The organism is Enterobacter sp. JJBC (assembly GCF_036936505.1).
Taxonomy (GTDB): Bacteria; Pseudomonadota; Gammaproteobacteria; order Enterobacterales; family Enterobacteriaceae; genus Enterobacter; species Enterobacter hormaechei_C.
This window is the reverse complement of record NZ_CP136935.1, coordinates 459,907-575,249: the sequence shown is the minus strand read 5'-3', so window position 1 is coordinate 575,249 and position 115,343 is coordinate 459,907. Positions and strand designations below refer to the sequence as shown.

The window sequence follows — 115,343 nt, the reverse complement described above, 5'->3', positions numbered from 1 at the left end:
CGCCAGCACGATTTTATGCGGATAGAGCGCCTTCAGGTCACGAACCGCACGAACGCCTTCGCCCACGCACAGAATGGTGCCGACTTCGATGATGTCCACTTCTTCCGCAATCAGACGGGTGGTTTCGTAAGCGTGAGACAGAGTCTGGTTATCCAGCGCGACCTGCAACATTGGTAATGACATTTTAAATTCCTCTTAAACGGCCGCCGCAGTGGCGTTATCAATTAAATCCAGCACGTCCTGCGCGGTACGGCAGGCGCGTAAACGGTCAAAATTAGCTTCATCATCAAACAGATTGACGATCTGCATGATGCCCACCTCCTGGTGGGTATTGGCATCGACAGCCGCCATAGTGATAAGGATGTCGACCGGGTCGTTATCTTCGTGGTTAAACACCAGCGGCGTTTTCAACGTCACCAGCGCGAAGCCGGTTTTCTTGACGCCCTCTTCCGGGCGGCCATGCGGCATCGCCAGGCCTGGCGCAATCACAAAGTAAGGGCCATGCTGCGCCACGCCATCCAGAATCGCCTGGTAGTAACGCGGCTCGACAACGTCAGCCTTAACCAGCAGATCCACGCTCAGCTTCACCGCTTCCTGCCAGGTGCTGGCTTCGGCCTGTAAAAGGATGGAGTTATTCTCTGCCAGCGAATCACGTAGTTTCATGTGGCATCCTTACTTCACGTCTTGTGGGAAGTGTTCTTTGATCACTTCCAGCAGCTTTGGTCCGAAATCCGCAGGCGACAGCATGTTGCGTACGCCTACCACGTATTTGTTGCCCGACACGCTAATCTCGCCGGCAATGTGCGTTGAGGCGATGATGATGTCCGCGCCGTTCAGTTCACTTTTGTATTCACCCACTGCGCAGCTGTTCACCGTGTGGTCAATGTTTGACTGGGTTAAAAACTGGTCCACTTTCATCTTCATGATCATGGAGCTACCTTGCCCATTGCCACACACAGCCAGGATACGTACGGTCATAATCGAAACTCCTTAATGAGCAGACACTTCTGCTGTTTGTTTTTCCGCATCTTCTTCAGCCCGCAGCGAACGGCCAGCGAAGAACATATAAGCCAGGGCAATCAGGATGATGACGGCCATAAAGACCAGCCCGACGGACGCAAAGCCCTGCATCATCGGCGGCGCCAGAATTGACCAGTCCGCCATGCCCATCCAGGCGCTCATGCCGGTGAGCTTGACCGCCCACACGCACCCGAAGATTTCAACCATGCCCATCACCAGGCAGATCTTGAGCGCTGCGCGCCATCCGCCGAAGTGGTTAGCAAACACGCCGATAGTGGCGTTGGAGAAGAACATCGGGATAAAGCCAGGAATAATCAGGATTGAGGAGCCACAGCCCACCAGAATGCCGACCGCAATCAGCTGGCCGATGGTGCCCCACATAAAGCCCCAGACAACGGCGTTTGGCGCAAAGCTATAGATAGCCGCACAGTCAATCGCCAGCACCGCGCCAGGGATCAGGCGCTGGGAGATGCCATTAAACGCTTCCGACAGTTCGGCGACGAACATACGCACGCCCTGGGTGATGATGAAAATAGCAACAGCGAAGGAGAAACCGGTTTGCAGGATATAGACCGTCCAGTGGGTTTTACCCGCCATCGCCTGCACCACGTCAATGCCAAAGGAGAGCAGGATGGCGCCGAAGAAGATGGTCATCACAATTGCCGTGGAGACGATGTTGTCGTGGAAGATATTCAGCCAGCCAGGCAATTTGAGATCTTCAACACTCTCCTCTTTTTTGCCCAGGTACGGCGCGACTTTGTAAGCAATCCAGGAGGCGAACTGCTGCTGGTGACCGATGGAGAAACCGCAGCCGTCCGTAACGTCCTGCGTTGGCTTATACATCATGTTGGAGGTGATGCCCCAGTAAAGTGAGACCAGCACTGCCGTGCAGATGACCGTGGTCCACATTGGGTAGCCGAAGATATAGAGAGAAACGGCAATCAGACCCGCCTGCTGGAACATGATGTGCCCGGTGAGCATGATGGTGCGAATACCGGTGATACGGCGCAGGAGCACGTAAATGATGTTCAGCGCCAGCGCGAGCAGTACCGCATACCCAACCCAGCTGTATGCATCTCCCATGCGATCGATGGTGGCCATCATGGACGCGTAAGTGTCAGAGATGGCGCCGTTAATGCCGTACACCTCTGACATTTTGGCAACAACCGGCTTAAACGTGCTGGTCAGAATGCCAGACCCCGCCTGCAACAGCATAAAACCAATGATGGTTTTGATGGTGCCTTTGATAATCACGCTGACGCTTTTGCGCAGCAGGATGTACCCCAGGCACGTCACGATACCCAGCAACAGCGGGGCGTTGGTCATTACCTGATTAAAGAAAACGGTAAAGACGTTGTAGAGGATCTCCATAACTCTCTCCAGAAAATGAGAACACGAGGGGCAATCCCTGTGTGGTTGGTGTCATCACTCTATTAATCACAAATAATCATCACAAGATTGCATTTGATTATTTGTGACGGATCACGCAATTTATTTCCATGGCGTTAGTAATGATTTTCACTACCAAACCAATCCAATAAATAAATTCTTAATTTTCAGTATATTAATCATTTATAGCGGTTATCTTATCAACGTCATGATGTTTTTTCTGTGATGTGGCGAGGGGAATTTTCCGTAAATAAGCCATTGCAAATCGGTTTAAACAGTGCCAGCATTAATCACAACAAGTCACAGTATGATTACTTTTGATTAAAACCAGGAGTCAAACGATGAGTAAAGTGAAAACCATCACCCGTGAATCATGGATTCTGAGTACCTTTCCGGAGTGGGGTAGCTGGCTGAACGAAGAGATCGAGCAGGAACAGGTTGCTCCTGGCACATTTGCGATGTGGTGGCTGGGCTGCACCGGGATCTGGCTGAAATCAGAAGGCGGCGCCAACATTTGTGTTGATTTCTGGTGCGGCACCGGCAAACAGAGCCACGGCAATCCACTGATGAAAAAAGGCCACCAGATGCAGCGTATGGCCGGCGTTGAAAAGCTCCAGCCGAACCTGCGCACCACGCCTTTTGTGCTTGATCCTTTTGCCATTCGCCAGATCGACGCCGTTCTCTCTACCCACGATCACAACGATCATATCGACGTGAACGTGGCGGCAGCGGTAATGCAAAACTGCGCGGACGACGTACCGTTTATCGGGCCGCAGACCTGCGTGGATTTGTGGATTGGCTGGGGCGTGCCAAAAGAGCGCTGCATCGTGATGAAGCCGGGCGACGTGGTGAAAATCAAAGACATTGAGATTCACGCGCTGGATGCCTTTGACCGCACCGCGCTGATCACCCTGCCTGCCGATCAGAAAGCCGCAGGCGTACTGCCAGACGGGATGGACGAGCGCGCAGTGAACTATCTGTTCAAAACGCCTGGCGGTTCCCTGTATCACAGCGGTGACTCCCACTACTCCAACTACTACGCGAAGCACGGTAACGAGCACCAGATTGACGTGGCGCTTGGCTCTTACGGTGAAAACCCGCGCGGGATCACCGACAAAATGACCAGCGCGGATATGCTGCGTATGGCCGAAGCGCTGAACACCAAAGTGGTGATCCCGTTCCACCATGATATCTGGTCAAACTTCCAGGCCGATCCGCAAGAGATCCGCGTCCTGTGGGAGATGAAAAAAGACCGCCTCAAGTATGGCTTCAAGCCGTTCATCTGGCAGGTTGGCGGCAAGTTCACCTGGCCGCTGGATAAAGACAATCTTGAGTATCACTACCCGCGTGGTTTCGATGATTGCTTTACGATTGAACCCGATCTGCCGTTCAAGTCCTTCCTCTGATACCGAGGCCCAATCGCCAGACCCTGCGTCTGGCGATGTCATTTTTATTTTAGTAATTTCACGCTATTTCAAATATCATCTTTTAAAATCAATTCTTATCGGAATAGCTCATGACGGAAGCGCAACGGCATCAAATTTTACTGGAACTCCTGGCGCAAACAGGGTTTATCACCGTCGAGAAAGTGATCGAACGTTTAGGGATCTCCCCCGCTACCGCGCGACGGGATATCAACAAGCTGGATGAGAGCGGCAAGCTGAAAAAAGTCCGCAATGGCGCAGAGGCCATCAGCCAGCAGCGTCCACGCTGGACGCCGATGAACATCCACCAGGCGCAGAATCACGATGAAAAGGTGCGGATTGCCAGAGCGGCGTCACAGCTGGTGAATCCCGGGGAGAGCGTGGTGATCAACTGCGGTTCGACGGCGTTTCTGCTGGGCCGTGAAATGTGCGGCAAGCCGGTGCAAATCATTACCAACTATCTGCCGCTGGCCAATTATCTCATTGACCAGGAACATGAAAGCGTGGTGATCATGGGCGGCCAGTATAACAAGAGCCAGTCCATCACCCTGAGCCCGCAGGACAGTGAAAACAGCCTCTACGCCGGGCACTGGATGTTTACCAGCGGCAAAGGTCTGACGGCGGATGGCCTGTATAAAACCGATATGCTCACCGCAATGGCAGAGCAGAACATGCTTAACGTGGTGGGCAAGCTGGTGGTGCTGGTCGACAGCAGCAAGGTCGGTGAACGTGCCGGCATGCTTTTCAGCCGCGCCGAGCAAATCAGCATGGTGATCACCGGCAAAAACGCCAACCCCGAGATCCTCAGCAAGCTGGAGGATCAGGGTGTCACGGTGCTGCGCGTTTAAAGGTGCTGGCGGAAGAATTCCACGGTTGCTTCCAGCGCGGCCGGGGTAATACGGTGCCGGACACCTGCTCCCCATAGGCAGGTCAGATTGCTGTCCAGCCCTTCACGCTGTAGCGCCTGTTGCAGGCGGAACGTTTCACCGGGCGGTACGACGTCATCGGCGTCCCCATGCCACAGAAGCAGCGGACGATCGGCCAGCTGCGAAAGCGCATGGCTGACGTCCCATTCTGACAACAGGGCCTCAATCTCCTGAGGGGCCTGCGGCGGGAACAGCGTCTTTGCCAGTGACGTAAAGTAGCCCGATCCCATCAGGCAAGCCACGGACGTCACCTCCGGATGCCTGGCCATGATCCCCAGCGCCGTCATTCCGCCCATTGATGCGCCTGCGACCGCCAGCCGTTTCCCCTCCACCAGCCCGGCCTGCAAGAGCGCGTCACGCAGCCCGGCGAACTCGGTCAGATTGCCGTGCAGCGTTTGCCAGAACAGCCCCAGCCGCGCCTGCTCATCGCCCGTAAAGCGTGCCCCATGATTCGGCGCATCAGGCATGACCACCCGGAAACCGGCCTGCGCCAGCGCGACGGCAAAATAGCTGTAGACCAGCTTCGAGGAGAGAAAGCCATGATAGAAAACTACCGTCGGCAGCGGCTGTTCACCTTTACCAGCCGGAAAAGCATGGATGATTTCATGCTCACTCAGCTGGCGAGTTTCAATTTCAATCATTGTCGATCCTGTGCTGATGAATGATTCATAATGTTGAGAGCTGGATTACGGTTTCACGATATTTTCATTCGAAATCTACGTCCCAGATAACACTTCGGGAACATTCCCCCAAAACTAAATTCGCAGACAACTACACTATGGCTATCAGGAAAAGAGACAGGTTTATGCGCAGGCTTACCGCTTTATTGCTGGTCTCGCTGCTCAGCGGATGTTCCGTATTGCAGGGTACGCCAGAACCGGCGCCGCCGGTTACCGATCATCCTCAGGAAATTCGTCGTAATCAGACGGAAGGATTACAACGCCTGGGTACCGTATCCGCGATGGTTCGTGGTTCCCCGGATGATGCAGAAGACGCAATTGAAGCGCAGGCCGTTGCCGCAAAAGCAGATTATTACGTCATCACGATGATTGATGAAACCATTATTACGGGACAGTGGTACGCCCAGGGCATTTTGTACCGTAAGTAAGCATCATCATTTGAACGACTTTTACACTGCTTTGCGTCCGTAGACATTTTCCTGTCCACAATAAACCCCATGCCAGCAACAATGGAAATGAGTTTATTCGCGAAAGATTGCCCGGCGGATACCGGAGACACGTGAAAAGGAGCTGACGATGAAACGAACCCTTGCTTTAACGACGCTATTGCTTTCAGCGGGCCTGCTGAGCACCACGGCGCAGTCGGCCGAATTTGCCAGCGCGGATTGCGTCACGGGCCTGAACGAGATTGGTCAGATCTCCGTCAATAATATCACGGGGAGTCCGCAAGACGTTGAACGTGTCGTCGCTCTGAAGGCCGATGAACAGGGCGCATCCTGGTATCGCATCGTCCAGATGCAGGAAGATCACCATGTTAATCACTGGCGCGTGCAGGCCATTCTTTATGCCTAATCCCTTGCGATAAAAGCCACTTAATTTTAGTGGCTTTTCACTTTTGCAAATTTTTTATCTCCCTAAAAACCTAACGAAAACAAAAATGTAACATTAAGTTACATTAAAAAGGTAAACGTTATCTCTGCTCTGCCGTTGAACAGCCATCACTTTTCAATAATGAGCAATTTATGATCACCTTTTTCCGCCGGGCAGGTCTGGGCACGAAGCTATCGCTGCTAACAGGTGCCAGTGTCGCCACGCTTTTTTTGCTGTTCACTTTTCTGTTGAGCCACAACGCCAGCCAGCAGCTTGAAGATCTTGCGGTTGAAGACCTGCATAACCAGTCTACCGGCATGGTGGATATGGTAGAGATGTTCAACACCAGCCTGAGCGAAGAGGTCGAGAGCTATACCCGCCTGTTCACCACCTTTTTGCCACAGCCATTGAACAGCGACAGCAGCCAGAGCCGGACCATTAACGGCCTTACCGTTCCTCTGCTGAAGGGCGGTGAAACGGAGTTGCATGAAAACAATACGCTTTCTGATGACTTCCTGAGCCGAACGGGGGCCATCTCGACGCTGTTTGTCCGCAGCGGTAACGATTTTATCCGCGTGGCCACGTCGCTGCGCAAAGAGAATGGCGACCGCGCCATCGGAACCGTTCTTGATACCACCAGCCCGGCATTTGCGGCTGTCACCAAAGGGGAGGTCTATCGCGGCCTCGCGCTGCTGTTCGGCAAGCGCTATATCACGCAGTACCAGCCTGTTAAAAATGCGGAAGGCCAGGTTATCGGGATTATCTTTGTTGGCGTCGACATCACCCATTCCTGGAACGTCATGCGCGAGAAAATCCTTAACCGTCGTCTGGGCAAGAGCGGTCACTTCTTTGTACTGGATCGCAGCAGCGGTAAAACGCGCGGACAGTATCTGTTCCATGCCAGCGAAGAGGGCAAACTGCCCAACTGGGACACGGCGACACAGCAGCAGCTTCTGAGTGATAAAGCCGGCACGCTGGAACGCGTGAGCGCGGATGGCCGTACGCTCAAAGTCGCCTACACGCCGCTGCCGGGCTGGAACTGGACCATCGTGGGTGAAGTGGATAAAGCCGTACTGCTTTCAAGCGTCACCACGCTGCGCGATCGCTTCCTGATGGCGGGCGTGGTGCTATCCGCGCTCTTCGCGGGCCTGTTCGTTATCCTCATTCGCCGGATGCTAACCCGCCCACTGCGCGCAGTGATCGCGCTTGCCCGGCAGTATGCCGCAGGCGATCTGCGCGCCAGCCTGCCGGTAACCCGCCAGGATGAGGTCGGCCAGCTGATTGATGCCATCAACGGGATCGGGGGCGGCCTGCAAAAAATTGTGTTGCAGGTCCGCGAGGCCGCAAGCGAAATCCATCTGGGGACTAACGCGCTGGCTTCAGATACCGGCGAGATCTCTGAACAGATCAACAAACAGGCCAGCAGCGTTGAGGAGACCTCCGCCAGCATGGAGCAATTAGCCGCCACCGTGCAGCAAAATGCCGCCAACATGGAGCAAACTCAGCAGCTAGTGGGTGAAACCTCGCGCGCGGTGCATCAGGGTGGAGAGACGGTGACCCACGCAGTTTCCACCATGGATGATATTCGTGATGCATCGAAACGCATTGAAGACATCACCCGCGTGATTGAGTCCATCGCTTTCCAGACCAATATCCTGGCGCTCAATGCGGCGGTTGAAGCGGCGCGGGCGGGCGAGCACGGGAAAGGTTTCGCAGTGGTGGCGCAAGAGGTGCGCGCCCTGGCCGCACGCAGCGCCAACGCGGTAAAAGAGATTGAGCAGCTGATTGGCGACACGCTGAACAAGGTGAGCGAAGGCCATGCGCTTTCTGAGCAGACGCGTCTGGCGATGGATGCCATCATTGTTCATATCGATAACATCAGCCAGCTTGTTACCGAGATCAACTACGCCTCCCGCGAGCAGTCTGCGGGGATTGGTCAGGTGAATCTGGCGATGACGCACATCGGTGAGGCATCGCACATCAATGCTGATCGTATCTCACGCAGCGAGCAGACGGCGCAGACGCTGCGCGAGAAGGGTTCACATCTCACCCGGCTGGTGAGCCTGTTCCAGCTTAAAGCTTAACCGACCCGGCCCGTGGCGCGCAGCAGCAGGTCGTTTTGCACCTGTTCGCTCATCAGCGTGCCGCCCCGGGTATCCAGCATCATGCGGCACCACGCCTGCGCCACGGGCGGCGTTGCGTGCCGCAGCATCTGGCTTCCGGCCCCGAGTAAAAAGAGCTGCCGCGCGATCTCCCTGCCCTGCGCTTCCTGCGGTTTACGCAGCTTCTGCTGTAGCTGCCGCCAGCTGCGATCGAAGTGCCTGTCCTGGCCTTTTACCTGCGCGAAATCATCGGCGAGCAGGTCGAGAATGCCCGACTGCTTCGCCAGTACGCGCAGTACATCCAGGCACATTATATTGCCAGAGCCTTCCCAGATGCTGTTGACGGGCATTTCACGGTACAACCGCGGAAGCTCACTCTCTTCGCAATAGCCTGCGCCGCCCAGCACCTCCATTGCCTCTGCCACAAACGGTATGCCTGCTTTGCAGACGCTGTATTTTGCCGCCGGAGTGAATAGCCGCGCCCATGCGGCTTCCTGCGGGTCGGTGCGGTTATCCCACGCCCGGGCGAGTCGGAACAGCAGTGCCGTGTGTCCCTCCAGCACCAGCGCCATACGGCTTAGCACGTCGCGCATTAACGGCTGGTCGATAAGATTTTTGCCGAAGGTCTGCCGCTGATGGGCATGATAAAGCGCCACCGAGAGCGCACGGCGCATCAGTCCGTGGCTACCAAGCGCGCAGTCAAAGCGCGTCAGCCCGCCCATCTTCAGAATTTGCCGGACACCTTCACCCTCTTCGCCCAGCAGCCAGCCGTAAGCATCAAGGAACTCAGCCTCACTGCTGGCATTTGAACGGTTACCGAGCTTGTCCTTCAGACGCTCAAGGCGCACGGCATTGCGTTGCCCGTCGGGTAAGAAACGCGGGACAAAAAAGCAGGACAACCCGCCCTTCGCCTGCGCGAGCACCAGATGCGCATCGCTCTGCGGCACGGAGAAAAACCATTTGTGCCCCACCAGCCGGTAACTGCCATCACTGCATTTCTCTGCTTTGGTGGTATTACTGAGTACGTCCGAACCGCCCTGCTTTTCCGTCATCCCCATGCCGATCAGCAGGCCGCGCTTTTGCGCCCCCGGTGCGAGATGGGGATCGTAGCGATCGCTCATCAGCGGCGTTAACCAGTCGTGAAACGGTTTGGGTAGCGACTGTAGCAACAGCGGCGTGGCCGCAAAGGTCATGGTCACCGGGCATAGCGTTCCCGCCTCCACCTGAGCATGCAGCACAAAACGCGCGGCCCTGGCGACGAACGATCCTTTCCGCGCCTCCTCCTCCCACGCCAGGTTGTGCACCCGGTTGGCGCAAAGCCCCTGCATCAGAAGATGCCATGCCGGATGAAAGCGGACGTCGTCCAGCCGCACTCCCGTGGCGTCATAACGCAGCAGCTCCGGCGGATTAACGTTCGCCAGCCTGCCCAGCTCCAGCGACTCCGCCGTACCCAACTGCTGTCCGATGCTGGCAAGAAGATCCACATCCCATTCAGCCCCTTCGCGCGCTACCGCATCGCGCAGGGCGCAATCAGAGAGAAAAAGGTTGCTGTTCGATAGCGGTGCAGGTTGATTAAAAACGGTATGTGTCTGCCAGTGCATGCTGTCTCCCTCCTTTCATTGGCAATAAAGGTAAGTATGGACAGAGGGCATGCACGCTGCATGGGAGGGGGGTCACACGATGACGATCGTGTTGATATCATTCGTGAAATAGCTCACAGAACATAAGAATAAACTATTTCATTACTTCACTAATACTGAATAATTTATTCTTACCCCGTTTTTGTGAGGATCGTTATGCAACAGGATGCGCACAAGCGTGCATTAATTGCAGGCTCCATCGGTAATTTCATCGAGTGGTATGAATTTGCGGTCTACGGTTTTCTGGCAACGGTGATTGCCAGAAACTTCTTCCAGCTTGAGGGGGAAGCGGAGCTCACCAGCCTGATCCTTACCTGGGCCTCGTTCGCCATCGCTTTCTTCTTCCGTCCGCTGGGTGCGGTGGTCTTTGGCCGCATTGGCGACAGGATTGGCCGCAAACCGACGCTGATTATCGTGCTGGTATTGATGACGCTCGCCACCGCTGCCATCGGTATTGTGCCGGTCTATGCCAGTATCGGGATTGCCGCGCCGCTGATCGTTACACTCCTGCGTATTCTGCAAGGACTGTTCGCGGGCGGTGAGTATGGCGGTGCGGTCTCATTGATGACGGAGTTCGCCCCGCGCGGCAAGCGCGGTCTTTACGGGGCATGGCAGTCCTTCACCGTGGCGCTCGGGCTGTTAGCGGGAGCAGGCATTGTCGCGTTGCTCTCTGCCCTGCTCTCCCCTGAAGCCTTGCACGACTGGGGCTGGCGCATTCCGTTCTTCCTGGCGTTGCCGATGGGTGCGGTCGCGCTATGGCTGCGGGTGAGCATGGAAGAGACGCCGAGCTTTGTGCAGCAACGGGAAAAACCGGTTGTTACTCAGGCCACCACCGCCGCCACGTTCAAAACCATCCTGATGGGCATTGGCCGCGTGATGGTCTGGTCTGCGGCGGGCTATACCTATCTGGTGATTATGCCGACCTATCTGCAATCTGCGCTGCACACCGGTTTTAACCAGGCGCTGCTGATTGCGGTGATTTCTAACATTGGGTTTGCGCTCACGATCATTCCGTCGGGCATGCTGAGCGACAGGATCGGGCGGCGGACGGTGATGATTATCGCCACCGTGCTCCTGCTGATCCTCGCCCTGCCGCTGCTGAAAATTTTGCAGGCGGAGTCCAGCACGCTGGCGGTTAAAGCGATTGTGGTGCTGATTGCGGGAGGTCTGGTTGGGATGCTGGCAGGGCCGGGGCCGGCAATGCTGTCTGAGATGTTCCCGACGCGCGTGCGTTATACCGGGCTGGGGCTGGCCTATTCTCTGTCGAATGCGATCTTCTCGGGCTGCGCGGGGCTGATCATTACCGGGCTGATTAAAGAGACGGGCAATCTGGATATTCCGGCGTACTACGTGATGGCAACGGCGGTGGTGAGTATTTTCGCGCTGATGACGCTGAGGAAGGATGACCATTTACGGTCGTTAGAGGAGTGAGATTGTTGCCCGGTGGCGCTGCGCTTAGCGGGCCTACGTTACCATGCTTTTGTAGGCCGGGTGAGGCGAAGCCGCCACCCGGCACAACAGGCTACCCGCGCTGACGCACCGCTTCGAACAGGCAGATACCCGTCGCAACAGAAACGTTCAGGGACGACACGCTGCCTGCCATCGGGATGCTGATCAGCTCGTCGCAGTGCTCGCGCGTCAGACGACGCATGCCTTCACCTTCTGCCCCCATCACCAGCGCCATGCGGCCGGTCATTTTGCTCTGATACAGGGTGTGATCCGCTTCACCGGCTGTGCCGACGATCCAGATATTCTCTTCCTGCAACAGACGCATGGTGCGCGCCAGGTTAGTCACGCGGATCAGCGGAACGTTTTCCGCCGCGCCGCAGGCAACTTTTTTAGCGGTAGCGTTAAGCTGCGCGGAACGATCTCTTGGCACAATCACCGCATGCACGCCTGCTGCATCGGCGCTACGCAGGCACGCGCCCAGGTTATGCGGGTCGGTTACGCCATCAAGGATCAGGAAGAACGGGTTATCCAGCTCAGCGATCAGATCCGGCAGATCGTTCTCCTGATACTGACGGCCTGGCTTCACGCGCGCGATAATGCCCTGGTGTACAGCTCCTTCGCTTTTCTCATCCAGATACTGGCGGTTCGCCAGTTGGATCACTACGCCCTGCGCTTCCAGCGCGTGGATCAGCGGCATCAGACGTTTATCTTCTCGCCCTTTCAGAATAAAAACTTCCTGAAAACGCTCCGGCGCGCGCTCCAGCAGGGCCTGCACCGCGTGGATGCCGTAAATCATTTCACTCATTGATGGTTCTCGTAATAAATATTTTCCCTCTCCCGTTGGGGAGAGGGTCAGGGTGAGGGGAAATTACTCCACCTGCTGTTTCTTCGCCGCGCGCTTCGCTTTGGTCGCGGCCGCTATTTTTTGGGTCTTGGTCGACGGTTTTTTCGCTTTACGAGCGTCTTTTTTTGCCGCCTTGGGCTTCTGTTTCTTCTCGCCACGGAAAGCGCTGTCTGGCTCAAAGTTTACTCTTTTACCTGCCTGACGTCGCTTGCCGCCCGCTTTACCGTTGCCACCTTTTTTCGCTTTCTCACGCTCGGTTTTCCCGACGTTACGCGGAGCACGCTCGCTGGAGATGAGGCTGAAGTCGATTTTACGGTCGTCCATATTCACGGCTTCAACCTTCACTTCCACCCGATCTCCCAGACGGTAGGTCTGGCCGCCGGATTCGCCGATCAGACGTTGTCCGACCTGGTCGAAGCGGTAGTAATCGTTATCGAGGCTGGAAACGTGCACCAGACCGTCGATAAACAGCTCATCCAGACGCACGAAGAAGCCAAAGCCGGTGACGCTGGCAATCACGCCTTTAAAGATATTACCCACCTGATCCAGCATAAAGTCACACTTCAGCCAGTCCGCCACGTCGCGCGTTGCTTCATCCGCACGACGCTCGGTCATGGAACAGTGCTGGCCCAGTTGCAGCATCTCTTCCATGGAGTAGTGATACCCTCCGGTTTCGGTCGTATTGCCTTTATGACCCTGCTCGTGCGCCAGCAGATACTTGATCGCACGGTGCAGGGACAGATCCGGATAACGGCGGATCGGCGAGGTAAAGTGCGCGTACGACTGTAAGGCCAGACCAAAGTGGCCCCGGTTTTCCGGATCGTAAATCGCCTGCTTCATGGAGCGCAGCAGCATGGTTTGCAGCATTTCCGCGTCAGGACGATCGCTGATGGATTCCAGCAGCTCGGCGTAATCGCGTGGCTCAGGCTTATTACCGCCAGGCAGCTCCAGGCCGAGTTCAGCCAGCACGGAGCGGAACGAGGTTACGGCTTCCGTGGTTGGCTTGTCGTGAATACGGAACAGCGCAGGCTCTTTGGCTTTCTCAACGAAACGTGCCGCCGAGATGTTTGCCAGGATCATACACTCTTCAATCAGCTTGTGCGCATCGTTACGCTGGGTCTGCTCGATACGCTCGATACGACGCTCAGCGTTAAAGATAAACTTCGCTTCTTCGCTCTCAAAGGAGATCCCGCCGCGCTCTTCGCGCGCCTGATCCAGCGTTTTGTAGAGGTTGTGCAGCTCTTCGATGTGTTTGACCAGCGGCGCGTACTGTTCGCGCAGATCCTGATCGCCCTGCAACATATGCCAGACCTTGGTATAGGTCAGGCGCGCATGGGAACTCATCACTGCTTCGTAGAACTTATAGCCCGTCAGACGTCCCTTGCTGGAGATGGTCATTTCGCAGACCATACACAGGCGGTCCACCTGCGGGTTGAGGGAACACAGACCGTTGGAGAGCACTTCTGGCAGCATCGGTACAACCTGAGACGGGAAGTAGACCGACGTACCGCGGCTGCGCGCTTCGTTATCCAGCGGCGTGTGTGGACGCACGTAGTAGCTCACATCCGCGATAGCCACCCACAGACGCCAGCCGCCACCACGTTTTTTCTCACAATATACGGCATCATCGAAGTCACGGGCGTCTTCACCATCAATGGTGACCAGCGGCAGATCGCGCAGATCCACGCGGCCTGCTTTGGACTCTTCCGGCACTTCTTCACGCAGGTTTTCGATCTGGTCTTCAACCGCTTTCGGCCAGACGTACGGAATTTCATGGGTGCGCAGCGCCATATCGACGGCCATGCCGGTGCCCATGTTATCGCCCAGCACTTCAACGATTTTACCCACCGCTTTGGTACGGCGGGTCGGGCGCTGGGTGAGTTCAACCACCACCACAAAGCCCATGCGTGCGCCCATCACCTCTTCAGGCGGGATGAGAATGTCGAAGCTCAGACGGCTGTCGTCCGGCACCACAAAACCTACGCCCGCATCGGTAAAGTAACGGCCAACGATCTGGCTGGTTTTCGGCACCAGCACGCGGACCACGCGCGCTTCGCGGCGGCCTTTACGGTCTGCACCCAGCGGCTGCGCCAGGATCTGGTCGCCGTGAATACACATCTTCATCTGTTCGGATGAGAGGTACAGATCGTCTTTACGGCCTTCCACGCGCAGGAAGCCGAAGCCATCGCGGTGACCAATAACGGTGCCTTTCAGCAGGTCGAGGCGTTCTGGCAGCGCGTAGCACTGGCGACGAGTAAAGACCAGCTGCCCGTCACGCTCCATGGCGCGCAGGCGGCGGCGAAGGGCTTCAATTTGCTCTTCACCTTCAATGTTTAATTCAACGGCAAGTTCTTCACGATTGGCGGGTTTTTCGCGTTTTGTTAAGTGTTCAATGATGAACTCGCGGCTGGGGATAGGATTCGCGTATTTTTCGGCTTCGCGTTCCTGGAAAGGATCTTGTGACATGTCGGTTCCTCCGTTGTCAGCTCCGGTGGAAATTTTCTTCATTCCACCAGCAATAATTTATAAAGCGGTTGATTCTCTTCAACCAAATCGGCCAGCGTGTAGTTATCCAGTTCCTTGAGAAAACTTTGCACGGCCTTTGAAAGCGCCTGTTTCAGGCGGCAAGCGGGCGTAATGTGGCAGAACGCGCTGCTACAGTTCACCAGAGAGAGCGGCTCCAGTTCACGTACCACATCGCCAATACGGATACTCTGTGCCGGTTTACCGAGACGGATCCCTCCATTCTTCCCGCGGACGGCAGCAACGTATCCGGCACGACTAAGTTGATTGATTATTTTGACCATATGATTACGGGACACACCGTACACCTCTGTGACTTCAGAGATGCTGGTCATCTTCCCATCGGGTAACGACGCCATGTAAATCAGCGCGCGTAAGCCGTAATCGGTGAAACTTGTTAACTGCACATCAACCTCAGGAAAAAGGGAAAACGCGGTTAAACCGCAGAGATATTCATTAATGATGATAAACCAGCCAGATAGTTAGCGGCTAATTTATTTGACAGACGGGGCGAAAAAGCGGAGATCCAGGAGCGGTCGCCGGATGGCGCTGCGCTTATCCGGCCTACGGGTTTCCCCGCAGGCCAGCAGTCACGAAGATTATGCGTCGAACGGGTCGCGCAGGATCATCGTTTCAGTACGATCCGGGCCGGTAGAAATAATATCGATCGGCACTTCGGTCAGTTCTTCAATGCGCTTGATGTAGTCCAGCGCGGCTTTTGGCAGGCCACTACGCTCTTTCACACCGAAGGTGGTCTCAGACCAGCCCGGCATGGTTTCGTAGATTGGCTCAATGCCTTCCCAGTCGTCAGCAGCCAGCGGAGTGGTGGTCACTTCGCGGCCATCTGGCATGCGGTAGCCAACGCAGATTTTCACTTCTTTCAGGCCGTCCAGTACGTCCAGCTTGGTCAGGCAGAAGCCAGACAGGGAGTTGATCTGCACTGCGCGACGTACGGCAACGGCGTCCAGCCAGCCGGTACGACGACGACGACCGGTGGTCGCGCCAAACTCGTTACCCTGCTTGCAGAGGAACTCGCCGGTTTCATCAAACAGTTCGGTCGGGAATGGACCCGCACCCACGCGTGTGGAGTACGCTTTGATGATGCCCAGAACGTAATCCACATAACGTGGACCCAGACCAGAGCCGGTCGCCACGCCACCCGCGGTGGTGTTAGAGGACGTAACGTACGGATAGGTACCGTGGTCGATGTCCAGCAGGGTACCCTGCGCACCTTCGAACATGACGAAATCGCCACGCTTGCGCGCCTGGTCCAGCAGATCGGACACATCAACAACCATACCGGTCAGAATGTCTGCAATCGCCATGACGTCATCCAGCACTTTCTGGTAGTCAACAGCGTCAGCTTTGTAGAAGTTCACCAGCTGGAAGTTGTGATATTCCATCACTTCTTTCAGTTTTTCAGCGAAGGTCGCTTTGTCGAAGAGGTCACCGACGCGCAGACCGCGACGAGCCACTTTATCTTCGTATGCCGGGCCGATGCCACGACCGGTAGTGCCGATCGCTTTCGCGCCACGCGCTTTTTCACGCGCCACGTCCAGCGCCACGTGATAGTCCAGGATCAGTGGGCAGGCTTCGGAGAGCAGCAGACGCTCACGAACAGGGATACCACGGTCTTCCAGACCTTTCATCTCTTTCATCAGCGCAGCAGGAGACAGCACAACGCCGTTACCGATGATGCTGGTGACGTTTTCGCGAAGAATGCCTGATGGAATAAGATGGAGGACGGTTTTTTCACCGTTGATTACGAGAGTATGGCCTGCGTTGTGACCGCCCTGGTAGCGTACAACATATTTAGCCCGTTCAGTCAGAAGATCAACAATCTTCCCTTTACCTTCGTCACCCCATTGGGTGCCCAGTACGACGACGTTGTTACCCATTTTTTTCAAAATCACCGTTTGCTTAAAAATGGATTCTACCATCGCTTTTTCAGATATACAGCACTTTTTGACCCTAAAATATGCCAATTGCGGTTAGTTTTTGATCAGCCAATCGTTTTCCTCAACATGTAGTAGATAACGATACCAGCAACCACAAGACCACCGCCAAAACGACGCAAAATATTATCCGGCAGTTGGCTCATGGTGGCGATCATCCGGCGCCATGCGCGCGGATAAAGCATCGGGCCGAGGCCTTCCAGCACCAAAACCAGGGCCAGCGCGAGCCAGATCGTTGAATTCATTTTTCATCCTTATAAAAGAAAACCACCGCTCCGTGAAGAGCGGTGGTTTGAATACTCAAACGAGCCTGAGTTTATCGCGTTGCGTTGGTCGGCGTCTTCATATAACGGAAGAAATCGCTGTCCGGGCTGAGCACCATCACATCCTGGTTGCTCTTGAAGCTATTCTCGTAAGCGCGCAGGCTACGAATGAAGGCATAGAAGTCCGGATCCTGGCTGAATGCATCAGCAAACAGTTTCGCGGCTTCCGCATCACCTTCACCGCGCAGGATACGACCCTGGCGCTCAGATTCCGCCAGCGTCTTGGTGACTTCATAGTCCGCTGCCGCGCGCAGTTTTTCCGCTTCTTCCTGACCCTGTGAACGGTGACGACGGGCTACCGCTTCACGCTCGGCGCGCATACGGTTGTAGATCGCCTCGGACACTTCCGCTGGCAGGTTGATCTGCTTGATGCGCACATCAACCACTTCGATGCCCAGCGCCGCCATACTGTTCGGGTTGATCACCGGCACTTTACCGTTGGTTTCAGCCTGAACACGTTCAGCCGCTTTGGCAATCGCATCGTCTGCCGCCGGGGTTTCAACTTCATCCTCGGTGCCCGCAGAGCCGGAGTTCAGCGCATCACGCACTTCCAGCGTCAGACGACCACGGGAGTCGGTCACAATGTCTTTCACATCCAGACGACCAATTTCAGAACGCAGACGGTCAGAGAACTTACGTTTCAGCAGCACTTCTGCCTGAGAAACGTCGCCACCCCCGGTTGCCAGGAAGTAGCGGCTGAAATCGCTGATGCGCCATTTGATATAGGAATCAACGATCAGGTCTTTCTTCTCTTTGGTCACGAAACGATCGGCCTGGTTATCCATGGTCTGGATACGCGCATCGAGCGTTTTCACTGACTGAATGAACGGGATCTTAAAGTGCAGACCCGGCTCATAAATCACCGGACGCTTGTCGCCGTCACGCACGACGCTGCTGAACTGGAACTTGATCCCACGCTCGCCCTCTTTCACCACAAAGATGGAGGTGTAGAGCACGACCAGTACAATGATGATGATCGCAATAACTGACTTACGCATCCTTATTCCCCCTGACGCTGGTAGTCGTTACGCTGCGCGTTGGCACGGCGTTGGTCCATAATGTCACCATCGTTCGAAGAAGGCGTTGTGTTCGCGCTGGCGCTGCCAGACGAGGCCGGTGGCAGACGCAGCAGGTTGTTCGCACCGCTGTTGTCTTTTGCTGCCGGTGCAGAACCGCCTTTCAGCATCTGATCCAGCGGCAGGACCATCAGGTTTCCGCCTTTGTTGTCGTTAACCAGCACTTTACGCGTATGGCTCAGCACTTTTTCCATGGTCTCGATATAGAGACGCTCACGGGTAATTTCCGGCGCGGCTTTATATTCCGGCAGGATCTTCGCGAAGCGAGCCACTTCACCCTGTGCTTCCAGGATGGTCTGGGTCTTATACGCACGCGCTTCTTCCAGAATACGCTGCGCCTGACCGTTTGCACGCGGCTGAACTTCGTTGGTGTACGCTTCCGCTTCACGGATGTACTGCTGTTCGTTTTCACGCGCGGCAATCGCATCGTCAAAGGCGGCTTTCACCTCTTCCGGCGGACGTGCAGCCTGGAAGTTGACGTCCAGCAGGGTGATACCCATGTTGTACGGACGGATGGTCTCTTCCAGCTCACGCTGGGTATCGCTACGAATAACGGTACGACCTTCGGTCAGGATACGGTCCATGGTGTATTTACCGATCACGCCACGCAGGGCGCTGTCGGTCGCCTGACGCAGGCTGTCATCGGCGCTGGTCACGCTAAACAGATAACGTTCCGGATCGGTCACGCGGTACTGTACGTTCATCTCAACGCGCACCACGTTCTCGTCAGAGGTCAGCATCACGCCAGAGGCGGCCAGTTCACGGACGGACTCCACGTTAACCGCGGTCACGTCATCAATGAAGGTCGGCTTCCAGTTCAGGCCCGGTTCAACCAGATGGCTGAACTTACCGAAACGGGTGACCACGCCGCGTTCTGCTTCTTTAATGGTGTAGAACCCGCTGGCTGCCCAGATGATTACTACCGCAGCGGCGACAATGCCCACCACGCGGCCACCCATTGGCGGGCGCGGACTCTGAGTGGAATTGCCACCCGAGCCAGAACCTTTTCCTCCGCCAAGGCCACCAAGCTTTTTGCTCAGTTTGCGGAAGATATCATCCAGATCCGGCGGCCCCTGCTCGCGACCACCTTTGTTGCCATTTCCCCCAGAGTTGCCGCCTTGATTATTGCTGCTTCCCCACGGGTCGCGGTCTTGTCCGTTATTACCGGGCTGATTCCACGCCATGTATATGCTCCATATTTGTTATGCAAGGGCGAATTTTTCAGGCTTCCCCTTTCTGATCAGACGATATAGTCCGCCAGCGCAGGTTCTTGTTTACAGAGGCGACGCCAGTCAACGATCGGCATACGCACCTGCATCCCCACGCTGCCGTCATCCTCCATCCACTCTTTTTCTATCGCCTGAAGCTGATAAAACCGGCTGCGCAGCCTGCCTTCCTGTGGCGGCAGTCGCAGCGTGTGCTGAGCTACCTCACCGGAAAGACGTTCTGTCAAAGCCTGGAAAAGCAGTGGCACACCAATCCCGGCCTGAGCAGACAGCCAGACCCGAATCGGTTTGTTCTCTTCGTCTCGGTCAATACGCGGTTCAAAATCGTCCAGCATATCGATCTTGTTCATCACCAACAGGGTGGGAATTTCGTGGGCGTCGATCTCTTCGAGCACCACGTTCACCGCGTCGATGTTCTCCTGCACGCGTACGTCAGCCGCATCAATCACATGCAGTAGCAGGGTCGCCTGACGCGTCTCCTGCAAGGTCGCTTTAAACGCCGCGACCAGATCGTGCGGCAGATGGCGAATAAACCCTACGGTATCCGCCAGCACCGTTTCACCCACGTCTGCGACGTCAATACGGCGCAGGGTTGGGTCCAGGGTCGCAAACAGCTGGTCTGCGGCATACACCTGGGCCTCGGTTATCTGGTTAAACAGAGTGGATTTACCGGCGTTGGTATAGCCCACCAGCGACACCGTTGGGATGTCAGCTTTCGTTCGCGCCCGACGCCCCTGCTCGCGCTGTTTCTCTACACGTTCCAGACGTGAAAGGATCTGGGTAATACGCCCACGCAGTAAACGGCGGTCGGTTTCGAGCTGGGTTTCACCCGGGCCGCGCAAACCAATCCCGCCTTTTTGTCTTTCAAGGTGTGTCCAGCCACGCACCAGACGCGTCGCCAGATGGCGCAACTGCGCCAGCTCAACCTGCAACTTACCCTCGTGGGTACGCGCACGCTGAGCAAAAATATCTAAGATCAACCCCGTGCGATCGATAACACGGCATTCGCAGAGAGCTTCCAGGTTACGTTCCTGAGCCGGAGACAGCGCATGATCAAACAGCACAACAGATGCGCCGGTTGCTTTTACGGCATCCGCAATTTCTACTGCTTTACCTTCACCTACAAAATACTTCGGGTGCGGCGCTTTACGGCTACCGGTAATCACCTGCATTGCTTCGACACCGGCGGAAGAGACCAGAGATTCAAACTCCTGGAGGTCTTCCATATCTTTGTCTTGCGAAAAATAGATGTGTACCAGCACCGCCTGCTCACCGGCGTCATAACGGTCAAACAAGCGTAAACCTCTCTAAAAAGATCAGCGGGGAACGCAGGATCCCTGGCTCCCCGTGTGGATAACAGCCCAAAACCTTATTCGGTTTCTTCGCTGTCCTGCGCTGGTGTTGAAGAACCCTGCGCGTTGCTGCCGTGATGGTAGTTACTGCCAGTGCCGCCGCCAGCGTTATTGCTGTGATGAGATACCGGACGGGACGGAACAACAGTAGAAATCGCGTGCTTATAGACCATCTGGCTGACCGTGTTTTTCAACAGGATCACGAACTGATCGAAAGACTCAATCTGACCTTGCAGCTTAATACCATTCACCAAATAAATAGAAACTGGAACACGCTCCCGACGCAATGCGTTCAGGAACGGATCTTGTAAAGATTGCCCCTTAGCCATTCTATCTTTTCCTTATATGCTTGTTTTGTACTTAGAACCTTGCGATTCTGAAAAATTGCGCACGATACGGCTTAATTGTACACATTCAGTCAGCGATATCACCAATAACCTCAATCACTTCGTTTAACGCCTGTTGTGGTTTTTCACTGTCTAACCAGTGAACCCCCTCCCAACCGCGTAACCAGGTGATCTGGCGCTTCGCTAACTGTCTCGTGGCGCAAACACCTCGATAAACCATTTCATCGTATGAAATCTCGCCTTCAAGATACGACCACATCTGGCGGTACCCCACACAACGAATGGAAGGCATGTCCGTATGCAAATCTCCACGGGCAAAAAGCGCCCGCACTTCTGCTTCAAAATCTGAAGCCAACATCTGATGAAAACGCTGCTCAATTCGTTGATGGAGCAGTTCACGGCTCGCCGGGGCGATGGCGAACTGATGCACCTGATACGGCAGAGCGTCTCCTGACGTTTGCGTCAGTTCCGTTAAAGTTTTACCCGAAATGAAAAAAACTTCCAGTGCCCGGGAAAGCCTTTGCGGATCGTTTGGGTGGATCCGCGCTGCGGCAACCGGGTCAATCTCTTCCAGTTGCCTGTGCAAAACGTCCCACCCCTGCTCTGCCGCCTGCCGCTCAATCTTCGCTCTCACTTCCGGATCGGCCGATGGCAGAGGCGATAACCCCTCCAGCAGCGCCTTAAAGTAGAGCATCGTGCCGCCAACTAACAGCGGTATGCGTCCCGCGGCGGTAATCTCGGCCATCTCGGCTAAGGCGTCGCGGCGAAAATCTGCCGCGGAGTAAGCCTGTGCCGGGTCGAGAATATCCAGTAAACGGTGCGGTGCCGCACGCAGTTCGTCTGCGTTGGGCTTCGCCGTGCCGATGTCCATCCCTCGGTAGATGAGGGCTGAATCAACGCTAATCAACTCTACTGGCAAAACTTTACGTAACTCAATGGCTAACGCCGTTTTGCCGGAGGCCGTTGGCCCCATTAGAAAAATCGCCTTTGGCAGGCTCGCCTTACTTACATCAGTCATGTTTCAGGGCGGTCATCGCCGTTTGTAAATCAACAGGTTGTAACAAGCCACCTGGAGGTGCTTTCACCAGCTGTGGACAGAGGCGCTCCACCTCCGCCAGAACGGTAATCGCCTGCGCCATACTCCACGGCGAATGTTCGCTGGCCAGATGGCGGGCGATCCACTGCGCGGTATCGGCGGCATCAAACGTCGTTTGCTGCGCCAGGTAGCCTATCAGTTCAGGAATCAAGTTTTGTAAATTTTGTTGGCGTAAGGGTAAAGGCACTGCGCGAATTGTCACATGCTGCGCGTCCAGTACGATTTCAATCCCCATTTCGGCCAGTTGCGTCTGCACGCGCCGCAAAACCCCTGTTTCTTCAGGGGTTATTTTCAGGCGAACAGGAATCAACAGCGGCTGCGCGCAGGCGGCATTCACCCTCGGAGTTAACTGCGCCTGTTTGAGCCAGCGCTCCGCCACGGAAAGCGCCAGCAACAGGAGTTTACCTTCGCGTTCAAGCAATGCCATGTCGGGGGCAATAATGGTTAATACCCGACCAAAACTCTGGCTATGCCCATCCAGAGAGGGGGGTGAAACCGTGATGTGCTCTTTATGCTCAACGGACGGGGTATCCAGCAGCTTGCGGTACAGCGCCCCCTGCTGTTTATGATAGCCCGGCTGAGCGTTGGGATAGTTGGCACCGGTTGGTCGCGGCGCGTTGCCCGCCGGGGATAAACGTGGAGCAGCCGGCTCGCGCGCGACCGCCGGTTCGGCAAAATGGTTACGACCGGCCGCCACGCGGTTTTCCGGCAGTGGGCGCGGCGCGGGCTCTTCTTTTGCCAGCGGCAACTCTGGCTCTGCCTGCTGCTGCAATACAGCGGCAACGCCCTGGTAGATGAAATCATGCACCAGGCGCGACTGGTGGAAACGCACCTCGTGCTTGGCGGGGTGCACGTTAACGTCAACCTGGTGCGGGTCGATCTCCAGATAAAGCACAAAGGCGGGCTGTTGATCGGCGCCGAGCTTATCTTCGCAGGCCTGTCGAATAGCGTGGTTAATCAGGCGGTCGCGCATCATGCGGCCGTTGACGTAGCAATACTGAATTTCTGCGAACGCGGCGCTGCTGGCGTTCGGATCGGCAACCCAGCCACGCAGGGCCAGATCGCCATGCTGCCACTCAATGGCCAGCGCCTTTTCCAGAAACGGTGTGCCGCAGATGGCGCCCAACCGACGCTCCTTTTGTCCACCCTCCGCCACCGCGCGATACTGGCGCATCACCTTACCGTTATGGCTGAGGTTGAGGGTGACATCAAAGCGCGCCAGCGCGATGCGGCGGATGATCTCGTCGATATGTCCGAATTCGGTCTTCTCGGTTCGCATAAACTTGCGCCGGGCGGGCGTGTTATAGAAGAGATCCAGCACTTCAAGCGTGGTGCCTACCGGGTGCGCCGCAGGTTTAACCGTGACGTCCATATCGCGCCCTTCGGCGTAGGCCTGCCAGGCTTCCTGCTGGTCGGCCGTGCGGGAGGTCAACGTTAAGCGGGAAACGGAGCTGATACTGGCCAGCGCTTCGCCGCGAAAACCCAGGCTTATAATCGCTTCCAGATCGTCAAGTGAGGCAATTTTACTGGTGGCATGACGCGCCAGCGCCAGCGCCAGTTCGTCCTTTTTGATGCCACAGCCGTTATCACGAATGCGAATAAGCTTTGCGCCCCCGCGTTCGATATCGATATCAATGCGGGTCGCCCCTGCATCGAGGCTGTTTTCCACCAGTTCCTTCACCACCGACGCAGGGCGTTCCACCACCTCACCGGCGGCGATTTGGTTCGCGAGCTGCGGCGGTAGAACCTGAATCGGCATGAACTCTCCTTAATTAGTCGCGGTCATTTCACCCGGCAGCGCGGCGCTTGCCGTCTGGGCTGCCCCGCCCTGCGGCGCAGACTGAAGCGGATGCGCGTCAAAGTATTTACGCAGACCGTTATAAATCGCTTCGGCAATTTGCTGCTGATAGCTGTCGCTTCCCAGTAAACGCTCTTCACCATGGTTACTGATAAAGCCCGTCTCTACCAGAATCGACGGGATATCCGGCGAACGCAGGACACCAAGGCTTGCATGCTCCGGGCGACGCTTATGCAGCGATCCAATGCTTTGCAGCTGGCTCAGTACGTTAGTGGCGACATCATACCCGACGCGCTGAGAATGACCGAACTGTAAATCCAGTACCGCCTGGCTGAGATACGGATCGGCCTGGCTGTTTGCCAGCACATCGCCTGCCCCGCCTAACAGTTCAGATTGCTTCTCGTGCTCTTCAAGCCAGTTCGCCATTTCACTGTTGGCTCGACGGTTCGACAGCACCCATACCGACGCGCCGGTGGCGTTACGGTTCGGCGCAGCATCCGCGTGAATCGACACCAGGAAGTTGGCGTTTTGCTTACGCGCCACATCCGAGCGTCCCATCACTGAAATAAAGTAATCTCCGTCGCGGGTCATGACCCCTTTAAACATCGGATCGTCATTCAGAAGCGCACGCAGCTTACGGGCAATGGCGATAGTGACGTTTTTCTCCCGCGTGCCGCCCGGGCCAATCGCGCCAGGATCTTGCCCGCCGTGTCCGGCGTCGATGGCGATAATCACTTTGTCGCCACTGACCGGTGTTCGCCGCGCGCTGACCGCCGGACGCGTCACCGTGTTGCTGCTGGTCACGGCGGTAAGTCGGTCATTTTGTGATTTAAACGGATTACGGGCTGGCTCAGACGGCCTTGGGGTATAAACCGGCGCTTCCACGCGTTTTGCTACAACAGGTGCAGGCGGTGGTGGCGGCGGCGGAACATCAGCATTAATGGTAAAGACCACCGTATAATTGGCGCCGTTTTGCTGCTTAACCGCCTTCGTTTTGCCCTTTTCGGTGAGATCGACCACCAGACGCAGAGACTGCGTATCCTTCGGCGTTCCCGAACGGATGCTTTTCACCAGATTGTTGCCGCTGAACTGGAGCGGCAGCCCCTGGATCACCCCGGTCTGTTTAATATCGAGCGCCACGCTGCGGCTGTCGATTTGTGAGAAAGCATATTCAGGATCGCCCATAAAGCTGAACGTAATGCGGGCCTGGCTATCGCCATTCGACACCTGAATATCCGAGAGGCTGGCCGCCCCGACCTGCGCGCACAGCAGGACCGTGGCAGCCAGCACCCAACCTTTAACGCGATTAATCATCCCGTTATCCCTACGCTCAACCGGCTAAACGCGCCAGTAAGGAACAGCCTGATGAGGAAACCGCACTGATGCGTGCCTCACGCCCTTGTGCCTGGTAATCTAAGTGAATTTCGACATCCGGGTCAGGCAGCACACCCGCACCTTGTTGCGGCCACTCCACCAGGCAGATGGCGTCGTTGGCAAAGTAATCGCGGATCCCCATAAATTCCAGCTCCTCCGGGTCCGCAAGACGATATAAATCAAAGTGGTACACCATGATATTTTCAAGCGTGTACGGTTCCACCAGCGTGTAGGTCGGGCTTTTTACGTTCCCGTTATGGCCTAACGCCTGCAAAAAGCCACGGCTGAAGGTTGTTTTACCCGCGCCTAAATCACCATACAGATAAATGACGGTCGCCCCCTGACAGGCCTGCGCCACGCGCTTGCCGAGATCTAAAGTGGCTTGTTCATCAGGTAAAGGAATCGCTCGATTAGTCATTTTCTACGTCAATCACATCCGGGTTAACAACACGCCGCAGCGTGCAAAAAAGATCGGTGGCCAGCATACCGCGCGTTCCGTAACGAGCAGCCAGCCTGTCAGCCGCCGTACCGTGGGCCACGCAGCCCGCACAGGCTGCATCATAAAGGGGAAGTTTCTGTCCGAGCAATGCGCCAATGATGCCGGAGAGCACATCGCCCATGCCGCCGCTCGCCATGCCTGCATTACCGGCATCAACGATGCCCATCGCATCATCGCTGGCGATAACGGTTCCCGCCCCTTTCAAAACGGCAACACCTCCGTAACGTTTTACCAGACGTTGGGCTGAAAGTAAGCGATCGCTTTCAATTTCTGCCACGCTACAGTTAAGCAGCCGTGCGGCTTCGCCGGGGTGCGGCGTCAGAATGCGATTGTGACGCTTATCCGGGTTTATTGCCAGAAGGTTAAGCGCGTCGGCATCCCAGAGCATCGGTTTACGAAAATTCTCGGCCTTTTGCAGGGCCTGTTTACCCCACTCCTGCTGACCCAGGCCCGGACCAATGACCACCACGTCCGCCCACTCAAGACCCTTTTCAATCGCCTGCGGGGTAAGCTCGTGGACCATCAGCTCCGGCCGCGCGGTAATAATGGGCGGAATGTTTTCGCTGCGGGTCAGCACGCGTATTAATCCGCCGCCGCTGCGCAACGCGGCCTCTCCGGTCATTCGAATCGCACCTGCCGTGCCATGATCGCCACCAATAATCAGCAGTCGGCCATGGTCACCCTTATGGGAGGTGGGACGACGCGGCGGTAGCCACTGTGCAAGCTGGGAGGCATCAAAGCGGGTGATGTGGGTATCCTGTCCGATCAGCCAGTTTTCCAGCCCCAGGGCGTTGTGGTGTAACGTGCCCACGACATCCCGCGCTTTCCCGGTAAGCAGCCCCGGCTTCAGGGCGATAAAGGTCACGGTGTGCGCCGCCTCAATCGACACGCCCGGCGTCGCGCCGGTTTGTGCCATCAGGCCGGAGGGAATATCCAGCGCTACCACCGGGGCGGGGTGCGCATTAGCGCGCGTAATCAGCGCGGCGACGTCATCGCGAGGCGCGCGCATCAGTCCCGTCCCCAGCAGACCATCAACAATCACGTCGACATCCTCGGGCCAGATAATATCAGGCGCATGAATAATGCCCCCCGCATTCAGCCAGGCCTCTCTCGCCATGCCAGCCTCTTCCGGTAGCGGCTTGTCGCTCTCCAGCGCCATCAGGGTGACGCGCAGCCCCGCCGCCACCGCAAGACGAGCCACCACATAGCCATCGCCACCGTTATTGCCGTGCCCGCACAGGATCAGATAGTGCGAGGCATCAGGATAAGCCGTGCGCGCCACGTTAAACGCCGCCTCGCCCGCGCGCTGCATCAGTTCGTAAAGGGTAATGCCGAGGCTATCTGCGGCCTCTTTCTCGGCCCGACGGAGGTCATCCGCATGCCAGATGGAATGTGGTATACTTGCGGGGTTTTTCTTCACAGTATGGTCCGTCATGTCACAGCCCCTCGATCTCAATGAATTAGCGCAAAAAATAAAACAGTGGGGTGCTGAACTGGGCTTCCAGAAGGTCGGTATTACTGACACCGACCTCTCTGCCAGTGAGCCTAAGCTCCAGGCATGGCTGGATAAACAATACCACGGCGAGATGGAGTGGATGGCGCGTCACGGTATGATGCGTGCCCGCCCCCACGAGCTGTTGCCGGGTACGCTGCGCGTTATTAGCGTACGCATGAACTATCTGCCTGCTAACGCGGCCTTTGCGCGCACGCTAAAAAATCCTTCGCTGGGTTACGTCAGCCGATACGCACTGGGGCGTGATTACCATAAACTTCTACGCAACCGTCTAAAAAAGCTCGGGGAAACCATTCAGCAGCACTGTGTTTCGCTGAATTTTAGACCCTTTGTCGATTCTGCGCCTATTCTTGAGCGCCCGATCGCCGAAAAAGCCGGGCTCGGCTGGACAGGTAAGCACTCACTTATCTTAAGCCGCGACGCGGGCTCATTCTTTTTCCTGGGTGAACTACTGATTGATTTACCTCTGCCGGTAGACAGTCCGGTGGAAGAAGGTTGTGGCCGCTGTGTGGCCTGTATGACCATCTGCCCGACGGGCGCGATTGTCGAACCGTATACCGTTGATGCGCGCCGCTGTATCTCTTATCTCACTATCGAGCTGGAAGGCGCTATTCCAGAGGAGTTTCGTCCGCTTATTGGCAACCGCATCTACGGCTGTGATGACTGTCAGCTGATTTGTCCGTGGAACCGTTATTCACAGTTGACGGACGAAGAAGACTTCAGTCCGCGCAAGGCGTTACATGCCCCGCAGTTGATCGAACTGTTCGCCTGGAGCGAAGCCTGGTTCCTGAAGGTGACGGAGGGTTCCGCCATACGTCGTATCGGCCACCTGCGCTGGCTGCGTAATGTGGCCGTTGCGCTGGGGAATGCCCCGTGGGATGAGGCAAATCTTCAGGCGCTCGAAAGCCGTAGAGGTGAGCACCCACTTCTTGATGAGCACATAGAATGGGCGATTGCGCAGCAAATTGAGAAGCGAAATGCCGGCGTGGTTGAAGTGCAGTTACCGAAGAAACAGCGCCTGGTCAGGGTGATTGAAAAAGGACTGCCGCGGGATGTGTGATATATTCACAGGCTGTGAATAAAAATAAGAATTCAGGCGCCATCAGCTCTGGCAAACAGGTCAAGTGATCTCAATAACATTTTGAAATCAAATTTTCTTCATAAATTACAGGTAATTACGAAGATATTATTCACCCTGCTAACATTTCGTAGAGACTGGTTTTATCACGGTTTCTGTGGATAACTCTGTTCACAAGAGTATTTCAGACATAATAGAATACGTCCCCAACGAAGCACTTCGCTGTGGATAATCTGGAGATGAAGAAGAATTTGGAGCGGGAAACGAGACTCGAACTCGCGACCCCGACCTTGGCAAGGTCGTGCTCTACCAACTGAGCTATTCCCGCTTGGGTGTTCTGGTGCTATGCGTATCTTGCGATACTTTTAAATTTTGGAGCGGGAAACGAGACTCGAACTCGCGACCCCGACCTTGGCAAGGTCGTGCTCTACCAACTGAGCTATTCCCGCTTGGGTGTTCTGGTGCTGGCGTATCTTGCGATACTTTTCAAATTTTGGAGCGGGAAACGAGACTCGAACTCGCGACCCCGACCTTGGCAAGGTCGTGCTCTACCAACTGAGCTATTCCCGCAAATCTGTACTGCTTTTGTTGCTGTCGTAACGTGTAATTCTCTGTCGTTACGGGAGGCGCATTATACGAGAAATCCGTTTAGCTGCAACCCCCCTCAAAGCGATTTTTTTGAAATTCAGTTCAAGTGCTTATTTAATCGGCAAGCTGAACAATTTAGCGACAAAAACCCGGCCACGCAAGGCGCCGGATCGCAAAATCAGAGCTTAATAAAGTTTTCGCGATAGTACGCCAGCTCCGCAACAGACTCACGGATGTCATCCATCGCCTGGTGCGTCCCCTGCTTTGTGAAGCCGTCGAGAATTTCCGGTTTCCAGCGGCGGGCCAGCTCTTTCAGGGTGCTCACATCCAGATAGCGGTAGTGGAAGTAGGACTCCAGCTCCGGCATGTACTTAAACAGGAAACGACGATCCTGACCAATGCTGTTGCCACAGATAGGCGATTTTCCTGCCGGCACCCACTGCTTCAGAAATTCAAGCGTCGCCAGCTCCGCTTCGCGGTCGCCCAGGGTGCTGGCCTTCACGCGTTCCACCAGCCCGCTGCCGGTATGGGTACGCACGTTCCACTCATCCATCAGCGCAAGCTGGTCATCGGACTGGTGCACGGCAATCGTTGGGCCTTCCGCCAGAATATTGAGGTTGGCATCGGTGACCAGTGTGGCGATCTCAATAATGCGATCGCGCTCGGGATCAAGGCCGGTCATCTCCAGATCGATCCAAATCAGGTTGTTTTCGTCCGCGCTCATGTTATTTTCCACCCTTCTCGCATAACCGGCAGTAGCAGGTTAACTAGTATTAATTAGAGTGTATCATAGAGGTTTTGCCCGCTACGGGCGACCAGGAGCCAGCGCGATTGAGTAAAAATAAACTCTCCAAAGGGCAGCAGCGCCGCGTGAATGCAAATCACCAGCGCCGTCTTAAAACCACTACGGAGAAGCCCGATTACGACGACAACCTGTTTGGCGAAGCGACAGAAGGCGTTGTGATTAGCCGCTTCGGCATGCACGCCGATGTCGAATCTGCCGACGGGGATATCCACCGTTGCAATATCCGTCGCACCATCCGTTCCCTGGTGACCGGTGACCGCGTGGTCTGGCGTCCAGGCAAAGAGGCGGCAGAAGGGGTAACGGTTAAAGGTATCGTTGAAGCCGTGCATGAACGCACGTCGGTTCTGACCCGTCCGGATTTCTACGACGGCGTGAAGCCCATTGCCGCCAACATTAACCAGATCGTGATCGTTTCGGCGATTTTGCCTGAGCTTTCACTCAACATTATTGACCGTTATCTGGTGGCCTGCGAAACGCTACAGGTTGAACCGCTTATTGTGCTGAATAAAATCGATCTGCTGGATGACGAGGCCATGGCCTTTGTCAATGAGCAGATGGATATTTACCGCAACATTGGCTATCGCGTGTTGATGGTTTCCAGCCGCACCAAAGACGGCCTGAAGCCGCTGGAAGATGCGCTAACCGACCGCATCAGCATCTTTGCAGGGCAGTCCGGCGTGGGGAAATCGAGCCTGCTTAACAATTTGCTCGGTCTTCAGCAGGAGATCCTGACCAACGATGTGTCTGACGTCTCCGGGCTGGGCCAGCACACCACCACCGCCTCACGTCTCTATCACTTCCCGCACGGCGGCGATGTGATTGACTCCCCGGGCGTGCGTGAATTTGGTCTCTGGCACCTCGAGCCGGAACAAATCTTTAACGGATTTGTCGAATTCCATGACTATTTAGGCGCTTGCAAATACCGCGACTGTAAACATGACAACGATCCGGGCTGCGCCATCCGCGAAGCGGTGGAGAACGGTGAAATTGCGGAAACCCGTTTCGAAAATTACCACCGCATTCTCGAAAGCATGGATCAGGTAAAAACGCGTAAAAACTTTTCTGATTCTGATAACTGACAACTAAGCTAAGCGTCGCTAAAATCGTCCCCTTTTTTCAGGTTCCGGCAGCGTAATGCCGGATCAGGAACGACAAAACAATGGCCTGGAGGCTACCTTGTTAAACTCATTTAAACTTTCGCTTCAATACATTCTGCCGAAACTGTGGCTCACTCGCCTGGCGGGCTGGGGCGCGAGCAAACGAGCGGGCTGGCTGACCAAACTGGTCATCGACCTGTTCGTGAAATACTACAAGGTCGACATGAAAGAAGCGCAGAAGCCGGATACGGCAAGCTATCGTACCTTCAACGAATTTTTTGTGCGTCCGCTGCGCGACGAAGTGCGCCCGCTGAATACCGACCCGAACGTGCTGGTGATGCCAGCGGACGGCGTGATCAGCCAGCTGGGTAAAATTGAAAACGACAAAATTTTGCAGGCGAAAGGCCATAACTACAGCCTGGAAGCGCTGCTGGCCGGTAACTACATAATGGCCGATCTGTTCCGTAACGGGACTTTCGCGACCACCTATCTCTCCCCGCGCGATTACCACCGCGTGCATATGCCGTGTAACGGTATTCTGCGCGAGATGATCTACGTGCCGGGGGATCTGTTCTCCGTCAATCACCTGACGGCGCAAAACGTTCCTAACCTGTTTGCCCGTAACGAGCGCGTCATCTGCCTGTTTGATACTGAATTTGGCCCAATGGCGCAGATTCTGGTGGGTGCTACCATTGTAGGCAGCATCGAAACCGTCTGGGCGGGCACCATTACTCCGCCACGCGAAGGCGTGATCAAGCGCTGGACCTGGCCTGCCGGCGAAGAAGAAGGTTCTGTGGCCCTGCTGAAAGGTCAGGAAATGGGCCGCTTCAAGCTGGGCTCAACGGTCATCAACCTGTTCGCTCCGGGCAAAGTTAACCTGGTCGACGAGCTGGAAAGCCTGTCCGTGACCAAACTCGGCCAGCCTCTGGCAGTATCGACGGAGGTCTTTGCAACACCAGACGTTGCGCCAGCCCCGTTGCCGGAAGATGAGATCAAAGCCGAGCACGACGCCAGCCCGCTGGTTGACGACAAAAAAGACGAAGGCTAACAACAGAAGGATCGCTGACGTGCGCCCGATTATCGTATTACTGATGGCCTGGTGCCTCAGCATGGGGGCGTACGCAGCGACGGCCCCCGACGCCAAACAGATAACCCAGGAGCTGGAGCAGGCAAAAGCGGCAAAACCCGCTCAGCCGGAGACCGTTGAGTCACTCCAGTCTGCACTGAACGCGCTTGAGGAACGAAAGGGTTCCCTTGAGCGCGCGCAGCAGTATCAACAGGTTATCGACAATTTCCCCAAACTCTCTCAGACCCTGCGCTCGCAGCTAAACAACCTGCGCGATGAACCACGCCAGGTCCCCGCGGGGATGACGTCCGAGGCGCTGAATCAGGAGATCCTGCAAGTCAGCAGCCAGCTGCTGGAAAAAAGCCGTCTGGCGCAGCAGGAGCAGGAACGGGCGCGTGAAATTGCCGATTCCCTCAGTCAGCTTCCACAGCAGCAAACCGATGCCCGCCGTCAGTTAAATGAGGTGGAACGCCGCATCGGGACGCAGACGGGCAGCACACCGCAGAATCAGGCGCAAAATCTTGGGTTGCAGGCGGAATCCGCCAGACTAAAAGCCCTGGTTGATGAACTGGAGCTGGCGCAGCTTTCCGCTAACAACCGCCAGGAGCTGTCGCGGATGCGTTCCGAGCTGGCGCAGAAGCAGAGCCAGCAGCTGGATGCGTATCTTCAGGCGCTGAGAAATCAACTCAACAGCCAGCGTCAGCGTGAAGCTGAACGTGCTCTGGAAAGCACAGAGTTACTGGCCGAAAACAGCGCTAACCTGCCCGACAGCATCGTCGCCCAGTTTAAGGTTAACCGCGAGCTTTCTGCTGCGCTGAATCAGCAGGCGCAGCGCATGGATTTGGTGGCCTCGCAGCAGCGTCAGGCTACCAATCAAACCCTTCAGGTTCGTCAGGCACTCAACACGCTGCGTGAACAGTCCCAGTGGCTTGGCTCGTCTAACCTGTTGGGCGAAGCGTTACGCGCGCAGGTGGCCCGTCTGCCAGAGATGCCAAAACCACAGCAGCTTGATACGGAGATGGCGCAGCTGCGTGTTCAGCGTCTTCATTATGAAGATCTCCTCAACAAGCAGCCGCAAATCCGCCAGATCCGTCAGGCTGACGGACAGCCGCTCACCAGCGAGCAAAGTCGTATTCTGGAAGCGCAGCTGCGCACCCAACGCGAACTGCTCAATTCCCTGTTGCAGGGGGGCGATACGCTGATCCTTGAGCTGACCAAGCTGAAAGTCTCGAATAGCCAGCTGGAGGATGCGCTGAAAGAGGTCAACGAAGCCACGCACCGTTACCTTTTCTGGACGTCCGACGTGCGGCCGATGACCTTCGCCTGGCCGATTGAGATCGTGCAGGATCTGCGCCGCCTCATTTCGCTGGACACCTTTAGCCAGCTGGGCCTCGCCAGCGTAATGATGATAACCAGTAAGGAGACTATCTTCCCGTTGCTGGGGGCGCTGATTCTGGTGGGCTTCAGTATTTATTCCCGTCGTCACTTTACCCGTTTCCTTGAGCGCTCCAGCGCCCGAGTGGGAAAAGTAACCCAGGATCACTTCTGGCTGACGTTGCGTACGGTGTTCTGGTCAATTCTGGTCGCGTCTCCGCTGCCGGTGCTGTGGATGACGCTCGGATACGGACTGCGTGAAGCCTGGCCCTACCCGCTTGCCGTCGCGATTGGCGATGGCGTGACCGCCACCGTCCCGCTGCTGTGGGTGGTGATGATTTGCGCCACGTTTGCGCGGCCAAATGGTCTGTTCATCGCTCACTTTGGCTGGCCGCGTAATCGCGTGGCGCGGGCGATGCGCTATTACCTGATGAGTATCGGGCTGATTGTGCCGCTGATTATGGCGTTGATCATGTTCGATAATCTCAATGACCGGGAGTTCTCCGGCTCGTTGGGACGGCTGTGCTTTATGCTGATCTGCGGGGCGTTAGCGGTAGTGACGCTCAGCCTGAAACGCGCCGGGATCCCGCTCTATCTCGACAAGACCGGCAGCGGCGATAACATGTTAAACCGTCTGCTGTGGAACCTGCTGCTCAGCGCGCCGCTGGCGGCGATGCTGGCGGCAGCGGTCGGTTATCTCGCCACGTCGCAGGCGCTGCTCGCCCGACTGGAAACGTCGGTGGCCATCTGGTTCCTGCTGCTGGTGGTCTACCATGTTATCCGCCGCGGCATGCTGATCCAGCGTCGTCGTCTGGCGTTTGACCGTGCTAAACATCGTCGCGCAGAAATTCTGGCCCAGCGCGCGCGGGGTGAGGAAGAGCCAAACCACGTCAACAGCACCGAAGGGACTACAGACGCTGATGACGTCGAACTGGATCTGGATGCGATAAGTACCCAGTCCCTGCGGCTGGTACGCTCAATTCTGATGCTGGTTGCCCTGCTGTCGGTGATCTACCTGTGGTCAGAAATCCACTCCGCGTTTGGCTTCCTGGAGAACATCTCTTTATGGGATGTGACGTCCACGGTGCAGGGAGTCGAAAGCCTGGAGCCCATCACCTTAGGGGCCGTGCTGATTGCGATTCTGGTGCTGATCATCACCACCCAGCTGATACGTAACTTCCCTGCCCTGCTGGAGCTGGCGCTGTTGCAGCATCTGGATTTAACCCCAGGCACAGGCTATGCCATCACCACCATCACCAAGTATTTAATCATGCTGTTTGGTGGGCTGGTCGGCTTCTCGATGATTGGTATCGAATGGTCAAAACTGCAATGGCTGGTTGCCGCCCTGACCGTAGGCCTGGGCTTTGGTTTACAGGAGATTTTTGCCAACTTCGTTTCTGGTCTGATCATTCTGTTTGAAAAGCCGATTCGAATTGGCGATACGGTGACCATCCGCGATCTCACCGGCAGCGTCACCAGGATCAACACCCGCGCCACCACCATCAGCGACTGGGACCGTAAAGAGATCATCGTCCCGAACAAGGCATTTATCACCGAGCAGTTTATCAACTGGTCGCTGTCCGACTCCGTCACGCGCGTGGTGCTGACCGTACCCGCTCCGTCGGATGCCAACAGCGAAGAGGTGACGCAGATCCTGTATACGGCTGCTGAACGCTGTTCGCTGGTAATCGACAACCCACCGCCGGAAGTCTTCCTGGTTGATTTGCAGCAGGGGATCCAGATTTTCGAGCTGCGTATCTACGCCGCCGAGATGGGACACCGTATGCCGCTGCGCCATGAGATCCACCAGCTGATTCTGGCTGGCTTCCGCGAGCACGGAATTGATATGCCGTTCCCACCGTTCCAGATGCGTCTGGAAACGCTGGACGGACGTAAGACGGGAAGAACGTTGACGTCAGCGGCGCGTACGCGCCCGGCGGGAAGTTTGTAATCCTTTCCCCCTCCCCATCGGGAGGGGGTCAATCCTTTATGCCACTTCTGCTACACAGGCCGTCGAGCGACGACGGTAATGCTCATAAATCCCCATTGCCAGCAGCGAGAAGAAGATCGGTCCGCCAACCATCCACAGCGTGCTGTTCCAGTCATTTGCCTCAACAACGGGCTGAATGACGGTAAAAATGTTGGCGAACGCGACGACCAGCACCACAACAGTGGTCGCCAGCAGCGTCGCCGCACGGGTTTTGAAGATCACAAATGGTCGTTCCAGATCCTGCTTCGCCTTAAAGAACGGGAACGCCAGGGTCAGGAACAGATACGGAAGCGTCATCGATACGTTTGCCATCAGGGTCAGCTTGTTATAGAACGCCGACGCGGTATCACCGCCGAAGGACACCAGCAGAATGAACACGCACACCAGCATGCACTGCATCCACATCGCGTTGGCAGGCATACCGGCAGCGTTCAGCTGAGTCATATGTGCAGGCCACAGCGCCTTTGGCGTCCCCTGAATAATCGCTTTCAGCGGCGAGTAGATCAACGTGAAGAACGCGCCAGTATAGGCGAGGAACATCGACAAACCGGTAATCCGCGCAAACCAGATCCCCAGGGTGGCCGACGTTTCCGGCGCGAGATCCATGGCGTTGCCCAGCGTCACCCCCAGGCTTTTCATCAACACGTAGGTAATGTTGCCGAGATTGGTGGTGTTATTGCTCAGTACCTGCTGCCAGTTGGTGCTGACGCCCCAGAGGAAAATCGCCAGTGAGTAGCCAATGGATATGACGATGGCGGCAAAGATAATGCCTTTGGCGAAGTTCTTTTCCGGATTTTCGGTTTTGTCGACCAGGCCGCCCACGGCTTCAATTCCACCGTAAGCAAAGATGGCAAACACCACGAAGGAGAGCATGGCCAGTCCGGACTGGTAACCCGGATTAGGCGATGAAACGAAGTTGACTTCCTGTGCGAAATGCCCGCCGTTCAGGCACAGAATGGCGATGCTGACCAGCAGCAGCACCAGGTTCAGGCACATCACGGAAATACCGCCAACGGCAGTGATACGGGCAATTTTGTTGATGCCTTTCGAGGCCACCAGCGTGACCACCACCATCCAGCACACCGCCAGAATACCGACCACCTGCGTGGAGCTCAGCCCCGCCAGAGACCAGACCTGCGTTTTATCCGCACCGAAGAGAAACGTTGAGAACGGCACCCAGACCTTGGCCGCCGTGCTGACCATCCAGACGACGTAGGATGAAAACCACATGAACGTACCGATAAACGCGTAACGCGGACCGACGCTGTTGTTCATCCACGAATAGATGCCACCCTCTTCTTTCCGGTACGCCGAGCCCATCTCCGCCATCATCAGCGCAAACGGGATAAAGAAGAACAGAGCGGAAACGATATAAAACGGCGTCGCGCTGTAGCCCATCAGATAAAACGCGGACGGGCTATTGGCAAAGCCAAAGACTGACGTAAAAATCATCAGAATGAGCCCGGTAAGGGTCATTTTTTTGAGTGAGTGAGACATATAACCATCCGAAACGGAATTAAACTGCGCGGATGGTAGCAGATGACCAGACAAATATTGTGGCTATCCGAGGCAATTTAAGAAAAAGACCCGTCTATAGCGAAAAGAGCAGTTTTTAATGTGGCAGAGTTAAATGACCGAGTAGGCCGGGTAAGCGACAGCGCCACCCGGCATTTTTTCAGGCGCGATCGACCGTAAAGGCAATCACATCGCCCAGCTGCTCGGCACCCAGCGCCAGCATGACCAGACGATCCACACCCAGCGCCACGCCGGAGCAGTCCGGCAAACCGGCCTTAAGCGCTTCCAGCAGGTTGGTGTCAATCGGCTGCTGCGGCAGACCGCGCGCGTTGCGCTTGCGGTTATCCTGCTCGAAACGCTGCTGCTGTTCGCGCGCGTCGGTCAGCTCGTGGAAACCGTTCGCCAACTCAATGCCTTTGAAGTACACCTCAAACCGTTCCGCCACGCGGTGATCTTCGGTGCTGATCTGCGCCAGCGAGGCCTGGCTGGCCGGGAAGTGATAGACAAACGTCGGGCGATCTTTACCAATTTGCGGTTCAACGCCAAAGGTGAACAGCAGTTGCAACAGCGTGTCGCGGTCCTCTTCGTTATCCGCCACATTGCTCAGATCCAGTTTTGCCGCCACTTCACGCAGCTGTGTTTTATCAGCCGACAGCGGATCGATTTCCAGATGGCGCTGGAAGGCCTGCTGATAGGAGAGCGTTTCAGCTTCCGCGCAATCCAGCACCTGTTGCAGCAGATCGTCGACTTCGTTCATCAGACGATACATGTCGTAGTGCGGGCGGTACCACTCCAGCATGGTGAATTCCGGATTATGGTGTCGGCCCATCTCTTCATTACGGAAGCTACGGCACAGCTGATAGACCGGACCACACCCGGCCGCCAGCAGACGCTTCATATGGTATTCCGGGCTGGTCATCAGATACAGATTCATGCCCTGAGAGTGGCCTGGGCCAACAAAACGGGTTTCAAACGGGACCAGATGAATATCCGTAACCGTCGCCTGACTCATGCACGGCGTTTCCACCTCCAGGACGCCGCGGTCGGCAAAGAAACGGCGGATCTCCGCCATAATTGCTGCGCGCTTTAGCAGGTTTGGAATGGATGCGCTCGGCTGCCAGGTGGCCGTTTCGCTCATGAGTTATTTCTCCGTTTTCAGACAAGGGCACGAAGTCTACTCGCAAGCCGGGGCAGAGACAAATTTTGCACAGTAAAAGTCCCTTTTCATTGCACAGAGAAATACTGTGACGCCATTCATTAATCACGATGATAAATCACCGCACAGAACAGCAAAAAAATCGAACACGTCAAATTTCCCTCACTTCTACGCGGTTATACTGTTTTACCCATAAAGGAGCAGTGGAATCGCTTCCGCAATCGCCCGTTCGGGCAGGTGAACGTCCTTTAGTTCATCGCGTTGCGGGAAAACAAAAATCTGGAGGAATGTCGTGCAAACTTTTCAAGCCGATCTTGCCGTAATAGGCGCTGGCGGGGCTGGATTACGGGCTGCAATTGCTGCGGCACAAGCCAATCCGAACGCTAAAATCGCATTGATTTCAAAAGTCTATCCGATGCGCAGCCACACGGTAGCCGCAGAAGGAGGATCCGCTGCCGTCGCGCAGGATCATGACAGCTTTGAATACCATTTCCACGACACGGTTGCAGGGGGCGACTGGCTTTGCGAACAGGATGTCGTTGATTACTTCGTGCATCATTGCCCAACGGAGATGACCCAGCTGGAACAGTGGGGATGCCCGTGGAGCCGCCGTCCGGACGGGAGCGTCAACGTCCGCCGCTTCGGTGGCATGAAGATCGAACGCACCTGGTTTGCCGCCGATAAGACCGGCTTCCACATGCTGCACACCCTGTTCCAGACCTCCCTCCAGTTCCCACAAATCCAGCGCTTTGACGAACATTTCGTTCTCGACATTCTGGTCGACGACGGTCATGCGCGCGGACTGGTGGCGATGAACATGATGGAAGGTACGCTTGTCCAGATCCGCGCTAATGCGGTGGTGATGGCAACGGGCGGCGCGGGCCGCGTATACCGCTACAACACCAACGGCGGCATCGTCACCGGTGACGGTATGGGCATGGCGCTCAGCCACGGCGTCCCGCTGCGTGATATGGAGTTCGTCCAGTATCACCCAACCGGCCTACCGGGCTCCGGCATACTGATGACGGAAGGCTGCCGCGGCGAAGGCGGAATTCTGGTCAACAAAAACGGCTATCGCTATTTGCAGGATTACGGCATGGGTCCGGAAACCCCGCTTGGCGAGCCGAAAAACAAATACATGGAACTCGGCCCACGCGACAAAGTCTCTCAGGCTTTCTGGCACGAGTGGCGCAAAGGCAACACCATCTCAACGCCGCGCGGCGACGTGGTGCATCTCGACCTGCGTCATCTCGGCGAGAAGAAACTGCTGGAGCGTCTGCCGTTTATCTGCGAGCTGGCGAAAGCGTATGTGGGCGTCGATCCGGTGAAAGAACCGATCCCGGTGCGTCCAACCGCGCACTACACCATGGGCGGCATCGAAACCGATCAGCAGTGCGAAACCCGCATCAAAGGGCTGTTTGCGGTGGGCGAGTGTTCCTCCGTCGGTCTGCACGGCGCAAACCGTCTGGGCTCGAACTCGCTGGCTGAGCTGGTGGTCTTTGGCCGCATGGCGGGCGAACGTGCGGTGGAGCGTGCCGCAACGGCAGGTGAAGCTAACAGCGCGGCGCTGGATGCGCAGGTTGTAGACGTCGAAAAACGCCTGAAAGACCTGGTGAACCAGGAAGGTAACGAAAACTGGTCGAAGATCCGCGACGAAATGGGGCTGTCGATGGAAGAAGGCTGCGGGATCTACCGTACGCCAGAGCTGATGCAGAAAACCGTCGATAAGCTGGCGGAGTTGCAGGAGCGCTTCAAGCGCGTGCGTATCACCGACACTTCCAGCGTCTTCAATACCGATCTGCTTTATACCATTGAACTGGGCCACGGCCTGAACGTCGCAGAATGTATGGCCCATTCCGCCCTGGCGCGTAAAGAGTCCCGCGGCGCGCACCAGCGTCTGGATGAGGGCTGCACTGAACGTGACGACGTCAATTTCCTTAAACACACTCTCGCCTGGCGCGATGCGGATGGCACCACCCGTCTGGACTACAGCGACGTGAAAATCACCACGCTGCCACCGGCGAAACGCGTGTACGGTGCAGAAGCAGAAGCCGCCGATAAGAAGGAGAAGGCGAATGGCTGAGATGCATAAACTGAAAGTTGAAGTGGTGCGCTACAATCCGGAAGTGGACGCCGCGCCGCATAGCGCTTTCTATGAAGTCCCTTACGACGAGCAAACCTCCCTGCTGGATGCGCTCGGCTATATCAAAGATAACCTGGCCCCAGACCTGAGCTACCGCTGGTCCTGCCGCATGGCAATTTGCGGCTCCTGCGGCATGATGGTCAACAAGGTGCCAAAGCTGGCGTGTAAAACCTTCCTGCGTGATTACACCAAAGGCATCAAGGTTGAAGCGCTGGGCAATTTCCCGATTGAGCGCGATCTGGTGGTCGACATGACCCACTTTATCGAAAGCCTCGAAGCGATTAAGCCGTACATCATCGGCAACCCGCGCACACCGGATCAGGGGCCAAACACCCAGACGCCCGCGCAGATGGCGAAATACCATCAGTTCTCCGGCTGCATCAACTGCGGCCTGTGCTACGCCGCCTGTCCACAGTTTGGCCTGAACCCTGAGTTTATCGGCCCGGCCGCCATTACCCTGGCGCACCGCTATAACGAAGACAGCCGCGACCACGGCAAAAAAGAACGTATGGCCCAGTTGAACAGCCAGAACGGGGTCTGGACCTGCACGTTTGTCGGTTACTGCTCCGAAGTCTGTCCGAAGCATGTCGACCCGGCCGCCGCCATTCAGCAGGGTAAGGTGGAAAGCTCGAAAGACTTTCTTATCGCTACCCTGAAACCACGCTAAGGAGTGCATGATGACGACTAAACGCAAAGCCTACGTGCGACCAATGCCGTCCACCTGGTGGAAAAAACTGCCGTTTTATCGCTTCTATATGCTGCGTGAAGGCACGGCAGTTCCCGCGGTCTGGTTCAGCCTCGAACTGATGTACGGGGTGTATGCCCTCAAGCACGGCCCGGAAGCCTGGGCCAGTTTTGTGGGCTTCCTGCAAAACCCAATCATCGTAGTACTGAACCTGATTGTGCTCGCCGCCGCGCTGCTTCATACCAAAACCTGGTTTGAACTGGCGCCAAAAGCAGCGAACATCATTGTAAAAGGCGAAAAAATGGGGCCAGAGCCGGTCATTAAAGGGCTCTGGGCAGTGACAGCAGTTGTCTCTGTGGTCATTCTGTTTGTCGCACTGTTCTGGTAAGGAGACTACTGTGATCAATCCAAATCCTAAACGTTCAGACGAGCCGGTTTTCTGGGGGCTGTTTGGCGCAGGCGGCATGTGGAGCGCCATTATTGCCCCGGTCATTATCCTGCTGGTCGGGATCATGCTGCCGCTGGGGTTGTTCCCGGGCGATGCGCTGAGCTATGAGCGCGTACTGGCCTTTGCGAGCAGCTTTATTGGCCGCGTGTTCATCTTCCTGATGATCGTCCTGCCGCTGTGGTGTGGTCTGCACCGTATCCACCATGCGATGCACGATCTGAAAATCCATGTGCCAAGCGGTAAAGGGGTCTTCTACGGTCTGGCGACCATTCTGACGGTCGTCACGTTGATTGCCGTGGTCACCATCTGACTGAACAGGCCCGCCATCCGGCGGGCTTTTTACTTTTTCATCTTCTCCACCAGCCACCGGGAAAATTCGCGCATGGCTGGCGTTTCTGCCCGGGACTGCAATCGGGTCAGCCAGTAGCTGCCGAGCTCAATCTGCGTCGCAAAGGGCTGTACAATGCGCTCGCTGGCTAACAGATGGGTAAACATATCGACAGGCGCAATGGCAATGCCCACCCCTGCCTGAGCGGCCTCCAGCATGGTCACGGACGAATCAAATACCATCACGCGGTGCGTTGGCGAAGGGGGATGCTCGCCGGCCGCCTGCATCCACGCGGTCCATTCATCGCGTCGGTAAGAGCGCAGCAGCGTAAACCTGAAGATGTCGGCCGGACTGTGCAGACTGGCGGCGATATCGGGCGTACACAGCGGCGCGAGCGGCGCATGACAAAGGAATTCAGCCTCGGTGCCGTGCCACGCCCCGCCACCGTAGCGGATCGTATAGTCAAGCCCTTCGGCAGCCGGATCAACGCGGTTGTTATGGGTGGAAAGCTGAAGATCGATGTGCGGATAGCCACGGCGAAAATCCTCCAGCTGCGAGAATAAAACCCCGGTGGCAAATGTACCCACCACGCCGATTTTCAGCTTCTCCTGCGCACGATGGTTAGCGAAGCGATCCAGCATTCCGGCTATACGATCGAAAGAATCATTCAACACCGGCAGTAAATTTTCACCCTCGGTAGTCAACATCAGCCCGCGCGACACGCGAACGAACAGCTGACAGTTCAGGTGCTGCTCCAGCGTTTTCACATGCTGGCTAATGGCTGAATGGGTCACGTTCAGCTCAATGGCCGCATGCGTAAAGCTGAGATGTCTCGCGGCGGCTTCAAAAGCTCGAAGCGAATTGAGGGGGAGATAGCTTCGCGTCATGGTCTCTTCCGTTAGAAAAATTAACAGCTAATGCTAAATTTAACCGTTTGTCAGGCACAGTCAAATCCAACAGACTACGCCTGTCTGACGGGCCCGGACATCCCCTTGACTCGCTATTACGGAAGATTACTGATGATGAAAAAATCCCTTTGCTGCGCCCTGCTGCTGGGCCTCTCTTGCTCTGCTCTCGCCGCGCCAGTATCAGAAAAACAGCTGGCGGAGGTGGTCGCGAATACGGTTACCCCGCTGATGAAAGCCCAGTCTGTTCCAGGCATGGCGGTGGCCGTTATTTATCAGGGAAAATCGCACTATTACACGTTTGGCAAGGCCGATATCGCGGCGAATAAACCCGTTACGCCTCAGACCCTGTTCGAGCTGGGTTCTATAAGTAAAACCTTCACCGGCGTTTTAGGTGGGGATGCCATTGCTCGCGGTGAAATTTCGCTGGACGATCCGGTGACCAGATACTGGCCACAGCTGACAGGCAAGCAGTGGCAGGGTATTCGTATGCTGGATCTCGCCACCTACACCGCTGGCGGCCTGCCGCTACAGGTACCGGATGAGGTCACGGATAACGCCTCCCTGCTGCGCTTTTATCAAAACTGGCAGCCGCAGTGGAAGCCTGGCACAACGCGTCTTTACGCCAACGCCAGCATCGGTCTTTTTGGCGCGCTGGCGGTCAAACCTTCTGGCATGCCCTATGAGCAGGCCATGACGACGCGGGTCCTTAAGCCGCTCAAGCTGGACCATACCTGGATTAACGTTCCGAAAGCGGAAGAGGCGCATTACGCCTGGGGCTATCGTGACGGTAAAGCGGTGCGCGTTTCGCCGGGAATGCTGGATGCACAAGCCTATGGCGTGAAAACCAACGTGCAGGATATGGCGAACTGGGTCATGGCAAACATGGCGCCGGAGAAGGTTGCCGATGCCTCACTTAAGCAGGGCATCGCGCTGGCGCAGTCGCGCTACTGGCGTATCGGGTCAATGTATCAGGGTCTGGGCTGGGAGATGCTCAACTGGCCCGTGGAGGCCAACACGGTGGTCGAAGGCAGCGACAGTAAGGTAGCGCTGGCGCCATTACCCGTGGCAGAAGTGAATCCACCGGCTCCCCCGGTCAAAGCGTCCTGGGTCCATAAAACGGGTTCTACCGGCGGGTTTGGCAGCTACGTGGCCTTTATTCCTGAAAAGCAGATCGGTATTGTGATGCTCGCGAATAAAAGCTATCCGAACCCGGCACGCGTTGAGGCGGCATACCATATCCTCGAGGCGCTACAGTAAAACATTGCCGGGTGGCGCTGCGCTTACCCGGCCTACACAACGCGTGAACTTTGTAGGCCGGGTAAGGCGAAGCCGCCACCCGGCAAAACACCCTACACAATCTCCCGCATTTTCCCTGCTGTCATCTACACTTAACAAAAAACAGTAAGGAAACTCCTATGCGCATTCTGCCTGTTATTGCCGCAGTAACAGCCGCGTTTTTAGTGGTTGCTTGCAGTTCCCCTACTCCTCCGCCTGGCGTCACGGTAGTCAGTAATTTCGACGCACAGCGCTTCCTCGGCACCTGGTATGAAATCGCCCGAATGGACCATCAGTTCGAACGGGGCTTAGAAAAAGTCACGGTCAACTACAGCGCGATGGATGACGGCGGGATCCAGGTCATTAACCGCGGCTATAACCCGGATCGCCAGATGTGGCAGCAGTCAGTTGGTCAGGCCTATTTCACCGGCGCGTCTAACCGCGCGGCCATGAAAGTCTCTTTCATCGGCCCATTCTACGGCGGGTATAACGTCATTGCGCTGGACAGAGAGTACCGCCATGCGCTGGTGTGTGGGCCGGATCGCAACTATCTGTGGATCCTCTCCCGCACGCCAACGATCCCGGCGGAAATGAAACAGCAGATGCTGGACATAGCGACCCGGCAAGGGTTTGACGTGACGAAATTACTCTGGGTAAAACAGCCGCATTAGTGGGTACTGAGTTTTAACCCGATGATACCCGCGACGATTAACGCGAGGCTGGCGATGCGCGCCAGGCTCGCAGACTCCCCCAGCAGCAGAATACCGGTAATGGCAGCCCCTACCGCGCCAATTCCCGTCCAGACAGCGTAAGCCGTTCCGACTGGCAAGCTTCGCATCGCCCATGACAACATGACGATACTGACAATCATTGCGGCGATAGTGATGACGCTGGGCGTCAGGCGGGTAAAACCATGGGTATATTTCAGGCCAATTGCCCATACCACTTCGAGCAAACCGGCAATAACAAGAACGATCCAGGACATATCAGGCTCCTTAACTTAACGACAAGTTGGGGCCGTCCCCGATGAATGAAGCGCTTACGGGTCGTCCCGCAAGGCTGAGGTTGCGCCTTATATTTTGGTTAGCATGGAATTTTTTTTCAAACTTTTTCTGCTGAACATGTTAAGGCAAGAAATAGCCTCAGTAAGACACGGAGTTCAGGCATTTATGACTCATCCGACTTCTCTATGATGATAGGCTTTCTGATGGCAGGAAGCCAAACCACTAGCCGACTGCGAAAATTTTATGTTTAAAATTCTTTTGATTGACCGTTGTCACTTCACCCGCACGGGATTTGAAGCCTGGGTCAATCATTCAGACCTGTTTTCGGGTCATTTCGTCGTAACCGGGGTAAATAATCTTTTCCTCGCCAGAGAGCATATCCTGCAATGGAAACCTGCGCTGGTCATCGCTGATTTATCTGGCTTCCGGCAGGATTTACACCATTTTCAGCAGCTATCCTCCCTGCTGATTGCCAGCGAAACATTGCCTTTTATTATGCTGCAATCAGGCCAGGAGCAAGAGATGACAGATTATCTGGCGCAGTTCCCGATATGGTCTTCTCTTTCCAAAAATACCGATCTGGAAAAACTAGCGGCGGTGATAAATGACGCGCTAACGTCATGCGCAAGCGCGGAGCTTCCGGAGATGGCAGCACCGTTACTGACGCGTCAGGAAGAGAGAGTTCTTAGCCTGTGGATGGATGGCGCGAGCAACCAGAAAATTGCCAGCAATCTGCGCATTAACGGAAAAACGGTGTACACGTACAAACGCAATATCCGCATGAAGCTACATATGGATACGCGCTACTCCCCGTTTTTATCGCTACAGGAAGTGGAGAATTGACGGTACGGTGAAATGACCTGCCGTACCGTCGCTTTCATTAGTTCTGAGCTTTAGTTGCTGCGCCAGAAATCGCGTTACCACCGTCGGAGATATCTTCCCCTACGCCACGGGTGGTGTTACATGCAGTCAGTACCGAAGAAAGCACCAGAACAGAAAAGATCGCTGCAATTGTTTTCTTAACCATAATATCTTCCTTTTATAGCCAAAGTTATTTTGTGTATAGCAACTTAAGAATAGACAAGATCTTGTCGTTTGACGGAAAAGGAAGAATTTTTAGGAAAATTAGACGGAATTAGCTGGCCGCATGGGAAATGATATGGCCGAGATCCTGGATATCTTCACCCACGCCACGCGCGGTGTTGCAACCGGAGAGAATTGCGCTGGAGAGCGCTAACAGAAGCAGAATTTTAACGGTACGTTTCATCTTCCCTGCCTGCAAAATCAGGCGCAGCGGGCGCTGCGCCTTACATCATGACGTAAATTACTTCACGCGGGATACGTATTCGCCGGAGCGGGTATCCACTTTGATCACTTCACCGATCTGTACGAACAGTGGCACTTTCACCACAGCGCCGGTAGACAGGGTGGCAGGCTTGCCGCCAGTACCTGCGGTATCACCTTTCAGACCTGGATCGGTTTCAACGATTTCCAGCTCAACGAAGTTCGGAGGCGTAACCGCGATAGGCTGACCGTTCCACAGGGTCACGATGCACTCAGCCTGATCCAGCAGCCACTTGGCGTTGTCACCAATCGCTTTTGCGTCCGCAGACAGCTGCTCGAAGGTTTCGTTGTTCATGAAGTGCCAGAACTCACCGTCGTTGTACAGGTAAGTCAGGTTCATATCGACAACATCAGCGCCTTCAGCGGAGTCAGTAGATTTGAAGGTTTTCTCAACACGGGTACCGGTCAGCAGGCGGCGCAGCTTTACGCGTGCGAATGCCTGGCCTTTACCTGGTTTAACGAATTCGCTGGCTTCAACCGCGTACGGTTCGCCGTCCATCATGATTTTAAGACCAGCACGAAAATCGTTGCTATAGTACGTTGCCATAAGGCCCTCTAAATTTGTTAACTGGTAGCTAAGCCACAAAATGGCGCATATTGTAACCCTAAACACCCCGTCCAGAGAAGATTGGTTATCGCAACTTGCCGATGTAATCACCAGTCCTGATGAATTGCTGCGTCTTTTAGACCTCGAACAGCACGAAGCGTTGCGTGCAGGTCGTGAGGCGAAACGCCTTTTCGCCCTGCGCGTTCCCCGCGCGTTTGTTGCCCGAATGGAAAAGGGCAATCCTGATGATCCGTTATTAAAACAAACGCTTACCTCTCAGGATGAGTTTATTACCGCCCCCGGCTACAGCACCGATCCGCTGCAAGAGCAGAACAGTGTCGTACCGGGTTTGCTGCATAAATACCGCAATCGTGCCCTGCTGCTGGTTAAGGGCGGTTGCGCGGTAAATTGCCGCTATTGCTTCCGTCGCCACTTCCCGTACGCCGAAAACCAGGGCAATAAGCGCAACTGGCAGGTGGCGCTGGACTACATCACGGCGCACCCGGAACTGGATGAAATCATCTTTTCTGGCGGCGACCCGCTGATGGCAAAAGATCATGAGCTGGACTGGCTGCTGACTCAGCTTGAGACCATCCCGCACATTAAGCGTCTGCGCATTCACAGCCGTTTACCGATCGTCATCCCGGCGCGTATCACCGACGCCCTGGTCACGCGCCTGGAGCAGTCCCGTTTGCAGGTGCTGCTGGTGAATCATATCAACCACGCGAATGAAATTGACGCGGACTTTCGTGCGGCGATGGCGCGTATGCGAAAGGCAGGCGTGACGCTGCTCAACCAGAGCGTATTACTGCGCGGCGTGAACGACAGCGCCCGCGTGCTGGCCGATCTCAGCAATGCCTTATTTGATGCGGGCGTTATGCCCTATTACCTGCATGTTCTGGATCGCGTCCAGGGCGCGGCGCACTTCATGGTGACAGATGAAGAGGCCCGGAAGATTATGCGCGAGCTGTTAACGCTGGTTTCAGGTTATATGGTGCCGAAGCTGGCACGTGAGATTGGCGGAGAGCCGAGTAAGACGCCGCTGGATTTGCAGCTGCGTCAGCAGTAAAAAGGCAGGTGGCGCTACGCTTACCTGCCCTGGAGATAAAGCGGCAGCACCATCAAACGGTTATATCAGTTCGGGCACTTATAGACCTGGCCGTTCATCTGGCTGGCGGTTGGCACAAAGCTGGACAGCATCCCCTGCGTCGGGCTGCTCACCCCGTAAATCACGTTGCCGCCCATTGCCGCAGCCTGATTACGCAGGGCATTGGCCGCACCGCGCATAGAGCCGCCCTCTTCGCCGTGCTGCCCCGATATCCAGTTGCTTTGCTCGCCAGTGGCGGTGCCTAACAGCTGGCATTCGCTGCCCGGCTTATCTTCCACAAAGCGAACGCTCTGGCCCGCTGCCGTCAGCTCATTGCTGGTGCTACAACCCGCCAGCAGCAATGCTGCACCTACAATCCCTGCACAGACTTTTATGCGCATGTTATTCCTCGTTTTCAATAAGCTGGACAGTAGTTGTCCGCGTGTAAACCTTATACTAAAAAGATGACCAAAAGAAAAATGCTGAGCATTTCTGCGAGCCAGATTCCGCTGGCACTCCTCCGACATCTTAAATGAATTCTGATAATAACCTTTGGGATATCGTGTTTTAGCCCCCGATCGTTTTTAGTGATGCGACGTACAACTTTTGTACGCGACTCAAAAAAGGGGGTTTCATGAGTGCATCATCCTCAGGAGAGGAAAAAGTAACCTGGGTGGGCTATCTGGCGTTCGTGCTCACCATCGTATTTTTCTCAGGTTTTTTCGCCAAAAGTACCGAATGGTGGCGCGTGCTGGATTTTACCGTCCTGAACGGCAGCTTTGGACCGGTGAACGGTGCGCTGACGTTTCGCGGCGAGGGCGGCACGGGAGCGAAAGATGGGTTTTTGTTTGCCCTTGAACTGGCGCCCTCGGTCATTTTATCGCTCGGGATCATTGCCGTTACCGAGGGGCTGGGCGGGCTGCGCGCCGCACAACAGCTTATGACGCCCATTCTGCGCCCGCTGCTCGGCGTGCCGGGCATTTGCTCTCTGGCGCTTATCGCCAACCTGCAAAATACTGATGCTGCCGCAGGGATGACCAAAGAGTTGACCAACGAAGGGGCGATTACTGACCATGAGCGCGCCATTTTCGCCACCTTCCAGACCAGCGGTAGCGCCATTATTACCAACTATTTTTCTTCCGGCGCTGCACTCTTTACCTTTATTACCGCCCCGGTAATCACGCCGCTTGCCGTCATTCTGGTGTTCAAATTTGTTGGCGCGAACTTTCTGCGACTGTGGATCGCCCACATGGAAGTTCGCTGCGCTCAGGAGGAAAAATGATCGCCCAGTCGCGTAAAAATATCATGGACTTGTTTATCGATGGCGCCCGCCGCGGCTTTACCATCGCCACCACCAGCCTGCTGCCGAACGTGGTCATGGCGTTTGTTATCATTCAGGCGCTCAAGGTAACCGGCCTGCTGGATATTGTCGGCAGGGTATGCGAGCCCATCATGGCTCTGTGGGGACTTCCGGGTGCGGCGGCAACGGTTCTTCTGGCCTCGGTGATGAGCATGGGGGGCGGTGTGGGGGTCTGCGCCAGTCTGGTCGCTGCCGGCACGCTCAACGGTCACGATGCCACCATCCTGCTGCCCGCCATCTATCTGATGGGTAATCCGGTGCAAAACACGGGTCGTTGCCTTGGCACCGCAGGCGTCAACCCGAAGTATTATCCGCACATCATCGCTGTCTGCGTCATTAACGCCCTGCTCTCAATGTGGGTGATGCAACTACTCTTCTGAGGAGATAAAAATGGATTTTTCAGTGCTGGAACCGCACCTTTTCCGCAATGCGCAGCTTTACGCTCCCGAGGATCTTGGGCATTGCGATCTGCTGATTGCCGGAGGAAAAATCGTCGCAGTCGAAAAAGCTGGCCACGCCACAATGAGGCCAGACTGTCCTGAAAGCGATCTCGCCGGAGCGGTGGTTTGCCCGGGGTTTATCGAGCAGCATGTACACCTGATTGGCGGCGGCGGTGAAGCCGGTCCCCACACCCGGACGCCAGAGGTACGATTGTCTGCGCTGGTGGCGGCTGGCATCACCTCCGTTGTAGGCCTGCTGGGCACCGACGGCGTGACCCGCCATCCCGAGTCGCTGCTGGCGAAAACGCGGGCACTTGAGCATGAAGGGATCAGCGCATGGATGCTGACAGGCGCGTATGGCCTGCCTTCTCCGACGATCACTGGCAGTATCGAAAAGGATGTGGCGCTAATTGATAAAATCATTGGCGTGAAATGCGCGATTTCTGACCATCGCTCTTCCGCACCGGCAGATGACCAGCTCGCGAATATGGCCGCCCAGTCGCGCGTCGGCGGGCTGCTGGGCGCCAAAGCGGGGATATCCGTATTTCACCTCGGCAACAGCCCTAAACTGCTGGAGCCACTGCTTAACATCCTGAATAACGCCGACGTGCCTCGCACGAAGCTGCTGCCAACCCACGTCAACCGCGCCCAGGCACTGTTCCACGCCGCACTGGACTATGCCCGTGAAGGGGGGTACATCGACATCACCACCGGCATCAGTGAGCCCATTGATGCCGCTACCGCCATCGCGACGGCCCGTGACGCGCAGGTGCCGTTTAACCGGCTCACGCTCAGCTCGGATGGCAACGGCAGCCAGCCGAATTTTGACGCAAACGGCAATCTTGTTGGCATTGGCGTGGCGGGTTTTGAGTCCCTGCTTGATACGCTACAGCAGCTGGTCGGCCGGTATCACCTGCCGCTGGAGGAGGCACTTCTGCCATTTACGCGTAACGTGGCGGAGTTTCTCGGTCTGGAGCATAAAGGGCGGATCGCGCCCGGATGCGATGCCGATTTCCTGGTGCTGACGGATGACCTGAAGATCCGTGAGGTCTGGGCGAAAGGCCGCCAGATGGTGCGTGAAGGCGTGGTGTGCGTGAAAGGCACGTTTGAGTAGAAGACAATAAAAAACCCCGGGCATTGCTGCCCGGGGTTCGTTCTGAGAGGTTCAGAACAGCATGATTACATCATGCCGCCCATGCCACCCATGCCGCCCATACCACCAGCAGCACCTAAGTCAGGCGCGTCGCCTTTAGGCAGGTCGGTCACCATGCACTCGGTCGTGATCATCAGGCCAGCTACAGATGCCGCGTATTGCAGAGCAGAACGGGTCACTTTAGTTGGATCCAGGATACCGAAGTCGATCATGTTGCCGTATTCTTCAGTTGCCGCGTTGTAACCGTAGTTACCTTCACCCGCTTTCACCTTGTTCGCAACCACAGACGGCTCTTCACCGGCGTTGGACACGATCTGACGCAGCGGAGCTTCCATTGCGCGCAGCGCAACTTTGATACCCACGTTCTGGTCTTCGTTCTGAGCAGTCAGGCCAGCCAGTTTAGCGGCTACACGCACCAGCGCGACACCACCACCAGCAACCACGCCTTCTTCTACCGCAGCACGGGTCGCGTGCAGGGCGTCGTCAACGCGTGCTTTCTTCTCTTTCATTTCAACTTCGGTAGCCGCACCGACTTTGATTACCGCTACGCCACCTGCCAGTTTCGCTACGCGCTCCTGGAGTTTTTCACGGTCGTAATCGGAAGTTGCTTCTTCGATCTGCTTACGGATCTGACCAACACGGCCCTGAATAGCGGCTTCTTCACCCACACCGTCGATGATGGTGGTGGTGTCTTTGTTGATCACAACGCGTTTCGCCTGGCCCAGGTCTTCCAGAGTCGCTTTTTCCAGCTCCATACCGATCTCTTCGGAGATCACGGTACCGCCGGTCAGGGTAGCGATATCCTGGAGCATCGCCTTACGACGATCGCCGAAGCCAGGTGCTTTAACCGCTGCCACTTTCACGATGCCACGCATGGTGTTAACCACCAGGGTCGCCAGCGCTTCGCCTTCAACGTCTTCAGCAATGATTACCAGCGGCTTGCCTGCTTTCGCAACGGCTTCCAGCACTGGCAGCATTTCGCGGATGTTGGAGATTTTCTTGTCAGCCAGCAGGATGAACGGGCTTTCCAGCTCAACAGCGCCAGTTTCTGGCTTGTTGATGAAGTATGGGGACAGGTAACCGCGGTCGAACTGCATACCTTCAACCACGTCCAGTTCGTCTTCCAGACCAGTACCGTCTTCAACGGTGATCACGCCTTCTTTACCGACTTTATCCATCGCTTCAGCGATCAGTTTACCTACGGTTTCGTCGGAGTTAGCGGAGATAGTACCAACCTGAGCAATGGCTTTAGAGTCAGAGCACGGTACGGACAGCGCTTTCAGTTCTTCAACAGCGGAAGCGACGGCTTTGTCGATACCACGTTTCAGATCCATTGGGTTCATGCCCGCAGCAACGGCTTTCAGGCCTTCGGTGATGATCGCCTGCGCCAGTACGGTCGCGGTGGTGGTACCGTCACCGGCAGCGTCGTTCGCTTTAGAGGCAACTTCTTTCACCATCTGTGCGCCCATGTTTTCGAACTTGTCTTCCAGCTCGATTTCACGTGCAACAGAAACACCATCTTTGGTGATGGTTGGCGCGCCGAAGGATTTGTCCAGCACTACGTTACGGCCTTTCGGGCCGAGAGTGACTTTCACTGCGTCTGCCAGTACGTTTACGCCGCGGAGCATTTTTACACGAGCGTCGTTACCGAATTTTACGTCTTTAGCTGCCATGTTCTTATTTCCTCAAATTCGTACAGTTTTCGTGCGTTAATTACGCTTCAACAATTGCCAGAATGTCGCTCTCGGACATGATCAACACTTCTTCATTGTCGATCTTCTCGGATTTCACGCCGTAGCCATCGTTGAAAATGACGATGTCACCAACTTTAACGTCCAGTGGCTGCACAGTTCCGTTTTCCAGGATGCGGCCCTTACCGACAGCGATGATTTCGCCACGCGTTGATTTTGCTGCTGCTGAACCGGTCAGAACGATGCCGCCAGCAGACTTGGTTTCAACTTCTTTACGTTTGACGATCACACGATCATGTAACGGACGAATACTCATTGATAGCTCTCCTTTGAGAAAGTCATTATCAGTTATGGATGACGCCGGCCCGCATGCGGTTTTCCGGCTAGTGCCCTGAGAGATGGGGATAGCTTTTTACCCCTTCAAGGGGTAATCGAAAAAAAATTTGCGAAAGTGTTACCATCCACTCTCTTTTGATGGTGGCGGGACGAGGTAAATGAGTGGACTCAGGCAGGAGTTGGGGCTGGCGCAGGGCATTGGCTTACTCTCAACGTCTTTGTTAGGCACGGGGGTATTTGCGGTTCCCGCGCTGGCGGCGTTGGTTGCCGGCAATAACAGTCTTTGGGCATGGCCGGTGCTGATCGTGCTGGTGTTTCCGGTGGCGATTGTCTTTGCCATACTCGGGCGGCACTTCCCGAGCGCAGGCGGCGTAGCGCATTTTGTCGGCATGGCGTTTGGGCCGCGGATGGAGCGTGTCACCGGCTGGCTATTTTTGTCGGTGATACCCGTTGGCCTTCCGGCAGCCCTGCATATCGCAACCGGCTTCGGACAGGCGCTGTTTGGCTGGCACGATGAACAACTGCTGCTGGCTGAAATCGGTACGCTGGCGATTGTCTGGTGGGTTGGCTCGCGAGGGGCCAGTTCCAGCGCCAATCTGCAAACGCTGGTCGCCGTGTTAATTGTCGCGCTGATCGTCGCCATCTGGTTTGCGGGTGACATTACGGTGGCGGATATCCCTTTCCCCGCGATTAACGACATCGACCACGCACAGCTTTTCGCTGCACTATCCGTCATGTTCTGGTGTTTCGTCGGTCTGGAGGCGTTCGCTCATCTGGCATCCGAGTTTAAACAGCCCGAGCGTGACTTTCCCCGCGCTCTGATGATTGGCCTGCTGCTGGCGGGCACCGTGTACTGGGCCTGTACCGTACTGGTGCTGCACTTCAACGCGTTCAGTGAAGAGAAAGCCGCCGCCGCGTCGCTGCCGGGCATCGTGGTGCAGCTGTTTGGTGTTAAAGCCCTGTGGGTAGCCTGCGTGATTGGCTATCTCGCCTGCTTTGCCAGCCTCAACATTTATATTCAGAGCTTCGCCCGGCTGGTGTGGTCTCAGGCACTTTATAAACCGGATAGCCCCCTCTCACGCCTGTCAAAGCGTCAGCTTCCGGTGAATGCGCTGAATACCGTACTGGGCTGCTGCGTGGTGAGTTCCCTGGCCATTTATCTCCTCGACATCAACCTTGACGCGCTGATTGTCTACGCCAACGGTATTTTCATCATGATCTACCTGCTGTGCATGCTGGCGGGCTGTCGGCTACTGAAAGGACGTTTTAAGGCGCTGGCGGCTGTCGGGTGTGTACTGTGCCTGATGCTGCTGGCGATGGTGGGATGGAAGAGTGTGTACGCCATCATCATGCTGGCGGGGCTGTGGGTGTTTTTACCGAAGCGGCAAGCTCCGCAGGCCCGGTGAGCGAGCGCCACCGGGCCAGAAACTCACCGATCGTCTTTATGATCTAACCGGTCGCGCTGCTCATCCTTACGCTGGTATTCCCCTTCAAAGGTATCCCCCGGGCCGGTGCTGAAACCACCGCCTGGCATACGGCTGAAACGCAGATGCGGCAGCAGCTTCATGGTCAGGTGCTTCTGCACCGGCGGCAACAGCAACAGCAGGCCGAGGAAGTCTGTAAAGAAGCCCGGCAGGATCAGCAGCAAACCAGCAATAATCAGCGACACGCTTTTGATCATCTCGGCGGCCGGGCTTTCGCCTGCGGCCATCTTCTGCTGCATTAACAGGAAATTTTTGAAACCCTGATTGCGCACCAGCGACATGCCGATGACGGAGGTGAAGATCACCAGAATCAGCGTCAGCAGGACGCCCAGCACATGGGCAACCTGGATGAAAATCGAAATTTCAATGTAAACATAAAGAAAGAAAGCAATAAATGGTATCCAGCGCACTGGCATCTCCTGTATGGCAGGTGCCTTCTGGCCCTGACTGAATGTGTTCGCGAAGCGCGTAGATAAGAGATGGCGACGGTTAGCCAAATTTCAATCGGTTTGCACGGATATTTTTTCTGGAAATATTAAAGCGGTGACATATTTCACAGATTAATAATTATCATGAAATCGGGTCGATAATAAGTGATCCAGCTTACGGCAATTCGCTATCATCAGCATATGATCTCGAACATCTGGCCGATTGAGGGAATAATCGTCGGTCATAAAATATTCAAAACCACATATATACTGTGTGTTTAGTACAATCCATCGGCAGCTTGAAAAGAAGGTTCACATGTTAAACAACATTCGTATCGAAGAAGATTTGTTGGGTACCAGGGAAGTTCCAGCGGATGCCTACTATGGTGTTCACACTCTGAGAGCGATTGAAAACTTCTACATCAGCAACAGCAAAATCAGCGACATCCCTGAATTTGTGCGTGGCATGGTGATGGTAAAAAAAGCCGCGGCTCTGGCAAACAAAGAGTTGCAAACCATTCCTAAAAGCGCTGCAAATGCGATTATCGCCGCGTGCGATGAGGTGCTGAACAACGGCAAATGCATGGATCAGTTCCCGGTCGACGTCTATCAGGGCGGCGCGGGCACCTCTGTCAACATGAACACCAACGAAGTGCTGGCAAACATCGGCCTGGAGCTGATGGGTCATCAGAAAGGTGAATACCAGTACCTGAACCCGAACGACCACGTTAACAAATGTCAGTCCACCAACGACGCCTACCCAACCGGCTTCCGCATCGCGGTGTATGCCTCTGTCGTCAAACTGGTCGACGCGATTAATCAGCTGGGCGATGGCTTCCAGCGTAAAGCCGTTGAGTTCCAGGACATCCTGAAAATGGGCCGTACCCAGTTGCAGGACGCGGTGCCAATGACCCTCGGACAGGAATTCCACGCGTTTAACGTGCTGCTGAACGAAGAGACGAAAAACCTGCTGCGTACGTCCGAACTGCTGCTGGAAGTGAACCTGGGCGCAACCGCCATCGGTACACGCCTGAACACGCCAGATGGCTATCAGCAACTGGCGGTACAGAAGCTGGCTGAAGTGTCCAACCTGCCGGTTGTGCCTGCGGAAGACCTGATTGAAGCTACCTCAGACTGCGGCGCCTACGTGATGGTGCACAGCGCCCTGAAACGTCTGGCGGTGAAACTGTCCAAAATCTGTAACGACCTGCGCCTGCTCTCCTCCGGTCCGCGCGCTGGCCTGAATGAAATCAACCTGCCAGAGTTGCAGGCGGGTTCATCCATCATGCCAGCTAAAGTGAACCCGGTGGTGCCAGAAGTGGTGAACCAGGTTTGCTTCAAGGTTATTGGTAACGATACGACCGTCACCATGGCCTCCGAAGCCGGTCAGCTCCAGCTGAACGTGATGGAGCCGGTGATTGGCCAGGCGATGTTTGAATCTATCCATATTCTGACCAACGCCTGCTACAACCTGCTGGAAAAATGCATTAACGGCATCACCGCGAATAAAGAAGTGTGTGAAGGCTACGTCTATAACTCCATCGGCATCGTCACCTACCTCAACCCCTTCATCGGCCACCACAACGGCGATATCGTCGGGAAGATTTGTGCCGAAACCGGTAAGAGCGTACGTGAGGTGGTTCTCGAGCGAGGATTGTTGACCGAAGCCGAACTGGACGATATCTTCTCCGCCCAGAACCTGATGCACCCGGCATATAAAGCGAAACGATATACCGATGAAAGCGAACAGTAACCGTTCAGGCTAAGCTTCCGAAAGGCACGTCACTTGTGACGTGCCTTTTTTCTTTATGGGCGTTACCAAAACACAACAATTCAATATCAACTTGTTAATGAGCAAGGCAGGTCTTTATGTTTGGAGCAGAACTCGTCATCGTCCTGTTGGCGATTTATTTGGGCGCACGACTCGGGGGAATCGGCATCGGTTTTGCTGGCGGTCTCGGAGTGCTTGTACTTACCCTGATCTTTCAGATTAAACCCGGCGCAATCCCTTTTGACGTTATCGAAATCATCATGGCGGTTATTGCTGCTATCGCGGCCATGCAGGTCGCTGGCGGTATGGACTACCTGGTGAGCCTGGCGGAGCGTATGCTGCGTCGCCATCCGAAATACATCACCTTCCTTGCCCCGCTGGTGACCTGGTTTATGACCATTCTCGCCGGTACTGGCCATACTGCCTTCTCCACGCTGCCGGTCATCACCGAAGTGGCGAAAGAGCAGGGTATTCGCCCGTCTCGCCCTCTTTCTATTGCCGTGGTCGCCTCCCAGATTGCGATTACCGCCTCGCCTATTTCCGCGGCGGTGGTCTTCTTCGCGGGCATCCTTGAGCCAATGGGCGTAAGTTACCTGACGCTGCTGGCAATCTGTATTCCGGTCACGCTGATTGCGGTAATGATCACTGCCGTGCTGTGTAACTTCCTCGGTGCCGAGCTGAAAGACGATCCGGTTTACCAGGAGCGTCTGGCAAAAGGTGAAGTGAGCCTGCGCGGTAGCCAGGTCTTCGAGCTGAAGCCGCATGCAAAACGCTCCGTGCTGCTGTTTCTGATTGGTATCGTCGCCGTGATGTTCTACGCGACCGCCATCAGCGACACGGTAGGTCTGATCCAGAACCCGGTTCTGCCGCGTAACGAAGCCATTGTGGTGTTTATGCTGACCATCGCGACGCTGATCAGCATCACCTGTAAAATCGACACCAGTGAAGTGCTGAACGCCAGCACCTTCAAATCCGGTATGAGCGCCTGCGTGTGCGTGCTGGGCGTGGCGTGGCTCGGTGATACCTTTGTGAAAGCGCACATCAGCGATATCCAGACCGTTGCAGGCGACCTGCTGCACAACTATCCGTGGCTGCTGGCAGTAGTGCTGTTCTTTGCCGCGACGCTGCTGTACTCCCAGGCTGCGACCACCAAAGCGCTGATGCCTGCGGCACTGATGCTGGGCGTGACGCCGCTGACGGCGATTGCCTCTTTTGCAGCGGTTTCCGCCCTGTTCGTGCTGCCAACCTACCCAACCCTGCTGGCCGCAGTTGAGATGGATGACACCGGCTCAACCCGTATTGGTAAGTACGTGTTTAACCACGCGTTCCTCATCCCGGGCGTGGTGGCGATTACGCTCTGCGTGATCCTCGGCTTTATCATCGGCGGCATTGTGCTGTAAACGATTAGCCGTTGTAAAAATAGTTAAAAACGGGCCGCTCTGCGGCCCGTTTCATTAATGACCAACCGCCTTGCGTGATATAGTGAAGACTTTCGTGATGAGGAGGTCGACTTGTGAACACGCCTGATGCTGTTGTTGTACTGTGCACCGCCCCTGATGAAGCTTCTGCCCAGGATCTGGCCGCCAAAGTGCTGGCCGAAAAACTGGCTGCCTGTGTCACGCTTCTTCCCGGCGCCACCTCCCTTTATTACTGGGAAGGCAAGCTGGAGCAAGAGTACGAAGTCCAGATGTTGCTCAAAACCAACCTGACAAACCAGCAGGCGCTCCTCGACTGCCTCAAGTCTCATCATCCATACCAAACCCCGGAGCTGCTGGTGCTGCCAGTGGTCCACGGCGATAACGATTATCTCTCATGGCTCAACGCTTCATTACGCTGATCCTGCTGCTGTGCAGCACGTCAGTTTTTGCCGGGTTGTTTGACGCACCCGGCCGTTCGAACTTTATTCCTGCCGACCAGGCATTCGTTTTCGACTTTCAGCAAAACCAGCACGATCTCAGTCTCACCTGGCAGGTGAAAGAGGGTTACTACCTCTATCGCAAGCAGGTCAGCATCACGCCGGCAAAGGCGAACGTCGGCGCATTGCAGATGCCCGCTGGCGTGTGGCACGAGGACGAGTTCTACGGTAAGAGTGAAATTTATCGCCAGCGCTTAAGCGTGCCCGTCACGGTGAACCATGCCGATAAAGGTGCCACATTAACGGTCACCTATCAGGGCTGCGCAGACGCCGGATTCTGTTACCCACCTGAAACAAAGGTCGTTCCGCTTAGCGAAGTGAAAGCCGCTGCCTCCCCTTTCCCCTCAGGGGAGAGGGCCAGGGTGAAGGGTGAAGGCGCAGTCGAAGCCACTTCAGACCTTCCGTTCTCAGCACTTTGGGCGTTATTGATTGGTATCGGCATCGCCTTTACGCCCTGCGTACTGCCTATGTACCCGCTTATCTCTGGCATCGTGCTGGGCGGTAAACAACGCCTTTCCACCGCCCGTGCGCTGTTGCTGGCCTTTATCTATGTACAGGGCATGGCGTTAACCTATACGGCGCTCGGCCTCGTGGTCGCCGCTGCCGGGTTGCAGTTCCAGGCCGCCCTTCAGCATCCTTATGTGCTTATCGGACTGTCAGCGGTGTTTATTCTGCTGGCGCTGTCGATGTTTGGCCTGTTCACCCTGCAACTGCCCTCTTCCCTGCAAACCCGTCTGACGCTGATGAGCAACCGTCAGCAGGGTGGCTCTGCGGGCGGCGTGTTCGCCATGGGTGCCATCGCCGGGCTGATTTGCTCCCCCTGCACCACTGCGCCGTTGAGCGCCATCCTGTTATACATTGCTCAGAGCGGCAACCTGTGGCTCGGCGGCGGCACGCTGTACCTCTACGCGCTCGGCATGGGCCTGCCGCTGATCCTGGTGACGGTGTTTGGCAATCGTCTGCTGCCGAAAAGCGGCCCGTGGATGGAGACGGTGAAAACCGCGTTTGGTTTTGTCATTCTGGCGCTGCCGGTATTTCTGCTGGAGCGCATCATCGGTGATGTGTGGGGTACACGTCTTTGGGCGATGCTCGGCGTGGCCTTCTTCAGCTGGGCGTTTATCGTGAGTCTGGGGGCGAAGAAACCGTGGATGCGCCTGCTACAGATCCTTCTGCTGGCGGCCGCGCTGGTGAGCGTCCGTCCGCTACAGGACTGGGCGTTTGGCACCCCGGCAGGTCAAACGCAGGCTCATCTGAATTTTATACAGATTAAAAACGTAGATGACCTTAACCACGCCCTGGCGCAGGCGAAAGGCAAACCGGTCTTGCTCGATCTCTATGCCGACTGGTGCGTGGCCTGCAAAGAGTTTGAAAAATACACCTTCAGCGATCCGCAGGTACAACATGCGCTGAGCGATACCGTTCTGCTCCAGGCGAACGTTACCGCCAACAGCACGCAGGATAAGGCTCTGCTGAAGCAACTTAACGTGCTCGGGTTGCCTACCATCCTGTTCTTCAATGAACAGGGGGAAGAACAGCCGACGCAGCGTGTAACCGGGTTTATGGACGCGACGGCATTCAACGCGCATTTGCGCAATCGCCAACCGTAAACAACACTTTAGACGGGACAAACCGTTGGGAATAGCGGAGGAGATAACCGTGCAACGCGAAGACGTACTGGGACAAGCCCTGCAATTGCTTGAGATTCAAGGGATCGCCAGCACCACGCTTGAGATGGTCGCCGACCGTATCGATTACCCTCTGGATGAACTTAAGCGCTTCTGGCCGGATAAAGAGGCGCTGCTGTACGATGCCCTGCGCTATCTCAGCCAGCAGGTGGATATCTGGCGCAGGCAGCTGATGCTGAATGAAGAACTGACCACCGAGCAAAAGCTGCTGGCGCGCTATACCGCACTGACGGAGTGTGTTACCAACAACCGTTACCCAGGTTGTCTGTTTATCGCCGCCTGCACCTACTATCCGGATCCTGGGCACCCCATCCATCAACTGGCAGATCAGCAAAAACGAGCCGCGCACGAGTTCACACATGAGCTGCTGACCACACTTGAAGTGGATGATCCGGCAATGGTCGCGAAGCAGATGGAGCTGGTGCTGGAAGGTTGCCTGAGCCGCATGCTGGTGAACCGTAGCCAGGCGGATGTGGATACGGCGCACCGTCTGGCGGAAGATATTTTGCGGTTCGCGCAGTGTCGTATGGGTGGTGCACTGACCTAAGCCAGCATTCCCATCCAGGCGGAAATAAACAAACACAGCGCCATCGCGCGCTGAAATCGCACCATCGCCACGGTGGTGCGGAAAATCCGGTTCACCGCCTTCCCCAGCCACGCCCAGCACAACAAACAGACCACGGAGATCGCCAGAAACCATAGCGCCATCAGCGTAATATCCCGTAATGCATGGTCGCTTGCCGGAGCAAACAGGCTGACAACTGCCAGCGCCATCATCCATGTTTTTGGGTTTACAACCTGTAGTAACGCCGCCGCCCGCGCGGTAAATCGGACGTGACTTCTGGAGGAGAGATTCGCGGCCGGGGCGCTAAACAGCTGCCAGCTCATCCAGGAAAGCCACAGCACACCCGCCCAGCTCATTACCTGACGTATCAGTGGATACTGGCGTAACACTTCTCCTGCCCCAGCGCCTGAAACCAGAACAATAGCGCTGGCGGCAATACACCCGCCCAGGATCGCAGGAACCGTATTTTTTACGCCAAAGTGCTGACTGTTAGCCAGTACCAGAATGTTGGTTGGCCCCGGTGTAATCGAGGCGACAAATGCAAACAGCAGGAAGGGTAATAAATTCACAGGTGACTCCTTTTTTATTAGAGCCACGAATGTGCCGTTATTTTCTGGAAACGTCTGGAAGGTTTGTGCACAACCGGCGGTAGTGTGCCGGAGAAATACGGTATGCACGCTGGAACCAGCGACCAAGATGGCTTTGATCGGCAAAACCCACTGCCGTCGCAACATCAACAGGCAGTTCCCCACACGCCAGCATCTGTCGGGCCTTTGCCAGTCGCAGCTGGATAAGCCAGGCGTGCGGTGCCAGGTGAAATTCGCGTTTAAAACAGCGGGTGAGGGTAAAGCGATCCGTACCCGTCTCGCGGGCAAGGTCTGATAGCCCCACGTTCTCGCCGATATGCGCATAGAGATAGTCGCGGGCACGATGCGCCACAGCGGAGCTTTGTAATTGCGACGGGAGTTTCTTACGCCAGTGGCAGTGGGTAGTTATCTGAGAGAGCAGGTTATCCATTGTGCTCTGTTGGACGATCTTCATCTCATCGTTATGCAACGAGGCAAATGTATCACCGATAGCACGCACCAACTGAGGCTCTCGCGTCAGCGTTTGGGCAAAGTGGAGGGTGTAGCTCCCGGGAGTAGAGTCGTACAGCCCTTGAAGCGTACGGGTGAGCCAGTGTTCATCCAGATAAAAGGTCAGATAAGTAAAGCCCCCCTCTACCGGTGCATCACCGTCATGGATCTCCCCGGGCTCAAGTAAAAAAGCATCGCCCGGCTGGCTACGGTGGCGTTCACGGCGACAGTGAAACTGCTGCGTGCCGGAAAGGGTTATTCCGACCAGATAGCTATCATGCCAGTGGGGATCAAAAGCATGTCCTTCGAAATGCGCCTTAATTGTCTCAATACCTGTTTCTGCATGCTGACGCAGCTCAAGCCAGTCGTTTGCCATACTGCCCTCCTCTTACCGCCAGCATTGTCACATCTTGCCTGAACTGTCTGGAAGATTTGTGCAATTCCAGGACACAAACGGACAGATTGCCGCAAACTTAAGCAGTTGAACAGCTTTTCCCGAAATAATGTTGACGATCGCGCGCGATTGCGGTTTAATGCGCTCCGTTGCCCGGATAGCTCAGTCGGTAGAGCAGGGGATTGAAAATCCCCGTGTCCTTGGTTCGATTCCGAGTCCGGGCACCACTTCTTCAGAGCCTGTTCGTTAAGAGATGAGAACCTTAACGGGCAAGACAGTAGTTCCCAGACGGCATGATGATGGTACTTGTGTTGCCGCATCAGTTGAACACGGGACTTAAATCCAGAGGATGTTTCGACCATCCTCTGGGTTTCTCACGTCCACACTTTTACTTCACGAACGTATTTACCCTCACTTCCTCCCTGTGTCAATCTTTTGTAAATCAAACACCCCATTTTTTTCCATTTTTAATATCATGAACTTAGAATTTAACTTAAGATTAGTCTTATGCCGCATCCAGCTCCTCCAGCATGTCCCTGACCTTATCCAGATCGCTTTCAACATACTCCAGCGTGACTGTCGGCGTGGAATGGCCCAGCAGGTCCTGCGCCATTTTCAGGTTACGATCCGGCAGACGCATCAGGTTAGTCGCAATCGTGTGACGGAACCGGTGCGGGCTGACGGTAAACCCACACTCCCGTGAAAGTCTTCTGAAAAACGCGCGCAGCGGCGGACAATCCATATTGCTGCTGACATCATTCTTCCTGCCATCAAAGCGGGCAAGATTAAATAACTGATCCTGCATCTTCGCACCGCGCTCAACTGAAAGATTGTAGAGTCTTTCAAGCCGGGGGCGGAGGTTCTCAGTAACAGGTACCCGGTGTTCCTTGTGGTTCTTGGCTCCCTCCGGCCGGAGATTAATCCACCGGTGCTCAAAATTCACATCTTCCAGGCGAATGTGCAGTAGCTGGTTCTGTCGCATCCCCGTCCGCCTCAGTGCATCCAGTACAGTAAGCCAGAACCAGGCTGGTCTCAGGGCGCTTTTCCTCGATTCCATCACCCCCATACGCTCATCCTGCTCCCTCGCCTCCATGTGCAGATAGATTTTATTCATCTGAACATCGGTCAGCGTCTTTTTACGTTTAACATCGGGCCGGGTAATCACGCCATTGAACGGATTTTCCCGCATTGTTACCAGCCCATTGTTAATAGCATGATTGAAAATAGCCCGCATATGGGTCACTTTATTATTCCATGTTGTCCTGCTCAGACCCTCCTCCTGAATGATTCTACGACGCCACGTTAAAACCAGCGTTTTATTTACCCGTTCAGGTGTAATATCTTCCCCGGCAAAGGATATGAATGACCTCACTACTTTCCTGTAGCTCCACTCTGTTGCCGGACGCAAAGACTTACTGAAAAAATAATCATCCAGCACATTTTTAAATGCATTATTCATTTTTACCTCGTCTGTTTTTATTCTGACTTAATGCAACAACATTAAGTTCTTTGTGCAAGCCATACACTGTCCGGTGGACAGGTTCCCTTTCTGTAAATAATGTCAGCACTCAGCATGTAACCTGACATTTTTGTATAACGACCGCTTTTGTCAGGCGTATCGTATTTATGGTAATGCCACAGGCCTTTACCATTTCGTGAATAATGAATATCAAGCATCTCAAAGCTCTTTTGCAGTTCCGCTTTATCCAGTGATGCATTCGTGTTCAGCGATAAATATTTAAAAAAACACTCAGGTGAAACAATAAATACAAACTGAGCCAGAATATGAGCAAAACTCTCGCGCTCATTTACGCTAACTGAACCGTCCAGGATGGAGGATTTAAGCCAGACCAGAAACATCTCTCCTGGCGTACCTGATTCAGTGACGTCCGGCACAGACTTTTCAGACGTTATTGTATCGACCCTGACTTCGACACCAGAAGCCGGGGAACCGGACATCAGGTCAAGCACACTCAGAAGTTCCGCCGTTGATATTGACGCATTCGGGTCTGACTCATCTGCAGGCTCTGATGAACGCATATCACGGTTTTCAAATGCCGAGAGCAACGTAACCGGCAGGGCTTCATTGCCAGCAACACAATCATCTGTCTGGTTTGCATCGTAACCTGCTGATGCAAGGTTAATGGGTTCTGGAACCGGTGTTATATTTTTGTGTCTGGACGATTGATGCATATCATCGTCTATTAAATCTGGGGAACTCTTATCCCCGGTTTTGTCATCGACTTGCTCGTTTCCTGCCGGGGCCCCGGGGCTTACTGCAGACTGCACTGGGCCAGCTCCTGCTGTAAATGCAACACTGTCAAGCGCATCACTGATGATGCGGTTAAGAATGCCGGACTGCGCTTTCTGTCCGCTGAGGTACAAAAATAGCGCACCGGAAAGCGCGGGCCAGCGCTGCAGCCAGACAGCAGCGGCGTCCGGGATTAACCTGCTGGCAATGTACATACCATTCATCGCCCCCGGTCCTCTCTGATGTGGACGGACCCGCCAGTCTGCACCGGGTATTTCCATGCCCGGATACCAGGGCTTTCCGCTCACCAGACTTCCCTCCATCTGTGACAGCCAGTCCAGGTGATGAAAAAGCCCTGCCCAGAACACGGCACATACCCAGGCAGGTCCCTGCTCTGCCTGCGCCTCAGGCGTCGCCCCCGGAGGTAACATCATCCCGCGAACCAGCCTTACGGAACGCGTGGCCACGGATAAGCTGAGGTCAATAAAGCCCCCCGATGTGGAAAACGGCCCTCCCCATGCTGCCGGTACTGCCTGAACACGACCCGCCAGTTGCTGTAGCGGTTTTAACCAGAACGCATCACAGGCGGACTGTGACAGCGGACAATTTTCCCGCAGCATCCTGACGAGCTTCTGTCGCTCCACCGTGTCCAGTAACGTCTGACCGGACTGAACGCTCCGGAATCCTCCCGTTTGCACACTCCCCATGGAGGGCCTAACTGTATGTTCTGCCCCACCTGACTGAGCCAGCCCTGTTAACCACTTCAGCCCCCGCATCACCGCCTCCATAACCTGAATCTGAATTGACGCTACGCTATGGAGGCCATTGTTTTTTGCAAGGCAAAAGCCTGAGTGGCTGATTAAACAAAATGAGCTTGCATTAATCCTTCAGGGCCGGTTCACAGTTTTCGCGTGAACCGAATTCATCTGCATGTTTTCTTATGCGCCATCAGAAATCTGACTGGAGCGACAGGAATGCAAAGAGTAGTGGTCTGTGGAATTCTCCTTTGCTGGGGCCTGATAAGTTACGGGCTCAGCACTCTCATTACGGAGTATCAGGACGGGACAGTATTGGTCTGGGGGCTTATTATGATGTCCCCTTTTTCTTTACGCATCGTGAACCGGATACATTGCCGACTCGTCAACCGCCCCTGTATTCTGAGTCACCACAGGCGTAAATCCAGAATCTTTGTTCATCTGTCACCGAACCAGCCAACCGTCAGTATTTCATCCGGACGTGTGGCCTGGTTCTGGAAGGGCGTGCTGGACAGCGTGGCGGAAGCCCTCAGGGGCGATGAGCAAACCGTGGTGGTGGCATCCCACCTGCTGACCTCTTGCCGGATTAAACGCATCAGAGAGTCTCTTCAGCCCGGCTGTTACCGGAGCCATGTCATATACGTCCCCTTCACGCCCGCTGCGCGTGCAGTCATGCAGCTGGAAATTCTTCTGGTTCAGTGGCGCTGGCGGGTCCCGTCCAGAAGGGTGTGGCCGGTTCTTGTCCTCCGAAAATCTTTAAATCCGGAAAAATAAATGCCTCTGTTTTGATGTTCTCTCTGTCGTCACACTGACTACATCAATGTAGTCGATCTGAACGATCGAATTTCATCGTTATACATCCACAGTGGCGCAAGTTAACGTATCCACAGTGGATACGAAAGAAAATAACTTAAGCCAAATTATTGTGTTAGCCAACACCGGGAAACATTATGAACCGTCTGAACATCACCTCCATTCTGGCCAGCATCACCACTGAACGGGATGAAAAAATGCAGCAGCTGGTAGCCCGGCTTTCCGACGGAAAGAAAACATCTGGCAGCCCTGTTGCAATACGTTTTAAACCCGCCGTGAGGGATTTCGTCACCCTGGTTTCAGGACGTCTGGGTATTTCATCCGCTGAACTGGTCAATATTCTCGTCGAGGGCATCATGCGCGAGACGCTTATCCCCCGACAGGCCGCTATCTCACACATACATGAACGTTTCTGGCTGCTGATGGATGAGCACCGGTTGTCGGTTCTGGATGTGGCTCGCCTGCTCTCTGACTGGAACATCGGACTGAGCGTTCTGGAAAGCCGTGAAAGGACGATGGATTATTTGACTGCACCTTTGCTGAAACAATTATCACAGTGGTTTTATGTCAGTGCCCGGTGGCTGGAAGGACGTGATACCAGGCCCGTACACCTGACCGCTTTCAGCGAATGGATGCAGGTTGCCCGGGAAATTAAAAAAAGAATTCAGAAATCAGCATCTGACGATACACCTCCTCCAGGTATATTCCTGGCAAGAGAAAACAAATACGCTTCTTCGGGTATCACTGATGAGTACGAAAATGTTTTCATTTTCATGAAGCATGACAAAACTGTTAATCGCCACAAAACAACAAATACCGTAACAATCAGTACTACTGAATGCCTCGGATATTGCCCGTCCGCAGGCGAGAGCAAGACACAACTCAATTCTTTTTTGAGCATGACCAACATTCTTTTCAGGACTCACGTTCTGTACAACTTCGACATATTTTATGTTTCCGGTTATCTGCTGGATGTGCTGAAAGAAGGTGAAATACTTCCAGCCACTGTGCTTCGGGAGATACAAAAACACCACAGTACAGAGTCAGGTCCGCTTTATAAAAACATCCGGACCGATGAGGAAAGAAAGCCGTTTCTTTTCCCTCTTGAATATATAACACCAGAATGGAGTGAATTAGCCAGAGAAATAACAGCACTCAGTATTCCGTAAATAACAGTTAAGAAAAATTGTTTTTATTGGTGCGCCCGCACCAGGGGATCCATTTGCCTTAAACACCATAAACGATAAAGGAAATTAATGATGAAAGCTTCAGCTTCAATGATGGCATGCTGCATTTCTGTTGCTCTGCTGGTTTCTGCAGCTCCGTCAGTCCATGCAGCCACGGGCTGGATGGAAGCCCGGGGTGATGCAATGGGCGGTACCGGTGTCGCGTCAGCACACTACGGTACCGCGGCACTGTCAAACCCGGCCCTGCTGACGCAGTCCGGTCCGACAGATGATTTCAGCCTGGTGCTACCGTCTGTGGGCGCCCAGGTCTCTGACCCGGATAAAGCCATAGACAGTGCTGACGATGTGAAAGCGTTATGGGATCGTTTTGATGCGGCCGTCGACAGTCAGTCCGGGGTCAGTGAAAGCGCAGCCGCACTGAAAAATAAACTGAACGATCTGAAAAACGCCCATGCCAGTGGTCAGGCAGGTGCTTCGGTGATTGCCACCGTCCCGAACCAGGCGCTGCCGTTCGCTGTCGTGGTGAAATCATGGGGAACCGCCGCCGTTGACGGTAAGGTCAGCGATCATGACCTGGCATATCTCGACAAGGTGGCAGACGGCACAATTCCTCCTTCCGCGGTAGATACTGATGCCCTGACATCCAGAGCTTACGGACGTGCGGCCGTCATCACCGATGTCGGCGTGGCCATGGCCCATGAATTTGAAACTGCTGGCCAGGCATGGTCCTTCGGTATTACACCGAAATACCAGCGTATTGACCTGTTTAACTACAACGTTTCTGTCAGTAACTTCGACAAAAACGACATCGATTCCAGTGAGTACCGTAATACCAAAACCGGTTTTAACGCCGACGTCGGTCTGGCAACGAACCTGAATGATAACTGGACTCTCGGTCTGGCCGTTCAGAACATCATCCCCCGTTCAGTCGATACCAGGGACGTTAACGGAGAAAAAGAAACGTTCGACGTTAAGCCGCAGGCCACTGCCGGCACGTCATGGCACAACAGCGTCATCACCACCGCGCTTGATATCGATCTGACTGAGGCGAGTGGTTTCACCGGTGACCAGAAACGCCAGTTTGCGAGCCTGGGTGCCGAGATTAATGCCTGGAACTGGGTGCAGGTACGCGCCGGTTACCGCCAGAACATGGCGTCCGGTGAAGGCAATGCCTTCACTGCAGGTCTGGGCTTCTCCCCGTTTGATGTGGTTCATCTGGATATCACAGGTATCGCAGGCACCGATCGTACCTTCGGCGCAGTCGCACAGCTCCGGTTTACGGTCTGATTTATCAAATCAGAGGGGGCTGTTTACCCACAGCCCCTTCAGGTCCTCAGGAGAACACGGTGAAAAAACTAATCCTTCAGCCCGTAATGGCTTTTGTACTTTTGCCCCTTATGGGGTGTAGCCAGAACCAGCTAAGTCAGCTTAAGCAGCAGCTGTCTGATGTAAACGCGATGATATCACCTGTCGGGCAGCATACTTCTGAAAAACTGGCTGAACGTCATGAGGTTGCCCATTCTTTCAGCGTGCCATTCGGCGTAGATACTGCAGCACTGCGCCTGAAACAGCATTATGGTTTCCCCTCTGATGAAGACGTTGCCGCAGCCAGAAACAATGGGCAGGGAAATTCTGGCTGGTCAGCATCAGCGATTTCAGAAGGTACCAGCTGGTCAGCCCAACCAGGCTCTAATTATCGTATGAGCCGGAACTGGGCTGCTAACGATCGTCTGACAATAGAAGTTACAGGCGATGCTAAACAAAGCAACGTGACCGCAACTTATCGCTCCTCCAGCCCGGAGCATCTGAAACCCGAATGGACCGCACGCCTCTGGAAACAAATTCAGGAAGTCGCATACGGTACGAAAGTTAGCCGGGAGGCCGAACAATGAGCAATTCAACAATTAACGAAAGTATCAAAGCCACTGAAAAGTTGATTAGTGATGCCTGTGAGGTCATATCAAAGCGCGAACGTTCAGTCAGACGCGCAGAACGTAATCTGGAAATAGCTGAAGATCACCTTGCAGACCTGGAAAATCAGAGAGATGAGCTCCTCATTACGAGCTGGGGAGACAGGCCAAACTGGCCGGGAATATTTGGGATGAGTGAGGACGCCTCCTCCGCCATGAGGGCATACAGGGATAAGTGGGTCGGTACGGTTCCCGGCCTGCGCCTGACAGCCTACGGGAATATTTATACCGGCCAGTCCGTTTACGGGATTGGTTTCACGACAAAGTCTGAAACCGAACTGGAACAAAAAATACGGATGGTGGAATTCGTTCTGCCATACCTCCTTATGGATGAGCGAAAAGAAAAGGCCTTTATGATTTATAACTATCCTGCCGTGGATTGTTGCCACAGCCTCGTTTTCAACTCGGAAACAGGCATATATGGCATTGCCACAGATCGCTTTATGTCACGTCAGGAAACGAAAGTATTCCCCACCCTGGAAGCAGCACTCCGTCACCTCCAGGCAAACGCTTTAACAGAAGAAGCGACATAACGCCTTGATAAAGCGATCTTAGTAAATAACCTCTTTCATAAAAGGTATCTTTGGAGAATGCCCCCTGTAAGTCTGAGGAATCCCCAGTAATAGGTGGGTAAAAATAACAGACATAGAGTTTAGTGATCCACTGATTTGTGCAACCAATTCAATGAGATCACCTCTATGCCTGCTCGTAAAGTATGCCAGAACTTATCGTAATATGGTGCTGATTTATTAGCTCTGATTTATGGGGAGCCCTCAGCCTGTAAGGGGGCTATTATTACCTTCCAGTTTCTACTCTAGCAATTCCATCTGCTGTTCGTGCATTAGTTCCGTTTTCTCCTGATGCCGCACATATTGCCTGATGCTCTCTTCGTTTACCCCTACCGTATTGACAAAATAGCCGCGTGACAAAAAATGGTTTCCCCATAACTTTTTCCTGATATATGGGAAGCGATTGTAGAGTCTGATGGCACTGCGACCTTTAAGATGCCCCATCAGCGTTGATATGGAGATTTTAGGAGGGACGATAACTACCAGATGTACATGATCTGGTTGAACATTTAACTCCATAACCTCACAACCTTTTATTCCGCAGAGGATGTAAATTGTCCTGTAAAGTTCCTTGCCCTGCTTACCTTCAGGATCCTGAAACGATACTTTGGCATCCAGACTATGTGCTATTTACAACGCCAATATACATGTGATGCACATGCTGCCCCATGCCGGTCTGCCTCCTTTTACTTGTGGTAAGCAGTTGTGTTTGGGGTCAAGTGATTAATATAAAAACAACATTGATTGAATGGATATTGAGTTGTATATTTCAACAGACTGGATATTAAAACAGTTATAGGTCATCAAGGATGTGGCAAACAGTTAGGCAACTTAATCACTGAACTCTTTGAACCAAAGGATTAGAACATGGCCAGATGCACAGCACCAAGATACGGGCACCGCACTGCTAGCGGAAGGGCTTCCTGCCCAGCATGCGGCGGTAGTTATAGCGGCTATCGCTCCTCATACTCAATGCCCTCTTATTCCTCGTCAGGTGGCGGTTCGAGCGGATATAGCAGCAGCGGCGGAAGCAGTTCCAGGCCACGTTGGTCACGGGCGGGTTCATCTGTGATTTATACCCCTGCGGAAGTGCGTACTCTTACGCCAGTCCGTGAAAACGTTGAGAAACGGGCCTCTGTCCCTGATTTACGAGATGTTTTTCTGTGCCATGCCTGGGACGATCGCAAGGACGCAGCCAAAGAGCTGCATGACCAGCTTGAGATGAAGGGAGTCTCAGTCTGGTTTAGTGAAAAGGATGTTTTACTTGGTGCAACATTACTGCGCGAAATCGATAAAGGATTGGCAAAATCACGCGTAGGAATTGTTCTGGTGACCCCTGCGCTACTAAAACGGCTCGCTGGGGAAGGGATTGCGGATAAAGAGCTATCGGCCCTTCTGGCACGAGATCTTCTTGTTCCTATCGTGCATAACACAACATATGAAGACCTCCGCGAAGTCAGTCCGTTACTTGGCTCGCGTAGCGGTTTGAGCACAGCTGAAGATTCAATGGCCAATATTGCCAGCAAACTGGCGGAGCTGGTAACAATCTAGCGTTGACATTAATCCTCGCTGGAACTCATGCTTTGGTATCGATATGCTCGCATGGAGAGATACTGCTCCGGCGAGTATAACAGAACGATTTGTCTTCAGGTAAGGATGCATATGTCAGGTTTTCAGGAATGGTTACTGAGTAAGACAACGGGCAATTATTTTCTGTACATCAAACGCTTGTCAGCAAATGATACTGGTGCAACAGGCGGTCATCAGGTCGGACTGTACATTCCTTCAGGCATCGTTGCAGAACTGTTTCCCTCGATAGACCACACCAGGGAACAAAATCCCTCGGTTTTCCTCAATGCAACCTATTCCTCGCATGTTTGCAGTGATAGTGAAGCTCGCGCGATTTATTATAACGGTAGCTTTTTCGGTAAAACCCGAAATGAAAAGCGCATAACGCGCTGGGGGCCAGGGAGTCCACTTCAGGATCCTGAAAACACAGGTGCATTGTCCATCCTGGCCTTTGAGCACGAGCCCGGAAATGACAGTAAGAACGTTGATGTGTGGGTTTGCAAAAATCCTGACGAAGAGGACATTGTCGAATCCATTCTTGGCGAAATTATCCCTGGAGCGCTGAGGTTTGGTCCTGCAAAAGAAATTTTAGGGGGATTAGTTCTTCAGCCAAAAACAACCCGGAAGAAATACAAAATTCCAGAGCCCTGGGAGACCGCATTCCCATCTGGCTCCGAAATAATTAAATACGCTGCGGGCTACTTTTCAAAGGGCTGTGCAGACCCAGACGAGCAACTCATCGATCGCAGGCGTGTGGAATATGATATTTTCCTCCTTGTAGAGGAAATGCATGTCCTTGATATTATAAAGAAGGGATTTAACTCGGTTGATGACTTTATCGCGCTGGCTAATTCAGTCAGTAACCGCAGAAAATCCCGGGCAGGGAAATCACTGGAGCTACATCTTGAACAGCTTTTCCTTGAACATGGTCTTACTCAGTTTGCTACACAATGTGTGACTGAAGGGAATAAAAAGCCAGACTTCCTTTTTCCATCTTCTGATGCATACCAGGACAAAGCATTTCCGGACGAAAAACTCCATATGCTTGCGGTAAAAACGACATGCAAGGATCGGTGGCGACAAGTGTTGAATGAAGCAGACAGGATACAAAACATCCATCTCTTTACGCTTCAGGAAGGAGTGTCTTTGGCGCAATTTAAAGAAATGCAGCAAGAACGGGTCACACTGGTTGTCCCCTCTTCCCTGCACAAAAAATACCCTGAAGCTGTTCGTTCAGAATTGATGACTCTGGGGCATTTCATTGCCAGGCTGATCGACATCTACACGGCATAAAGATGAGGAGAGGCCTCAGGCACAAGTACCTGAGGCCATTCTTTATTTATTTGGTTTTCGCTTTGTCTGTACGCACAGCAACAGCTTTACTAATATAAGGTTCAAGCAATCTGGCAACAGCTTCAAATACAGGAACAACAACAGAGTTCCCAAACTGACGATAAGACTGGGTATCAGAAACAGGGATTCTGAACGGTTTGCCACCGACTTTTTCAAACCCCATTAAGCGGGCACATTCATGAGGGGTCAACCTTCGTGGCCGCCGGCTTTGGTTTTCTTCGTCACGGAAATCTAATTCTCCTTTCGCTTTGTCCCAACCTCTGTCTATCAGTATTTCAGAGCCATCTTTGTGGTAGCGTGCAGAGAGAGTTCTTGCCACACTATTCACATTTGTAGGGTCAACGAGCCCAAACCCAAAACCATTGCCTTTCGCAGCATGTTTCTTGGCATAGTTATACAGGTATTCCCAGAGTTTTGGTGTCAAAATATATTTACTGTCAACTGCAGGATCCAGTAACTCTCCAAATGTTGGACGATTTTTTGGGTAGAATTTATGAATATTGCGAAGGGTAAATCCATCGTGAATTTTAAGATCACGGCGGAAACCAACTAATACAATTCGCTCTCTGTGCTGAGGCAAGAAATTTTTCCCGTCAATAATTTTAGGATCATCAGAACCCGAAACACCGGCATCAGCAACTTCGTAACCGAGCTCATCCAGTGTTTCCATGATAACCTTGAAGGTTTTGCCTTTATCGTGACTTTTCAAGTTTTTAACGTTTTCAAGGACGAAAATTGCCGGCTTTTTGGCCTTAATAATACGCGCAACATCAAAGAAAAGCGTCCCCTGAGCTTCACATTCAAACCCATGAGCTCTTCCTAAAGAATTTTTTTTGCTGACACCTGCGAGGCTAAAGGGCTGGCAGGGGAATCCGGCCAACAGCACATCATGATCAGGAATTTCTTTGTCAATATGCTTATAGGCAGCTGTTTCCGACAAGTCTTCTCTGTCACTCAGAGTGACTTCACGAATGTCGAGGTTAAATTTATGTTCCTGCTCATCGTTAAACCAATTAGCCTTGTAAGTCCGTACAGCCTCTTTGTTCCATTCACTGGTGAAAACGCAATGACCGCCAATTTCTTCGAACCCTTTGCGAATACCACCGATGCCCGCAAATAAATCGATAAAGCGAAATGCATAGTCAGGATGGTGCTTCGGAGGTTCTGGCAGCATTTTCCTGAGCAGAATTTCCTCAGCAGAGGTCAATGACTTTGGCCCACACTTCCCGTTAATCCACCGGTTTATCGTTTCCCTGCTCCAGTCATTATTGCCTACTTTTCTGAGCAGTTCTGCCACGTATTTTTGATCATAAATTTCAAGAACTTTTGTAATCAGCTCTTTGTCTTTTTCTTGCTGCAGTTTTTCTTCTTCTTCGGATTTCTGCAGGAGATCCTGCGCAAGCAATTCAAATTCAGACATAGCACCTCCAATGGGTCTCATTGGTGACACCATATCACTCATTTGACCCAGATAAAATAAGTTTATCTGGCTATTTAACCAGTGATTGAGATTTACTCGCTTTTCTGGTTCCTCATCGAACCATAAACAAACATCTTTTTTACACCACCTGGTGCTGCCTTAGGCTGTACTGTGACACAAGAGCGGACAGCTCCTGAATTCGGTTTTGTTCCATCGTTCTGATAGCCTTACAGGATCAATCACCACCTCGCCTGGAGGTGGTTTAGGGGGGACAATGAAAAAGCTCCCGACCAGCGGGAGCTTTTGACGTGATTCAGGCGGCCGGATTCAGCGCGGAGCGTAAACGGCTGGACCAGTCACCCTGATAATGTCCAAATGTATACAACACCCGACGGCGCTCATCGTTCAGGGCGTTCCCTATCACAATTTCACCCGCCACACCACTCAGCGATAACTGGATGTAAGCCATCCCTGCCGCCAGTGGATCAATGTCCGTAGCCGAAACCCACATGTACCGGTGCGGTGAGTAGCCGGCATCGCGTAGCACAGCGGCATACGCGAGGACCATACATCCCGCCCCACAGGCAGGCTCCGACAGCGTAAAAAAGGGCTTGTCCTTGAAATGATCAGTGACGTTACCGAGCTGCATCCGTGCCATCATGATGGCAACATCCCAGGGGGTAAAAAACTGAGCACGATATTTGTCGCCCAGTTCAAGCTGCATGAAAACCCGTCCAAGAAAATCACCAGGGGAATCGTCAAGACCATCGACAACATGGGCCAGCAGCTTTGCCATTCTGATGACATCCGGCTTTTCATAGCGTGCAACGATGCGCAGATATTTCTGTTCCCGCTTTTCGCAAAAGCTGAGGACATTCTGAAGAGCAATCACGCTACAACTGACAAAGTCTTCGAATACCTGATGCCGGTGATGGTATCGGGCAGTCTGATTAAAGAGGGAAATAAAAGCTCTTTCGTGATCAATAACACTTTTCATATTCATCGTGTCTCCGTAGCAGGAAACACGATCCCCGCGGGAAACAGTGTTTCCCTTGAGGGTAAAAAAGGCCACAACGTACGTTGTGGCCAGTGGGTTCAACGGGTCTCCCCGGTCATTCAGTCTCAGCGTCAGGCTCGTACGCTGCCGTACTGATTTGTCGTTGTCTGAACCGGCACCACGGAAGTGGAATCAGTGACCAGATACATCCGGGCACCGGTACCGTCTTCAGGCGTTAATCCCGAAACATCTTCCGGCCAGGGGCCACTGTCAACATGATCGCCCTGTTCAAAGCAGTTGTACCCCGACGTTCCGGCATCTGGTGATGCCCAGTAATGTCGGATTTCACAGTCAAACAGCCTGGACATCTCTCCCATCACCTCCCCTGAGGGCGGGTACCACGGAGAGACGAACGTCAGCACCAGCGTATTCATCGTTTCCCGGCTCCAGAGAGCCTGGTGCCCTGCCGGGAACTCCGTGCCAAAAAGCTGCACGTACAGTTCCGACGTTGTGTTCAGCCCACGAAATAATTCGCTATTACCGTTCAGCTCTGTCGCCAGACGTGACGACATCACCATCAGCATATCGCAGGGACAGGTCGTCTCCGGCATTAAGCTGAGCCAGTCCCAGCGCTCCTCCGGATCAAAGGTGCCACCTGCGCCGGCAACACCAAACCAGTCAGCATAGTGAACGGCCATCAGTTGCGTCATTATCTGCCGTGCGCTGGCCGGGATACTTTCCCATTTCAGACTGTCTACCCCGGACTGGAGGTAGATCCGTTCCATACGGGAAATGACCTGGCTGTCGATCCACGCATCCTTTTCCAGCAACTCCAGAAAATGCTGGAATGCCAGATTAGAGGGAACCGATGACCCGACACCGGCTGCGGTAAGTAAAGGGTAAGCGACATACTCCGTCGCTTTGGTGGATTTAAGTATCCCGGCACATCCGGCCAGAAACAGCTTTATCGCCTGCCGTAAGGCATGTCTGTAACGCGGCGTTTCTGTGCCGGCGATCCAGGCCTGCATGACGTCAACACAAACAGATTTTGCAGTAATTTCCAGACGGTTTTTGCACCATGAAAACATAATGTTTACTCCTTTTTAGTAAAAAAAGAGGACATCTCCCTGAGGAGATGCCCTCAGGGGACGCATGGCCGAAGCCATCAGGTGGTTAATCAGCCAGTTCCTGTTCCGGTTGACGATTCAGGGGCTGCAGAAGAAACTCCGACGCTTCCCGGGCAAACCGGCATGCACGGAAAAATGCTTTTTTGTCATCCCGGAGCACCTTCAGCCAGCTGGCCAGGTAGCTCTCGTGCTGCACATCACCGTAGATACCCAGCTCTGCGCAGAGAAACGCGCTGCCGGTTTCAGCGATAAGCTCTTCAAAGGCGTAAACCGGATCACCGAATTTACGCGATGACGAGGTTATCCCTTCACGGTTCAGGCGGCTGCTGTGTCCGGTTGCATGAACCAGTTCATGCAACAACGTGGACCAGTAATCCGCTTCAGACACAAACTGCGACGTTGTTGGCATCACAATCCGATCGGCCGAAGGCTGGTAATATGCCCGGTTCTGTCGATAAGACGTGCAGACCACACCCGTTGCATTCAGTATGGACAACATCTGTTCCTGCTGATGTTCACTGAGTATGGTTGGACGCTCATCATCCTCCGCCGTCACCAGCAATGTGCCCGCAACAGCGTCCGGCAGGCCATCGCACTGGGCCACATTGAAGAGCTGTAGTGGTTTCAGCATGGCAAGCGACTCCATTACGGGATTGCCGTCCTTATCGAACAGTTTGTTGTCATTGTCATCTGTCGCCTGTTTCTCAAAAGGCTTATAGATGATGGCCATCGAGCACGTTTCGCCCTTACGAACCTGACCGCCCACTGCTTTCGCCTGCTGCCAGGTCAGCCATCGATCGGACGGAAACCCCCTCTCTTCCGCTGACATCCACAGCAGGGGAATATTCACACCACTGTAGTGGCGGCCAGTTGTGGCATTCACCGGTAACGCACTGCCATGCACGTTCTGTGCAGAACGCCACGGACGGCGCCAGGGTGGAACACCTTTTTCCATGGCGGCAATAATTTTGTCAGTAACCTGCTGGTAAAGATCGACTTTCTGAGCCGACGCGGCCTTACGGCCGCGAATGGATTTGTTCATACGGATGCAACCTGTAAAAAAGGGCGCATCCTCCCCGGGGCGGAAGAATGCGCCACCGGGAGTGGAAAAATTGTCAGAGACAGTCAGTAATACTTGCTAACGACGGGTCCCTGCGTAACGGAAAGAACCATCAGACATCACCTCATTGACGCTACTGCGCACGCTGCGAACCGCACTCTCAAACATCGTGCGGTCAGCCGGTTTCGCCCGTTTACAGTCAAGACGTATGACCCTGTCAAGTACATGCAGCGCCTGTGAGCGCCAGCTCAGACGTTCAGCATTCCCCACACAGGCAGGTAAATGCCGGAGAGACTGATCGTAGAGCCAGCAAATATTGCTGCGATATTCCTCCACCAGGACATACACCTTTTCAGGTGGACGGGTCTCTTTACGAATGGTCATACCGGTCCCCAGAGGGCCAGTCAAAGGCATCATAAAAAGATCGTGGTGTTCGTTCAGAATCGCGTCGAATTTGCTCTGCTCCATAAAGGTCTGAAAAGCGTATTCCTTCTCCGGAATTAACCGATCTGCATTTTCCGACCAGTTTGCATCTTTTGAGGGATTACAGCCTTCCGCCCACGCCCTGAGCCATTCACCGGGATTTCGGTCATCCGGAACCCGGATGTATATCCCGAGGTTCTTCTCAAGCCACAGTGGCCTGCGTATACCGCCCTGCTGTGATAAAAGCGGGCGTAGTTCGGTTGAAGTAAAGCGAATCATCAGGACTCCTTAAATTACTTAAGGAGGAAACCTCCCCGGCAGGGAAGATCCCTCCGGGAAGTGATTTGTTTAATAAACAGTGAAAGAAAGCTAACAGAAGCAAATGTCGCTATGCTTCTCAGGCTACATATTCTGCATTCGCACAGAATACAGCCCGTTGTTCCTCACTTGCCTCATTGTCAGAGCGCATCTCATCAAAGTGCATCAGCCCTTCCTTAAACCCGAAATTCCAGGCCCGGGGGGAAATCTGTTCACCAAGAAGAATCAGTCCGGCAATGTATTTTTCGAATAAACCGTCAGTAAATGCCTCAGTCATGCAGGCATAACCAAGAAGGCGGGCTATCGAAACAAGCCGGAATGTGCGTACCGGAACACCATGGCTGCCAGCCTGATCAGGGATACCGCAGCGCCGGAATGCACGTATTGCCAGCATTTCACCCTCTAATTCCGCAACATAAGCGATGAAACGGAAAAGCGAGCGCTGCCCCTGCCAGAGTTCATGCATTCCCTGAGGCGCTATAGATCTGTCAAAAACGATGTCATTAAATTCGGTCATGCTTAATTCCTCAAAATAAAATGAAGTCATGCCCGCAAGTTCCTCCCACAGGGAAGATCCCTGCGGGAGGTGAGTATGTCGTATCAGTCAAAACGATAGCGTAAATCAGCAAGCTGCCGCGCCATTCGGCGACCAGCACTCATTGCCTGACGCGAAGAGGCAAACCGTCCTGCGGTTGCACACCGCTGATAGGTCCAGTCTTTCGAACTGTAACCAGTTCGTCGGGAGATAACGGCGGTGAACCCATTCCCATCGGGGATCACTTCCGGCCGGAAGCTGCTGTGCCCCGACTGATTGGTGAACCATTCGTTCTTTCGGTGATTAAGTGACTCAGAAAAGTGCACCAGAGCTGAAGCAGCTTTTGTTACAAGGATGAGCATTATACTCATGGTATGTCTCCGTTGGTTAAGGCGGAGACACCTTCACCGCTATGCGGGGGGTTGTCCCCGCATGGGTGAGTTATCAGTAATTGAATATCCGTCGCAAAAAATCAGGCATTGTCGTTAAATACCGGAACTAACAATCCCAGCAGAGTTCACGCCAGTAATCCAGCCCACGTTCAGTTCCCAGCATAAAGCCATAGCACCAGGCGTTAGTGTCGCCTTCAGCGTCGAAGCGTTTTCCCGTCTGGACAACATCATCGACAAACTGATGAAGAGAGTCTGGGATCAGATTCATTTCCAGAGCTTCAGCAATAACGCTGGCAAGGTGGATTGTCTGGCTGCAGCGTTCAGGAAAACCATCCGGATCGATGCTGTCAGGAATACCGCAGATGTTCAGCGCACTGGCGGTTTGCAGTATTCCTTCAATATCCGACATCACCGAAATGAACCCGGTCTTTGAATGGATGCTGGCAACAAGGACATCAACCGTAATAGCAAAAGCCGTCATAAAAGATTCCTTATAAAGCATGGAACCCTGCCCTTTCGGGAGCGGAGTCCCGTGGGAGAAATGAGTGTAACGTACACAGCAATCAGCAATGAGAGGTCGCTTCGGACTCCAGCACGGCTACTTCGCTGAATCCATTCTGACAGCCTTCCTGCCACTGCGTGGCGGCGAGCTGCATTGCGGTAAAGTGAATACGGTTGATGAACCAGCGTGGCCAGCGAACCTTTAGCCCGTAATACTCACGTTCTCCGAAGAAAAAGGCGGCATGGTAGACCGAGAATTCCGTCAGCAACGCTGATGTTTCGTCCTGCTGATATGAACGGGCAAGCTCCAGCTCATGGACAACAAGCAGTAACGACTTCGCATCACCAGTGAACCAGAACAACCATTCGGCAAACAGCGTCTTTGGTGCAATCAAGCACACAATGCGATCTGCCAGAACAGCAAGACAGTAAATGAAATGAAGAAGAATCATGGTGGTGTTTCCCTGGCAAAAAAAGAAAACAGCCACCCTGGACGGGAAGTGTTTTCCCGTGGGGGGACAAACGGTGCGATTTCTGGCATGGTTCGACAGACTCGCAGCGTTACGTTGAAAAGACCTCAACCCGCAAAGAGCACCTGTTCTCAGAGGTTAAACAGATTTAACAAACCACCCGAAGGCGCCACTCTCTGGTCTGTGTGGCATTGGCATGTGATTACCCGAAGGCGCCTGTCTCAAATCACTCAGGCATTGGCAGTTGTCATGATGACAACGGTTAGCAGGTAAATCCTACTTCAGGTTTGCACATTCTTCAACAGGTCTGTTTTTGAAGTCACAAGCGGAACTCGCAATGCCCTTACTCACAGCTGTAGACGCATAATCTGATAATAACTTACGTGCCTGACGTATTCCTTCTGAACACTCAGAAATAAAAGAGCACGTGTTCACAATAGAAACATCATTTAACTCAACAGCCAGTGAAAAGTGGTCTCTGAACTCAAAATATAAATTTTTCACACCATCTCCGTGACGGTAATTAGTATTATAATGTGCTATTCAACTTTGTTATAAACACGAGCAACATAATGCCCTCGGCCGTCGCCATGCCCAAGATCCATTGATGCGAGAGCCTGTGCTTCTTCTTTACTGAAACCTTTATTCATATGAAGATTAATGACATCGACTGAGTAGGCATAACGCAGGCTGTGCGGTGCATATTTCCCACTCAAGCCGGCTTCACGGACTACATTCCTGTAACGTTCAATAGCAGTGTGCAATGAAGGCTTATCGATTAATCTCCCGTTATTTTCTTTAATATGCTTCAGGGCGGCATTAATTGCGAAAAGCGTAGCCTCTCGATCTAATACTGTCGTATCTCTGGCGCGACCTCCCTTTGTTCCGAATACAACACGTATTTTTTCATCTCCACTCAGCAAAGCTTTTTGCCAGGTTCGTAATGATTTTGCGGACTGTACCGTTTCTTCTGTTCGTAAACCGAGTAACCGGGATAACCTCAAAGCACACGCAACACCTTCATCCTTTTGTTGCACACTCGTCAGCACCTGCCGAAAATAAGTTTCTGGAATGGCTACTTTCGTTCCATCGCGGCTGGTTTCTGAAATACCCAGAGCCCGATTACTCAATTTTTCGTGAGCCGGATTAGCCAGAAATGTTTTACCTGCAACCCGTAGTAAAGCCCGGATAGCCGACATTTCATTTTGAAGAGTACGTCTGGAAATCTCTTCAGAAAGACGGCTTTTCATATACAACTCAATATGCCCGGTCTTGATGTTCTTAATATCTCTAATCTGGACATTAAGTTTTAATAAACGTTCAGCAAACCTGTCCGCAATTTTCATACGGTCGGAAACGGTTTTAAAACTTCCGCCAGCCTGTCTGGCAAGCGTTATTAAATTTTTATTCAGTTTTGCCATAGTCAACCCTCCATTTAAACAGGTGTCAGTGCTTTTCCGTCTGCGTAAACGGAAAAGCACTGACACCGGCTGCGCCACAGCTACAGACGATGAATTTCACCCCGACGGCACGGTTATGGTTGCGCTTCCTGCGTCTCGACAGATATCTGTGCATCGGGGCGGCGAAATGTTGAGTTATTGCGAAGCTCCCCAGGTCTCTGACCTGTTCGCGGTTTTCACCGGGCTGAAATGAATCAGTCTGCTTCCACACACCAGCATGTTGACTGGTGTCGCCATCGATATCGTGTCGATTTTTCTCCTCTTTAAATGAAGCCCTGATCCGTTTTTACGGGTAAGACGTTTGGTTGATAAATGAACAAACAGTGAATGAAGTACGTTTTTAAGGCCCTTAAAACCTTTAAGTACGTGTTGGTCAGTTGGTAAACGAGTTGTTGAAACGGCAGTGCGTCAGCTCTGCCGGTTATGCGCTGCGCGCGTCACTTGGTACTCGTATCACTCGTACACAAGTGACGCCGCGCTCCTCTGCTCTCAATGCAGACGTGGAAGATGCCCAAATGTTCCAGATGGTCATACCCACGCCGCAAAGTTCGAAACGGTCAGCAGCGTCATAAAAAGTAAAAACGGTAAGTAAATTGCGGCCAGGCAACGGCTGCAGGACGTATCCGAAAGACAGATACAGAAGTGGAAAGGACCTTCATCGCCAGTCTGCGATCTTCGTTTTCAAAGGTTAAACGAAGGTACCACCCAAAGGCGCCACTCTCAGGTTTATGTGGCATTGGCATGTGATTACCCGAAGGCGTTCCTCTCAAATCACCGGAACATTGGCATGTTGCTTTACGCAACGGTACAACGGGTAAGATAGTAGATCGGAGTGCGATCCTTTATCAAGTTTTTATCTTTGACATGAAATACGAGCCGGTAAAACCCTCCATGAAAATGGAGGGCGGACTGAATGATTTTATGCAGGATCCTCTGTCATGTATTTATCGTAAATATCATTCAGGCCAGTGGCCAGACAAGGATAGAACTCAGAATGACATTTCCCATTGCACAAATATGTTACAACCCATCCATAAGAAAAATCTTTCGTTGTATACTTAATGTCAGAAACAGTAACAGGACCACCGAATTGTATTAACCGAATAAGCCGATCAAATTTATTTAAATACTTAACAGGGTTTTGCTCTATATCATAGTTGTTTTTCATATCACCTGTCTGTTCAGCAATAAACCATGTCTCTGATAACATGCCTTTGATCGTGGAGGGAAACAGCCGCCCAACCATCAAATTATCGACAATATCTTCACTGAATGAAACGCCCTGACTTTTAATTTTTGAACGAACAGCATCCAGAAAATAAAAAATAAACTTTAAATAGCCACGACACTTTTCATAGTTCCATCTCTGAAACTCACATATTTCATATTTTGTAAAAGACACACCATTAAACTGATGAGTATAACTTAGAATAAATCCGACATATAGACGTGAGACTTGCTCGTCAAGTTTTTCCGCATTATCAAAAGAAACATTATTCCCCTTAACGACAGAAACTTTAAGATCAGGATGCCGGAATGATTTTTCTAAAAGAAAAAGCGAGAAGTTATAGGAATCTTTATACCATGTATGCTCTCTGGTGGAATACATCCACTCTGTTTCTCCAGTAATCCATTTGTAATCAACAGAAAACCAGTCTGCTATCTCTTTAAGCATATCCATGGAGATATTGTCAATAAATTTATCAGGATGCCGTAACTGGGATAACTTAATACCATACCCGGAAAGCATCTTAGCCATATCAACAGTATTAATGTTGTGAAATTCAAACAACGACATCAGCCGGTCATATATCCCCCTGATTTTATTATCAGCTGCCGGCTTCATTTCCATTGAAACCACTCCATCCAGGATCATATTAATTACCTGAGAAAGTGAAACACCGAGACTTTCGCTTTGTGACTGCAAATAAGTTTTTGTTTCGGGGCGAAGGCGAACTGTGGTTAATTCCTTCGCAGATGTGTCTTCCAGTTGCGACAGGCGATCTTCAGCAATCCGGTTACCCGTTTTGACCAGGCTTTGTATCAACTGTGTGATTCTGAACATATGACAACCTTCTCTGTGTTTACGTTTCGCATAAAAATAACATGCAACAACAGATAAAACAAACATCACAGTGAATACAAAAATGACTTTCCATACTCAAAATCCAGATCCGGTGAGCAGAAAGCTTATAACCCCAGTCCTGGCTGGTATAAGCCTCGCGGCTCCGGGCAGGCATCCAATGTACAACATTATCCGGTTACAACATTTCTGGAGATTACGACGAGACGACATAGCATAGTGCCTGCCACATACTACAGTTTATAGATTCAGGTTAAGGGAGGCCGACATGCTTACTGAAACATCAGATACAGGCGTTCAAATTGACCAGGATTTTCCTGCTCTGATTTACCCGGTATACTCGTAGTCTTATGAAAAAATCATCTACCTGCTTATCTCCAGAGCAAACTGTCGCCGACCTGGCTCACCTGTCCTGGTGTGCACTTGTGTCATTACACATAGCCCGCCAGGAAGGAAAAGCGCTGTCGCCGCTGACCACACATACATTTCTGTTGAGCTGGCTGGCTTCAGCGCAAAAACAACGACGTTTTCCACGTTCAGTTGCACCGGATATTGACAGCCTTTTGTGCCTTGGACGATCAAGAGGTACAGCAGCAAATCTGTTACAGCGACTGGAATACCTCTATGAATCATGTTCCGGTCCAGTCAGACAACAATCTGAGCTGTTCAGGCTGACGTTTGCAATTGAAGCACTTAAATCTCAGGGCTGGTTAAATGCTGTGGTAAGTGATGAAGAGTGGGCAACGCCAGCCCTCCAGGAAGAGTATGCCAATATTCCAGCCTTGCTGGTGAGAAGGTCAGAGCTGACGCTCAATTTTTCTGAAGCGGGCGTGCTACTCAACCCCGTAGAGTTCATTGCCACTGGCGATGATCATGCTATCAGTAATGAATTCACCAGCCAGGAACTCCATCACAGCATTGAGGCAATCCCACACGCAGGTTATAAAATAGTATTAACTCCTGTACCAGAAGCGGGAATTGATATGACCACTTAAATATCCCAGCGTTGATTACCGTACCAGAGAAACCGCAGTGGGACTATGCCAACAAGCCTGCTTTCGAACATAGTGATAAACATCTCTTTCTTCGCCGGGTAAACAGGCTGAGCATTTTTATTCATCGTTAACAAACATCCCTTCTCAACGCTTTTTCCCTCCCCATCTCCGCATTCTTGCTTTGGCATGTGAGATAGACTCTCGCGTCCTGCCCGGGAAAAATTTCATCAGCTCTGAGGGAGAAAGATGGGCGTATCTCAGGAGCAATCGCCATTCTTCATCAGTCCATATACGCTGGTGTGCTCCGTATTCTTTCCCGCCGGAGTAATGAATGCCTGTCGAGTTTGCCATCAACTTAGCGGCATTTTGTGTTCTTCCCGGTAGTTTTTCCACCACCCTGACGCCAAGAGCAGGATAGTATTGCTTCAGAATAGCTAATTCCTCTTCGCTCCATGCCCGGGCCAGATAGCGGCCACTCTGAATGCCCAGTTTTCGGGCATGCGCACAGATGGACCTGGGATTCCGCCCGGGAAGCAACTCGCAAACCCGGTGTATACCCGCCCCCCCAGCATAGTGGGTGCGCAGAATGGCAACTTCATCTTCCGTCCAGGGAAGCATCGACTGGATTTTTCCACAGCCGAGACTGCGTGCCGCAGCTCTGACAGAAACGGGTGTGCGACCTGTCGCAACAGCAATATCCCGGGTGGGCATTTTGCCGTAATGCTCTTCGACAAAACGCAGCTCTTTCAGCGTCCATGCCGAACGATGATTACGGGGTTTATTTTTTGTGTCCATGGTTACGGGCGAAGCAATTCAGAGTGTCATTTGAATGCTAGGATACTACCCGGTTAAAAAATCGATTACTATCACCTTCAGTCCGAATATCCGACCGCAACGGAGGATTTGTACGCTGTCTGAACGAATAATTCGTGGTAACAGAACATTCTATTCAGATTTTTCCATCACGCCCCCAAATGAGTCTGACTTTTATTTGTGATCTTTTTCACACTAATCTCTTTTCAGCGAGTTTTTTTCACTAAAAGTCCTAAAACGGACAAGAGTGCTAAGATTTTTATGAAATCTCCATTCCCACCTTAATAAACGAGGATATTCCGCGCCCTGTCGTGAGAGCATCTTATTAAGACATTCCTTTGATCTTTATAAAACAAATAATAACATTGATCCAAATCAATTTTCATTAACTTCCAGATCATGTTACTGCCAACAGACCAACACCACCATCTTTTGCGGGTCGTTACTCTGAAAACAGGATATAACCCGGTTGATATGACTGGCCAGCAGATGACCCACAACCAATCTTTTGAGAGGAATCTTACAATCTGACAGAAAACTCTTAGGAACATTCCTCTTGCAGATCATAGATCTGCATAGTTGATTTTGGACAGCATATGATCTTAGTATTGCACTTAACCGAAATGTAGTTCGGAAAACCATCATATGGCGATGAAAAGAGGGATTTATGAGCGACAGCTTCCAGAATGAAGTACCCAAGGCACGCGTTAACCTCCGATTAGATCTACACACTGGGGGAGCAAGCAAGAAGGTTGAATTACCCCTGAAGCTGCTGGTTACCGGGGATTTCAGTAATGGTATGGAACAACGACCATTATCTGAACGTAATAAAATCGACGTTAACAAAAACAACTTCAATAACGTCATTTCAGAATTTTCACCTTCAGTGAAAATGACCGTTGAAAATACTCTGGCTGGCGATGATTCTGAAGAAGATATTAATCTTACTTTCCAGAATATGAAAGATTTTGAACCGGAACAGGTTGCCCGTCAAATACCTCAGCTGAAGGCCCTGCTATCTATGCGCAACCTGCTCCGGGACCTCAAATCCAATCTACTGGACAACGCCACTTTCAGAAAATCTCTCGAAGCGATATTGCGTGACCCGGCTCTGAGTGACGAGCTGCGTGCTGAACTTTCTGCTCTGGCCCCTAAAGACGCCTGATCCCTTCCCGGACTAACACGAGACAATGCTCATGTCTGTACAAAATACATCTTCTTCCACCGGCGAGACCGTCGTCCGGGAACGTTCCTCTGCGGAAAGCGTTTATGCTTCCCTGTTCAGTAAAATTAATCTTGAACCCGTCGGAGCGCTGCCAGATGTCAGTTCCTGGCAGGACGAAAGCGTCATGTCCGAGGCCGGAGCTAACGAACGCGTGACGGCAGGCGTGCAGGTCTTTATTGACTGTCTGACGAAGTCAGGCCAAAAAGTAGATAGGCTCGATAAGACCCTGATTGATCACCATATTGCCGAACTGGATCACCAGATTAGCCGCCAGCTGGATGCCGTCATGCATCATCCTGACTTCCAGCGGGTTGAAGGCCTGTGGCGCGGCCTGAAGCACCTGGTGGATAACACCGATTACCGCCAGAACGTCAAAACTGAAATTCTGGACGTGTCAAAAGACGACCTGCGCCAGGACTTTGAGGATGCGCCGGAAATTATCCAGAGCGGACTATACACACACACGTACGTCGCTGAGTACGACACTCCGGGTGGAGAGCCGATTGGCGCGGTAATTTCAGCGTATGAGTTCGATGCCAGCCCGCAGGATGTGGCGCTGCTGCGCAATATCTCTAAAGTCTCTGCGTCAGCCCATATGCCGTTTATTGGTTCAGCCGGCCCGAAATTCTTTCTCAAGGACAATATGGAGCAGGTTGCTGCTATCAAGGATATTGGCAACTACTTCGATCGCGCGGAGTACATCAAGTGGAAATCCTTCCGTGAGACCGACGACTCCCGCTATATCGGACTCGTGATGCCGCGTGTTCTGGGCCGTCTTCCGTATGGACCCGACACCGTACCGGTGCGCAGCTTCAACTATGTGGAAGAGGTCAAAGGCCCGGATCACGAAAAATACCTCTGGACCAATGCTTCATTTGCCTTTGCCGCCAATATGGTACGCAGTTTTATCAGCAACGGCTGGTGTGTCCAGATCCGCGGCCCACAGGCAGGCGGTGCCGTGAAGGATTTGCCTATCCATCTGTACGATCTCGGCACCGGCAGTCAGGTAAAAATCCCGTCTGAGGTCATGATCCCAGAAACCCGCGAGTTCGAATTCTCGAATCTGGGCTTCATACCCCTGTCCTACTACAAAAATAGGGACTACGCCTGCTTTTTCTCTGCCAACTCGGCGCAAAAGCCTGCACTTTACGACACGCCGGATGCGACGGCTAACAGCCGTATCAACTCACGACTGCCGTACATTTTCCTGCTGTCGCGTATCGCGCACTACCTGAAAATTATTCAGCGTGAAAATATTGGTACCACCAAGGACCGTCGTCTGCTGGAGCTTGAGCTCAACAACTGGGTGAAAGGTCTGGTCACCGAAATGACCGATCCAGGCGATGCACTGCAGGCATCTCACCCGCTGCGCGATGCAAAAGTGGTGGTGGAAGATATTGAAGATAACCCGGGCTTCTTCCGCGTGCAGCTGTTTGCGGTGCCACACTTCCAGGTGGAAGGAATGGACGTAAACCTGTCTCTGGTTTCCCAGATGCCGAAAGCCAAAGCATAACGCGGAGCATCAGGGATGAAAATCTTTCGCCCGCTATGGGAAGACGGGGCCTTTCTGGCCCCACAACAGTTTCAGCAGCAGGCCATATGGGATGCCCATCTGGCGGATACCGTCGCCAGGATGGGGCTTGCTCACCCCTGGGGGGTAGTATCAGCCGAATTTGACGACGGTCTTCTGGCCCTCTCCCGCCTGAATGCCACCCGTCTGACGGTCCGTTTCCCGGACGGTACGCTCGTTGATACAGAGCTGTCTGACAACCTGCCACCGGTCTGCGATCTGTCAGTGGTGTCAGATCGCTCCTCTGTAGACATCGTACTGGCCCTGCCGCTGCTCAGTGCAAATGGCGGCAACCTTGATGACGGCAGTGACAGTGAACGTCCGCGCCGTTGGAAAGCCGAAAGGGTAAGCGTACAGGAGCTCGCCGGGCATGAGCGCAGCGAGCTTGCCATACTGCGCCACAGCCTGACGCTGCGCATGGCTCATCAGGAAAATGCGGCATACCTGACCTGTCCGGTTACCCGTCTGGTCCGTGATGCTCAGGGACAGTGGCGACGTGACAGCAGTTTTATTCCGCCGTTGCTTGCCCTGTCAGCCTGCCAGTCCCTGGTGTCTGATCTGGCAGATTTACTTCACCGGCTGCAGGCCCGACGTCAGCGACTGATGGCCATGCGCCGTGAAAGCAACGCACGCCTTGCGGATTTTGCCGTGGCGGATGTGTCGCTGTTCTGGCTGCTGAACGCCCTCAACAGTGCCGAACCGGTCCTGAACGAACTTACCGATGTGCCGGACCGTCATCCGGAGCTCGTATACCGCGAACTTGCCCGGCTTGCCGGCAGCCTGCTCACCTTCTCCCTTGAGCATGATACGCGCGATATTCCGGCGTACCGCCACGATACGCTGGAGTCTGTTTTCCCGCCGATGCTCTCACTGCTGGACAAACTGCTGGAAGCCAGCCTGCCATCCCGCGTCGTGTCCATCGAACTGAAGCAGGATGGCGTGATGTGGAAGGGGGCGCTGCACGATGCCCGTCTGCGCGAAGGGGCTGACTTCTGGCTCTCGGTGCGCTCCTCTATGCCAGCGCATGAATTGCAAACCCGTTTCCCGCAGCTGTGTAAAGCCGGAAGTCCGGATGATGTGTCAGAGGTAGTCAATGTGGCGCTCAGCGGAATGGTTATCCGCCCGGTCACACACGTTCCCGCCGCCATCCCGCTAAGACTGGAGAATCAGTATTTCGCGCTGGACTTAAGCACGGATGCGGCACGGGCGATGCTGGACGCGGGAAGCTGTAGCTTCTACACCCCGGCGTCGCTGGGTGAAGTGAAACTTGAACTCTTTGCGGTGCTGCGGACATGAAACCATCCGGAATAACTCAGGCAGAACAGATTTTTTATCCCGGCTGGCTGATGGTCAGCCAGCTTCGCAGCGGAATGGAGGTTCAGGACGGCAAAGCGCTGTATCGCCGGGCCCGCCAGCTCGTAACGCAGGCGCGTGAAAAACTGGCCGAGGCGGGGTTCAGCCGGGCTGACAGTGACAACATGCTGTACGCCTTCTGCGCCCTGCTCGATGAAAGCGTTCTTAACCGTGGCACACAGGATGACGGCTGGCGCACCTGGCAGCAGGATCCGTTACAGGCGCACTTTTTTGGTACCCTCAACGCCGGAGAGGAACTCTGGGAGCGTATCCGCGAACTGCTGAAATCGCCGGCTCCGGACACGGTGGTGCTGACGTGTCTCTACCGGACGCTGCAGCTGGGATTTACCGGTCAGTACCGCACGCAGGACGACGAGCGTCGTGAGGATGTGGTACGGGCGCTTGCTGAGCGCGTCCCGCCCTTTACCCTCGCGCAGGACGCGCCGGTGGTGGTTCGCGCATCCGGACGCCGCACCGGACGGGCAGCGTACTGGCTGTCATGGTGCGCGGGTATCGTGGCGCTGGCCGCACTCTGGTTTGTGCTCTCATCCGTGCTGGCAGGCCAGGTGGCGCAGATTACAGGGCTGGGATGAACATGCACGAACGTTCCCGTCTTCTGCTGACGGTACTGGCCCTGCTCCTTATCCTGTGGCTTGTCCTCGGCTTCTGGCCACTGTCGGCTACGAACCGGTGGGTGCTGAGTCTGCTTGCCGTGTTCACAGCAGGCGTTGTGCTGTGGCGTCAGTGGCATCACCTGCAGTCCCGCCAGGACGCCCTGAGTCACTACAGTGCAGATATTCTGCCTCCGGAAGATTTTCAGGGAAGTGTCCTGCTCGTTGCCGGCAATTCGTCAGCATGGTTTGAACGCACTCAGGTCTTCCGGGAAACGCAGTCAGGCTGGTATCTCAGGGTGGACACCCCGGAACAGCTTCCGGCACTGGCAGAACAGCTGGCGACCATGCGTCCGGCGCTTCGGCCTCAGGTGGCCGTCATGCTGGGACTTCTGCCGGAACAGCATACGTCAGAGGAGGTCTTCTTACAGTGGCTGAGAACCTGGCAACGCGCGGTGGCACAGTGTCGCCCGTGGCTGAGCGGTCTGCCGCCGGTCGTGGTAACTGTGATGGTTTCAGGCCCGACACTCCCGCTCCATTCTGAAAATGAACAGTCGATACGCTGGTTTACCCTGACGCCCGACCTCCCGGGTATACGGGTACGCCTGCCAGGACAAGGGACGCTTCCTGTGAGCGACTGGCTGCGGGAAAGCGATACGGCGTCCCGGTTCATGCATCTCACTGAAACGTTATGGCTGGACGCACTGCAGGCATGGTACAGCCGGACCACCGGCACGCTTATCAGCGCCCGTCAGGGGGATATTCCCGCCCTGCACCCCGCTGCCGTGGGGTTCTGCCTGACACCGGTTGCGGCACAGGACGGTAATCTCTGGCAGCAGCATATCGTTGCACTCACGGCCCTGCCACCACGGACCGAAGAGCATCCGGCAGCATTACCGCTGCCCGACCTTCTGATGACCGTCCTTTCCCGCCGTCGCGGCCTGAGCGGCCACCACCGGTTCTGGCGTCAGGCCGGGCTGATGGCTGGGATATTCCTGCTGCTTGCCATGCTGGCCTCCTTTATGAATAACCAGCGTCTGGTACGCAGCACAGGCGACCACCTGGCGCTATATCATCGCCTCGACGGACATCCCCCTGCCCCTAAAGCCCAGGCACAGCAGCGTCTCAGGGCAGACAGTCGCCTGCTGGATGACTGGCTGCGTCGCGGCACGCCGCTGCGTTACGGGCTGGGTCTGTATCAGGGGCTACGGCTGACGCCGCCCGTTGAAGCGGCCCTCAGCGACTGGGCCCCCCCGCCGCCGCCCCGCCCTGTGATACAGAAGGTGGTGCAGGGGCCGAAGACCGTGCGGCTCGACAGCCTGTCCTTGTTTGACTCCGGTAAAGCGGCACTTAAACCGGGCTCGACAAAAGTGCTGGTCAGCGCCCTGGTGGGCATTAAGGCGAAACCCGGCTGGCTGATTGTCGTCAGCGGTCACACGGATAACACCGGTAACCCGGCACTCAACCAGGTGCTCTCCCGCGAGCGTGCTGAATCGGTACGCAACTGGATGCGCGATACCGGCGACGTGCCGGAAAGCTGCTTTGCGGTACAGGGCTATGGCGAAAGCCGTCCTGTTGCCACCAATGATACTGCGGAAGGCCGTGCGCTTAACCGTCGTGTCGAAATCAGTCTGGTACCGCAGGCCGATGCCTGTCGTATACCAGGCGTTATCCCCGCGCCATCGCCGGATGATGGTGCGTCAATAACTGAAATGGAGAAGTAACATGGCAATTCCTGTTTATCTGTGGCTGAAGGACGACGGCGGTGCGGACATCAAAGGGTCTGTGGACGTTCAGGACCGTGAGGGCAGCATTGAGGTTGTCGCACAGGAGCACGACCTGTATATCCCGACCGACAACAATACCGGCAAGCTGACCGGAACCCGTATCCACACCCCGTTCAAATTCACCAAGGAAATCGATTCCTCCAGCCCGTATCTGTACAAGGCGGTCACTACTGGCCAGACCCTGAAATCTGCGGAATTCAAGTGGTACAAAATCAACGACGCGGGTCAGGAAGTGGAGTATTTCAACACGAAACTGGAGAACGTCAAGGTGGTGAAAGTCGCCCCTGTGATGCACGACATCAAGGATCCGGCCAAAGAGAAACATAACCACCTGGAGCAGATTGAGCTGCGCTACGAAAAAATCACCTGGACCTACAAGGACGGCAACATCATTCATTCCGACTCCTGGAACGAACGCGCCACCGCGTAAGCCCCGTGCGGACAGGTTTTCCTGTCCGCTGTTTTGCCTGCGCCTCTGTGCCTCGGGGACGCAGACAAAACATCCCACAATCAACCGTAATCTGACCTGATGCGCCTGGGTTCCTTATCTGAAGGAATGGCGAGGGGCGGTAGCGTGCCCGAAGGTCCCCGACTGAGAGTTCACTGACATGGAAAACCCGGCCGTATTATTGCGTCGTCTTAACCCCTACTGCGCCCGCGCCCTTGAGGACGCGGCTGTGCTCTGCCAGACCCGTGCTCACGCAGAGATCCTGCCTGAACACTGGCTGCTGAAACTGCTGGAGCAGGGAGAAGGAGACGTGACGGTGCTGGCACGTCGCTACGAATGGGATCTGGACACGCTCTGGCAGGCGTTACTGGCCTGGATGGACACCCTTCCCCGCTCCGTTCGTCAGCGACCTCAGCTGTCAGGAAGCCTTCAGGCCCTGATGCAGGAGGCCTGGCTACGGGCCTCGCTTGCCGGGGAGCAGCGTATCCGGAGCATTCACCTGCTGATGGCGCTGACGGACAAACAGCATCTGGTGCAGTGCGACGGTCTCTGGCCTCTTTTGACGCTGGGGCAGAGCCAGCTCGAACGCCTGCGTCCACTGCTGGACGCGCACTCCGATGAACGGACGGACGTGCAGCATGAGGAAGCGCTGGTACAGTCAGCAGGCGACAGGGTTGAACTGGTGGGACGGGCAGCCGGCGCTGAACCGGCTGAAGGGGAAAACGCACGTAATAAGGCGCATGCCAGTGCCCTGGTGCGCTTCACTCAGGACGTCACGGCCAGGGCAAAAGCCGGCAGCATCGATCCGGTGTTTGGCCGTGATAATGAAATCCGTCAGATGGTTGACATTCTTTCCCGGCGTCGCAAGAACAACCCGATCCTGGTCGGCGAGCCAGGCGTCGGGAAAACCGCACTGGTTGAAGGCCTCGCTCTGCGCATTGCGGAAGGGAACGTGCCGGAAAGCCTGAAGACGGTCAGCCTTCATACTCTTGACCTCGGTCTGCTGCAGGCCGGTGCCGGCGTTAAAGGAGAATTTGAACAGCGGCTGAAAAACGTGATTGATGCCGTACAGCATTCACCCACGCCCGTTCTGCTGTTTATTGATGAAGCGCACACTATCATCGGGGCGGGCAACCAGGCGGGCGGTGCGGATGCGGCCAATCTGCTCAAACCGGCCCTGGCGCGAGGTGAACTGCGCACTATTGCCGCGACAACCTGGAGTGAATACAAACAATACTTCGAGCGCGACGCCGCGCTGGAGCGTCGTTTCCAGATGGTGAAAGTTGATGAGCCGGATGACGAGACCGCCTGCCTGATGCTCAGGGGCCTGAAGTCCCGCTACGCACAGCACCATGGCGTCCACATCACCGACGCGGCGGTCCAGTCGGCCGTCACGCTGTCCCGTCGCTACCTCACAGGCCGTCAGTTGCCGGACAAAGCGGTGGACCTTCTGGACACGGCAAGCGCCCGCGTACGCATGAGTCTCGATACCGTACCGGAAAGCATTACTCGTCTGAAATCGCGGCTGACGGCGCTCGGGATGGAAGCGCAGGCCCTGCTGGAAGATATTGCAACAGGTTCATCGTTGCACGGTGACCGGCTGGCCACCATTGAAAATCAGCGCACAGAGCTTGAAGCGGAGCTGGACACTCTGGAACGTCGTCTTGAAACTGAACACCGGATGGTTGCAGAGCTGATGGCCTGCCGTCAGGATATCAGCCGCCAGGCAGATATTCACACCCTGCAACAACAGCTGGACTTTCTGCAACAGGACGGCGCGCTTATTCATCCGGATGTGGATGTCCGCACCGTGGCAGACGTGATTGCCGACTGGACCGGCGTCCCCCTGTCCTCGCTGATAAAAGATGAGCAGACCGAACTGCTCACCCTGGAAAATGAACTGAGTCGGCGCGTGGTAGGGCAGAATATGGCTCTAAGCGCCATTGCACAGCGCCTGCGCGCCTCTAAAACCGGGCTGACGCCTGAGAACGGCCCGCAGGGCGTGTTCCTGCTGACCGGCCCCAGCGGTACCGGCAAGACGGAAACGGCACTCGCCCTGGCTGACAGCCTGTACGGCGGAGAGAAATCGCTCATCACCATCAACCTGTCGGAATACCAGGAGCCACACACCGTTTCCCAGCTCAAGGGTTCTCCGCCAGGCTATGTTGGCTACGGCCAGGGAGGTATTCTGACTGAGGCGGTCCGCAAACGTCCGTACAGCGTGGTGTTGCTTGATGAAGTGGAAAAAGCCCACCGTGACGTGATGAACCTGTTTTATCAGGTCTTTGACCGGGGATTCATGCGCGACGGCGAGGGGCGTGAAATTGATTTTCGCAACACCCTCATTCTGATGACCTCCAACCTTGGCAGCGAACAGATTATGCAGATGTTCAGCGAACAGCCGGAAGCGACGGAAGGCGAACTGCAGGAACGGCTACGCCCGCTTCTGCGCGACCATTTCCAGCCTGCCCTGCTCGCCCGTTTTCAGACGGTGATTTACCGCCCGCTCGATGCTGCGGCAATGCGCACGATTGTGACGTTGAAGCTTAATAAGGTCTCGCAGCGTCTGTCCCGTCACTACGGTATACACACCACCATGGATGAGAGCCTGTACGATGCCCTGACTGAGGCCTGCCTGCTGCCGGATACCGGCGCACGCAACATCGACAGCCTGCTGAACCAGCAAATTCTGCCGGTGCTGAGCCAGCAGTTGCTGAGCCATCTTGCCGCGAAGCAGCGCCCTCAAAACCTGCATCTGGCATGGGATAAAGAGGACGGCATCATTATGGAATTGACTGAAGAGGGAGCCAGAGCATGAATCTTACCGATACCCTGAAAAATGCGTTCAGTGGCGTCCTCAATCGCTATGCCCTTTCCCTGACGGGCAGTGAACTTTCCCTTGATGTGGAAGACTTTGAGGGCCATGAGGGGCTGAGCGAGCTGTATACGTATACTATCCGCTTTACCAGTCCCGATCATGATATTCAGCCTCAGCAGGTTCTGCGCAAAAGCAGTACCTTTATCATGCGGACCCTGCCGGATACCCTTCCGGGCGAACTGCAGCCACCGGTCACCGTGAAAACGGTGCACGGTATTATTACGTCATTCCGGCGTATCACCGGCTCACGTGACCAGGTTTCCTATGAAGTTGTGCTGCAGCCGTTTTTAGCACTGCTGGACCGACAGTTCCGGACCCACCGGTTTTTCGTCAACAAAACCGTACCGGAAGTCGTGGAGCAGATCCTGACTGAGCATGGTCTGAAAGGCTGGGAGTTCGAATTCCGGCTCAAAAAGACGTATCCGAAACGTGAGCAGATTAACCAGTATCAGGAAAGCGATCTGACGTTTATCCGGCGTCTTCTGGCGGAGGTGGGGATTTTTTACTTCTTCACCCTGCAGCCGGACACCCAGACGGAAGTTATCCACTTCGGCGACACCCAGGCCGCGCTGGTGTTTGATAAAACGCTGGCGATTAACAGCCCGTCCGGCATGAGCGACAGCGGAGCCAACTCCGTCTGGGCCCTGAGCGTGGCCCATAACGTGGTGGAAAGTAACGTCACCACAAAAGACTACAACCACCGTGAAGCCCAGAACCTTCTGCAGTCTGTACCTGCTGACATGACCCGGGGTGAAGGCGACGGTATTCACTATGGAGAGGTCTATCACTACCGCCCCCGGCACGGGGAGCGGGGGGACAGTATCGAACCGGCACCGGAGACCGCTAACTTCTGGGCGCGCCTTGATCACGAGCGTTTTCTGGCCGGACAAACGGTCATTACCGGTAAAAGTACCGATGCCACTCTTGCCCCGGCACAGGTCCTGACCATCAGCGACAGTATTCCTCCGACGCTCCCGGCCCAGTTGAAGGAGCCGGTGCTGCTTACGCATATTCTTTTCACCGGCTGCCGGAAGTCCGCGCTGCAGGCAGACTTAACCGGCGTGCCCTACAGTGAAATTCTATGCTGGCGTCCGCCTTTGCTTGCACGCCCGAAAGTGTCCGGCACAATGACTGCACGCATTACCAGCGCGAAAGACAATGATCTCTACGCCTGGCAGGATGCTGCGGGTATGTACCGTGTGAAGTTCGACGCGGATCTGGATGACAAAAACCAGGGACAGGAAAGTATGCTGGTTCGTCTGGCAAAACCCTACGGCGGGGACAAATATGGTTTTCACTTCCCGCTCATTCAGGGTACCGAAGTAGCCATAGCCTTCGAGGAAGGTGACCCGGACCGTCCGTATATTGCCCATGCCCTGCATGACTCCCGCCACGTTGACCACGTTACAGAACTGAACAGCACGCGCAACGTTATCCGGACCGCAGGCCTGAACAAGCTGCGGATGGAAGACAAACGGGGTGAGGAGCATATCAAGCTCAGCACCGAGTATGGCGGGAAAACTCAGTTAAATTTGGGGCACAACGTCAACGCATCCAGGAAACTTCGTGGAGAAGGTGCTGAACTGCGGACGGATGACTGGATAAGTATCCGCGGCGGGAAAGGGGTATTTATCAGTGCGGACATACAGCCTCAGGCGCAAGAACAGATGCTGGAGATGGATGAAGCTATCCGGCAACTGGAGCAGGCATTAACGCTGGCACGAAGCATGGCGAAGGCCGCAACGTCGGCAAAGGCCACGCAAGGGGATGTCGGGAGTCAGCAACGACTAAATGCCTCTTTAAGCGACCTCACCGCCCCGGGCATGCTGCTGCATGCACCTGAGGGGATTGCTATGGTCAGTGCCCGGGCGCTGCGGATAGCTTCGGGAGGTGAAAGCGTGGGTATCATGTCCGGAAACAACACCGATATCAGCGCCGGGCAGTCGTTCACCGTTGCAGCGGGCGAAGCCGTCAGTCTGCTGGCAAATAACCAGGGCATGCAGTTGCTGGCAGCAAAAGGGCAGGTAAATATTCAGGCGCAGAGTGACGCATTATCGGTTAGCGCTCAACAGGACCTTGAAATTCAAAGCACTGAAGGGACAGTGACAGTCTCCGCTCATCAGGAACTGGTCCTGGCGTGTGGCGGAGCCTATATCAAACTGAGCGGTGGAAATATCGAACTGGGTTGCCCGGGAAACATCCTGCTTAAATGCGCAAATGTACAAAAAATGGGCGCGGCCAGTCTTGATATCGCGCCGATCGAAATGCCGGTAGGGTTTGGCGGCGGTTTTATTCTTACCGATGATAAAGGTATCCCGCAACCCTCAACACCTTACCGAATCACAACGGCAGAGGGCGATGTGTTACAGGGAATTACTGATGAAAATGGCAAAACAGCGCCGGTCAATACGTCAATTCCGTCATCGGTAAAAGCTGAGTTCGGCAAGATAAAAAATAACGGAGAGACGGAATGACACAATATCAGGGGTATGACGTACAAGATGCCACTCATAAGACCAGTGTTCATAATGAGTGGAAAACGGTTATTGCAAAGAAAAAACCGGTACGGGGCGTGACCTTAACCATCGGCGTATTTTTCGACGGTACGGGGAATAATCGTGAAAATACCGCATCCCGCCTGATGAAGTTCAATGAATGCAGCGCCCCCAGACAGGGGATGAATCAAAAGGATGCGCAAAGCTGCGAGGATTTTCTTAAAGACATCAACCAAGACAGTCTCTCAAATGGCAGCTACAGAGGATATTATTCAAATATACACTGGCTAAATACTCTCTACCTTCCAGATCAGGCACTTAAGGAAGAGCAGACATCAGCTCAAATCAAAACCTACATTTCCGGGATAGGTACTGCGGCGGATAAATCAGACTCGGCCATCGGTATGGGGCTGGGCACCAGTATTCTGGATATGTATGAAGGCGTGGTGACGAAAACTGACGAGGCAATGGCAGGGATCACCCGTGTGCTATCAGAGTTTATGGAATTCAACGTAAACCCTGATTTTTGCATAGCCAAAATTCAGTTTGATGTCTTTGGTTTCAGCCGAGGGGCAGCGGCGGCGCGGCACTTTGCCAACCGGGTGATGGAACAGGACCCAGCAATAGCCAGCGCGATTGCGAAAGGGCTCAGGGGTGATTTTTATGACGGTAAACCTTCCGGTGAAGTCCGCTTCCTGGGGCTTTTCGATACCGTGGCGGCCATTGGCGGGATCAGCAACTTTTTCGACATTAATGGTCGCAGCAATCCGAGGGTGAAACTGGAATTGCGTCCTTCGGTTGCGAAGAAAGTATTCCAGATCACCGCGATGAATGAATACCGGTATAACTTCAGTCTGAACAGCATTCAGGGCATGTGGCCCGAGCTTGCGCTGCCGGGAGCGCATTCAGACATTGGTGGCGGGTACAATCCGGTGGGGTCACCTCTTCAGGAAAATGAAAGTCTGTTTCTGAGCTGCCCTGAATTTGAAATTGTCAGCGACGATACCAGAGAAACCGATACACGAGTATATCGTAATGCGGAAAAAGCGAAAGAAATACTGATGTCTCTGCCTGCCTTAAAGCACATTTTACCTCACGGAAAAATCACCACTAAAACCCGCTCCGTTGGTGTGATAAACAGCAACCAAAGCCGGGCTGGCATAATACAAAAGCAGGTGGGGGCAGCAGTGTTTTTTGAGCGCATGGCCGTTCCCAACGAATGGGCCAACGTCTGCCTGCGGGTGATGCTCGATGCGGCTCAGGAGGCAGGGGGAATGTTCTATGAAATTCAGGAAGAGGATGAACAATATTCATTGCCGACAGAGTTGAAAGCCCTTTGTGATAAAGCCATCGCCCAGGGAAAAGCGGTACGCCTGGGACAGGAGCCGCAGGCCTTTACTGAGGACGAGCTACTTCTGATAGGGAAATATACCCACTGCTCCGCCAAATGGAATATCGAGTCCGACCGTAATTTATGGGTGGACCCTAAAACGGGAGAGATATTTATTCATCGTTTTGGTCCCAAAGAAGATAAGGCGTTTGTCTTCCCGAATAAACCCAATGATCACTGGGTGCGTTCCGTATGGTATATGGACGATCAACAGCGGCTGAATGATAACGAAGCAAAAAACGACGACGTTCTGGCCTCACATTATTAACGCACAGGATGGCAATATGACCAGGGTTAACTTCATCTTTACTGCACTGCTGTTTATGTCAGTGGCCGGGTGTACTGCAGGAAAATCTCCGGCAACAACTCCGGGTGAGACTGAATGGGGCTACAAAAAACTGCCTTACGACGAATGGAAATTCCTCTTTATCTATCCCAATGCATTGCCTGCAAAGGCCACTCAGGCGCTCATGGTGGACGGTGCCGGTTACAAGACGACGTACGAATATGTTGACAACACCGAGCAAAGTCAGGTCAGTGTAGGACGCTGGAATGATCGATTAGGAGGAGTGCAGGCCTATTATAATAAAGGGAAAGCGTTACCCCTTATGCTGCGTTTCTGCTGGGACTCGGTCATCGATAAAAAGAGTTATGAAACCCTCATATTCTTCAGGAAAGGAACTTGGGAGCAGATGACCACACCTTATACAGACAGCCGCTGGGACGAAACCTACTATCGTTCAACCATGATTATTGGTCTGGCTCCTGAGGGTAAGGTGAGTGTCTGGCTGGGAGATCGTGGTAATCCGGTGGTCCCTCAGTCAGATGCCAAAATTACCACCGTATCCGGTGACAAAATGCAGATGTGTAAGGGAGTGACTAAAAGTGACTTTTCATATGGATATGATCAAGACATTAAAGAGTTTATCAGAGGTAAAACCTACCCCTATGGCAGCTGGTGATATTCAAACTGGAATAAATATATCCGGTCAGAGATGAGTGATAATTTTATTTCACCTTTCTGATGGTTGCATGCATTTATAATGAGTGGTTGATTTTTTATTTTCGATTTTTATTTTTAATCTTGCGCATAAAAATGAATGATTTTAATTTTGAGGGCTTTATGTCTAAAGGATTTGTATTGCTTGGTGATAAAACCACGCACGGTGGTGAAGTTATTTCTGCCTCATCAACCATGATTGTTAACGGTAAAAAAGTTGCCCTGACTGGCGATATGGTCAGTTGCCCCAAAAAAGGACATGGCACGAATCCCATCGTGGAAGGTTCTCCGGAATGGTCCTCTGACGGTAAGGCTGTTGTGGTTGACGGATGCAAATGCCAGTGCGGGTGTCAGGTGATCTCCAGCGCACCGGAGTGCGCAATAGGATAATCCATGGGTTGGAACAGAACGAAATCATTAACTACGGAGTTATCCCCTGAACCGTCCCTGATGTGGTGGTTTCTGACTGGTATCCTGACAGTACTTGTCGGGATTCTGGTATTCATGATCCATGCCTCCGGGATGGTGACGGTACTTTCGGAGATCAATATCTGGACGATTTCCCTCGCACCGTCGGGAATCTGGCTGTTTCTTCTTTGCCTGAGAGGCTGGTTGTGGGGCAAAGAAGTTGATGAACACAACTTTCTGAAAAAAGAGGCTGAGCACGCCCGGAAACAGTGGGAGGCCTGGGCCGAACGGTATCTTGCGATAGTGGGTAGCTGTCTTTTTTTACCCGACAGAATCACTGCCGGATGCCTTCACGACCAGTTATCGCAGCAGTACGGTCTTGTCAGAAAGATAAACTATCTTCCGGAAGGTCAAAGTCCTGCTGAAGCAGCCTTACGCGTACTTCTCAACGGTGTCACGGATGCGCTTTGCCGTCTTCCCTCTGACCTTCCGCTCAGCGTGACGCTGGTGACAGACATGCCTGACGCTGAAATGTCAAAGGCCTTTTCCTCTGTCCGGACATCCCTGTTTCCGCAGCTCGCCGTTCCTGAGGATATCACGATAACGTCCGCCTTATCGATGGCGTGGGTCGAACAACGCCTGAAGCAGCCGGTTCTGACTGTTGATGCGATCCTGGTAATGCAGTTGTGCGGCGGACAGACATATTCCGACGGACTGGCCGCGCTGCTCCTGACCAGCGATGATGTGGCACAAAAATACCGGCTGCCACACCCGGCCCGCCTGCTGCGGCCCATGCCGCTGGAAATCGACAGGTTTGACGACGAACTCACGCTTTTCCTTGAAACCCAGACGGCTGCCTGCCATACCGGCCGCGTACTGGGTGACAGCTGCAGCTGGGAAACGATTGCCGCCCCGCTGATGACCATCGGGAAGGAGCACGGAGCAGGATGGGATCCGGCCGGGCGACTGCTGCTTGAAAAGTGGTGCGGCATTCCCGGACCGGCTGCTCCGTGGCTGCTTACCGCCCTGGCGGCCGATATGGCCAGCCTCGGCACTCCCTCTCTTCTGACGTTGTTCTCCTCCGGCGAAGAACGTTTTATCAGTACCGTCACAGCAGGAAGTGAAGATGAACACATCGGGTAGTCTTTTTGGCCGCCTCGGCCGGATCGGCATTGTGCTTGCCAGCGTGGCGGTCCTCTGGTGGCTGATAACGCGCTACGGCGCCGTCCTAGGTATCACATCGCGCAGCGGGCAGCTCCTCACGCTGGTTATTCTGTGTCTGGCGCTGGCGTTTATCCGCTACCTGCCGGCCATCAAAAAATACGCGCAGGAGCTGGCCCATCGACGCCGGGCCCGCCAGGAAAGCGGCTTACCCGGCGATGAATCCCGTCTGGTGCAGACTCCCCCGCGAAACGTGACGGTCGGGGAGATCCGTTATGCCCTGCGTCATCAGTATGGCAGGCTGTGGGGACGTAAGGTCCGTATCCTGCTGGTCACCGGCGCTGTCAGCGACGTGGAGCTGCTGACGCCAGGCCTGACGACCCAGTACTGGCAGGAAGATCAGGGGACCCTGCTTCTGTGGGGTGGCGATCCGTCACAGCCTGAAGACAATGCCTGGCTCACCGCACTGCGCAGCCTGCGTCACCGCCCTGCTGACGGGGTGGTCCTGGTGACCCGCGGATTCAGTGAGAAGGCACCGGTTCCGCTTACCGGCGATGTGCTCGACGCACTCTCTCAGGGTATCGGCGCGCGCTATGCGTGTCTTGGCTGGCGTCTTCCGCTGTATGTCTGGTCACTGCAGCAGGGCGCTGAAGACGGGGAACGCGTTACCCAGTCCGTCGGGTGCCTGCTGCCTGCAGGATGCACGCCGGAGGGGCTTACCGGCCAGCTTCAGGCCCTGGTACCGGGCCTCGTGGCTCAGGGTATTCAGCAGATTTGCGGCAGCCCGCGGCATCATTTTCTGCTGTCGCTGGCAGATCGTTTTACCCGTGAGTCAGCCGTAGTTTCCGGGCCGCTGTCCGTCCTGCTCAGCCCGTATCGCCCGCTGCCGCTGGCTGGCGTGATCTTCAGCCCAGCCACGGTCGCGGGCGCCCGCAGTGTGAAACACCACTGGGCCATGGATAACCGCTGGCAGGTGCTGACGGATTCGGTGCTGACGCTGCCTGCGGGCCTGCGTCCGTCAAGGCCGGGATTCAGCTGGCGCATGGCGCTTTCGGTTGCATGCACCGCGCTGATGGTCATGTGGGGGGCGGGAATGACGGTGTCCTTCCTGGCAAACCGCAGCCTGGTGGCTGAGGGGCAGGAGCAGGTTCACCGCACGGGGGACAGCCATCTGCCACCTTCCGGGCAGTTGCAGGCCCTGGCCGACCTGCAGAAAACCCTTGCCCGTCTGCAGTACCGTGAGGCTCACGGTACACCGTGGTATCTGCGGGCCGGACTGAGCCAGAATGCTGCCCTGCTGGCAGCCATTACGCCACGCTACGCTCAAGGCGCCCTCCCCCTGCTGCGTGATGCAGCCGCAGCACATCTTGAACAACAGCTTGAGGGTTTTGTGCAGCTCCCGCCAGACAGTCCGCAGCGGAGCCGGATGGCCAGAGTCGCTTATGACCAGCTCAGACTGTACCTGATGCTGGCGCAGCCGCAGCGCATGGAACCTGCCTGGTTCAGCCGCACACTGATGCGCGAGTGGCCGCAGCGAGACGGCATTGCACAGGGTTTCTGGCAGGCAAACGGTCACTCCCTGCTGGCGTTCTGGGGCGCGCAGTCTGCCGCCCATCCTCAGTGGCAGCTGGCGGCTGACGAGGGGCTTGTCACGCAGGCCCGCACCCTGCTGGTCCGCCTGACGGGCGTGCAGAACAGCGATACCACCCTGTATCAGAAAATGCTGGCTCAGGTGGCGAACCAGTTTGCCGACATGCGCCTGGCGGACATGACGGGCGACACGGACGCGTCCCGTCTCTTCACTACCGATGAGGTGGTTCCTGGGATGTTCACCCGTCAGGCCTGGGAGGAGGCCGTGCAGCCAGCGATAGACTCCGTGGCTAACGGACGACGGGAGGAGATGGACTGGGTGCTGACCGGAGGAACCCGCTCAGCGCAGCAGCTGGCGTCTCCGGAGGCCATCAGGCAGCGTCTGACTGCGCGTTATTTTGCTGATTTCAGCGGCGCCTGGCTGGGGTTCCTTAACAGCCTGAAGCTGCGTGAGGCGCGGACCCTGTCGGATGCCACAGACCAGCTGACCCTGATGGCTGACGTGCGCCAGTCGCCGCTGGTTGCGCTGATGAACACCCTTAACATTCAGGGCCGAACCGGCCAGACGAAGGATGCCGTAACGGACTCGCTGGTGAAGTCGGCAAAAAACCTGCTCGGGCGAGACAAACAGCCGGCAATCGACCAGAGCAGCGTGGCCCACGGGCCGCTGGATGCGACGTTCGGGCCGGTGCTGGCCCTGATGGACAATCAGGGCGGCGGCAGGGATGTGCTGAGCCTGCAGACCTTCCTGACCCGCGTGACCCAGGTCCGCCTCCGCCTGCAACAGGTCACCAGCGCCGCCGACCCGCAGGCGATGACGCAGACCCTGGCGCAGACCGTATTTCAGGGCAAGGCCGTGGATTTAACCGACACGCGGGACTACGGCAGCCTGATGGCTGCCGGACTGGGCCAGGAATGGAGCGGTTTCGGGCAGACGGTGTTTGTCCGTCCGATGGAGCAGGCCTGGCAGCAGGTGCTGAACCCGGCCGCAGAAAGTCTTAATGCCCGCTGGCGGTCTGCCGTGGTGGATGACTGGAACAGCGCGTTTGCCGGACGCTATCCATTCAGGGATGTCAGCAGCGATGCCTCACTTCCGCTGCTGGCCCGATACCTTAACGCAGATACGGGCCGCATCGTCCGCTTCCTGCAGACCAGTCTCAGCGGCGTCCTGCGCCGGGAGGGTAGCCGCTGGGTACCGGATACCATCAACGCTCAGGGGCTGACCTTTAATCCCGCGTTTCTGAAAGCCATCAATACCCTGAGTCAGATAGCGGACGTGGCGTTCACCACCGGTGAGGCGGGGCTGCACTTTGATCTGCGCCCGGGTACGGCGGCCGGGGTGATGCAGACCGATCTCATTATCGACAGCCAGAAGCTGATTTACGTTAACCAGATGCCCGCCTGGAAGCGCTTCACGTGGCCGGCGGATACTGAAGCCCCGGGAGCCGGCTTAAGCTGGATAAGCACCCAGGCAGGCACCCGCCAGTATGCCGACCTGCCGGGAAGCTGGGGGCTGATTCGTCTGCTCGGCATGGCCCACCGGGAGGCGTATCCGGGGACCGCCAGCAGCTGGAGTCTGAGCTGGAAGGCGCCGGATGGACGCATGCTGAACTACACCCTGCGCACCGAAGCCGGTGAGGGCCCGCTTGTCCTGCTGAAGCTGCGGAATTTCACCCTGCCGGATACCATCTTCAGCATAAGCAATGCGGCGCAGTTATCTGACGCCAGCGCCGATGACCTGACGGACACTGAAAACGCCACGGAAGGAGCTGACTGATGGCTGATATTTATTCCCTGCTGGACGCCTGCCAGAGCACGCCGCAGGAAGCCGGTGAACAGGCTCAGGCGCGTGTTGCCCTCTGGGATAACTGGCTTGTACCGGTGTCCCCGGACAATCCTGTCGGGGATGACCCGGGGTATGATGACGACTTTCAGCAGATGCGCGAGGAGGTTAACCGTCTTTCCGGGGCCGATACGAAGCTTATCTGCACGCTTGCGGAGAAGCTGCTGACCACCGCGACCAAGGATATTCGTGTCGCCACGTACTATACCTGGGCACGCCTTCAGCAGGACGGCGAGAGTGGGCTGGCCGACGGTCTGGAGCTGCTTGCCGGATTACTGCAGCGGTTTGGCGATCGCCTGCACCCGCAGCGCGAACGCAGCCGGGTAGCGGCGCTTGAATGGCTGTGCAGCACCCGTATGCTTGACACGCTGCTCCTCTGGCCTGAAGTGGTTAAAGCCGACGCGCTGCGTATCGCCGGCGCGCTGTGGCTGGCGGAGCAGACCTTCCGCGATGATGCGTGCCGGGCGTTACCGGGCGGCCTCTATCAGGCTCTTGAAACCCGACTAATAAAAGCCGGTGGTGTTGATGCGGTGGTCCCCCAGAACGTGGCTGACACGCCAGCCCCGGCAGCCGGCAGCACTGCGCCCGTGCTGTCCGGCATCACCTCGGGACAGGACCTGCTTTCGCAGGCGCGCGTTCTGGCAAGATACCTGCGGGACCAGCCCGATGGCTGGCTGTCCGGCCATCATCTGATGAAAAGCATTCGCCATGACACCCTTCATCAGTTGCCCCCGCTCTCTGCTGACGGCACAACCCGCATTGAGCCCCCCAAACCGGACCAGCGTGCACTGCTGAAGCGGCTGTACCTGCAGCAGAGCTGGCAGGAACTGCTTGAACAGAGTGACGGCATGTTCTCACGCGGGGCCAACCATTTGTGGCTGGATCTGCAGTGGTATATACACCAGGCGCTGCTGAAAACCGGAAAGGAGCATCTTGCCTCCATTGTTCTGAATGATCTGAAAGGGCTGCTCATGCGTCTGCCCGGTCTTGAGACGCTGGGCTTTAATGACGGTACGCCGTTCGCTGACGAAGTGACGCTCAGTTGGATCCGCCAGCAGGTGATGGACAGCGGTGAGGGCTGGCGGGACGACACGCCGGTGGCGGTGGTTGCCTCCGGCGACAACGATATTCTGGCGCTGGAGCCGGAAGCCCTGCAGGTTGCAGACAGCGAGGGAACAGAAACCGCCCTCAGCTGGCTACAGAGCCGTCCCGGCATTCACTCAGAGCGAAGCCGCTGGCTGCTGCGCCTGCTGATGGCCCGCGTGGCGGAGCAGACAGGGAAAAACGAGCTGGCCAGCCATCTGCTCCGAGAACTGGACGAACAGGCCACCCGTCTGACGCTACTCCTGTGGGAGCCGGAGCTGACGTTTGAAGTGAAAGCCCGCCGCCTGAAGCTGCTGCGCACAAAGGCCGGGCGGAGTGAAAGCGATAAATTGCGCCTGCAGCCGGACATGGAACACCTGCTGGCGGGACTGATTACGATTGATGCTGCCAGAGCGGCAGTGCTGTTTCATCAGGGGTAGATAACGGTGTTTTCTTTAATGCAATACCTGTCAGATACGACATTCCAGAATATTGCTAAAAACTTAGTCTTCCCGGTGATTTCGGTCATCCTCATCCCTTTCATCAGATGGTGCTGGCAACATTACGGATACACCCGCCCCATCCGGAAATATCGTTTCGAGAAGGTCTCTGCCAGTAAAAAAGCAGCCCTTCTCGCGGATATTGATGCATTAACGAAAGCACCGATAACGCAGAATACCCTCGTGCGGATGAAACTCTGCTATGAGCAACTGGGTATTTATCTGCCCGTATGGCACAGCCATCAGCTCATTTGCTGCCTCTCAGATAACAGCATCACCAGCATGGACGTCAGGTTACGCTATTTCCTTAAATACCCGGTTGTCGGGAAATACCCTGACAACGCATTTTCCGTCGACGATAAAAAGGTACGCCAGTTGTATCTGACGGTGGTTTCTTTCGGTGTTTTTGCCCTCGGAGCCCTCGCTTTCGCGGGATGGACAACAACCTCTCCGTTTCTGAAGGAAAATCAGCAGGGGTTGTTTCTCATCTTCTCGCTGATTTACCTGATCATTATGAGCCAGGTGGGAATTTTTGTGCTCAATGTGATTATGGAAACCAGGCTTGCCGTTCAGTTCGGACGGCTGTTTGAGTCCTGGTTGGAGTGTGACGATTATCCGGTGACGGACACCGCGCCTGAACAGTAAGTTTTATTCTGAGGATATAATGGACGATTTAACCCTGCGCTATTTTGACGCCGAGATGCGCTACCTGCGCGAAGCCGGAAAGGAGTTTGCGCAGACACACCCTGACCGGGCGGCCATGCTCGACCTCGACAAGGCCGGCACGCCGGACCCGTACGTGGAGCGCCTGTTCGAAGGCTTTGCCTTTTCCATGGGGCGCCTGCGTCAGAAAATCGATGACGATCTGCCGGAACTGACGGAAACGCTCGTCAGCATGCTCTGGCCCCATTACCTGCGCACCATTCCATCCCTGTCGGTGGTGGCGCTAACACCAGAACTGTCGGCAATGAAAATGGCCGAGACCGTGCCGGCCGGGCTTGAAATCAGCTCCCAGCCCGTCGGTCCGAAAAACACCGTCTGCCGCTACCGCACCACCCGTGCCATGCCGCTGAATCCGATGGCGGTGGAACAGGTCATGATGACCACCGAACCGGACGGGCGCTCGCGACTGAGAATACGTTTTGCCTGCAGCACTCAGGCAGACTGGTCACAGGCTGATCTGAGCCGCCTGTGCCTGTACCTGGCGGCTGACGCCCCGGTGAGCACTCACCTCCACCTGATGATGACCAAACGGATGGCAGCCCTGTACCTGCGTCTGCCGGGACAGACCGACCGCATCCGACTTGACGGCTGGTTTTCTCCGGGCGGCTTTGCGGAGGAAGACAGGCTGTGGCCCAAGGGCGACAGCACCTTCAGCGGCTACCAGCTGCTGCTGGAATACTTTACCTTCCGCGAGAAGTTCATGTTCGTTCATCTGAACGGGCTGGAAAACATCTCCCTGCCGACGGGCATCCCCGGATTTGATATCGACGTGGTGCTGAGCCAGCCCTGGCCGGCAGATCTGCCGGTGACGGCCGATGCGCTGCGCCTGCACTGTGTACCAGTGATTAATCTCTTCACCCTGGAAGCAGATCCGCTGACCATCAGCGGTCTGGAAAGCGAGTACCTGCTGCGCCCGAAGCGCCTGCAGGACGGTCATACGGAAATTTATTCCGTGGATGCCGTGACCGGCTCCGGACGAACCGGCAGCGCGGAATATGTGCCCTTCACCAGTTTCCGCCACCGGGGCGGGATGCTGCGCCGTGAAGCACCGGAGCGTTATTACCACACCCGCGTTAAGCGGGGCGTCACAGGGATGCACGATACCTGGCTTATCCTGGGCGGCCAGCAGTGGGAGGCCGATCGGACGGTGGCGCGGGAAACCATCTCGCTGCGTATTACCGGCACTAACGGCCAGCTGCCCCGCCGGGCGCTGCAGAGCACCCTGCTTGACCGCTGCGAGCAGACGCTGCAGACCCGGGTCAGTGTGCGTAACCTCAGCAAACCCACCCTGCCAGTGTATCCGCCTGCTGAGGATCGCTTTCACTGGCGTGTAATGGGGCACCTCGGCACGGGCTTTCTCAACATGATGAGCAGCGCGGAAGTGCTACGCGGCACGCTGGCCCTCTACAACTGGCAGGATGACGAGCTGAATAACCGGCGTCTGGACGCCATTCTGGCAGTACGACACCACCGCATTCAGCGCTTTGAGGACGGGTATCTGCTCCGGGGGCTCGATGTGGAAGTGGCACTCGACAGCAACGGTTTTACCGGCGAAGGGGACATTCACCTGTTCGGCGAGATGCTCAACCGATTCCTGGCCCTCTATGCCGACATGAACCAGTTTAACCAGCTCACGCTGATCATTCAGCCAGAAGGGAAATGCATCCGGTGGAAAGAGAATCACAGTCCGCGCCTGCCCGGCTGATTGCGCAGTACCGGGAGAAACTTCCGTATACCAGTTTTTACCGCTTCTGTCAGTTGCTCGAACAGAGCCAGCCAGGAGTACCGGTCACCGGCAGCAGCTGGCAGGTCCGTCAGGAACCGGTGCGCTTCCGACCGCATCCGGGAATGGGGTTCCCGGCGAGTGAAATCAGAGGTGCAGAAGCGCCTGAACATCCGCACCTGCCGCCGACCGTGCGCATCACGTTTATGGGGCTCTACGGGGTGGAGTCCCCGTTGCCGACCCACTACATCGATGATATCGCGCAGCAGCGGGAAGGGTACGAGGCAACTGCGGATTTTCTGGATATTTTCAACCACCGCCTTATCGCCCAGTATTACCGTATCTGGCGTAAATATTCGTATCCGGCCACCTTTGAGGCCGGGGGACAGGACCGGACCTCGCAGTACCTGCTCGGACTGGCCGGACTCGGTATCCCGGGATGTGCGCAGAACATTGCCACCCCGGTGTCCCGCTTTCTGGCCCTGCTGCCGGTGATGCTGCTGCCCGGGCGGACGGCAGAGGGGCTCACCTCACTGGTCAGCCTGCTGGCCCCCGGCACCTGCTCCCGCGTCTGGCACCATGACCGGCGGCGTATTCCGCTGAAAACACCGCTGACCATGAACGTGCGCCAGCCTGTCTCCCTGAAGGGACGACCGGTCATGGGCAATCATGCCACCGACGTGAACGGTCAGGTGCTGCTGCAGCTGGCCACGGAGTCGGCGCAGGAGGCTCAGGGCTGGCTGCCCGGCGGGCAGCTGCACACGGATCTGATGGCGCTACTGCACGTCTGGCTCGGCAGCCGTCTCGATGTGCGCCTGCAGCTCCGCGTGGATCGCAGCCTGCTTCCGGATGCGCGCCTTGGCTGCGGGCCACTCCCGGACAGCCCGCAGCTGGGACGCACGGCAGTGATGCGGCCGCTGGCAGATGCCGGTTCGCGATCCCGTGAAACGGTGACCATCAGTCTGGGCCGGTACCAGCGGGTTCAGGAAAATCATCAACGTAAGGAGACTCAGGAAGATGGCGATTACCGCTGGTAAGGTCGGCTGCGGCCTGGCTACCGTACTGCTTTGTCTGTCACTGTCGGGCTGCGGCCTGACGCAGAAAGTGACTGACGGCACGGTGGCGGCGACAAAATCTCTTTTTTACCGACAGGTGAAAACCCTTCATCTGGATATCCATGCACGTGAGGCGGTCAACCTCAACGCAGCCGGCGTTCCGCTGTCCACCGTCGTGCGGATTTACCAGCTCAAAGACCGGAAGGCCTTTGACGGGGCCACCTGGCCGATGCTGTTTGCTGGCGACGCGCAGGTTGTGAAGGGGGATATTGTCGCACAGAAAGATATCCGCCTGCAGCCCGGGGGAGCGGTGATGGTGGATATGCCGATGGACGATGCCGCGCAGTTCGTGGCCGTGGCCGCCATGTTTATGAACCCGGACCAGACCAACGATACCTGGCGGATCGTGCTCACCCGGGACGATCTGGATCCGGACGTCCCGCGCCTCATTGAGGCGGGCGATAACCGTCTGATCCTGAAACCCGTGGAGGCCCAATAGCATGCCGCGTCCTTCCCTGTATGACACGCTTTACGGCAGCGTGGCCGGTGGCCTTGAACTGCACCATCTCAGCCAGGAGGAGCAGCTTATTCTGTCGGTTCTGGATAACCTGCAGCGTATCCTCAACTGCCGGGCCGGTACGCTGACGCACCTCCCGGATTACGGTCTGCCCGACATGACGAAGATCCTGCAGGGCATGCCCGGTACCGCCCATCAACTGATCGCCATTCTCTCAGAGGTCCTGCTGAAGTATGAACCACGCCTGAAGCGTCTGGACGTCATTCTGCTTGAACAGACCCGGCCCGGCGAGCTGCGCTATGCCATTGATGCTGAGCTGAAAGAGGTGGGCCTGGTGCGCTACGGCACGGAATTTATGCCGGAAGGCCGCGTCCTGCTCCGGCATCTGAAGCAGCAACAGTACCTTGATGTGCGTACCGCAGTCTGATCTTTTCCCCCATTTACCGGAGTAACCTGTGATACCTGTTTCAGAATGCCATCTTAAGACCGGTGGCGATCCCCGCACGCTTGCAGCCTGGGCCGGGCTCCGCGATGAGCTCAGTAAGCTGACCCACCCGGCCCGGCCGGACGTTAACTGGACGTATGCTGAAACGCTCTGCCTGAACCTGTTTGAACACAATGGGGTGGAGCTGCAGACGGCCGCCTGGTATACACTGGTTCGCTCACAGCGGGCGGGATTACCGGGGATGAATGAAGGCCTGGCCATTCTGGAGGCGCTGACCTGCCGTCTGTGGGGAAGTCTGTGGCCGCAGGCCGTTCATGCCCGGGTGGAGATCCTGAGCACGCTCGCCCGTCGTCTGCAGCAACACCTGCGGACGCAGGTGCCGGACTATACGGACCTGGTCGCCCTCTATCAGGCAGAACAACATCTTTCTGCGATCGCAGAGGCGCTGCAACGCCTGGAACTCAGGCATCAGACAGGCCTCGATGCCCTCTACCAGCAGATACGTCATGCTGCTGTCCGGCTTGAAAACAACAGCGACAGGACACATGACGCACCGATACCGCCGGCCAGCCTTCCCGCAGCGGCGCTCAACAGTCATCCCCGTACCCCTTCCCCGCGCCTGGTCTGGGTCCTCCCCTCCCCGCCTGAGCCCCGCATTCGCGTAAATCCTGCCTCGCCATGGCGGCCTTTTGTCGCAGGGATGTTCGCCATGCTGGTTACCGGTTCCCTGATGATGTGGGGTGCCGGTCGTCTGACCACTGATCCTGACAAGCTGGCACTGATGGCCACCGTCGCGCCTCTGCCTGCCGCTCTTTCGCCGGAACAGCTTGAGGCGATGCCCCCCCGCACCACAGAGAACGGCAACACATGGTTCCCGCAGGCACGGGCACAGCTGGACATCCTGTCCCGCCTGTCACCGGTCTGGCCGATGAACCACGGCAGCCTTCTCGTGCGCCAGGCGCAGCATCTGTGGCCCGCGCAACCGGAAACCGTCGCGCTCGCACAGCAGTGGCAGAGCCTGCTAAACGCTGCCGCCGCATCGCCTGAAAGTCTGGAGGGCTGGTATCAGGGCATGTCCCGGCTGCAGAAACTGACCAGCCGCCTCAACGATCTGGATGAAAAGAAAGGAAAGTACATGACGGTCAGCGAGCTTAAGTCGCAGATTTTTGCCATCACCCAGGCCTTTAACCAGACGGTGCCCGTTGAGGAACAACTGCGCCAGCTTGCCGCACTGCCGGAAGGCGCTCCTGTTCCGGCGGCCCTGAGCACACAAACGGAGTTGCAGCTGAAGCAGCTACTGGCGCGCTATGCCATCCTGAATCCCCCCAAAGGGACCCCATGACGTGAAATAAATGTGCAGCCATACGGGATTATCTCCGTTTTATTCTAAGCAGGTAGCCAGGACTAACGATGTGGCCAGTCCATCCATTGCTGAGCCGTTATAAATGGATTAAACGACAGCCAGATAGCTGCTGTTCGCCTTTGTTTACCGGAAATACTGACATGCTGGACAGTAAAGACAAAAAAATAATGGAAATTTTGCAGCAGGACGCTTCGATAACGATTAGGGCACTTGCAGACAGGATAGAGCTGACTCAGACACCATGCAGGGAACGCATGATAACGCTAACGCAAAATAATTACATGCGTGGTCCGGTGATGCTTCTGAACAAAAATAAGCTTAACCTGCATATCACCACCTTTGTAATGATAAAAATGTGCGATCACTACCATGAAAGAAACGAGAAACTGATCGCTGAGATAACCCGGATGCCTGAGGTCATTGAGTTTCACCGGACTACTGGCATATGTGATTATGTTATGCAGGTTGTGGCTTCAGATATGCAGCACTATGCAGATATTTATGCCCATATGGTAAAACACGCTGGTGAACACTGTAGTATTACAACCAGCCTGTCGCTACTGGAGCTAAAAAGCACTACACATCTGCCACTATCCAATATCGGTTAGGATATGTGTTCAGAATGCGCTGAATTCGTGCAAACATTAACCTTTTCAACATATATAAGAAGTAACTATTTATGGATACAAAAAATATGAAGCAATTGTTGTTTGTACAGCAGAAACTTCAGATACTTCATCTTGGGAAACATTTTGATGAGTTCAGTGACAGTTATCTGTATGCCTGGGATCGTGGAGTATATCCCAGCATCAGCGATACTGACGGGAGTGTAAACAGAAAACCCCACGAGTTGTATCCAGAGTGCTTCAGTATATCCAGAGAAGAAGTCCGGTTTCTGATTAAGCGATTTAATACAGCATGGGATAACGGGGAAAAGTTAAGCTTTTATAAACTGGAAGATGAATTACACGTCAAGAGCCATTCGACTTCTGGCTGGACAAGAGGTAAATTATTACGTATCAGTCGGTATTTGTTCCTGGAAGAGTGCTACGATTCATCGTTCTGGAGTGCTTTGACCAAAAATGGTGAATGTCCGATTGAAGCTCATGGAATACAAAGTAAATTCGACAGAGATTCAGACATTTTCTTTGATTAACCATAAGTTTTTAAATCGCCAAGTGATATTTATTCCCTCCTCAGTTTTTTTGATGTTCCAACCAACAAGGAGGGAAAATAATGAAACACAGACTAAATGTATGTCCCTCAAGCAAGCTTATTATTTTATGGCTCATAAATATAATCATGATTTATATTCTTTCTTTGCAGAATCATTGCACACCGGTGACAATACGGGGTAACGCCTGTAATAACCCATTATACAGATCACAAATATGCTCTTTAATCGTTAGCAGTCCAGGTAATTGTGACATTTGAGAATAGTTGATACATTATTCTCATACAGGAAAGGTGTTACGTTTATACACTGTCACAGTGCAACGGGAGCTGATGCAATGAAACTTACCCGCAATGAATATGCTGCTTTTGGTTCGATTATGAATCGCCAGCCGGAAACGCCCCCTGTATCGACAGAGACGCAAATGGCGGGCCAAGAGCAGATGGCGGACATCATCTATCGGATACATCAGGCGTTTCTGAAAGACAGGCTTGTTGTCGGACAACAAACGAATGACGTTTCGCCATTGCCAGTTTCCCCTCCATACTGATAACCACAGTCCCCCTCCATGGTAACTACAGGGATAATCTTTGAGAACCGACAAATAAAGCCGACAACTATTGCTGATTCAGCCGGGTAATCAGAGGACCAGATACGATGGCACATCAGTTAACGTTAGTAGAGTTTGCCAGAATACGTAATAATCTGGAGAATCACTCCGATACGTGGGCCGATCTCTGGCTTCTGCTTAACCTGACGCAGGCCAGAGTGACGCAACTCCTCCAGTGCAGCTATCGCGATTTACAGGAGGATGTTCTGGTATTACCCGCACATAATGTATTTGCGGAGAAACGAATTATCCTCAGCCCCATTGCACGCGTTATCATCGGTCAGCGTCGCAGGCGATATCCTGATGACATTTACCTGTTCCAGAGCCATTCTCCGCGAGTCAGAGCCATCGCCAGGCCTGTTACTGCAATAGCATTCAATACGGCGCTCAAAAAAGCAGCCCGGAAAATAACTCATAAAACCGTCAGCAGCAAAAGTGCATTATGCATACCGCAGGCAGTAGTCTATTACTCACTGGCACAGGCTGCATATCTGCCGTAAAAAAGTTTGTGAAGGTGTCCTGTGGTTACTGACTGTCCGGAGGTTCACAGGACCTGTCTTGTTAACGTATGATACGTTAATTGTCAGTAGATGACAGGGTAAGATCGCAAGGGCAGAAACAATGGAAGAACAGTACTATTTGCTTAAAATCGTTCTGAATGAATCCAGGCCGGAGATCTGGCGTCGCTTTGTGGTGCCCGCGGATATTTCACTGGATCGTCTGCACGATGTCATTCAGGTTGTCATGGGATGGCAGGACTCACATTTGCACGAGTTTTTATTTGGCAAAAGACGATTTACCGAAGACCCTGAAGAACCGGAGCAGGGAAAGAATGAGGCGATTTTCCGGTTATGTGATTTGATCCGCACAAAGGGGAAATCATTCTCGTATCTTTACGATTTCGGCGACAGCTGGTCACATGAAATCACCCTTGAGCATGCAAATTTCAGAGCGGACCATCTGCCCTGCGCTTTTTACTGTATCGAAGGCGAGGGATGTTGTCCGCCGGAAGACTGTGGCGGTATTAATGGTTTTTATCAACTACTGTCGGTACTCGAAACTCCGGACAGCGACGATTATGACGATACAATTACCTGGCTGCAGGGAATGGCGGATTTTTCATGCTCACCGCTCTTCTCACCGACATTTATCGATCTGAACACCATCA

The 115,343-nt window shown here is 54.5% G+C and carries 107 protein-coding genes, 4 tRNA genes and 2 pseudogenes (2 of these 113 only partly in view); 61 read left to right on the top strand and 52 right to left on the bottom strand.

What is annotated here, in order from left to right:
- The 4 genes in view from ulaD to ulaA are tightly spaced (at most 12 nt apart) and all read right to left on the bottom strand, a layout consistent with a single transcriptional unit that may run on beyond the window.
- A protein-coding gene (gene ulaD / locus RY075_RS02805; RefSeq protein WP_003856025.1) for a 3-keto-L-gulonate-6-phosphate decarboxylase UlaD crosses the window boundary here: on the bottom strand, window positions 1-183 show its beginning. The gene continues 468 nt to the left of window position 1, outside the view; 183 of the gene's 651 nt are visible here — the first part of the coding sequence; it begins with the start codon at window positions 181-183; the stop codon falls past the left edge of the window.
- A gap of 12 nt (window positions 184-195) precedes the next feature.
- A complete protein-coding gene (gene ulaC, locus RY075_RS02800; protein ID WP_003856024.1) occupies window positions 196-663 on the bottom strand; it encodes a PTS ascorbate transporter subunit IIA in 468 nt (155 codons plus the stop codon).
- Between the two features lie 9 nt (window positions 664-672).
- Window positions 673-978: a PTS ascorbate transporter subunit IIB gene (gene ulaB / locus RY075_RS02795; protein WP_003856022.1), complete on the bottom strand. Its 306-nt coding sequence runs from the start codon at window positions 976-978 to the stop codon at window positions 673-675.
- Between the two features lie 12 nt (window positions 979-990).
- The gene (gene ulaA / locus RY075_RS02790) at window positions 991-2,391 is read right to left on the bottom strand and encodes a PTS ascorbate transporter subunit IIC (protein WP_003856019.1); all 1,401 of its coding nucleotides are present in this window, start codon (window positions 2,389-2,391) and stop codon (window positions 991-993) included.
- Window positions 2,392-2,750: 359 nt separating this feature from the next.
- On the opposite strand from ulaA, the gene ulaG reads away from it, so the two are divergent.
- Together ulaG and ulaR are read left to right on the top strand one after the other, a co-directional pair.
- Window positions 2,751-3,815, top strand: a complete 1,065-nt coding sequence (ulaG, locus tag RY075_RS02785) for an L-ascorbate 6-phosphate lactonase (protein ID WP_006810379.1) — start codon at window positions 2,751-2,753, stop codon at window positions 3,813-3,815.
- Window positions 3,816-3,925: 110 nt separating this feature from the next.
- Window positions 3,926-4,681 (top strand): HTH-type transcriptional regulator UlaR, encoded by a 756-nt coding sequence (gene ulaR / locus RY075_RS02780; protein ID WP_003856014.1) that lies wholly within the window; start codon window positions 3,926-3,928, stop codon window positions 4,679-4,681.
- On the opposite strand, the gene yjfP is transcribed toward ulaR, so the two are convergent.
- Entirely contained in the window at window positions 4,678-5,400 is a 723-nt protein-coding gene (gene yjfP, locus RY075_RS02775; RefSeq protein ID WP_022650260.1) for an esterase, read from the bottom strand. The genes ulaR and yjfP overlap by 4 nt on opposite strands.
- Before the next feature lie 137 nt (window positions 5,401-5,537).
- Here yjfP and bsmA point away from each other — a divergent pair, with 137 nt between their 5' ends.
- The 3 genes from bsmA (at window position 5,538) to RY075_RS02760 (ending at window position 8,393) form a co-directional block, all read left to right on the top strand.
- Window positions 5,538-5,867: a biofilm peroxide resistance protein BsmA gene (gene bsmA / locus RY075_RS02770; RefSeq protein ID WP_003856011.1), complete on the top strand. Its 330-nt coding sequence runs from the start codon at window positions 5,538-5,540 to the stop codon at window positions 5,865-5,867.
- Between the two features lie 148 nt (window positions 5,868-6,015).
- Window positions 6,016-6,291: a DUF1471 family protease activator YjfN gene (gene yjfN / locus RY075_RS02765; protein WP_003856009.1), complete on the top strand. Its 276-nt coding sequence runs from the start codon at window positions 6,016-6,018 to the stop codon at window positions 6,289-6,291.
- 170 nt (window positions 6,292-6,461) lie between these two features.
- Window positions 6,462-8,393: a Cache 3/Cache 2 fusion domain-containing protein gene (locus RY075_RS02760; protein WP_338628128.1), complete on the top strand. Its 1,932-nt coding sequence runs from the start codon at window positions 6,462-6,464 to the stop codon at window positions 8,391-8,393.
- On the opposite strand, the gene RY075_RS02755 is transcribed toward RY075_RS02760, so the two are convergent.
- On the bottom strand, window positions 8,390-10,012 hold the full coding sequence (locus tag RY075_RS02755) for an isovaleryl-CoA dehydrogenase (protein WP_032661267.1): 1,623 nt from the start codon (window positions 10,010-10,012) through the stop codon (window positions 8,390-8,392). The two genes, RY075_RS02760 and RY075_RS02755, sit on opposite strands and share 4 nt — an antisense overlap.
- 195 nt (window positions 10,013-10,207) lie before the next feature.
- Here RY075_RS02755 and RY075_RS02750 point away from each other — a divergent pair, with 195 nt between their 5' ends.
- A complete protein-coding gene (locus tag RY075_RS02750) occupies window positions 10,208-11,482 on the top strand; it encodes an MFS transporter (protein WP_032661264.1) in 1,275 nt (424 codons plus the stop codon).
- Between the two features lie 91 nt (window positions 11,483-11,573).
- Here the strand turns inward: RY075_RS02750 and rlmB are convergent, their stop codons facing one another.
- The 14 genes from rlmB to nnr form a co-directional block, all read right to left on the bottom strand.
- A complete protein-coding gene (rlmB, locus tag RY075_RS02745) occupies window positions 11,574-12,305 on the bottom strand; it encodes a 23S rRNA (guanosine(2251)-2'-O)-methyltransferase RlmB (protein WP_003856001.1) in 732 nt (243 codons plus the stop codon).
- A 63-nt stretch (window positions 12,306-12,368) separates the two neighbouring features.
- On the bottom strand, window positions 12,369-14,810 hold the full coding sequence (rnr, locus tag RY075_RS02740; protein WP_338628125.1) for a ribonuclease R: 2,442 nt from the start codon (window positions 14,808-14,810) through the stop codon (window positions 12,369-12,371).
- Window positions 14,811-14,848: 38 nt separating this feature from the next.
- Entirely contained in the window at window positions 14,849-15,274 is a 426-nt protein-coding gene (gene nsrR / locus RY075_RS02735; RefSeq protein ID WP_003855998.1) for a nitric oxide-sensing transcriptional repressor NsrR, read from the bottom strand.
- Between the two features lie 192 nt (window positions 15,275-15,466).
- The gene (locus tag RY075_RS02730; protein WP_032628076.1) at window positions 15,467-16,765 is read right to left on the bottom strand and encodes an adenylosuccinate synthase; all 1,299 of its coding nucleotides are present in this window, start codon (window positions 16,763-16,765) and stop codon (window positions 15,467-15,469) included.
- Window positions 16,766-16,869: 104 nt separating this feature from the next.
- Window positions 16,870-17,067, bottom strand: a complete 198-nt coding sequence (locus RY075_RS02725; protein WP_003855996.1) for a DUF2065 domain-containing protein — start codon at window positions 17,065-17,067, stop codon at window positions 16,870-16,872.
- 71 nt (window positions 17,068-17,138) lie between these two features.
- The gene (hflC, locus tag RY075_RS02720) at window positions 17,139-18,143 is read right to left on the bottom strand and encodes a protease modulator HflC (protein WP_003855994.1); all 1,005 of its coding nucleotides are present in this window, start codon (window positions 18,141-18,143) and stop codon (window positions 17,139-17,141) included.
- A 2-nt stretch (window positions 18,144-18,145) separates the two neighbouring features.
- Window positions 18,146-19,405, bottom strand: a complete 1,260-nt coding sequence (hflK, locus tag RY075_RS02715) for an FtsH protease activity modulator HflK (protein ID WP_003855992.1) — start codon at window positions 19,403-19,405, stop codon at window positions 18,146-18,148.
- Between the two features lie 56 nt (window positions 19,406-19,461).
- On the bottom strand, window positions 19,462-20,742 hold the full coding sequence (gene hflX, locus RY075_RS02710) for a ribosome rescue GTPase HflX (RefSeq protein WP_003855991.1): 1,281 nt from the start codon (window positions 20,740-20,742) through the stop codon (window positions 19,462-19,464).
- Between the two features lie 74 nt (window positions 20,743-20,816).
- Window positions 20,817-21,128 (bottom strand): RNA chaperone Hfq, encoded by a 312-nt coding sequence (hfq, locus tag RY075_RS02705; RefSeq protein ID WP_003855990.1) that lies wholly within the window; start codon window positions 21,126-21,128, stop codon window positions 20,817-20,819.
- An 85-nt stretch (window positions 21,129-21,213) separates the two neighbouring features.
- Window positions 21,214-22,164 (bottom strand): tRNA (adenosine(37)-N6)-dimethylallyltransferase MiaA, encoded by a 951-nt coding sequence (gene miaA / locus RY075_RS02700; RefSeq protein WP_023299133.1) that lies wholly within the window; start codon window positions 22,162-22,164, stop codon window positions 21,214-21,216.
- Window positions 22,157-24,001 carry a DNA mismatch repair endonuclease MutL gene (gene mutL, locus RY075_RS02695; RefSeq protein ID WP_232967437.1) on the bottom strand — a complete coding sequence of 615 codons (1,845 nt, stop codon included), beginning with the start codon at window positions 23,999-24,001 and terminating at the stop codon, window positions 22,157-22,159. Before mutL ends, miaA begins: the two co-directional genes overlap by 8 nt.
- Window positions 24,002-24,010: 9 nt before the next feature.
- Window positions 24,011-25,354, bottom strand: coding sequence for an N-acetylmuramoyl-L-alanine amidase AmiB (gene amiB, locus RY075_RS02690; protein WP_023315257.1), 1,344 nt, complete (start codon window positions 25,352-25,354; stop codon window positions 24,011-24,013).
- A gap of 16 nt (window positions 25,355-25,370) precedes the next feature.
- Window positions 25,371-25,832 (bottom strand): tRNA (adenosine(37)-N6)-threonylcarbamoyltransferase complex ATPase subunit type 1 TsaE, encoded by a 462-nt coding sequence (gene tsaE / locus RY075_RS02685; RefSeq protein WP_003855970.1) that lies wholly within the window; start codon window positions 25,830-25,832, stop codon window positions 25,371-25,373.
- Complete coding sequence (nnr, locus tag RY075_RS02680) at window positions 25,825-27,348, bottom strand: bifunctional ADP-dependent NAD(P)H-hydrate dehydratase/NAD(P)H-hydrate epimerase (protein ID WP_032628017.1); 1,524 nt, start codon at window positions 27,346-27,348, stop codon at window positions 25,825-25,827. The genes tsaE and nnr overlap by 8 nt, the downstream gene beginning before the upstream one ends.
- Here nnr and queG point away from each other — a divergent pair.
- Window positions 27,347-28,486, top strand: a complete 1,140-nt coding sequence (gene queG / locus RY075_RS02675; RefSeq protein ID WP_003855966.1) for a tRNA epoxyqueuosine(34) reductase QueG — start codon at window positions 27,347-27,349, stop codon at window positions 28,484-28,486. The genes nnr and queG overlap by 2 nt on opposite strands.
- Before the next feature lie 270 nt (window positions 28,487-28,756).
- Here queG and RY075_RS02670 read toward each other — a convergent pair.
- From RY075_RS02670 to orn, 4 genes are all read right to left on the bottom strand, one after another.
- Window positions 28,757-28,832: transfer RNA gene (locus RY075_RS02670), tRNA-Gly, on the bottom strand.
- Between the two features lie 45 nt (window positions 28,833-28,877).
- Window positions 28,878-28,953, bottom strand: a tRNA-Gly gene (locus RY075_RS02665).
- Between the two features lie 45 nt (window positions 28,954-28,998).
- Window positions 28,999-29,074, bottom strand: a tRNA-Gly gene (locus tag RY075_RS02660).
- Between the two features lie 196 nt (window positions 29,075-29,270).
- Entirely contained in the window at window positions 29,271-29,816 is a 546-nt protein-coding gene (gene orn, locus RY075_RS02655; protein WP_003855965.1) for an oligoribonuclease, read from the bottom strand.
- 107 nt (window positions 29,817-29,923) lie between these two features.
- Between orn and rsgA the strand changes: the two genes are divergently transcribed.
- The 3 genes from rsgA to mscM all read left to right on the top strand — a co-directional run bounded on the left by rsgA (window position 29,924) and on the right by mscM (window position 35,385).
- Window positions 29,924-30,976: a small ribosomal subunit biogenesis GTPase RsgA gene (gene rsgA / locus RY075_RS02650; protein ID WP_003855964.1), complete on the top strand. Its 1,053-nt coding sequence runs from the start codon at window positions 29,924-29,926 to the stop codon at window positions 30,974-30,976.
- 97 nt (window positions 30,977-31,073) lie between these two features.
- Window positions 31,074-32,042 carry an archaetidylserine decarboxylase gene (asd, locus tag RY075_RS02645; RefSeq protein WP_003855963.1) on the top strand — a complete coding sequence of 323 codons (969 nt, stop codon included), beginning with the start codon at window positions 31,074-31,076 and terminating at the stop codon, window positions 32,040-32,042.
- Window positions 32,043-32,061: 19 nt separating this feature from the next.
- Window positions 32,062-35,385 carry a miniconductance mechanosensitive channel MscM gene (gene mscM, locus RY075_RS02640; protein WP_023324037.1) on the top strand — a complete coding sequence of 1,108 codons (3,324 nt, stop codon included), beginning with the start codon at window positions 32,062-32,064 and terminating at the stop codon, window positions 35,383-35,385.
- A 36-nt stretch (window positions 35,386-35,421) separates the two neighbouring features.
- Here the strand turns inward: mscM and yjeM are convergent, their stop codons facing one another.
- Both yjeM and epmA read right to left on the bottom strand, forming a co-directional pair.
- Window positions 35,422-36,921, bottom strand: coding sequence for a glutamate/gamma-aminobutyrate family transporter YjeM (gene yjeM, locus RY075_RS02635; RefSeq protein WP_137042082.1), 1,500 nt, complete (start codon window positions 36,919-36,921; stop codon window positions 35,422-35,424).
- 178 nt (window positions 36,922-37,099) lie between these two features.
- Window positions 37,100-38,077, bottom strand: a complete 978-nt coding sequence (gene epmA / locus RY075_RS02630; RefSeq protein ID WP_003855960.1) for an elongation factor P--(R)-beta-lysine ligase — start codon at window positions 38,075-38,077, stop codon at window positions 37,100-37,102.
- 310 nt (window positions 38,078-38,387) lie between these two features.
- On the opposite strand from epmA, the gene frdA reads away from it, so the two are divergent.
- From frdA to frdD, 4 genes are read left to right on the top strand one after another with little or no spacing between them, the layout of a single operon-like run.
- Window positions 38,388-40,178, top strand: coding sequence for a fumarate reductase (quinol) flavoprotein subunit (gene frdA, locus RY075_RS02625; protein WP_032661248.1), 1,791 nt, complete (start codon window positions 38,388-38,390; stop codon window positions 40,176-40,178).
- Entirely contained in the window at window positions 40,171-40,905 is a 735-nt protein-coding gene (locus RY075_RS02620) for a succinate dehydrogenase/fumarate reductase iron-sulfur subunit (protein ID WP_109949045.1), read from the top strand. Before frdA ends, RY075_RS02620 begins: the two co-directional genes overlap by 8 nt.
- Window positions 40,906-40,915: 10 nt before the next feature.
- Entirely contained in the window at window positions 40,916-41,311 is a 396-nt protein-coding gene (frdC, locus tag RY075_RS02615; protein ID WP_003855953.1) for a fumarate reductase subunit FrdC, read from the top strand.
- 10 nt (window positions 41,312-41,321) lie between these two features.
- On the top strand, window positions 41,322-41,681 hold the full coding sequence (gene frdD / locus RY075_RS02610; protein ID WP_338628114.1) for a fumarate reductase subunit FrdD: 360 nt from the start codon (window positions 41,322-41,324) through the stop codon (window positions 41,679-41,681).
- Window positions 41,682-41,710: 29 nt separating this feature from the next.
- Here frdD and ampR read toward each other — a convergent pair whose 3' ends face one another.
- Window positions 41,711-42,586, bottom strand: a complete 876-nt coding sequence (gene ampR, locus RY075_RS02605; RefSeq protein ID WP_109949044.1) for a LysR family transcriptional regulator AmpR — start codon at window positions 42,584-42,586, stop codon at window positions 41,711-41,713.
- A 132-nt stretch (window positions 42,587-42,718) separates the two neighbouring features.
- Here ampR and RY075_RS02600 point away from each other — a divergent pair, with 132 nt between their 5' ends.
- A complete protein-coding gene (locus RY075_RS02600; protein WP_023315250.1) occupies window positions 42,719-43,864 on the top strand; it encodes a cephalosporin-hydrolyzing class C beta-lactamase ACT-16 in 1,146 nt (381 codons plus the stop codon).
- A 158-nt stretch (window positions 43,865-44,022) separates the two neighbouring features.
- Window positions 44,023-44,553 (top strand): lipocalin family protein, encoded by a 531-nt coding sequence (locus RY075_RS02595; protein WP_058662686.1) that lies wholly within the window; start codon window positions 44,023-44,025, stop codon window positions 44,551-44,553.
- Here RY075_RS02595 and sugE read toward each other — a convergent pair.
- A complete protein-coding gene (gene sugE / locus RY075_RS02590) occupies window positions 44,550-44,867 on the bottom strand; it encodes a quaternary ammonium compound efflux SMR transporter SugE (RefSeq protein WP_003855944.1) in 318 nt (105 codons plus the stop codon). The two genes, RY075_RS02595 and sugE, sit on opposite strands and share 4 nt — an antisense overlap.
- Before the next feature lie 262 nt (window positions 44,868-45,129).
- On the opposite strand from sugE, the gene RY075_RS02585 reads away from it, so the two are divergent.
- Window positions 45,130-45,729: a LuxR C-terminal-related transcriptional regulator gene (locus tag RY075_RS02585; RefSeq protein ID WP_022650247.1), complete on the top strand. Its 600-nt coding sequence runs from the start codon at window positions 45,130-45,132 to the stop codon at window positions 45,727-45,729.
- Window positions 45,730-45,766: 37 nt separating this feature from the next.
- On the opposite strand, the gene ecnB is transcribed toward RY075_RS02585, so the two are convergent.
- The 3 genes from ecnB to efp all read right to left on the bottom strand — a co-directional run bounded on the left by ecnB (window position 45,767) and on the right by efp (window position 46,777).
- Window positions 45,767-45,913 (bottom strand): lipoprotein toxin entericidin B, encoded by a 147-nt coding sequence (gene ecnB / locus RY075_RS02580; protein ID WP_003855942.1) that lies wholly within the window; start codon window positions 45,911-45,913, stop codon window positions 45,767-45,769.
- 108 nt (window positions 45,914-46,021) lie between these two features.
- The gene (locus RY075_RS02575; RefSeq protein WP_006810410.1) at window positions 46,022-46,153 is read right to left on the bottom strand and encodes an entericidin A/B family lipoprotein; all 132 of its coding nucleotides are present in this window, start codon (window positions 46,151-46,153) and stop codon (window positions 46,022-46,024) included.
- 57 nt (window positions 46,154-46,210) lie between these two features.
- Window positions 46,211-46,777 carry an elongation factor P gene (efp, locus tag RY075_RS02570; RefSeq protein WP_003855940.1) on the bottom strand — a complete coding sequence of 189 codons (567 nt, stop codon included), beginning with the start codon at window positions 46,775-46,777 and terminating at the stop codon, window positions 46,211-46,213.
- Window positions 46,778-46,817: 40 nt separating this feature from the next.
- On the opposite strand from efp, the gene epmB reads away from it, so the two are divergent.
- Complete coding sequence (epmB, locus tag RY075_RS02565; protein ID WP_003855939.1) at window positions 46,818-47,846, top strand: EF-P beta-lysylation protein EpmB; 1,029 nt, start codon at window positions 46,818-46,820, stop codon at window positions 47,844-47,846.
- A gap of 65 nt (window positions 47,847-47,911) precedes the next feature.
- Here the strand turns inward: epmB and RY075_RS02560 are convergent, their stop codons facing one another.
- Entirely contained in the window at window positions 47,912-48,265 is a 354-nt protein-coding gene (locus RY075_RS02560) for a DUF4156 domain-containing protein (RefSeq protein WP_338628109.1), read from the bottom strand.
- A gap of 233 nt (window positions 48,266-48,498) precedes the next feature.
- Between RY075_RS02560 and RY075_RS02555 the strand changes: the two genes are divergently transcribed.
- Genes RY075_RS02555 through iadA form a run of 3 tightly spaced genes read left to right on the top strand, consistent with a single transcriptional unit; the run spans window position 48,499 to window position 50,778 of the window.
- Window positions 48,499-49,146, top strand: coding sequence for a nucleoside recognition domain-containing protein (locus RY075_RS02555; protein ID WP_045895621.1), 648 nt, complete (start codon window positions 48,499-48,501; stop codon window positions 49,144-49,146).
- A complete protein-coding gene (locus RY075_RS02550) occupies window positions 49,143-49,604 on the top strand; it encodes a YjiG family protein (protein WP_032661233.1) in 462 nt (153 codons plus the stop codon). The genes RY075_RS02555 and RY075_RS02550 overlap by 4 nt, the downstream gene beginning before the upstream one ends.
- Window positions 49,605-49,614: 10 nt before the next feature.
- Window positions 49,615-50,778 carry a beta-aspartyl-peptidase gene (gene iadA, locus RY075_RS02545; RefSeq protein ID WP_232967433.1) on the top strand — a complete coding sequence of 388 codons (1,164 nt, stop codon included), beginning with the start codon at window positions 49,615-49,617 and terminating at the stop codon, window positions 50,776-50,778.
- A gap of 65 nt (window positions 50,779-50,843) precedes the next feature.
- On the opposite strand, the gene groL is transcribed toward iadA, so the two are convergent.
- Together groL and RY075_RS02535 are read right to left on the bottom strand one after the other, a co-directional pair.
- Window positions 50,844-52,490, bottom strand: coding sequence for a chaperonin GroEL (gene groL, locus RY075_RS02540; RefSeq protein WP_003855930.1), 1,647 nt, complete (start codon window positions 52,488-52,490; stop codon window positions 50,844-50,846).
- A gap of 40 nt (window positions 52,491-52,530) precedes the next feature.
- Window positions 52,531-52,824, bottom strand: a complete 294-nt coding sequence (locus tag RY075_RS02535) for a co-chaperone GroES (protein WP_003855929.1) — start codon at window positions 52,822-52,824, stop codon at window positions 52,531-52,533.
- Window positions 52,825-53,002: 178 nt separating this feature from the next.
- Between RY075_RS02535 and yjeH the strand changes: the two genes are divergently transcribed.
- Window positions 53,003-54,250 carry an L-methionine/branched-chain amino acid transporter gene (gene yjeH, locus RY075_RS02530; RefSeq protein WP_232967431.1) on the top strand — a complete coding sequence of 416 codons (1,248 nt, stop codon included), beginning with the start codon at window positions 53,003-53,005 and terminating at the stop codon, window positions 54,248-54,250.
- A 23-nt stretch (window positions 54,251-54,273) separates the two neighbouring features.
- Here the strand turns inward: yjeH and RY075_RS02525 are convergent, their stop codons facing one another.
- Window positions 54,274-54,738, bottom strand: coding sequence for an FxsA family protein (locus RY075_RS02525; protein ID WP_003855925.1), 465 nt, complete (start codon window positions 54,736-54,738; stop codon window positions 54,274-54,276).
- Window positions 54,739-55,072: 334 nt separating this feature from the next.
- On the opposite strand from RY075_RS02525, the gene aspA reads away from it, so the two are divergent.
- The 5 genes from aspA to RY075_RS02500 all read left to right on the top strand — a co-directional run bounded on the left by aspA (window position 55,073) and on the right by RY075_RS02500 (window position 60,674).
- A complete protein-coding gene (gene aspA / locus RY075_RS02520; RefSeq protein ID WP_003855923.1) occupies window positions 55,073-56,509 on the top strand; it encodes an aspartate ammonia-lyase in 1,437 nt (478 codons plus the stop codon).
- Between the two features lie 116 nt (window positions 56,510-56,625).
- Window positions 56,626-57,927, top strand: coding sequence for an anaerobic C4-dicarboxylate transporter (locus RY075_RS02515; protein WP_003855921.1), 1,302 nt, complete (start codon window positions 56,626-56,628; stop codon window positions 57,925-57,927).
- A 113-nt stretch (window positions 57,928-58,040) separates the two neighbouring features.
- Window positions 58,041-58,364 (top strand): divalent cation tolerance protein CutA, encoded by a 324-nt coding sequence (gene cutA, locus RY075_RS02510; RefSeq protein ID WP_003855908.1) that lies wholly within the window; start codon window positions 58,041-58,043, stop codon window positions 58,362-58,364.
- Window positions 58,340-60,049, top strand: coding sequence for a protein-disulfide reductase DsbD (locus RY075_RS02505; RefSeq protein WP_023324030.1), 1,710 nt, complete (start codon window positions 58,340-58,342; stop codon window positions 60,047-60,049). The genes cutA and RY075_RS02505 overlap by 25 nt, the downstream gene beginning before the upstream one ends.
- Window positions 60,050-60,098: 49 nt before the next feature.
- Complete coding sequence (locus RY075_RS02500) at window positions 60,099-60,674, top strand: transcriptional regulator (RefSeq protein WP_017383972.1); 576 nt, start codon at window positions 60,099-60,101, stop codon at window positions 60,672-60,674.
- Here the strand turns inward: RY075_RS02500 and RY075_RS02495 are convergent.
- On the bottom strand, window positions 60,671-61,261 hold the full coding sequence (locus tag RY075_RS02495; protein ID WP_003855903.1) for a LysE family translocator: 591 nt from the start codon (window positions 61,259-61,261) through the stop codon (window positions 60,671-60,673). The genes RY075_RS02500 and RY075_RS02495 overlap by 4 nt on opposite strands.
- Window positions 61,262-61,298: 37 nt before the next feature.
- The gene (locus RY075_RS02490) at window positions 61,299-62,144 is read right to left on the bottom strand and encodes an AraC family transcriptional regulator (RefSeq protein ID WP_047654584.1); all 846 of its coding nucleotides are present in this window, start codon (window positions 62,142-62,144) and stop codon (window positions 61,299-61,301) included.
- Between the two features lie 169 nt (window positions 62,145-62,313).
- Between RY075_RS02490 and RY075_RS02485 the strand changes: the two genes are divergently transcribed.
- A tRNA-Phe gene (locus tag RY075_RS02485) sits at window positions 62,314-62,389 on the top strand.
- Between the two features lie 278 nt (window positions 62,390-62,667).
- On the opposite strand, the gene RY075_RS02480 is transcribed toward RY075_RS02485, so the two are convergent.
- Together RY075_RS02480 and RY075_RS02475 are read right to left on the bottom strand one after the other, a co-directional pair.
- On the bottom strand, window positions 62,668-63,621 hold the full coding sequence (locus tag RY075_RS02480) for a tyrosine-type recombinase/integrase (RefSeq protein WP_338628105.1): 954 nt from the start codon (window positions 63,619-63,621) through the stop codon (window positions 62,668-62,670).
- A gap of 41 nt (window positions 63,622-63,662) precedes the next feature.
- Window positions 63,663-65,120, bottom strand: a complete 1,458-nt coding sequence (locus RY075_RS02475) for a TraI domain-containing protein (protein WP_338628104.1) — start codon at window positions 65,118-65,120, stop codon at window positions 63,663-63,665.
- Window positions 65,121-65,501: 381 nt separating this feature from the next.
- Between RY075_RS02475 and RY075_RS02470 the strand changes: the two genes are divergently transcribed.
- From RY075_RS02470 to RY075_RS02450, 5 genes and pseudogenes are all read left to right on the top strand, one after another.
- Window positions 65,502-65,942 carry a pili assembly chaperone gene (locus RY075_RS02470; protein ID WP_338628103.1) on the top strand — a complete coding sequence of 147 codons (441 nt, stop codon included), beginning with the start codon at window positions 65,502-65,504 and terminating at the stop codon, window positions 65,940-65,942.
- A 176-nt stretch (window positions 65,943-66,118) separates the two neighbouring features.
- Window positions 66,119-67,150, top strand: coding sequence for a hypothetical protein (locus RY075_RS02465; protein ID WP_338628102.1), 1,032 nt, complete (start codon window positions 66,119-66,121; stop codon window positions 67,148-67,150).
- Between the two features lie 165 nt (window positions 67,151-67,315).
- A pseudogene (locus RY075_RS02460) lies at window positions 67,316-68,455 on the top strand (conjugal transfer protein TraF); the annotation flags it as partial.
- Between the two features lie 59 nt (window positions 68,456-68,514).
- Window positions 68,515-69,060, top strand: coding sequence for a hypothetical protein (locus RY075_RS02455; protein ID WP_338628101.1), 546 nt, complete (start codon window positions 68,515-68,517; stop codon window positions 69,058-69,060).
- Window positions 69,057-69,671 (top strand): hypothetical protein, encoded by a 615-nt coding sequence (locus RY075_RS02450; RefSeq protein ID WP_338628099.1) that lies wholly within the window; start codon window positions 69,057-69,059, stop codon window positions 69,669-69,671. The genes RY075_RS02455 and RY075_RS02450 overlap by 4 nt, the downstream gene beginning before the upstream one ends.
- 276 nt (window positions 69,672-69,947) lie before the next feature.
- Here the strand turns inward: RY075_RS02450 and tnpA are convergent.
- Window positions 69,948-70,321, bottom strand: a pseudogene (tnpA, locus tag RY075_RS02445) (IS200/IS605 family transposase).
- Between the two features lie 454 nt (window positions 70,322-70,775).
- Between tnpA and RY075_RS02440 the strand changes: the two are divergent.
- On the top strand, window positions 70,776-71,258 hold the full coding sequence (locus RY075_RS02440) for a toll/interleukin-1 receptor domain-containing protein (RefSeq protein ID WP_338628098.1): 483 nt from the start codon (window positions 70,776-70,778) through the stop codon (window positions 71,256-71,258).
- Between the two features lie 111 nt (window positions 71,259-71,369).
- Window positions 71,370-72,569 (top strand): type II restriction endonuclease, encoded by a 1,200-nt coding sequence (locus RY075_RS02435; RefSeq protein WP_338628096.1) that lies wholly within the window; start codon window positions 71,370-71,372, stop codon window positions 72,567-72,569.
- Between the two features lie 46 nt (window positions 72,570-72,615).
- Here RY075_RS02435 and RY075_RS02430 read toward each other — a convergent pair whose 3' ends face one another.
- From RY075_RS02430 to RY075_RS02380, 11 genes are all read right to left on the bottom strand, one after another.
- Entirely contained in the window at window positions 72,616-74,049 is a 1,434-nt protein-coding gene (locus RY075_RS02430; RefSeq protein WP_338628094.1) for a DNA cytosine methyltransferase, read from the bottom strand.
- Between the two features lie 313 nt (window positions 74,050-74,362).
- Window positions 74,363-75,046 carry an SAM-dependent DNA methyltransferase gene (locus RY075_RS02425; RefSeq protein WP_338628634.1) on the bottom strand — a complete coding sequence of 228 codons (684 nt, stop codon included), beginning with the start codon at window positions 75,044-75,046 and terminating at the stop codon, window positions 74,363-74,365.
- Window positions 75,047-75,177: 131 nt separating this feature from the next.
- Window positions 75,178-76,134, bottom strand: a complete 957-nt coding sequence (locus RY075_RS02420; protein ID WP_338628092.1) for a DUF1281 domain-containing protein — start codon at window positions 76,132-76,134, stop codon at window positions 75,178-75,180.
- Window positions 76,135-76,219: 85 nt separating this feature from the next.
- Window positions 76,220-77,215, bottom strand: coding sequence for a zincin-like metallopeptidase domain-containing protein (locus RY075_RS02415; protein WP_338628091.1), 996 nt, complete (start codon window positions 77,213-77,215; stop codon window positions 76,220-76,222).
- Window positions 77,216-77,311: 96 nt separating this feature from the next.
- Window positions 77,312-77,935, bottom strand: a complete 624-nt coding sequence (locus RY075_RS02410; protein ID WP_338628090.1) for a hypothetical protein — start codon at window positions 77,933-77,935, stop codon at window positions 77,312-77,314.
- 118 nt (window positions 77,936-78,053) lie between these two features.
- Entirely contained in the window at window positions 78,054-78,521 is a 468-nt protein-coding gene (locus RY075_RS02405) for a hypothetical protein (RefSeq protein ID WP_338628089.1), read from the bottom strand.
- 53 nt (window positions 78,522-78,574) lie between these two features.
- Window positions 78,575-78,871 (bottom strand): hypothetical protein, encoded by a 297-nt coding sequence (locus tag RY075_RS02400; protein WP_338628633.1) that lies wholly within the window; start codon window positions 78,869-78,871, stop codon window positions 78,575-78,577.
- Between the two features lie 136 nt (window positions 78,872-79,007).
- Complete coding sequence (locus RY075_RS02395; RefSeq protein WP_139569997.1) at window positions 79,008-79,382, bottom strand: hypothetical protein; 375 nt, start codon at window positions 79,380-79,382, stop codon at window positions 79,008-79,010.
- A gap of 82 nt (window positions 79,383-79,464) precedes the next feature.
- A complete protein-coding gene (locus tag RY075_RS02390) occupies window positions 79,465-79,803 on the bottom strand; it encodes a hypothetical protein (protein ID WP_338628632.1) in 339 nt (112 codons plus the stop codon).
- 608 nt (window positions 79,804-80,411) lie between these two features.
- Entirely contained in the window at window positions 80,412-81,293 is an 882-nt protein-coding gene (locus RY075_RS02385) for an integrase domain-containing protein (protein WP_338628088.1), read from the bottom strand.
- 958 nt (window positions 81,294-82,251) lie between these two features.
- A complete protein-coding gene (locus RY075_RS02380; protein ID WP_338628087.1) occupies window positions 82,252-83,397 on the bottom strand; it encodes a hypothetical protein in 1,146 nt (381 codons plus the stop codon).
- 368 nt (window positions 83,398-83,765) lie between these two features.
- On the opposite strand from RY075_RS02380, the gene RY075_RS02375 reads away from it, so the two are divergent.
- A complete protein-coding gene (locus RY075_RS02375; RefSeq protein WP_338628086.1) occupies window positions 83,766-84,410 on the top strand; it encodes a DUF2913 family protein in 645 nt (214 codons plus the stop codon).
- A 144-nt stretch (window positions 84,411-84,554) separates the two neighbouring features.
- On the opposite strand, the gene RY075_RS02370 is transcribed toward RY075_RS02375, so the two are convergent.
- Entirely contained in the window at window positions 84,555-85,205 is a 651-nt protein-coding gene (locus tag RY075_RS02370) for a hypothetical protein (protein ID WP_338628084.1), read from the bottom strand.
- Between the two features lie 685 nt (window positions 85,206-85,890).
- Here RY075_RS02370 and tssB point away from each other — a divergent pair.
- From tssB to RY075_RS02245, 25 genes are all read left to right on the top strand, one after another.
- The gene (gene tssB / locus RY075_RS02365) at window positions 85,891-86,388 is read left to right on the top strand and encodes a type VI secretion system contractile sheath small subunit (protein WP_338628083.1); all 498 of its coding nucleotides are present in this window, start codon (window positions 85,891-85,893) and stop codon (window positions 86,386-86,388) included.
- A gap of 25 nt (window positions 86,389-86,413) precedes the next feature.
- Window positions 86,414-87,961, top strand: a complete 1,548-nt coding sequence (gene tssC, locus RY075_RS02360; protein ID WP_338628081.1) for a type VI secretion system contractile sheath large subunit — start codon at window positions 86,414-86,416, stop codon at window positions 87,959-87,961.
- 15 nt (window positions 87,962-87,976) lie between these two features.
- A complete protein-coding gene (gene tssK / locus RY075_RS02355) occupies window positions 87,977-89,314 on the top strand; it encodes a type VI secretion system baseplate subunit TssK (protein ID WP_338628080.1) in 1,338 nt (445 codons plus the stop codon).
- Complete coding sequence (gene tssL, locus RY075_RS02350; RefSeq protein WP_338628078.1) at window positions 89,311-89,964, top strand: type VI secretion system protein TssL, short form; 654 nt, start codon at window positions 89,311-89,313, stop codon at window positions 89,962-89,964. The genes tssK and tssL overlap by 4 nt, the downstream gene beginning before the upstream one ends.
- A 2-nt stretch (window positions 89,965-89,966) precedes the next feature.
- Window positions 89,967-91,706 carry an OmpA family protein gene (locus RY075_RS02345; RefSeq protein ID WP_338628077.1) on the top strand — a complete coding sequence of 580 codons (1,740 nt, stop codon included), beginning with the start codon at window positions 89,967-89,969 and terminating at the stop codon, window positions 91,704-91,706.
- A gap of 1 nt (window position 91,707) precedes the next feature.
- Window positions 91,708-92,199, top strand: coding sequence for a type VI secretion system effector Hcp (gene hcp / locus RY075_RS02340; protein WP_338628076.1), 492 nt, complete (start codon window positions 91,708-91,710; stop codon window positions 92,197-92,199).
- 178 nt (window positions 92,200-92,377) lie between these two features.
- Window positions 92,378-95,035 (top strand): type VI secretion system ATPase TssH, encoded by a 2,658-nt coding sequence (gene tssH, locus RY075_RS02335; protein ID WP_338628075.1) that lies wholly within the window; start codon window positions 92,378-92,380, stop codon window positions 95,033-95,035.
- Window positions 95,032-97,569: a type VI secretion system tip protein VgrG gene (gene vgrG / locus RY075_RS02330; RefSeq protein WP_338628074.1), complete on the top strand. Its 2,538-nt coding sequence runs from the start codon at window positions 95,032-95,034 to the stop codon at window positions 97,567-97,569. Before tssH ends, vgrG begins: the two co-directional genes overlap by 4 nt.
- Entirely contained in the window at window positions 97,566-99,248 is a 1,683-nt protein-coding gene (locus RY075_RS02325) for a DUF2235 domain-containing protein (RefSeq protein ID WP_338628072.1), read from the top strand. Before vgrG ends, RY075_RS02325 begins: the two co-directional genes overlap by 4 nt.
- 55 nt (window positions 99,249-99,303) lie before the next feature.
- Window positions 99,304-99,942, top strand: coding sequence for a T6SS immunity phospholipase A1-binding lipoprotein Tli1-EAEC (tli1, locus tag RY075_RS02320; RefSeq protein ID WP_338628631.1), 639 nt, complete (start codon window positions 99,304-99,306; stop codon window positions 99,940-99,942).
- A gap of 161 nt (window positions 99,943-100,103) precedes the next feature.
- On the top strand, window positions 100,104-100,370 hold the full coding sequence (locus RY075_RS02315) for a PAAR domain-containing protein (RefSeq protein WP_139568854.1): 267 nt from the start codon (window positions 100,104-100,106) through the stop codon (window positions 100,368-100,370).
- A 3-nt stretch (window positions 100,371-100,373) separates the two neighbouring features.
- Window positions 100,374-101,531: a type VI secretion protein gene (locus tag RY075_RS02310; protein ID WP_338628071.1), complete on the top strand. Its 1,158-nt coding sequence runs from the start codon at window positions 100,374-100,376 to the stop codon at window positions 101,529-101,531.
- Window positions 101,515-104,916 (top strand): ImcF-related family protein, encoded by a 3,402-nt coding sequence (locus tag RY075_RS02305; protein WP_338628070.1) that lies wholly within the window; start codon window positions 101,515-101,517, stop codon window positions 104,914-104,916. Before RY075_RS02310 ends, RY075_RS02305 begins: the two co-directional genes overlap by 17 nt.
- A complete protein-coding gene (gene tssA, locus RY075_RS02300; protein WP_338628069.1) occupies window positions 104,916-106,505 on the top strand; it encodes a type VI secretion system protein TssA in 1,590 nt (529 codons plus the stop codon). The genes RY075_RS02305 and tssA overlap by 1 nt, the downstream gene beginning before the upstream one ends.
- 6 nt (window positions 106,506-106,511) lie before the next feature.
- Complete coding sequence (locus RY075_RS02295; protein WP_338628067.1) at window positions 106,512-107,210, top strand: type VI secretion protein; 699 nt, start codon at window positions 106,512-106,514, stop codon at window positions 107,208-107,210.
- Window positions 107,211-107,229: 19 nt separating this feature from the next.
- The gene (gene tssF, locus RY075_RS02290) at window positions 107,230-108,993 is read left to right on the top strand and encodes a type VI secretion system baseplate subunit TssF (protein ID WP_338628066.1); all 1,764 of its coding nucleotides are present in this window, start codon (window positions 107,230-107,232) and stop codon (window positions 108,991-108,993) included.
- On the top strand, window positions 108,948-110,048 hold the full coding sequence (gene tssG / locus RY075_RS02285) for a type VI secretion system baseplate subunit TssG (protein WP_139568847.1): 1,101 nt from the start codon (window positions 108,948-108,950) through the stop codon (window positions 110,046-110,048). Before tssF ends, tssG begins: the two co-directional genes overlap by 46 nt.
- The gene (gene tssJ / locus RY075_RS02280; protein ID WP_338628065.1) at window positions 110,029-110,565 is read left to right on the top strand and encodes a type VI secretion system lipoprotein TssJ; all 537 of its coding nucleotides are present in this window, start codon (window positions 110,029-110,031) and stop codon (window positions 110,563-110,565) included. The genes tssG and tssJ overlap by 20 nt, the downstream gene beginning before the upstream one ends.
- A gap of 1 nt (window position 110,566) precedes the next feature.
- Window positions 110,567-111,010, top strand: coding sequence for a type VI secretion system baseplate subunit TssE (gene tssE, locus RY075_RS02275; RefSeq protein ID WP_139568849.1), 444 nt, complete (start codon window positions 110,567-110,569; stop codon window positions 111,008-111,010).
- 28 nt (window positions 111,011-111,038) lie between these two features.
- A complete protein-coding gene (locus tag RY075_RS02270) occupies window positions 111,039-112,370 on the top strand; it encodes a VasL domain-containing protein (RefSeq protein ID WP_338628063.1) in 1,332 nt (443 codons plus the stop codon).
- A 161-nt stretch (window positions 112,371-112,531) separates the two neighbouring features.
- Window positions 112,532-112,999, top strand: coding sequence for an Lrp/AsnC family transcriptional regulator (locus RY075_RS02265; RefSeq protein ID WP_338628062.1), 468 nt, complete (start codon window positions 112,532-112,534; stop codon window positions 112,997-112,999).
- A 71-nt stretch (window positions 113,000-113,070) separates the two neighbouring features.
- Window positions 113,071-113,547 carry a hypothetical protein gene (locus RY075_RS02260; protein ID WP_139568852.1) on the top strand — a complete coding sequence of 159 codons (477 nt, stop codon included), beginning with the start codon at window positions 113,071-113,073 and terminating at the stop codon, window positions 113,545-113,547.
- A gap of 355 nt (window positions 113,548-113,902) precedes the next feature.
- Window positions 113,903-114,115 (top strand): hypothetical protein, encoded by a 213-nt coding sequence (locus tag RY075_RS02255; RefSeq protein ID WP_139569884.1) that lies wholly within the window; start codon window positions 113,903-113,905, stop codon window positions 114,113-114,115.
- Between the two features lie 107 nt (window positions 114,116-114,222).
- Window positions 114,223-114,675: a hypothetical protein gene (locus RY075_RS02250; RefSeq protein ID WP_139569885.1), complete on the top strand. Its 453-nt coding sequence runs from the start codon at window positions 114,223-114,225 to the stop codon at window positions 114,673-114,675.
- A gap of 121 nt (window positions 114,676-114,796) precedes the next feature.
- Window positions 114,797-115,343 carry the 5' portion of a plasmid pRiA4b ORF-3 family protein gene (locus RY075_RS02245; RefSeq protein ID WP_338628058.1) on the top strand. 62 nt of this gene lie beyond the right edge of the window, so 547 of the gene's 609 nt are visible here — the first part of the coding sequence; its start codon is at window positions 114,797-114,799; its stop codon lies off the right edge, out of view.

Bases quoted from the DNA above. Each gene is read 5' to 3' on its own strand.
- ulaC (WP_003856024.1), bottom strand. From the start codon at position 663: ATGAAACTACGTGATTCGCTGGCAGAGAATAACTCCATCCTTTTACAG.
- ulaB (WP_003856022.1), bottom strand. From the start codon at position 978: ATGACCGTACGTATCCTGGCTGTGTGTGGCAATGGGCAAGGTAGCTCC.
- ulaA (WP_003856019.1), bottom strand. From the start codon at position 2,391: ATGGAGATCCTCTACAACGTCTTTACCGTTTTCTTTAATCAGGTAATG.
- ulaG (WP_006810379.1), top strand. From the start codon at position 2,751: ATGAGTAAAGTGAAAACCATCACCCGTGAATCATGGATTCTGAGTACC.
- ulaR (WP_003856014.1), top strand. From the start codon at position 3,926: ATGACGGAAGCGCAACGGCATCAAATTTTACTGGAACTCCTGGCGCAA.
- yjfP (WP_022650260.1), bottom strand. From the start codon at position 5,400: ATGATTGAAATTGAAACTCGCCAGCTGAGTGAGCATGAAATCATCCAT.
- bsmA (WP_003856011.1), top strand. From the start codon at position 5,538: ATGGCTATCAGGAAAAGAGACAGGTTTATGCGCAGGCTTACCGCTTTA.
- yjfN (WP_003856009.1), top strand. From the start codon at position 6,016: ATGAAACGAACCCTTGCTTTAACGACGCTATTGCTTTCAGCGGGCCTG.
- RY075_RS02760 (WP_338628128.1), top strand. From the start codon at position 6,462: ATGATCACCTTTTTCCGCCGGGCAGGTCTGGGCACGAAGCTATCGCTG.
- RY075_RS02755 (WP_032661267.1), bottom strand. From the start codon at position 10,012: ATGCACTGGCAGACACATACCGTTTTTAATCAACCTGCACCGCTATCG.
- RY075_RS02750 (WP_032661264.1), top strand. From the start codon at position 10,208: ATGCAACAGGATGCGCACAAGCGTGCATTAATTGCAGGCTCCATCGGT.
- rlmB (WP_003856001.1), bottom strand. From the start codon at position 12,305: ATGAGTGAAATGATTTACGGCATCCACGCGGTGCAGGCCCTGCTGGAG.
- rnr (WP_338628125.1), bottom strand. From the start codon at position 14,810: ATGTCACAAGATCCTTTCCAGGAACGCGAAGCCGAAAAATACGCGAAT.
- RY075_RS02730 (WP_032628076.1), bottom strand. From the start codon at position 16,765: ATGGGTAACAACGTCGTCGTACTGGGCACCCAATGGGGTGACGAAGGT.
- RY075_RS02725 (WP_003855996.1), bottom strand. From the start codon at position 17,067: ATGAATTCAACGATCTGGCTCGCGCTGGCCCTGGTTTTGGTGCTGGAA.
- hflC (WP_003855994.1), bottom strand. From the start codon at position 18,143: ATGCGTAAGTCAGTTATTGCGATCATCATCATTGTACTGGTCGTGCTC.
- hflK (WP_003855992.1), bottom strand. From the start codon at position 19,405: ATGGCGTGGAATCAGCCCGGTAATAACGGACAAGACCGCGACCCGTGG.
- hfq (WP_003855990.1), bottom strand. From the start codon at position 21,128: ATGGCTAAGGGGCAATCTTTACAAGATCCGTTCCTGAACGCATTGCGT.
- miaA (WP_023299133.1), bottom strand. From the start codon at position 22,164: ATGACTGATGTAAGTAAGGCGAGCCTGCCAAAGGCGATTTTTCTAATG.
- mutL (WP_232967437.1), bottom strand. From the start codon at position 24,001: ATGCCGATTCAGGTTCTACCGCCGCAGCTCGCGAACCAAATCGCCGCC.
- amiB (WP_023315257.1), bottom strand. From the start codon at position 25,354: ATGATTAATCGCGTTAAAGGTTGGGTGCTGGCTGCCACGGTCCTGCTG.
- tsaE (WP_003855970.1), bottom strand. From the start codon at position 25,832: ATGACTAATCGAGCGATTCCTTTACCTGATGAACAAGCCACTTTAGAT.
- queG (WP_003855966.1), top strand. From the start codon at position 27,347: ATGTCACAGCCCCTCGATCTCAATGAATTAGCGCAAAAAATAAAACAG.
- nnr (WP_032628017.1), bottom strand. From the start codon at position 27,348: ATGACGGACCATACTGTGAAGAAAAACCCCGCAAGTATACCACATTCC.
- orn (WP_003855965.1), bottom strand. From the start codon at position 29,816: ATGAGCGCGGACGAAAACAACCTGATTTGGATCGATCTGGAGATGACC.
- yjeM (WP_137042082.1), bottom strand. From the start codon at position 36,921: ATGTCTCACTCACTCAAAAAAATGACCCTTACCGGGCTCATTCTGATG.
- epmA (WP_003855960.1), bottom strand. From the start codon at position 38,077: ATGAGCGAAACGGCCACCTGGCAGCCGAGCGCATCCATTCCAAACCTG.
- RY075_RS02620 (WP_109949045.1), top strand. From the start codon at position 40,171: ATGGCTGAGATGCATAAACTGAAAGTTGAAGTGGTGCGCTACAATCCG.
- frdC (WP_003855953.1), top strand. From the start codon at position 40,916: ATGACGACTAAACGCAAAGCCTACGTGCGACCAATGCCGTCCACCTGG.
- ampR (WP_109949044.1), bottom strand. From the start codon at position 42,586: ATGACGCGAAGCTATCTCCCCCTCAATTCGCTTCGAGCTTTTGAAGCC.
- RY075_RS02600 (WP_023315250.1), top strand. From the start codon at position 42,719: ATGATGAAAAAATCCCTTTGCTGCGCCCTGCTGCTGGGCCTCTCTTGC.
- RY075_RS02595 (WP_058662686.1), top strand. From the start codon at position 44,023: ATGCGCATTCTGCCTGTTATTGCCGCAGTAACAGCCGCGTTTTTAGTG.
- sugE (WP_003855944.1), bottom strand. From the start codon at position 44,867: ATGTCCTGGATCGTTCTTGTTATTGCCGGTTTGCTCGAAGTGGTATGG.
- RY075_RS02585 (WP_022650247.1), top strand. From the start codon at position 45,130: ATGTTTAAAATTCTTTTGATTGACCGTTGTCACTTCACCCGCACGGGA.
- ecnB (WP_003855942.1), bottom strand. From the start codon at position 45,913: ATGGTTAAGAAAACAATTGCAGCGATCTTTTCTGTTCTGGTGCTTTCT.
- RY075_RS02575 (WP_006810410.1), bottom strand. From the start codon at position 46,153: ATGAAACGTACCGTTAAAATTCTGCTTCTGTTAGCGCTCTCCAGCGCA.
- efp (WP_003855940.1), bottom strand. From the start codon at position 46,777: ATGGCAACGTACTATAGCAACGATTTTCGTGCTGGTCTTAAAATCATG.
- epmB (WP_003855939.1), top strand. From the start codon at position 46,818: ATGGCGCATATTGTAACCCTAAACACCCCGTCCAGAGAAGATTGGTTA.
- RY075_RS02560 (WP_338628109.1), bottom strand. From the start codon at position 48,265: ATGCGCATAAAAGTCTGTGCAGGGATTGTAGGTGCAGCATTGCTGCTG.
- RY075_RS02555 (WP_045895621.1), top strand. From the start codon at position 48,499: ATGAGTGCATCATCCTCAGGAGAGGAAAAAGTAACCTGGGTGGGCTAT.
- RY075_RS02550 (WP_032661233.1), top strand. From the start codon at position 49,143: ATGATCGCCCAGTCGCGTAAAAATATCATGGACTTGTTTATCGATGGC.
- iadA (WP_232967433.1), top strand. From the start codon at position 49,615: ATGGATTTTTCAGTGCTGGAACCGCACCTTTTCCGCAATGCGCAGCTT.
- groL (WP_003855930.1), bottom strand. From the start codon at position 52,490: ATGGCAGCTAAAGACGTAAAATTCGGTAACGACGCTCGTGTAAAAATG.
- RY075_RS02535 (WP_003855929.1), bottom strand. From the start codon at position 52,824: ATGAGTATTCGTCCGTTACATGATCGTGTGATCGTCAAACGTAAAGAA.
- yjeH (WP_232967431.1), top strand. From the start codon at position 53,003: ATGAGTGGACTCAGGCAGGAGTTGGGGCTGGCGCAGGGCATTGGCTTA.
- aspA (WP_003855923.1), top strand. From the start codon at position 55,073: ATGTTAAACAACATTCGTATCGAAGAAGATTTGTTGGGTACCAGGGAA.
- RY075_RS02515 (WP_003855921.1), top strand. From the start codon at position 56,626: ATGTTTGGAGCAGAACTCGTCATCGTCCTGTTGGCGATTTATTTGGGC.
- RY075_RS02505 (WP_023324030.1), top strand. From the start codon at position 58,340: ATGGCTCAACGCTTCATTACGCTGATCCTGCTGCTGTGCAGCACGTCA.
- RY075_RS02490 (WP_047654584.1), bottom strand. From the start codon at position 62,144: ATGGCAAACGACTGGCTTGAGCTGCGTCAGCATGCAGAAACAGGTATT.
- RY075_RS02480 (WP_338628105.1), bottom strand. From the start codon at position 63,621: ATGAATAATGCATTTAAAAATGTGCTGGATGATTATTTTTTCAGTAAG.
- RY075_RS02475 (WP_338628104.1), bottom strand. From the start codon at position 65,120: ATGGGGAGTGTGCAAACGGGAGGATTCCGGAGCGTTCAGTCCGGTCAG.
- RY075_RS02470 (WP_338628103.1), top strand. From the start codon at position 65,502: ATGATGTCCCCTTTTTCTTTACGCATCGTGAACCGGATACATTGCCGA.
- RY075_RS02465 (WP_338628102.1), top strand. From the start codon at position 66,119: ATGAACCGTCTGAACATCACCTCCATTCTGGCCAGCATCACCACTGAA.
- RY075_RS02450 (WP_338628099.1), top strand. From the start codon at position 69,057: ATGAGCAATTCAACAATTAACGAAAGTATCAAAGCCACTGAAAAGTTG.
- RY075_RS02435 (WP_338628096.1), top strand. From the start codon at position 71,370: ATGTCAGGTTTTCAGGAATGGTTACTGAGTAAGACAACGGGCAATTAT.
- RY075_RS02430 (WP_338628094.1), bottom strand. From the start codon at position 74,049: ATGTCTGAATTTGAATTGCTTGCGCAGGATCTCCTGCAGAAATCCGAA.
- RY075_RS02425 (WP_338628634.1), bottom strand. From the start codon at position 75,046: ATGAAAAGTGTTATTGATCACGAAAGAGCTTTTATTTCCCTCTTTAAT.
- RY075_RS02420 (WP_338628092.1), bottom strand. From the start codon at position 76,134: ATGTTTTCATGGTGCAAAAACCGTCTGGAAATTACTGCAAAATCTGTT.
- RY075_RS02415 (WP_338628091.1), bottom strand. From the start codon at position 77,215: ATGAACAAATCCATTCGCGGCCGTAAGGCCGCGTCGGCTCAGAAAGTC.
- RY075_RS02410 (WP_338628090.1), bottom strand. From the start codon at position 77,935: ATGATTCGCTTTACTTCAACCGAACTACGCCCGCTTTTATCACAGCAG.
- RY075_RS02405 (WP_338628089.1), bottom strand. From the start codon at position 78,521: ATGACTTCATTTTATTTTGAGGAATTAAGCATGACCGAATTTAATGAC.
- RY075_RS02400 (WP_338628633.1), bottom strand. From the start codon at position 78,871: ATGCTCATCCTTGTAACAAAAGCTGCTTCAGCTCTGGTGCACTTTTCT.
- RY075_RS02395 (WP_139569997.1), bottom strand. From the start codon at position 79,382: ATGACGGCTTTTGCTATTACGGTTGATGTCCTTGTTGCCAGCATCCAT.
- RY075_RS02385 (WP_338628088.1), bottom strand. From the start codon at position 81,293: ATGGCAAAACTGAATAAAAATTTAATAACGCTTGCCAGACAGGCTGGC.
- RY075_RS02380 (WP_338628087.1), bottom strand. From the start codon at position 83,397: ATGTTCAGAATCACACAGTTGATACAAAGCCTGGTCAAAACGGGTAAC.
- RY075_RS02375 (WP_338628086.1), top strand. From the start codon at position 83,766: ATGAAAAAATCATCTACCTGCTTATCTCCAGAGCAAACTGTCGCCGAC.
- RY075_RS02370 (WP_338628084.1), bottom strand. From the start codon at position 85,205: ATGGACACAAAAAATAAACCCCGTAATCATCGTTCGGCATGGACGCTG.
- tssB (WP_338628083.1), top strand. From the start codon at position 85,891: ATGAGCGACAGCTTCCAGAATGAAGTACCCAAGGCACGCGTTAACCTC.
- tssC (WP_338628081.1), top strand. From the start codon at position 86,414: ATGCTCATGTCTGTACAAAATACATCTTCTTCCACCGGCGAGACCGTC.
- tssK (WP_338628080.1), top strand. From the start codon at position 87,977: ATGAAAATCTTTCGCCCGCTATGGGAAGACGGGGCCTTTCTGGCCCCA.
- tssL (WP_338628078.1), top strand. From the start codon at position 89,311: ATGAAACCATCCGGAATAACTCAGGCAGAACAGATTTTTTATCCCGGC.
- RY075_RS02345 (WP_338628077.1), top strand. From the start codon at position 89,967: ATGCACGAACGTTCCCGTCTTCTGCTGACGGTACTGGCCCTGCTCCTT.
- hcp (WP_338628076.1), top strand. From the start codon at position 91,708: ATGGCAATTCCTGTTTATCTGTGGCTGAAGGACGACGGCGGTGCGGAC.
- tssH (WP_338628075.1), top strand. From the start codon at position 92,378: ATGGAAAACCCGGCCGTATTATTGCGTCGTCTTAACCCCTACTGCGCC.
- vgrG (WP_338628074.1), top strand. From the start codon at position 95,032: ATGAATCTTACCGATACCCTGAAAAATGCGTTCAGTGGCGTCCTCAAT.
- RY075_RS02325 (WP_338628072.1), top strand. From the start codon at position 97,566: ATGACACAATATCAGGGGTATGACGTACAAGATGCCACTCATAAGACC.
- tli1 (WP_338628631.1), top strand. From the start codon at position 99,304: ATGTCAGTGGCCGGGTGTACTGCAGGAAAATCTCCGGCAACAACTCCG.
- RY075_RS02315 (WP_139568854.1), top strand. From the start codon at position 100,104: ATGTCTAAAGGATTTGTATTGCTTGGTGATAAAACCACGCACGGTGGT.
- RY075_RS02310 (WP_338628071.1), top strand. From the start codon at position 100,374: ATGGGTTGGAACAGAACGAAATCATTAACTACGGAGTTATCCCCTGAA.
- RY075_RS02305 (WP_338628070.1), top strand. From the start codon at position 101,515: ATGAACACATCGGGTAGTCTTTTTGGCCGCCTCGGCCGGATCGGCATT.
- tssA (WP_338628069.1), top strand. From the start codon at position 104,916: ATGGCTGATATTTATTCCCTGCTGGACGCCTGCCAGAGCACGCCGCAG.
- tssF (WP_338628066.1), top strand. From the start codon at position 107,230: ATGGACGATTTAACCCTGCGCTATTTTGACGCCGAGATGCGCTACCTG.
- tssG (WP_139568847.1), top strand. From the start codon at position 108,948: ATGCATCCGGTGGAAAGAGAATCACAGTCCGCGCCTGCCCGGCTGATT.
- tssJ (WP_338628065.1), top strand. From the start codon at position 110,029: ATGGCGATTACCGCTGGTAAGGTCGGCTGCGGCCTGGCTACCGTACTG.
- tssE (WP_139568849.1), top strand. From the start codon at position 110,567: ATGCCGCGTCCTTCCCTGTATGACACGCTTTACGGCAGCGTGGCCGGT.
- RY075_RS02265 (WP_338628062.1), top strand. From the start codon at position 112,532: ATGCTGGACAGTAAAGACAAAAAAATAATGGAAATTTTGCAGCAGGAC.
- RY075_RS02260 (WP_139568852.1), top strand. From the start codon at position 113,071: ATGGATACAAAAAATATGAAGCAATTGTTGTTTGTACAGCAGAAACTT.
- RY075_RS02255 (WP_139569884.1), top strand. From the start codon at position 113,903: ATGAAACTTACCCGCAATGAATATGCTGCTTTTGGTTCGATTATGAAT.
- RY075_RS02250 (WP_139569885.1), top strand. From the start codon at position 114,223: ATGGCACATCAGTTAACGTTAGTAGAGTTTGCCAGAATACGTAATAAT.